Origin of the sequence: Paenibacillus uliginis N3/975, from assembly GCF_900177425.1 — a bacterium.
Classification (GTDB): Bacteria; Bacillota; Bacilli; order Paenibacillales; family Paenibacillaceae; genus Paenibacillus_AQ; species Paenibacillus_AQ uliginis.
In genome coordinates, this window is record NZ_LT840184.1 from 3,078,263 (window position 1) to 3,193,605 (window position 115,343).

Below are 115,343 nucleotides of genomic sequence, written 5' to 3' on the forward strand. Positions count from 1 at the left end.
AAACGCCAGTTAGGGTAAATACACCATTATGGGATTAGCCATATCAATAGTCAGCCGCTGCGATAAATGCAGTTGCTTGCTATCACATGGAAGGCTGCTTAAATGCCGGGGCAGCCATCGACGAAATCATAGGCATGAACTGGTTATTACTAGGGAAATTTGAATACCAAATAACTTTTTTACTCCATGCGACACGCATGTGTTTCTTTGTCAGAACGCCGGAATCAAAGGAGAGCGCCCGCAACGTTGTGGGCGTCCTTTTTCCTTATTTCATGGGCATTTGATCGAACGGAAATGTAGGTAATTGCGCTAACGGGGAACTTTAGTTCAATAATCCAGGGAGCAGTTTGCCGCCACGGCAGCTGCTCCATTTTCTTTAAGCTATTGGGCAGATTACGTTAATGAATTATTTCCCCATTTTCTGGAGACATTGAATTCACAATCAGATAAGCATAGTTGCGACGTCCTTTTTAATTTTGACTGCCTTTAGCGCTTCTGCAATATGTAATCTAAAGGTTGAAGATGTGTATTCAATACAGGTCGTTAGGAACTTCCCTGGGCCTAACAATAGGGACGAACTAGATAAAGAAGCGATTACACAAGTAGTTAGCTGGCTTCATTCTTCAAGGGAAACGAAGGTAATGGGTGAGTTTGACAATCACCCCACGCTGGCAACTTCAGACGAAAAAAATGTCGGAGGACAAGAACATGCATTGTTAGCTGAAAAGGACAAGAACTTGTACACTTAGCCGATTAGATGATTATCTAATGTATTTCGGTATACAGCTTAATAGTTACTTCTTACTATTCCGCTCCTAATTAACATCGAGCCAATCTATCTTGCGTGTACGTTTGCAAGATTTGCACTCGACATTATAATATCCCCTGAAGCCAGAATTAATGAACTGCTGCAGATTAGTTAAGATAAAGATTGCTGTGTGGTGACGGTGGCCATGTTTGAGATATTCCAAGTCCGAACAGATTCTTGACAACTTGGTAATAATAAATTATTGTATTAGCAAGTAAATCCACATATTGTAAAATGCAGTGAAGAGGAAGAGTAATTAATCACTCGAATCTTAGAGAGCCCATGCTGGTGAAATTGGGTATTCGAGCTTAATGAATGAAGCCTTGGAGTAGTAGACCGAAAAATTGGAGTAGGTCTACCGGGGATTTTCCGTTAAAGAAATGTGCAGCAAGATAATGAATTGTTGCATAATGAGCGGGTTTTTAACCAATTTAGGTGGTAACGCGGAAGCAAGCCTTTCGTCCTTTAACAGGATGAAGGGCTTTTTATTTTGAACCTATAGGGGGATATGATATGTCAAATGAGAACATGGCAGAACTGTTATTCCCGAATGTTGGGCAGTTACCGACTGATATTTATTCACTTTATCCGCTAAGAAATTTGTCTACATCTGCTATGGTGACACGTTTTGCACCGAGCCCAACGGGTTCATTGAATATTGGTGGGCTTTACGCAACTTTAATATCGGAAAGATTAGCCCACCAAAGTAATGGAGTCTTTTTCCTGCGTATCGAAGACACAGATAAAAAACGCGAAATAAAAGGCAGCATCGAAAACATTATCAATTCATTGTTATACTTCGGGATTCATTTTGATGAGGGACCTACCTTATCAGGTGACGATAAGGGTGCTTACGGACCCTATAAACAAAGCTCACGAATACAAATCTATAAGGTATTTATTAAGCACTTAGTGCGAACAGGATTAGCATATCCTTGCTTCTGTGATACGGACGATTTACAAAAGATAAGAATAAGCCAGCAGAACTTAAAAGTAACAACAGGTTATTATGGTCAATGGGCTAAACATCGAGATATTTCTTTTCAACAAGCCAAAGAAGAGATTTTGAATGGTAAACCGTTTGTTATTAGACTTAGATCTTCAGGGTCATCAGACAGGAGAATAATGTACAATGATTTGGTGAAAGGTCCGATTGAGTTACCTGAAAATGACCAAGATATTGTTATAATGAAAACGGATGGTTTACCAACATACCACTTTGCTCATGCCATAGATGATTATCTGATGGGTACAACCCATGTCATTAGGGGCGATGAATGGCTTTCATCTGTGCCTACCCATATTCAGTTGTTTGAAACCTTAGGTTTTAGAATACCGGAATATGGACATATTGCTCCAATAATGAAGCAAGTCGGAGCTTCTAAACGGAAATTCAGTAAACGTAAGGATCTTGATGGTACCGCTGAATATTACAAAGAACAAGGATACCCAGGAGTAGCTATAGGTGAATACTTCATGAATCTCATCAATTCTGACTTTGAAGAATGGAGGATGGCAAACCCTCATAAATCATTTAGAGACTTTTTTATCTATACTGATAAAATGAATGTCAGTGGTGCCTTATTAGACATGAATAAACTGGGTGACATCAGCAAGGATGTTATCTCAAGGCTCACGGGTAAACAAGTATTTGACCATTTATACACTTGGTCAAAGGAATTTGATTCTGAGCTATATACTTTAATTGACAAGAATAAGGAATACACTGTAAACATTCTAAATATAGGTCGAACGATTGAGAAACCAAGAAAAGATTATTCAAAGTGGTCAGATGTGAAGACAATGATTGCTTTCTTTTATGACGAATGGTTTAAAAAGGATGTATTGAGTGGCTATAAGTTACCTACAAATGTAAGTTTTGATGTTGCGAAAGAAATTGTATTAGGTTTCAGCAAAACTTATAGGTTTAATAATGAAAAGGAAGCTTGGTTCCATGAAATTAAAGAACTTGCTGAGGAACTCGGATTTGCAAAGGATATGAAGCAATATAAAGCCAACCCTAACAGTTACAAGGGGCATGTTGGTGATGTAGCAATGGTAATTAGGCGCGCTCTAACTAACAGAACCAATACACCTGATTTGTTTGATATTATGAAAGTAATGGGCGAAAATAGGGTTTTTGAACGAATGCAGAGATTTATAAGGATTTAAAGTAAAATGACCGGTCGGAACGCCGGTCATTTTTTTGTCTGCTGGGGGTTTGGGTTTAGGGATTAAAAAAACGATAATTTAACCCAAGAATGAGATGGAACGTTTCACTTTCCTTGCAAATGCTATGGGATCATCGAGTGATTCCCAGTGAACATACATCAGACGGGGATTCTCAAACAGCCAGTGATTGTGGACAGCCGTTACTTTTATCCCGTTATTTCGAAGATTCGACAGCAATCGATTCACTTGGTTTTGGAAGAGTGCCGTTTCCCCTAAACAGAGCGCGCGACCTGAACTGTCCAGTGATTCAAACGAGAAGAGCTGATAACGGATCAAAGGAGACGTGGTACGTCTGCCTAAAATAGATGCGTTTACTCTCCTATTTCTGGAGACAAAACAAACCGGGCCTTTTGTAATTTCATGCTCAGTTCCACCTAAAATGGTCGAGAATTGATTACATAGTCTTTTAAAGCGAGGACTTGCTTTTACTTCCGCCATACGAAATCATCCTCTCATGAAATAATATAAATACAACTATATAGCTCAACTGCATTAACCCAAGAATGCAATGGATTCTTTTGTTTTTCTGGCAAACGCAACAGGATTGTCAATCGATTCCCAATGCATATACATTAAACGAGGCTGTTCTTTTAGCCAGTGATTATGAAGCGCTGTTACTTTTATCCCACGTTTACGGAGATTCGACATTAAGCGATTAGCCTGGTTTTGATGTACGGCAGTCTCACCCAAACAAAGCGCGCGGCCCGACTTATCAAGCGATTCAAACGAAAACATTTGCATTTGAACCAAAGGGGAACGCGTTCTTCTTCCTAAGATCGACTCCCTTAAGTTCGTCATCCGCGTGACAAAACAAACCGGACCTTCTTCAATTTCCGATTCGCCGCCTAGGATTCTTCCAAATTGGGTGCAGAGCCTTTTGAATTGTGGGCTCACCTTAACTTGTTCAGCCATTATAAATCCTCCTTTAATCATATTCTAAGTATCTTATGATCAAAGGAGAAAATTGTATTGGACCAATAACTTATGTTACAAGAATAAAAAAACATGTTACATGTTTTTAAATCCTTAACCTCATGATACCGTGGCCGATCTGGTGGGTACGCCGTCCGCGCTAACAGCTGCAGCATTGACTCCAAGCAAGGCGATAATAACCACAATGAGCGTAAAGGCTAGTGTTGCATTTTGGATAATGATGAACCAGGGAGGGCAACTGCATCGGCTATCCAGACTGCGCGGCGAGAAGACCCTCTCGTCCAGATGAATGTAAACATGAAGGGGGAATGGAATAGATTATTAGTAGTTGGGAAGGTGGGAGAAATACGGCTGCAATCCTAAGAATACATTGTCTTTTTTCTGGTAAAATAGAATTCAAACTATAAGACAGGTAGAAGGAGTGCGGCAATGATTTATTTAAGAAGCTTTAAGCTTTCTGATTATACGGATCGAAATCCCAACATATACCCTGATTATGTATTTAAGCACGTGGCTGGAGAGGTGCTTTTGTTTGATCGAATTACTGTGTTGTATGGCAATAACGGTAGCGGAAAATCCACTTTACTCAATGTAATTTCCAACAAGCTAGGAATCTCGGGGGCTGAAAGAATGACAAGCTATGGGCATAGTATTTATGCTCAGCGATTCCTTGATTTGAGTAGCTATCAGCTTGGGCATGATGAGCAAGAGCATGAAATCAGGCAACTTCCAGAAGGAAGCCGATATATGAAATCAGAGGATATTTTATATGAGATCAAGAAGATACAGCAATCTTCCGTGCTGCGTGAGGGAATAATGTATGAGCAGATTAACAAAGGGATGAGCAAGGCTCAGGCAGCACAATATGAAGCTTCGTATGCGTTTAAGAAGAAGCTGGAGAACATTCAATTTTCACAAGAAAAATACTCTAATGGAGAAACGTCCATGCAGTTTTTTGAGGAATATCTGCTACCAGGGCAATTGTATTTATTGGACGAGCCGGAAACGTCACTTTCTCCTGCTAATCAAATAAGAATGGCAGAACAAATAAATGAGCTGGCACGATATTTTGATAGTCAATTTATTATTGCCACTCATTCTCCCTTTGTTTTAGGCACGTTACATGCAAAAATTTATAATCTGGATGCCAAGCCTCTTCAAACAGCAGAATGGTTTGAACTAGACAATGTACAATTTTTTTATCAATCTTTCAATAAGCATAAGCAATTGTTTGAAAGAGAGTAGGACAGACACAGATTGTAGCTTTTCATCTGAGCCGGGGTGGGCACAACGGCAAGCGGGCGCCGGCGTCGCAGTGGGCGGGAATCTTTGTAATAGGCGGCGCGGTCGACGTACGACCAACTGAAGGACAGTTCCAATTCGGTGAAACAGAAAGTGTGTTGAGGACCACAAGGGGCTGTTCGAAGAGCATCTCTTTGTCATCGGTGGCACGTCCGCCGACGGACTCGGGCCGCATCGGCTGGCTTCCGGATTCACTGCCCATAGGTAACCGGTCGGAGTACGGTGAATTCCATTCCTTCCATAGGCATGAAGCACCCGGTGTTGATGCGGGTGAACAGGGAAGGGCGGTGAGATGCTAGTGGCGCAGGGGGCGGGCTGTCAGAGAGGCGTCATCTTCTTTCGTGAAAAACGTCGCAACCAACTGAAGCATAGCTTCCATAGAAGCGAGCTACCCGCCGACGGAGAGGGTGAATCAGGAGAGTTCTGTGAGGCGGGTGGCGTTGCCGCCGCAGGAGGACGGGGCGAAGATTCGTCGGAGTTGTCAACGTAGGAGCTCCATCGGATACTATAGTTTTCTTGCTTTGACTACAAAAGTTACAGGAAGCATCTTTGCTTTTTTTGCAAAATCGCTGTTATCGTCCCGCGATTGCATAATTTCATCATCAGATTGCTCAATCAGTTGCTCAATTACAAATCCTGCTTTTGCCAACGCATTCACATAGGTTGATAGTTTACGATCCGATAATGTTAGCGCACCTTCATCAAGAGATACCGAATACCAAGATTCATCGAAATAACATTTTTTAAAAGCAAGCATATTATTTTCTGCAACAACACATTTGTGTATAGGGTGAGACCAACTGAAAATAAATACACCGTCTTTTTTAAGGTAAGAAGCGATCCGGCAAAAAGTACCCTCAAGGTCGGTGGTCCAGCCTATGGCATAAATCGAATAAACAAAGTCAAAATAATCCACTGGTATGCCACATTCTTCTTCCATGGGAGAACAGATCAATTTTGCTGAAAGACCGCATGCCTTCAAATGTTGCGTTGCCTTTTCGATTTGTTTTTCTGATATATCCACAGCCCATAGTTCAGATGCTTTGCGTTCCCCCTGATATTGCAAGGATTGACCGTTTCCACAGCCTATCTCCAGCATCTTTTTCCCTGAGACATCGCCAAAAAGCTGGCATTTTTCTTCTGAGACAAATGCTCCATAAAAAGGAAGCACGATTGCTCCTAAGAAGTCATTTCCTTTTGTATCCCAATAGAAGCTGTTTGTTTTATAAACAGAATTCTTGTCCATGCCGACGTCCTTCCCAAATATAAATAATATGAGCCTAAACGTATATCCCGACTTGCGCGTTATGACAATAACACATATCGAACACGAACACTCTGCGCTATTGACCCCAAAATAATGTACCATTTTTCTATGAACAATTCCACCTAAAATCTTCCATCCAGCATCCATTGGATCTCGTAGACATGACCGACCCATCCTGTGGCAATGGTAACGACCTGCAGCATGATATCAGTAAAGTACACCTCTCCGGAGCAATTTGTGATAACCAGACGGATGGTGATGGAGCGCAGTCTGCCATAGCCCTTGGGCGAGGCGTCCCGCGCCACATGCTGGAAATATGCCATATCGTATTTTCTATCCGATGGATTAAAGGATAGTAATATTAGTCTTTACGAAGCATTCGTGCTCAATAGCGAAGAAATTAAATTCAGAAGAGTGGGTTATACAAGACCAGCATGGAACGGCAGGGTAAGAATAGGGACTTGCCTTGCGATCCTAAATCAGAAACTCATAGCACATATTTGCAAAGAACAAGCTGAAATTGATAAACTTAAAGCATGGGGACAAGAAGCGTATAACCAAAATACTGAGGTAAGAGCACATTATATTTTGGATAGATACGCTCAATATCTTGTCGAAACTGATTCACCAGAATACCTGAAGAACTTACTGGCTATTAGAAATAGTTTTAAGCAGTTAGGTCCTGATGTTGGACCATATGGATGAATATAAGAAGGAACTAGATGGAGAAGTTGAAGATTTGATTGTTGAACTTAACCTCAAATCAGGGGAAATATGAAATGAGTAAAGGTGATATTTTCACCAGGCTCATTGCGCTAACGGGTACGATAGTTGAATGTCCCATGAATAGGCTCCCGTAAAAACGCGAGACAAAACTGTAATTCAAGTTTAGTCTCGCGTTTTATATTTAAGCAAAGTTGTGTCGTTTATTAAAACAGTTTTGTGTTGTTACCAACTCATTATTTTGCATCTGCAAAAATGGGGAATATAATGTATGACACTAAATGTCGGAGGACAAGAACATACACGCATAAGAAGTCGCACAATCCGCGGCTTTTTTGTTTTAACGTGCAAGTTCTTGTCCCGAGCTGAGGACAAGAACTTGCATCATTAGCCGAAATGGACAAGAACTTATATTCATAGCCGATTAGATGATGAAAATTTCTTCACGTTACAGACATCAATACGACAAGTGTCTAAAACATTCAGATTACTTTATCCGTTTGAAGAAAAACAGAAACAATGACATACTGGTGTCAGTAATGGTTGCTTATAATGGCAATTAAAACCAATAATAGTTATCTTAGGAGGAAATTGAGTGTGAGCGCAAAACAAACATTACGAGGATTTGCGACCATAAGTTACTGGGCAGATGATATGGAGGCGGCAAAGGCCTGGTACTCGGAGCTGCTGGGCAGTGCGCCTTACTTCGAACGCTTAGGACCAGATGGTCAACTAGCTTATGCCGAGTTTCGCCTTGGAGACTACCAGCAAGAACTGGGTCTGATCGATCGCCGTTTTGCTCCTGCGCGTGCAACGGCTGGCCCCGGTGGTGCCCTCATGTACTGGCATGTTGATGATATAGAAGCCACACTTAACAATTTGAAGGCCAAGGGAGCGGAAGAGTACAAACCGCTCGTACATCGTGGGGAGGGATTCATCACGGCTTCCGTCACGGATCCATTTGGTAACGTGCTGGGTATTATGTACAATCAGCACTATTTGGAGATGCTGAATTCCAGAATTCAGGGGTGACCAGAATAAATGGTAATAGATAAAATAGTACAAGTTCACACTCGACAAGAGTGGCGAGAGTGGCTAAGTTACTATCACAGTACAGAAGATTATTGTTGGTTAATAACTAAAGATCATAATTCCGTAAGTTACTTAGATTTTGTTGAAGAAGCCCTGTGTTTTGGCTGGATTGATAGCACACGTAAAAAAGTGGATGACACTCAAACGGCGCAACGATTCTCACCCAGGAAAAAAAGGAGTACCTGGTCAGAGCTCAATAAAGAACGTGTCCGACGGTTAGATAAATTAGGCTTCATGACAGAAGCAGGAAATAAAGTATTGCCCGATATGAACGCCGAATCTTTTATAATTCATAAAGATATCTTAGCGCAATTGCGTCAGGATGAAGCGCTCTATCACAATTTTCAAGCCTTGCCTGAACTATATGTTAGAGTCAAGATTGACAATATCCAGTCAGTGCGGAACGATGCAACCTTGTATCATAATCGATTGACAAAGTTTATTGAACATACCCGTATAAATAAAATGTATGGACAATGGAATGATAATGGTCGTCTTTTAGGGTATTAAACTTTATACCGAGAGGATGGTTAGGGCAGAAATAAATAAGAAGGCGACGAGAAGTTTATCGTCACCTTTATCGTTGAGCTAACGGGTAACGATAACATAAAGGGTTCCACACATTAGTTATGAATAATATGTAGACCCTTTATTCTATTTGATGTTTTGATGTTTAGGTCTTGATAAACCGAGAAAATAGGTAACTTTATGTCATTTATGTAGGAACATTAGTGTCATTAGACAACAAAGAAATGGAGAGAGAACTGGGGTTTTCGGTAAGAATAAGTCAGAAAGAAACTCAATGAATAGGAGAGTGTATTATATGTATGGGTTCCCAGGGCAAGTCGATTACTACTCGCGAAGCACGTGGTGTGCGCGCACGATGTCCTCCATGCTGACTGCCCGTTTTGCCGTATACGTCTCTTCCATTCTCTCGATCACACTCCCACTTCGCTGCCAGGTAAACGTTGATCCATTGTCTAATGACATAAAGTTACCTACATATTTGATGTGAAGAAAGCCTGATGGATCAGGCTTTTTGTTATTTATGTAGGAGAAATTGTGTCATGAAAAAATGCAAAAATGTTCCTATATTGTAGGATAATGGCATAAAAATGCCTACATTCTGACGGGACTAACCGTACGTATGTTGAACCAGTGTGCTCGGGTACAACCCTATTCAAGCGCTAAAAGCTTCAACGACATAGATCCGGTTATCGGGCCGCTGTTTGATCAGTTCTATATCAGCCTCACCAAGGTAGGAGTGAATGTCGGGACGGCAGCGCTTGCTACCTTCGAGGTAGACGAGAACGGCGAAGGTATGATAATCGTGGCGGCCGCGTACCTGGCTAGTCGTGGGGACTCTGTAAAGCTCTGTTCTTAACCGATCCACACCCAATATTCCCACAATCAGATGGGCATGGAAACGGCTTGCAGATCGGGAGACCTCGAAGCAAATGTATATTCTGCATCGCTTTTATAACAGTCATGATAAAAACTATCAATATGTCTTAGTAAGATTGAAAAATGTGTTAACCCTATCCGTTGATTGTCCATACCCATTCCTACAAGGGCTGCATTATATATTCATATAGGTCCTATTATCCTAAAATAAGGAATGGTGAGAAGATGGGCAAAGACTACAACTGCACCGATTGTAAGCAAACCAAATGCTCGTGTAGAAATAAACAGAGAAATAAAAATACCACTAACCAAACGAATACAAATAACCCCACGATAAGTCCGGTCTTCAACATTACGCTTCCTTCAGCGGCAGCTGCATTTACCCCTCAATACGCACAGGTTTATCAAGAAAATAATTTCCTCGTTACCGTGCCATCCAACACTGACATATCTTTTAATACAACCGGCTTAATTTCCCCCGGAATCACCCACACTCCCGGCTCAGCCATCGTTACCGTTAATGAGGGAGGGATTTACGCAGTAGATTTTGAGGTTACTCTGGCCTTGGGTGACTTGGGTGCCATGGATTTCGTTCAAGCGGCTTGGGGAGTGACAATGAATAATGCTCGTGTTAATAGTACCGAATCGGGTCTACTAGTATCCGAAAGCAGTACCCTAATAGTAAACACAATTTCATCCACCGCCATTGTAAATATTCCAAATGGTGCGCAGCTAACGTTGCGAAATATTGGCGTTACGGCCGATCTTTATGTCGGATTAATTGATGGTCAGGAGGTCAAATCAGCTTCTCTGCGATTAATCAAGATCGCTGAGAATAAATAATTTGAGGCAATTAAGTTACCCGGATATATCGAATCTGAAGTCTATATGGCATTAGCGTATAAAGGAGCAAATTAATCTGAATGTGATCTTGGTCTATTCTAGACAATATTCAATCACTTAATTCCATTCTTCGATTCTTACTTCATGGGATTACTATTCAGTCATCTGATCTCAAGTTATTGTGAAATCACATTTATTGAGGCATGCATTTGCAACACATGCTGTTCAAAATGAGAAAATACCATTGGATATAGTGAAGACACTCTTGCATCAGAAAGATATTGAGGTTACTAACTATTATTCGATGCCAACACAAAAACAGATTTCTGAATCAGTATATATGTTGCATGAAAATTGGCTGTCATATGTCAATATACAAAAGGGATACTTAGAGGTCCAGAAGAACTGAAAGAAATATACGAGGATTACCGTGAGAAGGTAGGTACTTTATCTAAGGTAGTTGGAGGTATTTGCACTATTGACTCAGTTTGTCCAACTAAGATGGCATGCGTTGGTTGTGCTGCTAAAGTTTCTAGACCAAAATTTAAAGACGAAATCACAGCATACTATAATTGGGCTTATGAAAGTGAGAAACGATTTGAAAAGCTTGGTTTGCCTTTAATGGCGAGAAAAATGAAAATCTCAAAAAATAGAGCTCGAAATGAGTTGAAGGAGATCCAATTAGTTGATACCAACTCGACGAAGAATATAAACCAACGGTTCATTTCAACAAATTCCAATGAATTGAAATGGCTGTCAGAGATCTATGACAAAAGAAAAATGAGGTCGTATTCTTTAGGTGTAGAAGCAATTGATTCGCTTCTGAAAGAGGGCAAGAAGGTATCATATCGTTCAGTAGCTATGAATTCAAAGGATTTAGATCCAGAAGGTAAGGGGATTCACTCAAATACGATTAAAGGTAATGAACAGCTTTACTCATATTATCTTCAACATAGTAGTGTGAAAATTAGCACCGTTAAGATGAGAAATAGGAGTCCAATTGTAATAAGTGATTCGTTATTTAGAAATATTAAGCTTGGAAGAGATATTGATAGTTGAGTCCATATAATTGTGTGAAAAGCGGTTCCAAATATTAGAGTGAGCCATGTTCAAAACCCTCAGTTAGAATGGAGTTTGCGAAGACAACATTCAAGAGGAGTTTTGAAATGGCTCAATATCAGATTACTCTAGATTCACAGCTTGTGCATCAACTTTTTGTAGGAAATTCTCAGGATGCAGGTGTTGCCAAACTTTTAGAGACGGTATTAAACCAAGTTCTGCAAGCTCAAGTGACGGAACAAGTGCCAGCAGAACGCCATGAGAGAAATGAGGAACGCAGAGGTTATCGAAATGGATCGTACCCTCATCAAGTGAACACACGTGTAGGAACACTTACGTTACGTGTCCCCCGAATTCGGGATGGAAGCTTCTCCACAGAGCTATTTGCTAGATACCAAAGGAGTGAACAAGCCTTCGTTTTAGCACTTATGGAAATGGTGATTAATGGTGACTCTACTCGTAAAGTATCTACCATTACCGAAGAGTTATGCGGCGTAGAGTTCTCTAAATCTACGGTCTCCGATCTATGCAAACAACTCGATCCTGTGATCTCGGCTTGGAATAATCGCTCACTGGAAGACCACGAGTTTCCCTTTATACTCGTCGATGCCTTGTATGTCAAAGTTCGAGAGAATGGACGTATACGCTCTCGTGGCCTATTAATCGCAACAGGTGTAAATACCGATGGATATCGTGAAGTAACAGATATGAATGAACCATAAAAGCTGGTATTTATAGTTTCTGTTGAGTAGAGGGAATAATTAATTATGATGCTAAGTACCATTTGAGCAAGATAAAAACTGTTTTTTCAGGTAAGTTTGTAACTCTGTTACCATTACACCGTCCACACCGGGCGCTCCTCCGTTCTGGCACCACTCGCTGTAGGCGTCAGCGGAAGGTTGTCTCCTTCGAGCATCTTCTCCAGTAGTATGCTCTGATCTTTGCGAAGGAAGGGACGGCTTGTGCTGGCGGAGAACTCGGCGCTCCGGCATACCCCGGCGGCTTCAATACTTATATATACTGAACGTTTGGTTTAAGTATTTTCGAAAGGTTATCCCATCGAAGACAAAGCTGTGGCTACAGGAAGCAGTAAAGCTAATATATTTGCATTTCCAGAGTAGGAAGGGCTTGTTCAAGTATTTACTGGAAGAATGGTATCGAGGGTGGGAAGAACAATGGGAAGAAAATATGCAACTTTACAAAACGATCGAAGAAAAATTGTATGGTTTAGTGGAACATGTGGTTGCCATTGACCTGCACCATCCATAAACCATGGCTTTAAATGAGTTTTTAACAGTGCTTGGAGTACAAACGATGAAGAAGATATGACCAATTACGTCTCTAAGCACGTTGCATTAACCAAATCATGCTGGGAGAGACCATCGCAAAGGGTGAACTGCTACAAGAAGATGCGCGAAATCTAGCGATCATCTTGGAAGCAACGTTAATGGGCTTACGTGAAATTTTTGGCTATATTGCAGAAGATGACATAGCCAGCTTCTATTCTAATGAGATCAGATTTTTTCTGCACGGGACGCTAAACCGTTAATGTTTGCTCAAAGTCTCGAAGGAGTAAAACTATGAGCAAAGAGAATCGTGACAGAATATCGAAAATGGAATAATTAAAAGATGAATGGTTCGTGTCCGAAAGTGAGAGGATTGGCACTGTAAAAGTATATCTATTCCAAAAGAAAAGTACACATACGATCCAGAAACTGGTCTCCGTTAAGGTCGATGTAAGCGACCTGTACCACAATCAGGATGAACAGGCATGGCGCATTTTAAGTGATGTCGTGAAGTGATTTGTTACTATATCGCCACTTGCAAAAGCGCGTTATATCATTGATGACAAGAAATCTGCAAATGTTGGAAGACGAGTTGCCAATATTATAAAGCGGTGGGGTGGAGCTTACCATCTAAAGTTGCAATGATGGTATATGAAAATGTCAGACGACAAGAACTTATATACTTTGCCGAAATTGACAAGAACTTGGATACTTAGCCGATTAGATGAGTGTCTAATGTTACTCAGCATCGACAGCTTGTTAAGCTAACGGGCAGGATAGCTCAATACGAGCCGACTACTTAACATAACGCAGGAATGCCAGTTTTTTGTGAGGTTGAAAACCCGCATTCTGCTGGCTGGGCATCTGTAGCCCCCGTATTACGTAAAAAGGCTGGTAAATGACCAGCCTTACAGTAAGGAGTATCCCCGCGTCATTATTTCCTTTTACACTCGAAGTACTTTTACCACTAACCGTTTTATTGCACCTATAATCCGAGGTTTTGTCCATGAAGGAGAAACAAAAATCGTATACATTCCTAATCGATTTCCACCCCATAAATCAGTAATAATGCCATTGCCGACAACCGCTGTCTCATTTTTTCGGGTTCCGAGTATATCCAAAGCAGCCATAAATGCTTTTTTCTTCGGTTTACTCGCTTCGAATAAAGCCGGAATCTCATTAACCAGCTCGTTTCCTTGCGAAGGAGGTTTACTGTTCGAGACGATAATCAGCTTAATCGCATATCGGGACTTAAAGTCTTTCAGCCATTTCTTCATCGAATCCGATGCAGACGGAGAATTTTTCGGAATTAATGTATTACTCCAATTAAATATTATTCCTTTAATTCCTGCCCGTTGCAGCGCGTCTCCGTCTATGTCATAAATTGATCGCACAATTTGTGAAGGTTTGAAAATAGGCATAAGCTTCCTCCGTTACATTTGATTACTAAGCTAGTCATAAGTCGTATATAGTTTTCCTTTACCTTCATTTTTAATCCCCTTATCCGTCAGCACACTGAAGAAAGGAGAATATGATCAAGTTACATTTTGTGACCGTGCCTAGCTGTACATACTCGAACAGAACAAAAATAACCGAGAAAAAGATGACGATTAAGCTAACGGGAAACGATAGCTCAGTAAAGAGATTGAAGGCAGCCGGCTTTGTGATCGGCTTCCTTTTCTCAACTAACGGGCATTTGATTTTGATTCAGATTGGTTGTTGAATGAGAACTGCAAGAATATCCGCCAACTTTTCGTCAATGGGAATTCGATGACCTTGAACATAAGTCTTTTCAATATAGAGAGAATTTGTTGATGATATAATAAAAAAAGCGAAGCGCACTGATATTTAAATTAACAGGAAACGTTAGTTTAGATCGGCATGGAGCAGTTTGCCGGTTGGCAGCTGTTCCATTTTTCATTAAGCTAACGGGCAGTTTCGGCTAACATCCCCCCTAACGTAAAAATCATTCTGGAGAACCGATTATATAACATGATAACTTTTGTAAAATAAACCAAAGTGTTTATTTTCTGGTTTTGAGGAGTTGAGAGGATGGAGACAAAATATATAGATGTTAGGAGAAAACGAATTTATACGGAAATTTTTGGAGACAGAGAGGCTCCTACATTTTTGTATCTTCACGGTGGACCTGGTGTGGGTTCTTACGACTTTAATCTTGTTTAGGCCCATCGCCTTTCAAAATTTATTCGATTAATTTCAATTGATCAAAGAGGATGTCTTCGCTCTGATGCTATTGAAGAGGCAGAAAGTTTCGGCTTGCAAAATCTTATGGAAGATTTTGAGATTATAAGAAAATTACTAAGTATTGAAAAGTGGGGGTTGATTGGTCATTCCTTTGGTGGATATTTAGCAATTGAATATGCTATTCGGTATCCAGAGGTAATTAACACATTAGTCTTAGAGTGTCCGACATTTGATTTTAAAGAATTGCTAAGTTCAGTTGTTAAAAAGGCAGAGAAGTTATATAGGGAAGATGGATGTCATGAAATTGCTGAACGTTGCAAAATGGCGTACTCCCATTCTTTAGAAGAACTTGATAAAGTCTTTTTCGATATTTCTGAAAAACGAGACCAAGTATATATCAGAGGGTTAGACCCTAATTTTTTTAATGAAATTGTTAACCAATCAGATATACCTCAAAATGATTGGTTAAAGCAGACTACTTTTCAACAGAAAATAAATCATGAGGTGTTCAGCCAGCCAAACCTCGACAAGCTTTCAAGTATTAGTTGTCCTATCTTGTTGATAAAAGGAAAATATGATCCGATCTGCAGTGAATATCAAACAGAGTTCATAAGACATGTTAGAAATTCGTCTGTAAAAATATTCAACAACTCTGCTCATATGCCTCGACATGAGGAACCTGAACTTTTTGCAGAAACCATCAAAAATTTCGTTGATAAGAATATCTCATCTCTCAGCTAACGGTGAACAATAGCATCATGACGAACAGGCTGCTGGTATCATCAGCAGCCTATTCAACTAAAGGGCAGTTATCGACAAGCGCAAAGTATGAGTAATGGCGAACGGATCATCATGAAGGATACGTTTTGAATCCGAAGTTTTGATCTAATAATCTTATGTTATCATTACGAAAAATGGAAAAGTAACCAGATAGGATAGTTCGAGTTCTGCTGTTGAACCGATACTCTAGCGGAAGGAAGGGGAACATGGAGGTAATATACAAGTATTCTAGGCGGTTCCATCGGTTGCAATGGAAATTAACCATATATTATATTCTCACAACGATTGTTGTCATGCTTCTGCTTGAAATGATTGTTGTCCTGGGTTACTACCTTTTCGTCAATTATAATACTGATCGAATACTTGCCATTCAGGTAGGTTCGGTCGCACAAAATGCCGCCATTCATTTTAGCGGACCGTCCGTCAACGAAGATAACCTGTATCAAACATTAAAAGATTGGCCTTCGGAGACGGGAACTGAATTTCAGGGGTATTCTGCGGCCTTCGATCCAGACGGCCGACCGATCGCCATTACAAGAGAAACGTCCTTTGAAGATAACACAGAGCTGCAAATGCCTGCCGAAGTGAAACAGCACGTACAGACCGCATTGACACTGGAGCCTTCTTCGGTGAAACCGATGACCACATACATATATAAGGAAAAGAGCGCTGTGTACATTGTGGCTCCGATTGCCAATAAAATTGCGGTTAGGGGGGCTTTGGTGGTTAAAGCGGAGCAGGTACGCCTCTCTTCTCAAAACCTAAGGAATTTTATGCCCAATGTTTTTTCCTTTTTTGGTATCAGTCTTATAGGTTTCATTATTGGGGCGGCCATTGTCGGCCTCACTTTTGGAATTATTACTTCACGAATTCTGGTGGGCCGGATTCAAAGGATATTGATCTCCACGAATCGATGGAGCCAGGGGGATTTCACCGTATCCATAAACGATCCGTCCGGCGATGAATTGGGGCAGTTGGTTCATCGGCTCAACCAAATGGCAAAGCAGCTAAAGCAACTGCTCTGGTCACGGCACGATTTGGCGACGATGGAAGAGCGTAATCGCCTGGCCCGGGAACTTCACGATAGCATCAAGCAGCAGATGTTTGCGGTCTCGATCTGGGTCAATACCGGGAAATCCTTGATCGGACAGAATGAGGAGGCCGCCAGGTCGAATTTGACAGAGGCAGAGCATTTGATCGGTCAAATGCAGAGGGAGCTGAACGCCCTTATACTGGAATTGCGCCCGATAGCCTTGGAAGGGAAGCATCTTTCGCATGCACTAGAAGATTATGTGCGCGCCTGGCAGGGGCAAACCGGAATTTTCGTAAATTTAGAAGCAAGCGGCGACCAGCGGGTGTCTCCCGTCATTGAAGAAGCCTTCTTTCGAATTGCGCAGGAGGCATTGTCAAATGCTGCCCGGCACAGCCGGGCAGATACAGTCAAACTCCGTCTGGAATGCGGCGATCCTGTGACGCTAGTGATTAGCGATAATGGCTGCGGTTTTGACGTTAGGGACGCAGGTCATGGTGTTGGACTCTCCTCCATGCGCGAGCGTGTGCTCACGTTGGGCGGGCAGCTCGATATCTGGAGCGATAAGGGAAAAGGCACGACAATAACGGCCCGCTGCTTCCAGAAAGAGTCAAGAGGATTGAAATGAACAAAAGTTAGCGTTCTTCGTAAAGGAGTGGACAGGATGGCAAAGTTGGAGCCGATCACGATTCTCATTGTCGATGATCATGCGATTGTAAGACATGGCTTGTGTGCGTTATTCACAATTCAACCGGACTGTCTGGTGGTCGGCGAAGCCGATTCGGGAGAGAACGCTGTGCGATTGGCTGCGGAGCTTGTGCCCGATGTTGTGCTTATGGATTTGGTGATGCCCGGTATCGATGGCGTAGAGACGACGAAGCTCGTGAAACAAATCAGTCCGCGATCGCACGTGATCGTGCTGACTTCGTTTCATGAGGATCAGCACATCTTTCCGGCTTTGCGTGCCGGAGCGCTTTCCTATGTGCTCAAAGATATCGACCCCGGCCAATTGGTTGAGACGGTGCGCAGGGCCGTACATGGTGAATCGATGATACATCCGCGTGTAGCTGCGCGCGTTGTCCAGGAGCTTCGAGTCACGGAACGGGCGGATTCCAACCCGTTCGCCGAGTTGAGCGAACGCGAACTCGAAGTGCTGCGTCTTATTGCCGGCGGACTTTCGAATGCCGAGATTGCCGCGAAATTAATCATCAGCGAAAAGACAGTTAAAGGCCACGTCAGCAATATACTAGGAAAGCTGCATATGCTGGACCGTACCAAAGCGGCCGTTTTTGCTTGGGAAAAGGGGCTTATGCGGCCGGATTAAATAAAAATCGGCCGTCCTTTTCCTGCCTTCATTATCCTCAACTGCTCCCTTTATGGGCTTGCCCACAGTTCTGTTCCAAACAAATACTCCCCTTCCATATAGACGTTTTAACACGCATTCTGCACCCTCCACTATCGCTAACTTCGCATCTGTCATATTCATTCCTGCACGTAAACAGTTCTTTGGATGCGGGTTTAAACAGACCTGCAGTCGCGTTACAAACCAATTGTTCTGATGTAACATCAAGATGACGAAATGGTGAACCATTTCTTGTTTGTCAATGGAGGCGGTGGATCGTTCGGGTAATTGCGGATTTACAACGTTAAGCTTATGTTTCTAACGAATGCACGATTTAACAACGTTTAGAAAGTTTTAATATGCTCCCAGCCTAAAGGAGACTTGAGGAAATGAGGAAGATAAAATGCCGAGATTAAGCCGTTTTCAACTATTGGAACGAAATAAAGATAACCGAACGCCAATTGAGCGGTCGGCCTCACGATTGATGAAGATGCGTAGAATCTGCGGTTATGGCGCCGCCATAGCGGTGACGCCGTATCTGCTGATCAAAATTGCCTGGACTTTCGGTCTCTTCATTCCGACCGAGCAAATGGGCGACAACAGTTGGCGCGCGATCAACGCAGCAACCGTGGTTGTCGCCGCGGTCGGTATCCTGCTGGCGATGGCGTTCAGTAGGCCGTGGGGTGAGCGGCTGCCCGCCTGGCTGGTGGCCTTGCCCGTGTGGTTGGGCACCGGTCTGCTCGTCCCCATGCTATTGCTGGCACCGGTACTCGGCCCGGCCGCCATGACCCGGGACAAGGAGGCAGGCGCCACCGACTTCTGGGCATACGAGCAGATCTTCGTCATGGTCTCGCTGGTCGGGGTCGGCATTTGCCTGCCGCTCGCCTTGGCAGGGTACGCCAAGTCGCGGTGGCCCGAGGCACTGGGCGGTCCGACCGACTACGCGGAGCTGCCGGGACACACCCGACAGTTGCAAATCACCCTGGCCAGGCTCGTCGCAGTCGGCTGCATTCTGCTCGGTGTCATCAAGGTGTTCTGGGCGGTGGGCGGCACCCTCGGCATCGTCCCGGACATGCTGGATGACCGCGATGTGTGGTGGCACCTACTGACGTTGAGTACCGGCGTGTGGGCCTTCGCGGGGGCGCGGGGTCTGCTGGTACTGACCTCCCGCCACGGGTCGCGGAGGTTCCTACCCTCCATGGCGGCGGCCTGGATCTCGTCGGGAATGCTATTCTCCTATAATCTCTTTTCCGCCATTCGCTCCGATTCGCAGTACTCCCCGGAGTACCCGCTTGCACGAGTCTTGACTACAGAGGCCGGCATTGTCTTGGGCGTGATGATGGGGATGATCATCCTGCTAGTGCTGCATGACCGCCGGCAAGCCCTGCGCGGCGAGTCCTGAGAATCCGCTATGACCGCCGTGCCTACCCCTCGGATGTTCTGCCACAGCATATAAATGCCTGCTGGCGGGCTTGTACAAGTGGTTCCCTCATTGCGCTAACGGGAAACGTTAGTTGAATAAAGACGAGAAGGCAGCCGCTCAGATTGATCAGCTGCCTTAATTAAGCTAACGGGCAGCAATGGTTAATAGGTAATTTGGTTTTCCTGGGTAATAAAATGAGCAATTGATAAGAAATCATAACATTTGTTACATTCTATGATATAAGGAACTTCGCATGAAAGGAGAAATCAAAATGGCAACAAACAATATCAGTGAACCAGAGAATGATAATGCCCTTACTCCACAAAATCCGTCTAAACCTGATCCTGCAATGGGACGCTTGAATGTCTTCGTAGGGAAATGGAATACAGAGGGTGTGATTAAAGCGAGTCCGTCCGGGCCAGCTGATCAGTTGATAGCAGTAGATACCTACGAATGGTTGCCTGGGGGTTATTTTCTTATTCATCATGTTGATGGCCATATGGGGAAAGATGAGGTTAAGGCTATTGAGATCATTGGCTATGATGCTTCCACTCAGAATTACACCACACACTCATATGACAACCAAGGCAATTTCAGTGCATACCAAGCGAACCTACTCGACCGTGCCTGGACAATTTTGGGGAAATCGGAGCGATTCACAGGAATGTTTAGTGAAGATAGCAACACCTTAACAGGTAGTTGGGAGCTGTCAAACGACGGTAAGAATTGGGTACAATGGATGGACATCAAGTTGACTAAAGTCATCTAGCTAAAAAATCCCCTACTATTTATATTCTGTTGAGGTTCGAATACGAAATCAGTATCAATGGGCTGCTAAAAGCGGCACCCCTATCTACTTAACTAACTGATACGATAGTTGAATGAAAACAAAAGGGTAGCTGATCATATCGATCGGCTACCTTTTTTTGAACTAATGGGCAGTTTACATTAACGAAAAAATAAAACCGGCACAATTATGTGCCGATAACCAATTGCCGTATGCCAAAAATGATACCCCTAAAAAAGCCATGTATACATAATAGTATATAAAAAAATTCAACATAAGTCTATTAATTTTTTGGTGAAAACTGTATGTTATTTATGCGACCGCGGCGCAAAACGATAATGTATGAAGGGAGAAGACCTGCCATGATTACGCTCAGAAAAATAACGCTGGAAAACCGACGCGCTATATTTAACTTGGAAGTATTCGAAGAACAACGGCGCTTCGTTGCGTCCAATCTGTCAAGCGTGGCTTCGTGCTATGTCCTTGCAACCAATGGGGGACATCCATTTCCGTTTGCCATTTACTCGGATGGGCAGCCGGTCGGTTTTGTTATGTTGACTTATGGAATTACCGGGTACGACCTCCCGTCAATCGCACACGACAGCTATTGTATCGTACGACTGATGATTGACAAGCACCACCAGAACCGGGGATACGGTCGGGAAGCCATGAAAAAAATCTTGGAATTTACCCGCACCTTTCCGGCTGGGCCTGCACATTATTGCTGGATTTCTTATAAGGCAGATAACTTACCCGCCAAAAAACTTTATGAAAGCTTCGGATTCCGTGACAACGGCGAAATCTTAGGAGACGAGCTAATCACCGTATTGCCACTCTGATTTTCACTGGAAACTCAACTATCGAAAGACGAAAGCGCGGCGATGGAACCGATCAATCGCTGTTTTTCATTGCTGCAGGCACCGTTCCGCTAACGGGCAGGTTAAAAGTGATTGGGAACAATGGAAATTGGAAAGCACCGATAGTGAAGCAATTCGGCTAATGGAATGGGGTATCGAACTTCCTAAGAATGATATAGACGTTGCCGAAGTGTCGGATAAGTATGATAATTTCAAAGACAATTATAGAAAAATGTTTGCTATCGAAACGCTATCAAATAATCAGTTAGTTGGACTCATAACTTAAATTCATTAGACCACAAAAATGGAGTGTTTAGTTTTGGCTTGGGAGTGCACAGAGGTTATAGGAACAATGGATACGCATCAGAAGCAACAAGAATTATTATGCGATATGGCTTCTATGAATTACGGATGCAAAAATGCAATTCCAGCTGTGTTGAAATAAACGAAGCATCACTTAAATTCCATAAAAATCTTGGATTCATTGAAGAAGGACGAAGAAGAAGAATTATTTATATGGATGGAAAATTTTATGATAATATTTTGTTGGGGATAACAAGAGAAGAATTTGATGAAATAGAAAGTGAGTATAGCAAGATTAAACATCAATAAAAGAGAAGTTCTATCCAAAGAAAACCACTCCATTTGAAGTGCCCCCTGTCAAGTAGACAGTGTAAAAAACAAAAATGGTTAGATTATTCCCCTCAGTTCAAGTTAACAGAGCTGAGGGTTTATTTTCTTTTCTCATCGTTAAGCAGCTCGTCGATACTCGTTGGGAGACAAGCCATTTAATCGCTCTGTATAGCGGTAATTGTTGTAGTAGCGGATATAATTTCTCACGTCTTCGAGGACGTCATCATAGGTTTCGTGTTTCGTCAGATAAAAGCTTTCTGCCTTCAATGTACCCCAAAATCGTTCAATGGGTTGGTTATCCAGGCATCGGCTCACACGAGACATACTTTTAGTAAAACCGTACTTAACCTGAAGTCGACTGTACTCATGTGAGGTATATTGGAAGCCTCTGTCGCTATGGAGAAGTGGAGTCACCCCCGGGTTCCTCCCGTAAGCTTTCTTCACCGTATCCATAACGAGTTTATTATTGTTGGAGTGGCTTAGAACCCATGAAACGATGGAGTTATCGTATACATCAACGATAGCGCTCAGATAGGCTTTACGACCATTCCCATACTTCAATTCTGTTACGTCTGTGCACCACTTCATATTAGGAGCATCTGCTTGAAATTCACGATTCATTACATTTTCAGCTACATGGATTTCAGAGGCTCTCACGTAGTTCGGTCGTTTCTTGCGAATCACCGATTTCAATCCAAGAGCACGCATAATTCGATAATAACGCTTTTTGTTGTAATTCCTTTTGAGTTTACGGTTTAATTGTGTGCGGATTTGACGATAGCCAAGAACCCCCTTTCGCTTGTCATAGCGAAGTTTCACTTCCTTAGCGAGCGAAAGAATTTCAAGTTCCCGGGTGGATGGCTTCCATTTCAGCCATTTATAATAGGCAGATCGAGCGATTCCGGCTATCTCACACAGCTTCGTGATGGCATAACCTTTCTCAGCGTGCAGTTCTTGGATAGCTTGGTACAAGTCCACATGCCGGACTAACGTTAGCGTGTATTTCGTCGCTTGATCTCTGCCAACTTTTTTGCGAGGGCGTTCTCCATTTCTAAATATTCGTTCCGTGCTTCCAGTTCTTTGATCCGAAGCTTGAGTCGTTCATGGTCATCTAGCTCTTCTACAGGCTTTTTGCGACCACGATTGTCCTTGAGAGACTCCTCGCCGCCAGATTTATATTTTTGCACCCATGAGTACACCTGGGGATAAGAAACATCATATTTCTCCATGGATTTCTGATAATCCAAATCATTGGCGATCGTATACTGCGCGATTTCAATGCGTTCTTCGAAAGTGGTTTTACGTCCTTTATTCATACGAGATAGTCCTTTTCCTTTACGAGTAGGTTTTATTTCTTCCCTACAAGTATACTTGGAAATCCATCCCGTCAAAACACTTTTACTCGAAATATGATACTTCTTTGTCGCCTCTCGTATAGAATGATTTCCGGATAAAACATCCCTGATGGCAGCAAGCTTCAGTTCCTTTGAATATGCTTTACATCCTCTGGATTTCTTTAATCCTTCATAACCATCTGCTCTATATTTCCTTATCCAATCTTTAACCGTGTTTTTATCTACCCCCAACTGCTTGGCTTCATAACTAGGGGTCGTCTCATGCTGAAGGCATCGCTTTACGATACGTAACTTTACATCAAAAGAAATTGGATTCCTTTTGGACATCATAAAAAACTCCCATCATTAGTAGAGTAGAATTTTGTTTTTTTCTACTGTCTACTATGATGGGAGCATATCAATTGTCAGGAGTGGCTTTGTCTTTATATACTGATGTATATTTTATGGTCAAACTGTACTTTGTGTTTAGATACAATACGGTGAACCATCATAAGTAGAATTGCTGATCATTGCGCTAACGGGACACTATAGTTCAACACTGAGAGGGCCTGTCGCTAGGCAGCCTTTCGTTACGTTAACGGGCAGGATAGTTCCAATTTGTGGTATATTAAATCTCAATGACATATTCTAAGCGGAGGTACTTATGAATCCTGCTTTTGACACCTATATCCAATCGCTGGCCGGTCGGGATGTGACCGTCATCGGCGCCGGCGTCAGCAATTCACCTCTAATCCGAATGCTGTGCTCGGCCGGGGCGCGAGTCACCGTGCTCGACCGCAATCCGGCTCTGCCCAGGGAGGAGTGGGACGATCTAGGCGTCGATTTGCGCCTAGGGGAGAATTATTTGGATCGCATTAGGGGCGACGTGGTGTTCCGCACTCCGGGCATGCGTCCAGACCATCCGGCGCCGGACTCGGCCCGCGCTGGCGGCAGCCGTGTGACCAGTGAGATGGAGGAGTTCTTTGAGCTGTGTCCTTGTCCCATTTTCGGCGTGACCGGTTCGGACGGTAAGACCACCACCACGTCGCTGATTGCAAACATGCTGGCTGACGGGGGACGTACGGTACATCTGGGCGGCAACATTGGCACGCCACTGCTGACGCGCGCGGGTGAGATGTCGCCGCTGGATGCGTGCGCGGTCGAGTTGTCTAGCTTCCAGCTGATGGACATGACGCGCTCTCCCCATGTGGCGATAATCACCAACATCTCGCCAAATCACCTTGACTGTCACCGCGACATGAATGAATATACCGCCGCCAAGCGTCGCCTGCTGGATTTTCAGACTTCTGACGACTTTGCCGTCTTAAACGGCGATAATCCGGCGACTGCCGCACTGCGTGGGCGGGGGAGGACCAAGTATTTCGGTGGGCACACTGTCCACGATGGTGTGATCGACGGTCTGTTACCCATCAGTGACATTCGTTTACCGGGGTGGTACAACGTGGAAAACGTTATGGCTGCCATAAGCGCTGTGGGGGGGACCGTGTCGGAGATGAGGCAATTCTGGAGACGGTGCGCAACTTCGTCGGTGTGGAGCATCGAAACCAGTGGGTGGCAACTGTCAGTTCTAATGTCTAATGACACAAATGTGACCACATTACGAAAAGTACTAAAGCCTGATTCTCTGGGCTTTTTTTATTTTATGTGGTTTGATTTGTGTCATTAAAAAATGCACAAATGTGACCCCATTGTAGGATTTTGACACAAAATTGGGTACATTGTGGAGGACCTTTGTCGATTAGGTGTTCCAACGAAGAACGTTATCTACCTGAGCCACGTCATTCGAATGAAATTTATTTACTAACAAAGAATACTAAAATATATTTGCATTAAATCCGACTGCATCGGTAATCAGTAAAAAGAGCCCGTAGGGAAAGCATCCCACAAGGCTCTTTTCTTATGTGAACATCTTAAAAGGGAGGATGCAGCAAGCAAAGAATCAAGCCGTACTCTTCATCAGTCTTTAAAATAGGAGTCGCTTACTCATCAAACTTTAGCACCTGGACTTCCTTTTTTCATTTCATTATAGAAGTTCTTGTCATTTGCTCAAGACAAGAACTAGTACAAAAATCTCTATACAATCCCGATAGCAAGGAGTACGCGAGTTATTAAACTAACGGCAGGTGCGATGCAAGGCCGAGTGTTTCATATTGAGCCTCATGACCAGTTTGTGATGGATCTAGATTCTTCAGGTTTTGTCGCTTACGGTGAACTGCACGGAGCGAATTACAATCATCACTATCAGTAAGGAAGATTTTCTTGCTTCTTTTGATCCTCACGCCCCCCTATTTTTGAGAACATCCTGACCTGATGCCGCACCCGGCTGTTTGAACATTAGCAGGGTGCGGCATTTTTATTGTTCATACAGGTTGACAATGATAATCGTTATCAATAATGTGAAAATAGACGAGAGTCCTCATGCCCACCTTTCCGCATTCCAGCGGCAGATTTTTGATTGACTACGAGTTTACACAGTAAAGAAGGAGATTCGGACTATGGCGGCTATTAGAGGAGGGAGGGGAACTGACCTTAAAATCGCTTCTCGATGCCAACGCCTCCGAGCTGGAACAGCAGCTTGTTGAATCGTATGTACTGCATGTGGTCAAGAGCTGCACAGGATGTATAACGATCAATCTCAGGATTACCGGCAAACTACTATTGAAATGAGGTATGCAATGTGAAAATCAACGTTAATCAGTTAGCAGAGCATTTTGCTCACACTCCTTTTCAAGTAGAAGGAGTATATCGATATGCTAGAAATCCAGGTGTGCCGTACGCTGACTATACAGATTCTTTTCCTGGATTTGTGTTTCCACTTACAGGGAAGGTACAATTTCAATTTAATGGCACGCCTTATATCCTTTCGCCAGGAAACGTTGTGCATGGGGGTGCAAAAATGAAACTAGCTCAAGAAATGTTTGGCAACACCAACTGGGAATATATTCTTGTTTTATACCGGATATGTAACTCAGAACTAGAAGAGTCAAGCTTTTCTCATCAGCATTTTGAATTATCAACGGGACAATCTCCTCGTCTTATCGAATTAATTATGCGTCTTTGGCATGTGTATAATCAGCGTGAAGGCATTTCGATGTTTCAGACCGAAATGCTGTTTCGCGATGTACTGAATGAAGCCTTATTATGTGTTGTTAATAGGCAAAATAGCTGTGAATCACATACTTTATTCGAACGGGTATCTAATTATATTCATGAATACTATTATCAAAGCCTTACAATAGCATCGCTTGCAGAACAAAATAACGTTAATCGAAATCGACTTTCTTACGTATTTAGAAGACATGCAGGTATGGGGCCAGCAGAATATTTATTAAAATATCGTATAAACATGGCGCAAGAAATGCTATTTACTAGTGATGCGCCTGTTCAACAAATTGCGCAAACTGTTGGAATTGCTGACCCCTTTTATTTTAGTAGAGTATTCAAGAAACAATTTGGTATTTCTCCTACTGAATATCGAGAGAAGTTCATCAATAATCCATGCTAATTTCAACAGGCATCCATTCTAATCTAAAAATTACTTTACTATACTAATGGCAAACGAAAGAAAACATTATGTTGGAGGAATTTCGTATGCAAAAGATTAAAGGCCTGCTAATCTCAATGCTATTATTAGCAGGCATACTAGCAGGTTGTAATGAAACACCTGCTGAAAATAAAGGATCAACTACAGAAGGCGCATCTACATCAGCAGTTAATGTAGATGCAACCGATTGGCCAAGAACATTTAAGGATGCCTTAGGTAAGAAATTGTTATCGAGAAAAAACCAGAAAAAACGGCCTCATTATGGTATTTTTATCCTGAAATATTAGTTGCATTAGGTGAGCCGCCTGCTGCTTCTACTGAAAAAGAGTATCTATCTTCTTTATCTTATTTAAATGGAAAGCTGGATTCAGCTGAAGAATTAGGAGATAAATTGTCTCCTAATATTGAAAAAATTCTATCTATTGAGCCTGATTATATTTTAGCAACCGAACATCATGAAAAAATGTATGATTCACTAGGGCCTGTCTTCAAACCTAAGCCAACCAAACCATAATGGAAGCCAGTGTCAAAAAAGCTCTAAACGTACAGGCTAATTTATCGAACCGGGTAGCTATCCGGCGGTAGTGTTTAATCTTGTTGAAAAAACATTCGATTTCATGACGTTCTTTGTAGAGCCACCAGTCACATTCACGCTGAATCTTACGAGATTTTTTGCTCGGAATCACGGGCTGAGCCTGCTGCTCATGAAGAAAATCGAGAATATCATTGGTGTCATAAGCTCGATCAGCCAACACGTTTGCTCCAGCGAGTTCCATGCATTTCAACATGTCATAACCGGTCACACAATCATGATTTTGGCCGCCGGTGAGTTCAAAACGCAAAGGGTTACCCAGCGCATCTACAATTGCATGGATTTTGGTTGTTAATCCGCCTCTGGAGCGGCCGATTGCCTGAAATTGCTGCCCCCTTTTGCTCCGGCTCCATGTTGATGAACGCGAACAATCGTCGCATCGATCATCACATTTTCGAAGTCGGGTTCAATCGAAATCTGTTCAAGGACTCGCTCCCATACGCCTGACATTTGCCACCGACGAAACCGAGTGTAAACCGATTTCCAGGGACCATAATACTCCGGTAAATCGCGCCAAGGCGCGCCGGTTCTAGCAATCCAGAGCATGGCATTGAGCATGGTCCGGTTATTTTTTGCAGGTCGTCCTCCTTGTTTCTTTCGTTCGGCTGGCAACACGTCTTTGATAAGTTCCCACTGATCGTCATGTATTTCGTATCGTCTCTTCATAACCTGATTTTACCACTTATAATGCTAGTTTTATAGTTTGAAGACAGGCCCTAGAAAAAGTTGCGCCAGTCATTACGTTAAAATCCAAGGACATCTATGAAAATTGGCAATATGGACTCCTTACAGTAGCCGAGATTATTGGAAAAGAAAACGAAGCGGAAAAAGTAATTGATAAAATGATGAAAGAAATCACAACTGGGCGTGAAGCATTAAAGTCGATTCAAGGAGAGTCAGTAGCACTTATATTGTCTTGGGATGGAAAAACTTTTAATGTTCTAGGTGAAGGAAATCCTGTCTATACACTTGCGTTTGATAAAGAAAAGGGACTGGGGCTTACACCAGATGATACATTTAAAGGTACTAATAATGAATTTAGTACGTTTGAAGGAATGTCAACTGTTCAAGCAGACCATATTTTCCTTATAGGTGACATTACAAAAAAGGAACAATTAATGAATGACTTAAAACAAAGTAATGTATGGAATAATCTGAATGCCGTAAAGAAAGGCAATGTCCATTTAATTGATACTTCCGCTATTACTGGTGGCCCATTAGCTATCGAATACGCTTTACAAAATATAACAAATGCCTTGCGCAAGTTCTAAAAAGTTGAGAAGAATTCCATCGAAATCGAACGGCATAATGAAGGTCAAAAAAATGAGGAGGGATTCATATGCATTACCAAGCTATTAATCTGAATGAGAAGCTATCTAAATTCAACGATCTCTGGTCTCCGAAAGTCGTTGGTGAAATAAATGACTATCAATTCAAGCTCGTTAAGATTGCTGGGGATTTTATATGGCACGAGCATCAAGGTACCGATAAGGTATTTATTGTGCTCGAAGGAGAGATGTTTATTGCTTTTCGTGATGGTCAGGTGAAAATTTCCAAGGGTGAGATGTTTATTGTCCCGGGGGGAGCCGATCACAAGCCTTTCGCCGAAAAGGAATGCCATATCATGTTGGTGGAGCCTAGGGGCGTAGTAAACACTGGCGGTACTGAGTCCGAATTAACAGCAGCCAATGATACTTGGATCTAGTGTTTGTTACTAGTAAGAACTCAATGTATGAGAAAATGGTTCACGTAACATTGGCTCGTCGTACGGTGCATGTATATACGCCCCTTGATGGGAAATTTGTCGATCAAGGAAGTATTATTACGGACGTAGGCGTCTCCGCTACCTGGATGGAGCAGAACTTCCATATCGTCCATTAAGTGCATGGCGGGTACAGTCTGCTTAAACCATTAACGTCCAAAAGCTATCAGCTCCCAGCTCCCCTTCCACAGAGTGATCAGGCCGGCCACCCACATTGTAGGAATGGGTTTCAAGCCCCTTTCACTGCCGTCTATATGGCGAAAGTCCACATTCCAAGACTGTGGGACGAGCTGGCTAACTGGAAAAGCGAAATCGGCGCCTTCCTCAGCAGTGACAATCGAGTCGGCGTTTCACGGAGCAGACACCGCATCTATCATTACATCGCCGAGGTGGAAGTAGTGAGTCCAACGCAAATCCCCGACAGTATGGTGCATCTCGCCCTGCCGGTACGTGAATATGCCGTTTATCATCATGCTGGCGAAACGAGCCGGGCGGAAATCGACAAAACGTTTGGAAGTCGGGGTAACGTTGATGCGAGAGGATGGCATTTATAACAAAGCATGGATCTACTTCCCCGACGGCAAAAAGATGGTCGATTATGACAAAATTCATATGGTTCCGGGTTGGGAAGATGGATTCATTGCAGGTAAAGAGATCGCATGGTTTAACGGATTTAACCAGAGAATAGGAACAATGATTTGTAAGGACATGGATTTTCCTGGAACAGTTAGAAAATACGGACGTGAAAATATCGGCATGCTTATGGTACCTGCTTGGGACTTGGTTTGGCTGGTTGACTTTAGTAGGTACATTAATAACGGCTGGTTTTACACTAATTACAAGAAAAAGACGTCACAAATAATATTAAAGCACGTAATTTACGTGCTTTCGCCGATAGACCCGTTAAGCTGTACCGTATCATAAATAAGAGTAAAATTTTTTGCGAACCCGGATGAAGAACTGACATGGCGTACCATGCGACTATCGGAACGACCGATGGGAACCTACGAAGGGGCCTATTGGACGTTTGAAGCACCAACCTCTCAGATCAGCGGTCACCCAGCTTGGATTCAGGATGCGGAATATCCCACATGTCCCTGCTGCTTAAGACTATGATGTTTATTGGACAAATGGATATGGAACAAGCAGCTGACAGTGAGGGGATTTTCTATAGTTTTCTATGTAGGGCTTGTCTGATTGCTGCCGTAAATTATCAGCAGACATGATGTTTTTGTGTATTTAGTAGTCGGATAAGATAGGAGATGTAGGCAGGTATCTTTGGCAAGAAAGCTTAATCTACCGAGAGAAGAAAGTTGAATAAAGTGAGATCAAAGGGATGGCCTAAAAACTTGCCGTTACAGACAGCGCGGAGAGCCGTATCATAAGTAATGGCGAGCCATATTGCGAAATATTACATTAGAAGCCCCTCCCCGAAAAATGATCGAGGAGAGGGGCCTGCTTATTCAGGATAATACCGAAAGGACAAATGCGATAGGTAGATCCGAGGCATTTGTCCACTGACACAAAAGTGCCAACATATCTTAACGATGAAAAGCTTGATAAATCAGGCTTTTCTTCTTTTATGTAGGAACATTTGTGTCATAGAAAAATGCACAAATGTTCCTACATAATCGTTATTTGACACAAAGTTACCTACATTGTCGCGGATGGTGGTTCAAGTAGAAAAACAATCATGTTTATGCAAAATTTTAGTCACACTTTATTGACCTAACGGGCAGGTTAACAGAACCCAAGAACGACAGTTCGTGGTATATTCTTGATGGAACGTACAACTCTCGCAGTGCAGTTGACCACGATGAAACGTATATAAAAAAAATAGGTCATGTTTTCAAGGAGGTAAAACATGGATTACATTTCACCGAAAGAAGCGATGTTAAAGGTGAAACGGTGGCCTAAAGATACCATAGCGGCGGGTCGTCGTCATACCGTTGGGCTTAAATCTGACGGCACGGTGACGGCTGTGGGTGATAATAAATATGGCCAATGTGATGTAAGCGGCTGGCGCGATATTGTGGCGGTCGCGGCTGGTAATGTTCATATGGCGACGAACACGGGTAATGCTCATACAATTGGTCTTAAATCTGACAGTACTGTGGCGGCTGTGGGTTGGAATAAGTATGACCAATGCGATGTAAGCGGCTGGCGCGGCATCCAATTGCCCGGAAATTAGTTTTCAATATTAATAAAAAAATACACAGCAACTTAGGAGATGAGAGCTCAATAAATGTCGAGGGACAAGAACATAGTCCCATTAAAGTCGCTAATTTAGCGGCTTTTTTGTTTTATCGGTACAAGTTCTTGTCCCAAGCCGTGGACAAGAGCTTGTACCGATTACCGATTAGATGTTCGTCTAATGATTATAAACTAAATTACCTTTGAAACACGCTTTAGATAAAATCACTGATCTCATAAACAGCAAGATCGCATAAATTGATGGTACGTAAAAAGATGTGACAGTACCGCTCAAGGAAGTTGAAAAGATAGGCAGACGAGTCACGTTGAATGCTGCGTGAGGATTGATAGGCTGAAAGATTGATGAATAAGGATGCAGGCGATTCGCAGAGGTAATAATTTAGTGCTATCCTTGAGAAGATAAAAAAGATCTTTAAAAATCCAAAAAAGATGAGGGTTCATGTTATGCCCAAAAATGATAATATGCTGGCAATTCTATGGATGCTGAATTCGGGCATAAAAATGACTGCAAAACAAATATCCGAAAAGTTAGAAATAAATATAAGGACAGTTTATCGGTATATTGATGCACTATGTGCCAGTGGAGTGCCTATAATATCCGACACAGGTCATAATGGCGGGTATAGCTTGCTGAATAATTTTATCAGAGCACCTCTGCTATTTGATATTGAAGAAAAAAAGGCACTTCTTCATGCTGCTGTTTTTGCAAAAGAAGCTGGATACCCTTTGAGTGAGGCATTAGGCAATGCGACATCAAAATTGAAAATGTATTCGAATCAGGAGCAGGAAAGTATACTTAGTCGTCATTTAGCTGGATTTGATGTTATAAACCGCATGGGAGACCCTTCCGTACAGCCGGTATTGGCGGAATTGGAGCAGGCTGTAGCAAATGAATTCTCTGTAGAAATTGATTATCGCACAAGCCATGAAGAACAACCCAGGAATAGGGTGATAGACCCCTATGGAATGGTTTACTGGAACAATAAATGGTATACTATTGCATTTTGCCACCTAAGGAATGAGATCCGCAGCTTTCGTGCAGAACGGATTCTACAAATCAAGCGTACTCAAATAATATTTAAGCGTTCCGAAACTTTTTCAGCCCGTGAATTTTTTATGCAAAATTTGTTACCTGATTTAGTGGGCAAGGATGGGTTAATTCCTTTAATTATCGGAGGCCGGTCAGAGGCATTGGATGACTTATGCCTGCATTGGTTTTTGGGACATCATCTGAAAGAGCGGACATCAAATCAAGCAATCTTTTTACTTGAGGAAAAATCAATTCATACTTATGTCCCATATTTTCTCCTATCTTACGGGAAATCTATTCAAGTCATCGAACCACAAAGTTTGAAAGATAGACTCGTTACTGTTGTGTCGGAGCTAATGGAATATTATCAACTTCAAAAACTTCACTGACAGCAGATGTCAGTGAAGTTTTTTTATAATAATGACAATCATTGATTACTGAGGAGGAGTAAAAATGACTGAAAGCATAAAATATACGGCAGTATCAGGTAAATATACTAAGAATGGTACACCCAACGGCGTTACATCTATCACTCCATTCATAACAGTGAAGGATCCTTCTGAAGCAATAGAGTTCTATAAAATTGTTTTCAATGCAAGGGTGAAGGATATTACTGAACATCCTGATGGTAATGGCAATAAATTAATTGTTCATGCGGAATTAGATTTTGGAAATGGTTTTTTGCAACTGGGAGCCGCGAATCCGGCATATCAATTGGCCTTGCCGCCAGATGAAGACAAGGCATGTTATTCTTTAGGAATTTACGTAATTAATGTTGATCAGGTATTTGAAAACGCGGTATCAAGAGGAGCAAAAGTACGGGAATCGGTTGTAAGCTTTGTTTCAGGTGATCGATTCGGAAGTATATTGGATCCTTTTGGAGTAAGATGGACGATTATGACTAGGATTGAAGATTTGTCAGAAGAAGAAAGCAGCCGGAGGGTTGCTGAATGGGCCAAAAGCTTTAGCGGAGAATAAATGCAATAATCATTTTAATAAAAAAGTATTAAGAAAAACTTCTAAGGAAGAAGCATTCAAATATACTTTCGAGTCAAGCAAGGGGACGTTCGGTCGAGATTTGTTACCGGGAGATAGATGTTCTGGGGCGGCTGAGGCATTCTTCGATTCAGAGATGTTTAGCATCGTTCGAATATAAAGACCAGTTTTATCTGGTAACCGAGTATTTGAAAGGATAAACAGAGTAAGTAGGAAACTTTGTGTCAATGTACAACATAAATGTAAGACGACAAGAACATGGATACTTGACCGATTAGATAATTATCTAATCATTTTTGATAGTTGAGTGGAGGGACTCCCTTCATTGCGGTTCCTCATTTGTTCATTGAACTAACGGGCAGATTAGTTCAATCAAGCATATAAGAAGTTGAAAGGATTGGGAAAGTAGAATCAACAGCGGGTAAACAAGCTGGTTTGATGGATAAGGGGCGGGGATTTTTTCAGTTGAAATTCTTGTACTTTTTCTATGTGTATGGGATTGCCTGTTCCATAGTCATTGACCGGATAGAACGACATATTCCGAGGATGGTCAAATGATAGAATAATGACTATTATCTGGCTTGTAGGCTTGATTGTTACGTGCCAGACCTACATGGATTGCAGTGAATATGAAAAAATTGTCGGACAAGTGAAAGCACCTAGAAACGGTTGCGCTCACTCTGTCCGATTTTTCATGCCTATTGTATTGGAAATATTCAAGGTTGTACTTACTTAATATTTTATAAGAAATTCTTGAAATTTCAGAAATTTATCCGAAAGGGGGGTGCTATTATACAAATACAAATAAAGATGAGGTGATGATATGCAAACGAAATTGGCAGCGGACGCCATTCCCCTCTCCAAAAAGCGGAAGTCATGGATAAGGACAATACAAAAGTATAAAGTGATGTATGCTCTCTTATTACCGGCCTTAATTTATTTTGCCGTATTCAAATACATTCCTATGGCGGGAATCATGATTGCTTTTAAAAACTATAACCTAGCTTTGGGACTATGGGATAGCCCATGGGTGGGATTGAAAAATTTTACGGATTTTATGAACGGCGTTTATTTCTGGGACATCATGGGAAATACGATTATCATATCGCTGTATAAGCTATTGTTCGGTTTCTCCGCTCCCATCGTACTCGCTTTACTCCTCAATGAAGTTTATAGCCAAGGGTTTAAGAAAATCGTACAAACGATCACTTATTTGCCTCATTTTCTGTCATGGGTCATTGTCTATGGAATCTTGGTGGCATTATTAGCCCCAGGGGATGGTCTCTTTAACATGATTTTGAAGGAAATTGGTGTTGAACCCATCTCATTTCTAACGGAGCCTGCCTGGGGCAGACTGCTGATCATTTTATCTGAAATTTGGAAGGACATTGGATGGGGAGCGATATTGTACCTTGCAGCATTAGCAGGAATCGATCCAAGCTTATATGAAGCGGCTCGAATGGATGGCGCTTCCAAATGGAGACAGCTCTGGCATATCACTTTACCCGGCATTCGAGGAGTCATTATTCTGATGCTGATCCTTAAATTAAGCCATATTCTGGATGCTGGCTTTGACCAAATATTCATGTTTGCCAACAGCTTTAACCAGGAGAAGATCGACATTATCGACACATGGGTATACCGTGAAGGGTTGGAGCGTCTTAAGATTGGCTTGGCTACTGCTGTAGGATTGTTTAAAGCTGTCATCGGATTTATTTTAGTGTTGGCAGCGAATAAGCTCGCCAAAAAATTCGATGGGCAAATTTGGTGAGGTGGTTATTAAAATGATCAATTTGACAATCGGGGAAAAAGTCTGGCAAGCAGTCGTTTATTTGATTCTTATTTTTCTATCCCTACTTTGCTTACTACCTTTTCTATATGTGGTTGCTGTCTCAGTGACGCCAGAATCGGAAGTGTTAAGAAGAGGGATTGTTATTATACCAGAATCCTTTACCTTTATAGCCTATAAAGAAGTATTCATTTCTCATGGTATCGGGCAGGCGTATAAAATTACATTGTTTCGAACGATTGTTGGCACTGCGTTAAATGTGTTTTTTACGGTAATCGCGGCGTACCCGTTATCCAAAAAATATTTGCCGGGTCGCAGTCCGTTTTTACTATTCATTGTGTTTACCATGATGTTCAGTGGGGGGTTAATTCCAACTTATTTACTAATCCGCTCTCTCGGATTGCTAGACAGTCCGTGGGTATTGATTATTCCAAATCTCATTAGTGCATTTAATCTGGTGATTATTAAAGGCTTTTTCGAGCAATTGCCTGGCGAAATCGAAGAATCAGCGAGGGTTGACGGTGCAAGTGAGCTTCAGTCGTTATGGCGGATCATTTTACCCCTGTCTTTGCCCGTCCTTGCCACCATTTCCTTGTTTTACGCCGTCGGCCATTGGAACAGTTATTTCGATGCTATTGTTTATATCAATGATTCGAACCTCATGCCACTTCAAGTTGTCTTGCGCAACATTCTGCTTAACGTCGCAACACAAAGCGCTGATTCGATTGCCAATACCGGAGCAGTTAGCACATTCGCTGTGCAAATGGCGGCTGTCGTCGTGACTACGGTTCCGATTTTGATGGTTTATCCGTTCATGCAGAAGCATTTTACCAAAGGTGTGCTTTTGGGATCAGTTAAAGGTTAACAGACGTTCCAACCTGAGTTATTACGGGGAAACCGTGATAATATATAAGCAAAAGGAGAGGTCAATATGCAGCGTAAAAAGATTTCATTTGCTATTCTGACGGCAATAGTTGGTTTAGGAACGTTATTGTCAGGTTGTGGGGAAAATGGAGAAGTTACATCGACAGTTTCGAGTAATTCGCAAGGTGAGCCTGGTCAGTTTGCAACCAAAATGAAAATCTCGATGTTTAACCAAGGCACTTTCAATGCTGCTGCTCCGATTCCTCCACGTGATGAAGATATTCAACGCCAAATGTTGGAAAATGAGATGAACATCGACTTGGATATGATGATTCCTCAAGCCGGGCAAGCAACAACCAAACTGAATACACTCATTGCAGGAGGGGATATTCCAGATTTGATCTTCTTGAAGAGCCGTGCTGATCTCGCACAATATTATGACCAAGGCGTTCTTGCGGATTTGACACCGTATCTGGATCAATTCCCTGAATTACAGAAACGTTTTAGCGACGACTCCTGGGAGGCGATGTCCTATCAAGGAAAAACCATTGGAGTTCCAGGCTATGATAATGTAAACGGTATCAGCCGAAGCTTCTTCATCCGCAACGATTGGCTGAAAAAGCTGAACATGGAAGTGCCAACCACACCTGACGAATTATTTGAAGTTATGAAAGCCTTTACAGAGAAAGACCCGGACGGTAATGGGAAAAACGATACGTACGGATTCATCGGCGGTATGAATAAAGAAGGCAATCTGCAAACCTATGGCTTCGATAGCTTGATGTGGATGTTTGGCGTCAATCCTCCTTCAGCCATTGAAGTGAAAGATAATGAACCGGTATTCCTATTTATCGATCCCAAAATGAAAGAGGCGCTTGCTTACATTAATAACATGATGACAGCCAAAGTGGTAGACCCTGACTGGGTGACGATGAATTCGCCTGATTTGTTGGACCAAAAGATGTTTAAGGGTAAAGTTGGCTTCATGATAAGAGATGCCCGTAGGCTGGAGCCGGATTATCAGCAGAAAATGAAAGAAATCAGTGGAGAGGTGCCGGAATGGATCGTCATTCCTCCGATGAAAGGTCCTTACGGTGATCAAATTGTAGAGAGAAAATCGTTCCAAGGCAATTCATGGGCCATATCCGCGAAAGCGGATAAGGACAAAATCATTCGGATCTTGTCCATGCTGAATTATCTCTTTACGGATAAAGAAGCATATCCGAACTTTGCATACGGAATTAAAGGGATTCATTGGGATTTGGTGGACGGCAAGATCAAAAATAAAACCTCCGAATTATCGAAGGAAATGAAGGAAAAGTACCTGTGGGTCGATCATTATAGAATGCCGCGCCGTGGTGATGATGCTGAGTACTTCAGCTTCCAGAATCCTAAGACGGCGGAAGCTTTCATGAACAATCAGAAATATGTGGGGCCCACGTTGCCCGGAAATTTATTGACCCCAGACCCCAGTGATACCTTGGATGCTGACCGCCAACGTTTCATTAATGAAAGCTTGGTCAAATTTATGACGGGCAAAGAACCTCTTTCCAACTGGGACAATTTCCTCCAAACGTTGGATACCAAGTTTGACATGCAGAAATATAAGGACACAGCAATCAAGCAATTTAAAGAAGCCGGCCTTATCAAGTAAAATAAATAAAGAGAGTGGCTATTCGTAGCCCCTCTCTTTATTATCATATGCTATTCTTATTTTAATACGGAATTAAAAGGAAGATGATCGATGCGAAGAAGAATCAGCTTGCCTTTAAAATTATTTTTTATCGTGTTTGCATTTGTATTAAGCTGCATAATCTTGATAAGCCAATTGTCTTATCGCTATGTCCAAAAGGAAATAAGAACCAATGACATTTATTATACCAACCAAATACTTGACAAGGTAGACCAGTATTTCACCGTTAATTTTTCCTCCTTCCAGACGATCCTCTTCTCGGTCGAAACATCGGTGAAAGCCAACATTGACAATACGGAAGTGATTAAAAAGCAATTAAGAGAGCTGTATGAACTCAACAGTAATTACGTCAGTAATATTTATTTGATCAAAAGCGATTTATCCATTCTAGGCGGAAGTACACCTACCCGAATATTCGATGAACCCTTATCTGAAAGAGAACCTTTGTTTGATGCGGCTGACAAGAACAGAAGGACTACCTTTGTCAGTGATCCTTACAAATCTAAGTATTCCGGCTGGACCGTTACGATGGTTCGATATCTGAACGGCGCTCCGTTTCCTATGGCCATTGCGGTAGATTTGAATCTAAATGCCATTGAAGAAACCTTGTTCAAGATTAATAAACAAGAACAAATGAATCTGGCTCTGATCACCGCATCGGGTCAAATCATTGCCGGATTTTCTGAAAATAAAGGACCACTGAATATTCAAGATCATACTTTTTCAATCGGGGAAACGTCAGTGGAACAAATTCTGGATACTAGAGAAACAAGCCTTCAACTGCATACCAAGGATGGCATTCCGATCTACCTTCTGAAAAAACCGACGGAGAAATTCAACTGGACCATTATCTCGATCAACGATGAATCACGCTTGAAAGCAGCTTTGTCCAGATTGGAAACCTATTATATCGAGCTTCTAGCTGCAGGTCTTCTCTTAAGTTTGTTCATTTCTTTTTTTATTGCCAAATATATAAGGAATCCACTCTATGCGCTCAAAACAAAAATGAAGCGGGTGGAGCAAGGCTTCCTCACAACTACAATAACGATTAACCGAAACGATGAGTTTGGTGATCTTTCCCGAGCCTTCGATCGTATGCTGCAGCAAATTGTGGAACTGATTCGGCGAGCGGAGCTTCATAATGAACTTGAGCGGAAGCTGGAAATCCAAGTGCTTCAATCTCAAATAAACCCTCATTTTCTGTATAACACGCTTGGTTCGATCAGCAATGTTATACGCCTCGGACAAATAGAGAAAGTAGATGTGGTGATCGGGTCGCTCATTTCATTATTGGAATACGGGATAAATGACGCTTCAGAGAAGGTTTCCCTACGCCAGGAATTACGAAATGTAGCGGACTATATCGAGATCCAGAACATCCGGTATAACAGAACCTTCCATTTGATTGAAAATATCGAAGCAGGGTTAATGGATTTTCCGGTTTTTCGAATGCTGCTGCAACCCCTTGTAGAGAATAGTATCTTCCATGGTTATAACGGAGGGGGGATCGAAGGCCCTATTACGATTCATGCGTACAGGGAGGGCGGCATCGTCATCATAGAAGTAGTTGATCAAGGAGAGGGAATTCCAGCCGATAAAATAAAGCATATTTTAATTTCAGAACCGAGTGATGTGGAAGTAAAAAGGAAAAGAATCGGGTTAAATAATATTCATGGCCGAATAAGACTTCACTACGGAGAACAATTTGGGCTCCAAATCATTAGCATACCTAAGGAAATAACCCGTGTACGCGCCTTATTCCCGGCAGACTTGCTAAAAGGAGATGCATAATGGTGAGAGACTATACTTGCTTCATTGTTGACGATGAAGACCTAATCATTCAAAGATTGGAATTGTTTTTTAACGAGCTCTCCCATAGGGATAGGCGATTTGTTCTAGTGGGAAGAGCCGATAATGGGCTGAATGGGATCGAGGAGATTTTAAAACTTAAGCCGGATATCGTAATATCCGATATCGTTATGCCGCGAATGGATGGAATCTCCATGATTGAGCAGCTTAAGCCGGAGCTCCCCCGTACCCAATACATACTTTTGACCGCCTATTCATCCTTTGAATACGCCCAGCGAGCTATTCATGCCAACGTATTGGAGTACATTGTAAAGGTTCCGCTAAGGGAAGCGGATTTGGATCGAGCTTTAGATAAGGCAGCCGGAATTCTAAATGAGGTTAAGAAAAAAGAAGCGGAATTTCAATCGTTAAACGTATCCGTGCTTGAAAATAAATATAGAGTCCGCAAGCAATTTTTTAACGAACTTATCAGAGGCGAAATTCCTTCTCATCGGGCATCGGATTTTGCCAATCGCATGCAGTTCCATTTCTTTCAAGCTAACTATTGCTGCTTCATAGTTGAAATGAATACGTATGAAAGTTTCCGAAACGAATACTCAGCCGCAGATCAAAATATCTTGAAATATGCGATTACGAATATAATCGAAGAAACGATGATGAATGGTGGCAGTGGCGTAGCTGCGGATCTGTCCGATAATCGTTTTATTGGCTTTCTATCCTGGGAAAATAACCGCAGTGATATGGAAACGGAATATGCTTGCCAATCATTGGGAGGGCAGATCGTCTCTCATTTGCATCAATATTTGAATCAAAGGGTATCCGTCGCTTTTGGAGGTCCACACCGAGGCTGGGAATCGATCAAACAAGCGTACACGGAAGCAAAACATGTGAGTGACGATTTCTATTACCATACAGAGAAAATAGTAAAAACACCCATGCATCGGTTCCAATACCATAATGACAAAAAAGCAGACTTTCATAAGAAACTGGCTGATTTTCTTATGTGGGTGAACAGGAAGATTACCAAAGAAGAGCTGGAGAAAGCACTGGCCGATCTGAACCAATTTGTTACGGATCATAAAATCCACAAGTCCATCATGGCGCCGATGATTAGAGACTTGTACAGAGACATTACCAAGAAGTTTAAATCGGGGAACAAGCTGTCCACGGAAGCAGCAGAATTCCCCATGGAATTTATGGCATTTCAGGAGCAGCTTGCCTATATTGGCGACTTCACATTCGAATACGTACACGCTGGCCAACTATTACATCGTGCAGAAATCATGAGTGCTATGCATTTTATAGAGAAAAACCTGAAACAGCGTTTAACGTTGGAGGCTATTGCCGAGGAAGTGAATTTAGCTCCGTCGTATTTTAGCAGCTTATTCAAAAAAACAATGAACGAAGGCGTGATCAGCTACATCAACCGTAAAAAAATCCAATTAGCTCTCGAGCTGTTAAATGTTCAGGATTATTCTTTATTGGAATTGTGCGAGGAAGTAGGCATCGTCAATGAAGGCTACTTTTGCAAACTATTTAAAGAATATACGGGTGATACTCCTAAGCAATACCGGATAAAAATGACACGGTACGAATCCAAATAAGGATACAAAAAATGTATGATTTTTTCGCGAAATCATGTAAAAAAAAGGGGGCCAAAAGAATTACCATGATAGAAGGATCTAATCATGGAGGTTATCAAAATGGAGCATATGAAAGCAGATGTAACCGTCGTAGGCGGAGGTATTGCTGGGATATGCGCTGCCATTGCTGCCGCACGCCAAGGGCTGCATGTTTCACTTATTAATGATCGCCCGGTTCTTGGAGGAAATGCGAGCAGCGAGGTCAGGGTTCATATCAACGGGTCGGCATATCTCGGAAACAGTCCATCCTATTATGCACGCGAGGGCGGGTTGGTGGAAGAACTCAAGCTGAAGATCTTTCATTATAATCCGTTATACAACAAGAAGCTTATGCTTTCGCTTTCGGATACGGTCTTGCTCGACATGGTTTATGATGAGCCTAACATCTCTCTATTCCTGAATACATGTGTGCATGAAACGGTCATGGAGAACGGCAGAATTAAATGGGTGGAGGGCCTTCAATTGGCTTCCGAAAGGAAATTCCGGTTTGAAAGCCGAACCTACATCGATTGCTCCGGCGATGGAGTTGTTGGATACCAGGCAGGTGCTCACTTCCGATGGGGAAGAGAGGCGAAGCATGAATACAATGAGGAGTTGGCTCCTGAAGTGGCGGATCATTACACCATGGGCGATACGATTCTGTTTCAAGCCCGTGACGTAGACTATTCCGTTCCTTACAAAAGGCCTGGCTTTGCGTACGATATTACGAAATTGGCCTTTTTCGATAGTATCAGAAAAGGCTTAAACCATCGGTCTTTTCCAAGGAAAATCAACGGGCTTGGCGGATTGTGGTGGCTGGAATACGGCGGACATATGGATATTATCAAGAATAATGAAGACATCGCATTGGAACTGCGGAAATTAGTGTACGGGATTTGGGATTATATCAAAAATAGCGGCGAGTTTGATGATGTGGACAATCTCATCTTGGATTATGTATGCCCGATTCCGGGAAAGCGGGAGTCGAGGCGGTTTATAGGGGAGCACATGCTGTCTCAGAACGACCTTACAGCAAAGCCTCATTTCGAAGATGCTGTATCCGTCGGAGGCTGGTATATGGATCTGCATGCGAATAAAGGCATCTACGATGAGGGGCCGGCTACAGCATGGAATTTCGTGCCGGGATTGTATAATATCCCTTTCCGCAGCTTATTTTCACGCAATATTCCTAATCTCATGTTCGCTGGCCGCAATATAAGCGCTACCCATGTGGCTTTCGGTTCTACAAGGGTCATGGCAACCTGCGGTTGCATGGGGCAGGCGGTAGGAACGGCTGCTGCGTTATGCTTGAAATACGAGGCAGACCCTGCGACCATCGTCAAAGCCCATATGGGTGAGCTTCAAGCGCAGCTGCTTCGAGATGGGCAAACGATTGTAGGGCTTCAAGAGCAGTTGGATCCTTATTTCGCTGACGGATTAACGATTCGTGCCTCGTCTCAGCGCAGCTATGATAATCTTCATCCAACCGAAGAGATTTCTTTGGAGAAAGCGTTATGTTTGGTCTTGCCGATTCAGACATCTGTGGCTGAAAGCGTGCGGATCAAAATTAAAAATAGGTCCGAGCATTCGGAAACTTTGCAAGTGAAGCTGTTTGGCGGGGAGCGGAAGGAAAACTATATTCTCACCAGCGAGCTGAAAGACTACCGCTTGGTTATTTCAGCTGGTCACGATGATTGGATTACGCTGGACTTGGGCTGCAAGAAGCCAGATGACGACAAAATCTACATCGTATTGGAAGGTACGGCGAGCCTTGCCGTACACGGCAATGAAGAAAAAATGACAGGAGCGGTCAGCTTCCATTATAGGCCGGAAGAGCCGTCCAGGCTGAAGAAAATCAATAAGAGCATTTGCTTCAAAGACCTATTGCCATCTCAAAATATGTATAATCCCGCGAATGTCGTCAACGGATACTCCAGACCTTATGGTCTGCCGAACGGCTGGATTTCTGAACGTACGGAAGGACAGGAATGGTTGGAATTTGGTTTTGCAAGCCCCAAGAATCTGGATGAAATCCATCTTGTTTTCAATTCACAGCTGAATTTGGAGCATTTCGACGATCCGATCGAGCCACTTATCCAAGATTATGATGTGACCTTAACTTTAGAAGACGGAACCGAGAGTGAAATTAAAACCCGTGGGAATTATCTTACGTTGAATAAACATAAGGTGCATGCAAAAGGTGTAACCCGAGTCCGGATTAATTTCTGTGCAACTTATGGTTCGCCTTATTTTGAAGTGTTTGCTGTAAAATGGTTTGCTCCTAAAAACGCTAAGTGAGGTCGGGTGAAGTCGCGATGAAGGAATTTTTCCCTCGAAGAGGGCTCCCTAATGTCATTCAAAAGTTGGAAAATGGGGAAACAGTAACAATCGTCTATTTTGGCGGCAGTAATACGCGTTCTGAAGGATACAGGGTCATGACGGCGGATTGGCTGCGAGGGCAATATCCCAATGCGGATATCCGCTCTGTGAATGCAGGCATTTCTGGGACAGGATCGGACCTCGGCTGCGCCCGTTTGGAGACAGATGTACTGCGTCATCAGCCTGATCTCGTGTTTGTTGAATTTGTTGGTAACGATAGCGGAGTTCCCGAATCCAAGGCGCGGATCGAAGGAATTGTCCGACAGATCCGCAAGCGCAGCCGGTTTATCGATATCCTGTTCGTGTATACGGTTAAGGAGCGGGATTTGACCTTATTTCAATCCGGGGAATACCAGAAGGGAGCTCTTATGCAGGAGGAAGTCGCCGACTATTACGGCATTCCTTCAATTCATTTGGGCGTTGCGGTCAGTCAATTGGTTTCGGATGGGAAGCTTATTTTCACCTCAAAGGCAGACGTGTCCATTCCCGGAGCCGTTATATTTACGCATGATTCGATCCATCCGACTATTCCCGAAGGACACCAGATTTACACGGATACAATCACCCGGTCGTTTGAGAAAATGAGCGAACTTCGAGATCGAGTGGGAAAGGTCGAGCATCACTTGCCTCAGGACCCTTTGGTCCCGGCCAATCCTTGGGAGTATGCGACCATGCTGCCGCTGGATAGCCTTACTCTTTTTTCGGCAGGATGGTCTTACATGACCCCTGATAATTTTGCTTTAGTGCGCGAGTACGATTGGTTGTTCCCCGGTCTATGGCGAGCAGTCGATCCCGGAGAGGCTATCTCGGTGCAGTTTGAGGGAACCCACATCGGGTTATTCGATATCGGGGGGCCGGATTCTGGCAGATTGAAGGTGTCGGTGGATGGAGGAGAACCCTTTCTTATCGATCGATTCACACCCTATAACGATCATAATCGAAATCAGTATGTTTTCTTGCCGGAGCTACCGAATGGGAAACATACGGTTCGCTTCGAAGTTGATAACGAGAAGACAGACAAAGCGGCCGTGTTTGAGGCAGGCGGCAATGAACGAAGCATGGAGCATATTCGGCAGCATCCCGCTTGGTATGATCAAACGGTCATTCAGCTTGGGAAGTTGCTATTGGTGCAGCCGCCATTATAATGGATTTGTCCACTTGGAAGACCTACATTCTAACTGACTGCAATGGAGCGATCAATTCGAATGTAGGTTTCTTTTTTTACTTAAAATCTTATAAGAAATTCTTAAAATGAAAGAAATTTCACGGTGATGTGACATGCTATGATAAAAACGACAGAGCGGGATTACCCAGAAGGATCAGGCTGATTGCTTCTTTACGATCATTCGATCATTCGAGCAAAGGGGCATTATTATTTTGAAAGCGTTATCATTAAGAGGAGAGGCTGTGATTTGTATGATCCAAAGGAAGCTGTTTTTCTTAATCGTTTTCATGTTGACGATAGTAGTTCCTTTCAGCCTGGTCGGAATAAGGACCGCTTATGCGGAGACCTTACCTTATCAGACGATTATTATCGATGACGGGAGCATCACGATCAATGATGTTGTGACGCCTGATGCGGGTAACGAGAATAACGGGTTCTCCGCTCCTTATTGGACAACAAGCGCAGGAGTGAAGGGATACAATAATTCCAGTTCCAAATATACGGATGCCGTAGGTAGGAGCATCACATGGAATCCTCGCTTGGAAGCAGGGACGGCGAGAATATCGTTCTATAAGCTTGATTGGGCGGATAAAGCAGATAGTAATGTGAAGATTGAGATTGTTCATAACGGGATTACGGATGTCATGTTTATGGATCTTAGACCTTCGTCGGGTCCATCGGTCGGATGGGTGGATTTGGGGGAGTATGATTTCAGTGGTGATGATACCGAATTTGTCAGGCTGACTCGAACGCAACCTACGACGGGCACGATTATTACTCGGGCTGATGCAGTCAAGTTCGAAGGAAATATCCGGCAGCAAGCACCGCCGTTGCCCCCGCTGCGGAGCCGCACATTAGCGAATCTCAGTTACACGGAAAAAGGCAGCATCGAAAATGATAACTATAAGGCGACCTTCTATGAGGCAGCATGGGATGGGGGCAAATCCATCGTTCGTGACTTGTTCTACAAGAACACGGACACGGGAAACTGGGTGCCGATAAATAATGTGGCGGAAAGACTTGAGGAGCAATGGGTTTTGTTGGAAGGGAATGCGGGGAGCCGAACCAATTACTACGATACAATGAACAAACGCTGGATTACATTCGACGGGATCACTTTTCCCGACAGCCACACGGCGGTATTAACCGATTCCTCGCATGGAAGTGATTACGACTTGCAAGTGAACTGGTCCATGGCCGGGGATAAACCAGATGTTTCCTTCGCCTTCACGCCTCGCCGCGATGGCAATTATGTGATTGGATATCAGTCCTTCACTACAGAGCTGATCTCCGGCGTCAATGAAGTATTAAATGGATTTAGGTCGCATGCAAAAATGGTAGGTACGGTGGAATCAACAAGCTTGAGGGAGCTGAGCGCTCCGATGAGTCTGGTTGAGAAGAATGACGGTTCGGGGAATCCATTGACGTATGGGGTATTTGTACCCTCGGAAGAGCTTCCGGTTGAATTTGAACCGACGGGAGGCGTTACGAAACAACGGCTTGGCATGAGCCTTGTCAACAACGAAGGCAGCGTGCAGCCAATCCTGTATGCTCCTCAATTAGGGACTTATTCGCAAATGACCGCGGAAAACACCTATCAATTTCATATGGGTTTAATCGCTCAAAAAAGCAATCTTTATGAGTCCTACGCGGATATTCTTCGCAATGAGTACGGTTATTCGGCATACCGGGAAAATGTATCAGATCAGTCGCTTACTGACGCGATGTTCAATATGATCGATTTGCTTAAGATAGAGCCGCAAGGGGATGACTCTGTTGATTATGTTCCGTCACCCAGCGGGTGGTGGAGCCGTGCCAAGGGCTTTATTGATATCGAAAACGAGGATAGCGTTCGAACAAGCTCGAATGCGGTTCTTTTGGGGGCTTACTATTTGACTGGGGATGACCAACTTTACGATACGAGAGCATTGCCGTCCGTCCAGTATGGCGTATCGCGAAATGGTATCGGTTGGTCGCCGACGCAGAAGAAAGTATACGGTGTGCCTTCGTTATGGAAAATGGCTACTCTGCCGTTCGATGTTTCAAGCGTAGCCGCTGTCAATCAGATGATGGGCACTTCGGCAGGAATTGGGGCGCTGGCACAGGAAGAGTACCTCGTGCGTGACCCTGACCAGAAAGACCGGGGGCCTGTCATTCAGCCCCTGATGATGTATCGTATGACGGGAGATGCGCAGTATTTGCAGGCTGCCAAGGATGCAGCCGACAGCTATATCATGCAGCATATCGATACGCCTGCATCCGTGAATGTAAGTAAAAATGAGTTCATTTATTATTATAGCAAGCTGTGGATGGAGATTTTGGAGCTTTACGAGGAAACTCAGGATCCCAAATACTTGAATGCCGCTTATAAGGAAGCCAAACGGTATGCAACCATGTTCGTTGCTCGTCCAGTTCCTGAAGGTAACGTTACGATTCCGCAGCCTGAGACGTATAATTACGCGGAGTCGTTCCATTGGCCGGAAAGCGGTAAATTTCAATATCCTAGGATCAAGCTCCCAGAAGATGTAGCCGGAGGCGTACAAGCGGATAGTTGGCTTGTTTCTCCCAATGGATTGACGTTTGAAGCGGGAAGTACAACCGGCTATTATCGGATGAATGCTCAGGAAGCTCCATTCATGCTGAGATTGTCGCTCTATACAGGTGATAAACTGCTGCAGGATATTGCTCATAATGCGGTTATTGGTCGATATTCCAGTTATCCAGGTTATTACTATAAAGGCTTCGCCGTTAGCCAACTTGAACCGGATTTTCCTCTGGAAGGCCCAAGCGGGGCTACATCCATCTATTATCACCATATACCGGGGCAGCTCGGGCAAACGATGGATTATTTGATTAGCGAACAATCGTTGAAATCGAACGGGAGTATTACATTTCCTTCGGTATACGAAACTAATTTTTTATGGTTCAAATATCACCTTTATGGGAATAAACCAGGTCATTTCTACGGTAATTCCGACGTTTGGCTCTGGATGCCCAAAGGAATTATCCAGACTAACGATCCTCAGTTGAACTGGATAACAGGAGAGAGCGGGGATAAATTCTACATCGGGTTAAGCAACGTATCGTCAGATGAAGTTCAGACTTCAATCGAATTGAATGAACAAATCATTGGGTTCAATCCGGCACAAGATTATACCGTAACGATCATCCGCGATAATGGCACACCAGAACAAGCGGTTATGAGTGGCGGAATCATTCAAGCCACGGTTTCAAGCAAGGGAATCACCGCTATCATTGTAGAAGGACTCAACATTGATGTGCCGCTGCACCAGGTCAGAACTGCGGATACATCGGATGCAAGCTATTTCTTCGATATCCACAGTCCGATCGATGCGGTTAAAGGCATGCTGATCGTCAAGCCCGACGAAACGGTTTATGATGCTTATGTGCAGGCCAAAACGACGAAACCAGCGACAATTCATTATTCCTTGGATGGCGGGGCTACGTACACGACCATCCCGGATACGATCTATCCGATGGAATGGTCGATACGGGTGAACGATTTATCCCAAACCTTCACGTATTATGTGGAATCGGAAGGGAAACAGACCCGCAAGCGGACACTCTATCTGCCTGATCAAGTAACGGAAACTCCAGTCCAACCCGATGATGGGCAGGATGGTTCATCTATCATTGTGGATAATACGGAGGCGGAGACAGAAGGTGTTTGGATAAGGGATACGACGGCTAACGACTATTACTATGATAACTATGTGTATGCCAAATCGACAGCCGGCACAGCGACAAGCAAAATGAAATGGCGGCCGGAGCTGCCGGAAAGTGTTACTTACAGTGTGTATTACAAGCTTCCGCAAATAACGGCTGCGACTGAAAATTGGGCAACGAATGCCTCATTTACCGTTTATTATAGCGGGGGCTCCGAGACGGTTACCGTTGATGAGACAACGGCGAATGGTACTTGGGTACACCTAGGTGACTATCCTTTTGCTGCAGGAGATAGCGGCTACGTGGAACTAACCAATAAGGCCAACAAGTCAAGGGTAGTTGCCGATGCGATAATGTGGGTGGACCCAAACAGGATACCGCAATTGGAATCTGCGGTGATCCTGTCCGATAGGAACGAGCTGCAGATGACTCAAACCGCACAACTGAGTGTAACCGGCTATTTGGATAACGGTTTGATCGGTGATTTGACACAGGCCAATGTGCAGTATTTCGTTAATCGTACGGATCTGGCTGAAGTGGATAGTAGCGGTAGGTTGACCCTTCTAAATCTCGATGGGGAAACGGATCACATTGAGGTATGGGCCACTGTAACGATTGACGGAGTCACCTTAACAACTCCTTCTTTGAACATAACGATCAAGGACCTGACGGTTATCGTCGATAGTACAAATACAACTGGGTTATACACGACAGAAGGGTCTTGGAGCCAAAGCAATTTAGCCGGATACAAAATTGGGGTTAAGTCTCGGTACTCTACAGTTCAAGGATCATCAGCAACGTGGAAAGGCCAGTTTCCAGAGGGGAAATATACGGTCTCCATCTACAAGCTCGTCCATACAACGGCAAACGATAATCATGTCAAAGTAGAAGTGAAGCATCAGTCGGTTACCGAGAGCACATACATCGATGCGACAGTCGGCTCATCGGGTTGGGTGAATCTTGGAACGTTCGACTTTACAGGAGACGGCAGCGAGTATGTTCGTTTAACCAGGGAGACTCCAACAACTGTAGATCCGCCAACCCTTCCTGCCGATATGATCTATACGAGGGCTGATGCAGTCAAGTTCGAACGGCATTCCGTTAGTCCGCCGCTGCTTGCAAATGGGGCGCCAGGTAAACCGGCACTTTCGAATAATAGCGGTGTTGCGACAGGCTTACATGACGGCAATTATGAGGTTACGATGAATATGTGGTGGGGAAACAGTGGCTCACTGTATAAGTTGTACGAGAATGGCCAATTGATCCAAACGAAGTCACTGGCCGATGTTTCGCCAGCTGCCCAGACTTCCATTATTCCTATTCAAGGTAAGCCGAATGGAACCTATGTGTATACATGTGAGTTATCGAATTTGTATGGAACGACTTCATGTGATCCACACACCGTCACCGTGGCTGAGGCGAATCCCGGCAAACCTGTGTTGTCCAGTGACAACTGGGATCAAGATGGGAACTATACCATTACTGCTAATATGTGGTGGGGCACGAACGCAGCACAGTATCGATTATATGAAAATGGCGAACTTATTGAAACGCAACCTTTATCTTCACAAACATCAAGTGCTCAATCGGCCATTACACAAATTTCCAGGAAATCTCCTGGCATTTATCAATATCGCGGCGAGTTTATGAATGGAAGTGGAACAACGGTAAGCGATATTATAGAAATTATTGTGAAATAATCCTATGAGCTGAGTGGATGAGAACGGATCCATTCGGCTTTTTTATTACTTGGAATTTAGTATTGAACTATGTTCATTAAAGAGCATTGGCTGGAAGATACTTTGGAGAAGCGCAGCAAGAGCAAGAAGCCTATGTTTGTTTTTCTTCATCAGCCCCTTTCCGCCGTATATGAAACAGCAGAAAAGCGTCTAACCGATCTCTTCTCGAAGTATCCGCAAGTTATTTTATTCTCTGGCCATACCCATCGGGATATGCGACTTCCAAATATTAACCTAACACAGAATGAATTTACGAGCATCAATACAGCTTCTGTCTATTATACAACCTTCGCACCGACAGTAAACTGGGACGAAAGCCAAGGATTTTATGTGCAAATTTACGATGACAGGGTCGTAGTCCAAGGACGCGACTTTTACCGTAAGCAATGGATTCCCGAAGTGCATTACACGATTGATGTTCAATCGGAAACAACATTTTCTTATCGTAATAACTATGTTATTCCGGGTGAAACCGCCCTATTAACCTCAACCTTTACAAATTATGGACAAAACACAGTCGAGGCCATCCAATTGGACTTTACGGCCCCTGATGGTTGGAGAGTAGAGGCAGTAACTGATCCTCTGGTCACCAATCTTTCGCCTGGAAGTTCGATTGAAACGGATTGGCGTGTGACGCCCCCAGATACTGCTGAGCCTGGATTCGCAAAATTAAATGTAACCGTTTCATTTGAATATGAGGAAAATAATAAGCAAACAGAATGGAGTGCCGACTCCATAGTCTGGATACCAGAAAGGCTCCCAGCTGCCGATTCTTATGTAAGTGATGTGGAATGGATTCATTCCGCAAATCATTGGGGGCCCGTAGAACGGGATCAAAGCAACGGTGAAAAAGCAAAAGACGACGGAAAAACCATAACTATTGGCGGCGAAGAATATACGAAAGGCTTAGGTGTGCATGCGAATGCTGAGATTGCTTATTATATAGGCGGCAACTTCTCGACATTTACCGCAGATATCGGAATCGATGATGAAGTGGGAAATAGAGGGGCGGTCGTCTTTCAGATTTGGGCAGACGGCGAGAAAGTATATGACAGCGGGCTTGTTACCGGATCTGATTCCGTCAAAAAAGTTCATGCTGATATCTCCGGCGCAAACGTACTGAAACTGGTCGTCACTGATGGCGGAGACGGCACTGGCTACGACCATGCGGATTGGGCAAATGCCCATATTGCCAGGTCCGAGGTAAACAGCTAGGAAGGCTATCTCTATGTTAAGAAATTGAATTTATAAAACCCGTTGATCTTGATTCCAACGGGTTTTATTTTGTATATCAGAAGGAAATTGAAAAGGGCGAGTGTAATGGCAAAGGGTACATGTTCTTGTCCTCCGACAATTTCGTTTGCAACAAACAATAGTAGTATCGTTTCTGAGTATCGGAAATGTCCATTTTTTTTTTGAATTTGAAAGTGGGGGAGAGGAGGAAATGTCTTCGTTTTTTCATGTATACCGCCCGGAGAGAGTGAACAGCAAATACCGCCTTATTGAAAATAGTTTTATTTGATTCGGATGGATGCTGTGAAGTAATGATCTCTTCAAGCTTTTCTTTTTGGTCATTTGTTAGAGATTCACTAACCGTATTAAATAGCTTCTTTTCAGCCATTGCCCTTGCCTCCCACACCATTCTTTCAAGTGTAGTGATAGCAGGTAGTATGATTTTGTTTCCTTAGAAAATCTATGCATTCATGTAGTAGATGCACGGCATCACCATTTTCCAAAGCTGATTGATGAAGATGCTTAAATACCATTCGATATTCTTTTAGAGTAAAAGTTACAAAGTCGTATTCACTTCGAATTTCTTTCAAATGATCCCAAAGTGTATTTTCTCTTTGAGGATAAAGACTAAGCAAAGATGGAGTGGCACCGATTTGTTTCGATATATAATGTATGACTAATCCGGGATACCGAAGAACGGCTAATTGAACGGCGAACCCTATATATCAATAGAGTGTAGTCTTTTGATACAAGTGTAGTAGACTGATAAAATCATAGTTAAGAGCGTCTCATAAGACTTGTCTCAAAAATGAGGTGATATTTTGCGGAAAATTGGTTATATTCGTGTCGGTTCGACTAGCCAGAATCCTTCAAGACAATTTCAGCAGCTGAACGAGATCGGAATGGATATTATATATGAAGAGAAAGTTTCAGGAGCAACAAAGGATCGCGAGCAACTTCAAAAAATGTTAGAGGATTTACAGGAAGATGACATCATTTATGTTACAGACTTAACTCGAATCACTCATAGTACACAAGATCTATTTGAATTAATCGATAACATACGAGATAAAAAGGCAGGCTTAAAATCACTAAAAGATACATGGCTTGATTTATCAGAAGATAATCCATACAGCCAATTTTTAATTACTGTAATGGCTGGTGTTAACCAATTAGAGCGAGATCTTATTCGGATGCGACAACGTGAAGGGATTGAATTGGCTAAGAAAGAAGGAAAGTTTAAAGGTCGATTAAAGAAATATCATAAAAATCACGCAGGAATGAATTATGCGGTAAAGCTATATAAAGAAGGAAATATGACTGTAAATCAAATTTGTGAAATTACTAATGTATCTAGGGCTTCATTATACAGGAAATTATCAGAGCGGAACTAACTATCAAAAACTGATGTTTTTTTTATGATACAACTTCGTATGACTTATTGACGATTAATGATAACTTTGTCTAGGAGTGGAATAAATGAAAAATATAACAATATTAATAGCTGATGATGATGTTGAAATTGCTGATTTGGTTGCTATACATTTAGAGAAAGAAGGGTATCGTGTCATTAAGGTATCGGATGGGCAAGAAACCATTGATGTTATCCAGACTCAACCAATTGATTTACTGATTTTGGATATTATGATGCCGAAAATGGATGGATATGAAGTTACACGTCGCATTCGCGAAAAACATAATATGCCCATTATTTTTTTGAGCGCTAAAACGTCTGATTTTGATAAAGTGCAGGGACTCGTGATTGGAGCAGACGATTATATGACGAAACCATTTATACCCATTGAATTGGTAGCTCGGGTAAATGCACAGCTTCGACGCTTTATGAAGTTGAATCAACCTAAAACCAAACAGAACTCAAACTTGGAATTTGGAGGATTAACGATTTCTCCTGAACAACGTACAGTTACTCTATATGGTAAGAATATTGAGTTAACACCTAAAGAGTTTAAAATTTTATATTTATTAGCCAGTAATCCAAATAAAGTTTATAGTGCAGAAGATATTTTTCAGAAGGTATGGGGGGATGCATACTATGAAGGTGGGAATACCGTTATGGTTCATATTCGTACTTTGCGGAAAAAACTTGAAGAGGATAAACGAAAAAACAAATTGATAAAAACTGTATGGGGGGTAGGTTATAAATTCAATGAGTAAAATACTACGAGGCTTTCGTTCAAAAATGATAATATTGTTAGGTTTAAGCATGTTGTTGTCTAGCGCCATAACATACCTACTCTTTAAAGTACTCCAATTGTATTATTATACAAATGTTAGTTATGGAGATACACTATCTTATTTTCGCAAAATCATACAAAATATTGGAGACCTTAACGTCTTTTTACTGTTATTTATCACGCTTTCGATATTATTTTTCTTTTTACTTACAAAACCCTATTCTGCCTATTTCAATGAGATCTCAAAAGGAATTCATTATCTCGCTCAGGGTGACTTTAAGCATCGAGTTCAAATATTGTCAAATGATGAATTTAGTGATATTGCACAAGGCATTAATCTGGCAAGTGAAAAATTGGAACAAGCCATAGAAAGGGGTGACTTTTCGGAAAGTAGTAAAGAGCAATTAGTAGTAAATTTGGCTCATGATTTGCGCACACCTCTTACCTCTGTTTTAGGTTATTTAGATTTAATCCTTAAGGATGATAGCTTGACTGAAAATCAGATCAGGCATTATTTAACGATTGCCTTTACCAAATCTCAACGCTTAGAAAGATTAATTGATGAATTATTCGAAATAACTAGGATGAATTATGGCATGTTACCAATTGAAAAGAAACAAATCGATTTAAGTGAGCTACTTATTCAATTGAAAGAAGAGTTGTATCCTGTCTTCGAGAAAAACGATTTGATAGCAAGAATGAATATTACTTCCCCTTTATCTATTATGGGTGATGGAGAGTTGTTGGCACGTGTGTTTGAAAATCTTCTGATTAATGCAAATCGCTATGGGTATGAGGGGCAGTATGTAGATATCAACGGTTTTATTGATTCAGAGGAAGTAGTTATTCAAGTTATCAATTATGGGGATGCCATTCCTCCAGATGAACTGCCTCATATTTTTGATATGCTTTATACTGGTGACAAAGCACGAACTCATCAAGAAAATAGTGCAGGTCTCGGTTTATTCATTGCGAAGAATATTGTAGAGCAACACAGTGGGACAATAACTGCCGAAAGTGATTTAATACGCACTATATTTGAAGTCCGATTACCAATGGCGGATTCCTAAGAAGATTAATAATAAAATCCAAGTGAAAATTTAAGAAAAATTTAATATTTACCCCACTTTTTATTTTAAAAGTTTTTCCTATCCTATAAACAAGTTACATCAAGGAGGAGACTAAAAATGAAAAAGTGGGGATTTTTATTGGTTTTTGCATTATTTCTAGTTTTTATTTTTAATATATTACCGATATCCCAAGATAAAGTAGAGGATCAAATATATGAACAAAATGATAATACAGCTACTGAAAATACCCAAAAGGTTGAGATTACAGAAGAGCAGATCTATCAAGGGAATCTGCTTTTGGTTAACAGTGAATATGCTGTTCAACAAGCTGGTATAAAATCGGATATCATAAATTTATTTACACACAAAGAATTAACAACCGGATACCAGTTACTTAATAGTGAAATAAAATTATCAGAAGAAATAGCTGAAAAATTTTCGGAGATGATAGCTGCGGCTGAAGAGGATGGGGTTAGTAATTTCTTAATTAGCAGTGGTTATCGAGACTTTGATGAGCAAAACAGACTGTACGAGGAGATGGGGGCTGACTATGCTTTGCCAGCTGGTCATAGCGAACACAATTTGGGGTTATCGCTTGATGTGGGATCTACTCAAATGAAGATGGATAAAGCACCTGAAGGAAAGTGGATAGAAAAAAATTCTTGGGAATACGGCTTTATATTACGCTATCCCTTGGATAAAACGGATGTTACAGGAATTCAATATGAACCTTGGCATATTCGCTATGTCGGCTTGCCTCACAGTGCGATTATGAAGGAAATGAATTTAGCTTTGGAAGAATATTGGGATTATTTAAAAGAAGCAAAGAGCATTTCTGTAAGTGTTGATGGGAAAAAATATACAATTTCATATTATCCCATTTCTCAAAACGAGACAATTGAAGTTGAAGTACCAGCGAATGAACAGTATGAAATATCTGGTAATAATATTGATGGAGTAATTGTGACCACCCGTTCTTGAATTATGTTCTAAAATGACAAATTCATAGATTAAAATGTAAAGTTAGGAGATTCTATATGCATACAGGAGTTTTGATTAGTTATTTGTATACTTATTTTTTTACTATTATTTTTTGTATTGTGTTTCAAATTGGATTTTATTTTAAAGCGCGAAAAAATATATCTATTCGGCATTTTCTATGGGTGTATGTTTTTCTGTTCTACCTTTCGCTAGTGTATAAGATGACGCAGATAGCGACTATATGGGATATAAGAAGATATGAAACATTGATTCGTGCAAGTGAAATCAACCTGATTCCATTTGCTTCTGAAGGTATTACTACGTATGTTTTGAACATTTTACTGTTTATGCCGTTAGGTTTTTTATTGCCAACTATTTGGCCGCAGTTTAGAACAATTAAAAATACTGCATGTACTGGGTTCTTTTTTTCATTGGCTATTGAGCTAAGTCAATTGCTAAATCATAGGATTACAGATATTGATGATTTACTTATGAACACCCTAGGGGCGATTATTGGGTATTTATTATATAGAGCTTTATTTAAAATGATATATAAAAGAGGTGAAAAAAAGATTGATAATAAATCTTCTCTAGTAATACAATACGAGGCTATTTTTTATTTAGTTTGCTCACATGTAGGTATGATGTTAATTTATTATCCAGCTTTATTTCGAAAAATTATCTAAATGAACATTATGATTGTCTGTATATATAACGAGGAAAGGGGTTAGGTTATCAGCTGCCTGTGTATGAAAAATATCGGCATTACCATTTATGGATGTGAGAGGGACGAGGCTGAAGTGTTCAATGAACTTTCGCCACGCTTTGGTGTCATACCTGCCATTACAAGCTCTGCCGTATCGGAAACCAACGCAATGTTAGCCCCCGGCAATCAATGTATCAGCGTGGGGCACAAATCTGAGTTTTCCGAATCCATTCTTCTTGCGCTGAAGGAATCTGGCGTCAAATATATCTCTACCCGAAGTATTGGCTGCAATCACATAGACGTGAAGGCCGCGGAAAGTATGGGTATCGCTGTTGGAAACGTGGCATATTCACCGGATAACGTTGCCGATTATACATTGATGCTGATGGCGATACGAAACGCAAAATACATTGTGAGCCGTGCGAAAAAATATGATTTCAGATTGGATACTGTCCTTGGAAAAGAATTGCGTGAGATGACTGTTGGCGTGCTGGGGACCGGTCATATAGGCAAGGCGGTTATTGAGCGACTGCGGGGATTTGGATGTCATGTGCTGGCGTATGGTCACAGCAAAGAGGCGGCGGCCAATTATGTATCCCTCAATGAATTGCTGCAGAAAAGCGACATTCTCAACATTCATGTGCCGCTCGGCACGGACACATATCATATGATTGGTCACGAACAGATTGAAGCAATGAAACAGGGCGCGTTTCTTATCAATACAGCGCGGCGGGCTTGTGGATACCGGCGCGCTGATCAAAGCGTTGGAAAATGGAAGGTTAGGCGGCGCGGCGTTGGATGTGTTGGAAGGAGAAGAAGGACTTTTCTATTTTGATTGCACACAGAAACCGATTGACAACCAACTTTTGCTTAAGCTCCACAAGATGCCAAATGTGATCATCGCCGCATACGGCGTACTATACCGGACTGGCATTGTATGATACCGTTGAAAAGACAATATTGAAATGTCTGGACTTTGAGAGGAGAGATACACTTGAATAGATTGAAAATAGCCCTCCTGTTTGGGGGCTGCTCAGAGGAACACGATGAGTCGGTAAAATCGGCGAAAGAGATTGCCGATAACATCGACACAGAAAAATATGAGCCGATATACATCGGAATCACCCGATCCGGTGTTTGGAAAATGTGCGAAAAGCCATGCGTGGATTGAAAACCGGTAGACGGATATGTCGGAGGACAAGAACATATACGCATATGGAGTCGCGGGAATCGCGGCTTTTTTGTTTTAACAATATAAGTTCTTGTCCCGAGTTGAGGACAAGAACTTATATTGTTAGCCGAAATGGACAAGAACTTGTATTCATAGCCGATTAGATAATCGTATCCCGATATAAGAAGCCAGGACCCTGTACGAAAATTACACGATTGCTTTAGGATGTAAAGCACAGATCAAACTCGAAACAACGTAACAGGAGAGGGAAGCGATCTCCAATTTAGTAGCTCGAGCTTCTCCAGAATAAGCCTGACCTTGTATGAACGGCCCTGCAGGCGGTCAGCTCATCTATATACGACTTTGCATTACTTTGAGAAATTGTAAACCTAACGAGCGTTAGTTTGTCCCACACCCTGGCGGCTTAGCAGAACTTGATTGTAACCATCCCACCAGAATCGCAGTTGCGCAGTTCTAGTTGTCCTGCGTGCGTTTTTGCTACTTCCGTTGCAAACCAAAGGCCAAGACCATTGTGTCCATCGGTGCCACGCGCTACATCACCACGCCATAGGCGCTCTGTTGCATGGTGTAACGCCGCCTTGCTAAAGCCGGGGCCTTCATCACGCACAACAACTTGCCAGCCGCCATCTACCATGCTGCCTTCCAAATACACGTTTCCACCCGCCGGTGTATGCTCGATGGCATTCTGCACCACATTACCGAGGGCGCGAAGTAAATGGTCTTTCTGAATGCTCGCAGCACCATCCAGGCCGTTTTGGGTTTGCAAGCAAGCCCTCTTGGCTTCTGCAATGGCCATTGTGCTCTGGCAAAGCTCGTCAAACATGGCGGGCAGGCTGGTGTTTTCAAATGCCTCATCCGCACCGGCGGAGGTTTCCAGCAGGCTGGCAACATACTGCTTGGCCCGGTCGTTGCTTGCCACAATTGTTTCCACCATTTTTCGGCTGCTCTCAGGTAGTTCTTCATCCAGCAGAAGTTCGGCATTGCCTCCCACCAGAGTGAGCGGGGTTTTTAAATCATGCGCGAGTGCTGCTATTGCCGCCTCGCGTTCTTGCTGTGCTGCCCACTGGGAGGATAGGGAGCTGTACAATGCCTCCCGCATATGTTCCATAGCACCGAGCGCCTGGTCGTACTCCCGTATGCCCGCGTGCGGAATTGCGAAATCCAGCTCCTGCGCGCCTACCTTCTCGCTCACCCCGCTGAATAGCTTCAGCTTGGCGGCGAGGCGCCAACGGAGCCACAGGGTGTTAAAGAGCAGACAAAGCACCCATGCCACACCAAGTGTGGCCAGCCACAGGTATTCAAAGGGGGGTAGCATGTCGCGCAGCACAGGGTTGGCAAACTCTGCCCTGTAATGCCAGCGAAAGATTACGGTGCTTCCATCCGCGTAGGTGTGCCGCGAAACATGTATGCTGTAGGCGTCCTCCTGTAAAAACCCGGCCAGGACTTCCAGCTTCTTTCCCTCTACGTTGCTTTCCAACACTTCACCGTTCCGGCCAAACAAAGCGTACTCGGCCAGAAAATCGTCACCAGGAGAAACAAAGGTTTTTGGCTCTCCGGCTAGCATTTGCTCCACCTGTTGGTTGGAGACGGCTCCCTGGTAAGTAACGCCGATGTTTTGAAGCTGCACCAGGACGAAATACCATGCCAGGAAACATAACAGCATACAGCCAAGCATAACTATGGCAAAACGCAAAAGCACAAAGGAAAGGCTTACAGAACGCTGTCTTTTCGCCATTTGTAGCCCACCCCCCAAACGGTTTCTATGGGGCTGAGGCCGTCGGCTTTCAGCTTGGCGCGGATATTTTTGATGTGCTCCGCAACGGCCGATGAATCTCCCTCCGCGTCAAAGCCGAAAACCGCTTCGTATAATTGTTCTTTGGTAAACACCTGTCCGGCGTGCAGGGCCAGGTGCTCACAGATGGCGTATTCGCCCTTGGTAAAGGGCAGTGTGTGTTCACCCGCGATGGCCGCTTTTGCCTGCATATCAAAGCGCACACCGCCTCGGCTCAGGGTGTAGGTCGGCTGGCGCACCTCCCGCCGCAGATGGGCGTTTACCCGTGCGCGCAGCTCCGAAATACTGAATGGCTTTTTAATGTAATCATCGGCGCCCAGGCCAAAGCCCTGTACAAGGGACGCATCTTCCGCCTTGGCGGTTAAGAACAGGATGGGGCAATCCACCTCGGCACGGATACGGCTGCAAAGGGAAAAGCCATCCTCGCCAGGCATCATCACATCGAACAGCAGAAGATCGTACAGCTGGCACCGGGCGGGCTGCACGGTAGCGGCATCCGCTTCGGTGTCTACCTGGTGCGTGCCGTCCTTTTCCAGGGCGGCACGCACCAGGGTCAGCATATCAAGGTCATCATCGACCACTAACAGTTTCGGCATAGTCTATCCTCCTTGTTTTACTCTTGTATGACTTTACCTTCCCATCTACTAAACCATAGTAGTGACAAAACTAGAACAATCGAAGTAATGATAATCATAGAAATAATTCCAAGAAAAATCGGTGCATTTGAAAAGTCAAAATAATTTTTCAAAAACCGAACACCCCATTCCCAAGGAATTATCGGCCAAATTTTATCACCAATAGCATTTTCAAAGAAACCGGCTAAAATTGTACCAGATATCCCTAACAAAACAGAAATACTTGAACCAAACCTAAAAGCAATTGGTAGGTGTAATAAATATAAAAATAAGTTGCCAAATAAAAATATATAAAATATGACAAGATATGAACCAAAGTGTGTTATGCAGATATCTAGAAACAAATTGACTCCAACATAGAAACAAAGTTCATATATTATCATACTTATGGCTGAAAGAAACAGTAGAAAGAGCAATTTCCCTAGGTATACGCTTCTTCGAGACTCCACTAAACCTAAAGCATTTTGAATATTGTTTATATTCCTATCTAAATTAATTAAAATTGGCACAACAATACTAACAAAAATCGGATAACATATTTGTAATATAATGAAAAACAACCTCACATCAGGAATAATATGGTATCCAGCAAAAGCGTAATAAACTAAAAATAATGTTGTAACCACTATAGGCAGTAACAAATGCAATAAAATAATTGGAGTTCGTTTGATTTTGGTAAAGTTAGAAAAAAACTCCCTTCTAATAGTCATTTGCGATATACCTGCCTTCCATACCAGCGCGAAAACAAGATTAAAAGAACTAACATAGCAAGCAAGGATACCAATACCAGCAACGAACTTTCTCCTAAATTCAAAATGTATCTTGAATCTGCTTCAACCAATAATCCGTTTGGCAAAACTCCAAATAAGGTAACCATAAACCTCGCAGGCCAGCTATATGGGAAGAACCAAAACAAAGGCGTCAAGGAAAAAAACAAACCGCCGAACGCACTGGCAAACAAATTTATTATCACAGAACCAACAAATCCGACTTTTTGAGCCAAAAACAAGCAGAAAGGGATCTGCCATAATAAAGAGAGCCACAATAAGCAGTATCCTAAAATATAATATCCGGTATGACCAATTGCAACTGAACCACCTGACAATATGCCTTCAGAGATAACAGTGATAAACGATAGCAATAATGATATTATCAAAAGATTAAACGCTATCAAAATTGTTTTAGAAATAAAAGTCTTCTTCAATTCGATGGGCAAACTATAAAGAGTTCGGTATTTGTGTTTTTGATCCTTATTATTAACTAAATGACATAAAATCACAATGGACAAAGACGCAATAGGCATACACCAATTGCAAACTATAGAGCTTGAAAAACCACCTAAACCAATACCAATAAATATAAATATCATAGATATTAAAATTAAAGCTACTGGAATAAATATAATGAGTTTTCTAAATAGGGAGCGTTTAAATTTCAAGTTTTCTGCTTTTAAATATGTTCGTAACATCAGGATGCACGCTCCTTTCTGACGATATCCATAAACAATTGTTCTAGATTTTCATTTGCATCAATTTTATCTTGATACAGTAGCGATCCATTGTATATGATCCCTATGTCATCGGCAACTTGTTGTACTTCGCTTAAATTATGACTTGATATAATTACAGAAATCCCAGACTCCGCAAATCTTCGAATCATTTTCCTTAATTCTTCAATACCAAAAGGGTCTAACCCGTTTGTAGGTTCATCTAAGACTAATAATTTGGGGTTATTTAGTAGCGCTAATGCTATACCCAATCTCTGTTTCATTCCCAACGAAAAATCGGTTGTCTTTTTGTTTTTAGCATCCATCAAGTCCATTTTTTGTAAAACCTCATTACATTTATTTGTTGAAATCCCCATAAGAGTCGCTCGCACTTTTAAATTTTCAAATGCCGTTAAATTCTCATACAGTGGAGGTGATTCGATTAATGAACCAATATTCATTAAATCTTTTCGAGTCCAAGGGTGATTATTGAATAATATTTCACCCGAATTCGGTCTGATAATTCCTGTAATCATCTTCAATAATGTTGATTTGCCAGCACCATTAGGTCCTAATAAACCGTAGACAGAATTTTTTCTTACAGACATAGATAAATCTTTTATTGCATACGTCTTTCTAAATTTTTTAGAAACATTATTGGTTTTTATTATGTACTCACACATTAAAACTTCCTCCATTTCACATTTAGCAGCCGGTTTGTACAGTGTCCGTTCCATAGGGTTGTACCTCCTTTTGATTTGTCACTGCTACGGTAACAGCTATTTTTAAGGATTTTATAAGGAAGCGGGTGCTTACTCAAAAATTCACCCCGGCCAGCAGTTCGGTTAGCGCCACACCAACCGTTGCGCGATAGAATAGGATGAAAAACAGGGAGTGGAATACCGTAAACAAAACGCAGTTTTTCCGGCTGCCCTTTACGCCGAAAATGCTTCCGCAGCTTTTTAGTAAACTGCACGGAGTGTTTTACATCCCAGCTGTTGAAACGGATATAAGCTTCAGCTATTTTCTCAGAAGGGGTATGAGGAAACCAGTGTAGCTGAAATTACATCGGTTGCAGGCATTTTTTTAATTATTTTCCATCTAAAGAAGCCGTTTAATGGAACTTCAAGAAATCTTATTTTTCAATGAGATTACTGATATAAATGGTAAAAGTGGTCCATTTACTCCACGTATTTTGACTTTATTCAAAAAGATGGGGGACTCCATGAAAGAAAATCATGCACTTTTTACAACTGCTGCGGTCTAAACAAGCAAAAGCAGTATTATTTCTAATATAGAAACGATGATTCCACTATTTGAAAAGGGGCAGGAAACTGGCGATTTTACGACCTCTATTCCACCTGAAATTATGGCACGTACAGCAATACAACTTTATCTGGGGACATTAATGAGTTGGAGTACTTGGGCTCATTCAGATAGCCTAGGTGTTATTAGGCAGCAGCAACTTAATTACGCATAACTCCAGTTAGACGAAATCATAGTAAAGAGAACCTATGTTTGGTTCTAATCCAAATGTTTTTCGTGCGTTTCAAGGGAATTAAAAACACTTCATTAAAATGTTATAACGATTAACCGTCCTGAATCTCATTAACAATCAGATTGGCATATTGAATATCGTTCATAAGAAGTAATGGAGATCACAAGGAGCGGGAGGGAGACTTCTCGTTCTTTTTTATCTGAAGAAGATACCTGGTGCGGCTAGTAACCTGCCTGAGCGATCGATGAGGCGTAGACCCATCCACCGGGGGGTTGCTCCGGTTCGCGAGAATGTGCCCAGCAATCGTAGAGTTTTGGGAAGGGGTCCAAACGTGGAGAGTTTACTCCAGTACGTAATTATAAGGAGTCAAGGGAATGGGAATGTCCAGTTGGATATATCGAATCAAATCTAGAGTACCTTGTATTGTTTAATCAAAAAGAAATGGAAGTTGCAACATCGATGAGTATTATGAGGGAACTCCAATCAATCGTTTTTTCAAATGGTTCCATGTATTTGAAGATGAAATTAATCATAGAGGGTAAATAAACCTCATCAAAAAAAGGATTTAAAGAAGTGGCCTTATATAAAGAAGAAACCAGCGAGGGATCGTTATGTATGAAGATTTAAGAGGGAAAGTAGTATTTATTACAGGTGCCGGATCGGGAATAGGTAGATCGACAGCATTGTCTTTTGCTCGGCAATGCGCCAGTATTTTTGTTGTTGATCTATATGAAACAGAAGGTAAAAGGACTATAGAAGAGTGCGAGTCCTTAGGTGGAAAAGGTGCCTTTATAAAGGCTGATGTAAGTATAGGGTCAGAAGTAGAAGAAGCAGTAAGTACTTGTCTCCGTACTTTTCAAAGAATTGATATTGGTGTTAATAACGCAGGCATATGCATTGGTGGATTAACGGCTAAGTGCAATGAAGAGGATTTTGATAATGTTATAAGTGTAAATTTGAAGGGAACTTGGTTATGTATGAAACATGAAATACAAGCAATGACTCTGCAAGGACGTGGAGTCATTATTAAATACTGCTTCAATTGCTGGACTAATTGGTCTTAAACACCATGCTGCATACGTTGCTAGCAAACACGGTATCATTGGTCTAACGAAGACGGCAGCAGTTGAGTATGCATATAAAGGGTTACGCGTTAATGCCGTTTGTCCAGGTACAATACATACGGATTGGGTTGGAAGAGTCACAGATAAATTAAATAAAGCCCATCCAATCGGGAGGACTGGTACGCCTCAAGAGGTTTTGTTCGAGCCGGACGGATCGGATGAGGATGTGCTTCTGAGAGAGGGCGCTGCTGGACAATTACCTGGAAAGCGGTCAGCAGGAGGCCTTCCGTCAGGTGGTCGCCGAAATATTCGATTGAAAAAATTATGCAACTACTTAACTTATGAATGAAAGAAGGTATAGAAAATGATACGAGAAATTGAAGAGCAATTCACTGAAGAGATCCTTACCGAAGCAATAAAGCGATATAACATTAATAATGAACTTCGTCATGCATTGCTGTATATTTATTTTCATCAAGCAAACGATGTGTCAAAATTGGATGAAGAATCGATGAACAGGTTAAAAGAGATTCAACGAGTAGCCGCTTCTGATGACCCTATACTGCCGATTGATTTTGTTCAAGAATTTAAAAGCATTTATAATAGTATTCATTAACCTGGGAGCATCGCATTTTACTAACGTAGGGGCTGACTCAACACAGCCGGCTCATAGGGGCCGGCTGTGTGTTTTTTTAACTTATATTTTTTTCGATAAAAAATGGTGTTATTTAGTGTATGACACTAAATAGAATTGTCGAGGGACAAAAACATGGTCCCATTGAAAGTCGCTAAATTGGCGGCTTTTTTTGTTTATCGGTACAAGTTCTTGTCCCGAGTCCAGGACAAGAACTTGTACCGATTGCCGAAATGGACATGAAAATGTTCCGATTACCGATTAGATGATCGTCTAATCAGGTAACAAAACAATCTTTTAAAAGGCTGCAATCGACTCGGCAGCTTTCCTTAAACTAACGGGCAGGATAGTTTTAATAGTTTCTCGAACACTCTTCATATGGGATAATTTACAAAGTTCGCAAATAAGACGTTATAGGAAAGTTATGCAAAGCCTACAAAAGAAAAAACTTATTAGAAGGAGTGATTCAAATGAAAGTACAAGATCTACAAACTGTATTTATTAGGGTTAGTAATTTGGATAGGTAATTACCATTTTATTCCGATGTGCTTGGTTTACAATTGCGAAATGTTGAACAATGGGATAATGGTAGAGGAGCAAATTATAATTTTCCAAACCAATCAACATTACTTACATTAATTGAAGTTGGAGAAGCATGTGAACCTTTAAAACATCCAACTATTAATTTGTATTGTAATAACATTTTAGAAGCATATGAAGAACTAAATAATAAAGGAATTGTCTTAGGAGCAATTAATAAGTGGTCTTCAGATTGGAATGACCATGTCAATTTTGATATTTATGATCCAGATGGAAATGCAATAAATTTAATAGAATGGACTCTTCGAAAGTAATAAACAGTTACTCGAAGAAGGCATAATGTAGCATTGTAATAAAGTTCGATAATTTGTATTAAAGATTGATATTATTAAAAACTTTCAATGCTATAGATGGATCGATGTTAAGCTAACGGGAAGATTTACGCAAATGAATACTATTTTTTGTATTAGGAAATATTGATGCCGTAGGTAAGAAAGCTAAGGAGGGATTCATTTGAGATTTATTCTTAGCGCGGTTATCATTGCCATGGTGACTTATATACACGGAATTGGAGATGAGCCAAAGCAAGTGCTCACCGCCGCTTTTGCTGAAGCGCAGCCATCACTAACACAGGATAAGGAACTTTTGAGACGCTTAGAAAAATTAGAGCCTCCTACACCAACAGACATTCAAACTCCATTTTTTCAGCGTCCATTTCCGTCAATGATGAAAACAACAAAAGAAGTGATGCATAGAGGCGTTATACTGCCGTTTAGGCTTATATTGAATGATTCACAGTGGCAAAGACCGTTATATAAAGAGCAATGGCACAGTACATATTCTGGAGGACGTTGGGCGTATATGCCTTTAAGATTGTTCTATGCTCAGCACAGGCTATTTACAACGTCTGCGGTGGGGTTGTCGAACTTGTATGATTTCTTGCATAACTTAGGTTTAAGTGACCTTAATGTTGAGCAAAAAGGTGCAACTCAAGAGGAGCGAGTAAATGAGGTAGTCGCCGTTGTAATGCAAGCTAAGATAGAACGCGTTGTGACAAAAGGGAATCAAGTAGTCATCGTTGCCAGACCGCAGCGAACAGGTGTACAAGCAATTACAATAAATAAATTGAACATGAAGCTCGATAATGAAGATGAAGCCATTCTTTTTCAATTAGTTACACCAGATGGGGATGAAATTGATTATTCTATTTATTAAAAAAAATAAAAGTTCATTAAGCTAACGTTTATACTATACCGATCGTCAACCTTTCCGATTTTAATATCGTATTGGTGAACGAGCCGAACCTTATTTTGATTCAGGGAATGGCGAGAACAAAGGGAGAACGCCCAACAGCCAATATTATCGCAAAAAGTACGGAGTTACCTACCACATTAAACAGACAATTGAACCAGTATATGATGTAGTGGTGGGAGATGAGTTGTGGATCGCTTACGATGAAGGTACGCAAGAAGCCATGATAATTAACTATTCTTCAAAATAGTAAAGGTTACTTGATAAATAGGGCTATAATGGAGTCAAATAAGCCTGTCGCTTCGGCAGGCTATTTGATTTGTATGAATTTTGAAGTTTTTGTTGTTTTTTGTGAACCTTATCAGATCTTTGATGATCTAATGTATAAAGAGACCAGAAAGGAAGGGGGAATGTAAGTGGATATTTATGAGAAAGCAGAGCTTGCAAGGCAAGGGGATAAGGAAGCTTAGAACCTAAAACTTTTAAAATATTAAATGATAAATTCGAGTTGATTGGGGCTTCATTAGAAGATTCGCAAAACGAAGATGGGAGTTATGAAACAGCGATCTCATTTTACGGGGAAATGGAAAATGAAGTTTTGAATAATAAATGGAGCGCATACGATTCAGCTGGCAAGAAATATGAAGCGCATTTTAGAGGCGCATCAGGATATATAAATACGCTGCCTGATAGTTGGAAGGTGGGATTGATCGAAATGGGAGACCGTAACATGCCGAATCCATATCAATTTCGAATTGAAGGGTTAAGTCAAATTCCCAAGGAGCTTACACTGGTAAGAGAAGTAGTAAATAAACGTTACACAGATCCGGACTGGTCGGTCTTGATGGAATGAATAGATATCTCCAATTCTATTGTTGGATTTGCAACATCATTGAATATCTCCCGTTTAAGTATATAAGAAGAAGTTCAATAATCTATTAAAGAGCGAGGATAGAGGGAAATAGAATGTTAAATATATCTATATGTCCTTATTTATATCGATGATTTTTCTCTTTATCCAAAAGATCTTTCAATGTTCTGTTTATAATTTAGGCAATAGGGGCTCGATATAACACGATTAATGATACTCTACACCCGTGGTATCCTGCAGGAGAACAGTATTGCGTCATCTGACCTGGTTATTGTCCGAGTCACTCGGCGTTTCCGAATTTGTTGCGCGGTTCACCTGAGATGAATTGTTCGCACTGAATATGATCGCGTCCAAGCGAGAAGCCTCATCAGATCTATGGACACGCTGTCCCCGAACCTGCTTCGGCTTGAAGATGGGAACGGGATATCGTTTACATGATCACCTGTAACGAATAAAGAAAGATGCTATGCCGAATACGAAAAAAAGAAGTCGACCAACGAAATGGTCGACTTCTTTTTTTCTATTGCGCGGTCAAAATTTGTGGACCTTCAGCCGTGATGGCGATCGTATGCTCGTATTGGGCGGCGAGCTTGTTGTCCATCGTCCGTGCGGTCCAGCCGTCCGGATCGATTGTCATGAAGTAGGTGCCTTCGGTGATCATGGGCTCAATCGTGAACACCATACCTTCCTTGATACGGAGGCCTTTTCCAGGCTTGCCGACATGCATATAAGTCGGCTCCTCGTGCAGGTCGCGGCCGATTCCATGGGCGAGAAGGTCGCGCACGACGCCGAAACCGTGTGATTCCGCATGCCGCTGAATCGCGCTCGTCACGTCGCCGAGTCGATTGCCGGGCTGCGCCTGCTCGATGCCCAGGTCAAGACATTCCTTCGTGACACGCATCAACTTCTCGGCCGTCGGCGAGATCTGCCCGACCGCATAACTCCAGGCCGAATCGCCGAGCCAGCCATCGAGCTCAGCGACCGTGTCGATCGTCACGATATCGCTTTCCTCAAGTGGCTTATTGCTAGGGAAGCCATGTGCGATCACATCGTTGGCGGAGGCACAGGTCGCATATTGATAGCCCTTATAGCCTTTCTGGTATGGCTTTGCGCCGTGCTTCAACATAATGTCCTCGAATATGCGCTCAATCTCGTTAGTGGTAATACCCGGTTTGATAAGCGGGGCGATTGTACGATGGCATTCAGCCACCACTTGGCATGCCTTGCGGATAGCCTCAATTTCATGCTTGCTTTTTATAATGACCATGTTCGTATCAGGACTCCTTCGTAATAGCTTGCATAGCGAGTCGGGCGATTCGATCGACGTCCAGGTCGGAATTGCCCGCATAGTAGTGCAGCCCACAGCAACCGACCAGCACGGCAAGCATATGGTCGACGCTGTCGTCTTCGCACTGGGCGATCGATTGGAGTGGAACGTACAGCCGTTCCATAAATTTTCTTTTGGCGTGGTGTCGATCCCTTTCAGGCAAGCCTGCATAATGTTCCGCCGCCATTTTGTAGACGAGATATGCGCGGGCGTCCGACTGCCACAGCCGGAGCAGCGCTTTACAATACGTCAACAACTGCCAGTCATCCGGGGGGCTGCCGCTGATGTTCGCCCATTTTGCGATAACTTGCTCGCATCGCTCGAAGCCGCTTCCTAACACATCTTCTATTAATAAATGCCGGTTGGGGTAATAATGGTATACTGTGCCGTAACCAAGCCCTGCCTCGCGGGCGACGTCGCGAATATCAAAGCTGCCGCCCGTGCGAAAGTAGGAGCGCGCGGCGACGTCCAGGATCTGTTCTCTGCGCTGTATGCGTATGAGCTCATTTTGTTCTTTGGTACGGGGGCACATAGCGTGTTAACCTCCTTATATAGACCTGCAAATTTGTCAATATAAAAATAGTAACGCATGGGGTGGAGAAATGCAAAAGATTTGTTGGTGTTCGATAAAATGAAGTACAGAACAATAAAGAACTAGACCGTAATAATAAAGTTGTAGACTGGGCGCTGGCGTTAACCTAATGGGAGACGATAGCACCATGATATTAGGCAACCGAGATCAGACCTTTTCGGGCGTTCTTGGACGTGGGCGTATCCGTACCACGAAATTGGATGAAGCAATTGGCTCTCACCTGTCGAATTCCAATGTGCTTTATACGGATTCCTGGCGTGCGTTCAGTTCCTATGCCAATCAAAAGGGTTCGGCACATTACCGTTTCAAGTCCGATGGGAATCAGCACGTTAAAGGCGTTTACCATATCCAGAAGGTCAACAGCTACCATAGCCGCCTTAAACGATGGATGGACCGCTTTAACGGAGTAGCAACTAAGTATTTAGAGCATTACCTGGCGTGGTTCCGCTATCTCGACAGTAAGGAATATGAGAATACAACGTCGAATAAGAAAAACATGTTGGTGACTTCATGCCTGTTTTCTGTAAAGGAAACAAACGCTAGACTTCGACGGATGGCTTACTTTTAAGCTAGTTGAGGTCAAGAATGTACCTCTTGTCGTTTACCTTGATTTGTCGGTATAGCAAAATACACCGGAGGTTCGAGTATGGCAATCATATTTGTTACAGGCTTATCAGGAACAGGTAAGTCAACCGTCTGGAACGTAGGGAGCTAGCACGTGGCGATGGCCATCCTGGTTTAGCAAAATCGCAGTTCTTCACGGTCCACGCCGATTATGATTACGATATTAACGTTGATACGTTTAAATACAATCCAGAGGAATGTGCTTTGCAGATCAAAGAAATGCGGAATTTGGACTAGGCGGAGCAATTTACTCGCATGAAGAGTAAATTGGTGAAGAAAAATAATTCAATTATATAGATATGATTTGTCGAGGGACAAGAACATGCTCCCATAGAAATTCGCTATTTTAGCGGCTTTTTTGTTTTATCGGTACAAGTTCTTGTCCCGTGTCGAGGACAAGAACTTGTACCGATTGCCGAAAGGACAAGAACATGAGCCGATTACCGATTAGATAAGTATCTAACTATGTTTCCATGCAATTTCATTAAGCTATCGGGCAGTATACCTCCGTTAGAAAAATAGGTAAAATAATTATTAGTTGAAGAATGGGAGGCCGAAGATGTGGGTTCAAGAATAATGCACGTGATTATTTCACATAGATTTGTAGAGTGTATCGGCAGCCTTCTCAGCTAACTGGCAGTTTTATTCAAAAAAATTCTTTATATCTGTTTTAAAAAAAGGAGATGGAATCTCGTGGCGTCCCTTCATTTAATGGTTGGTCTCCCTTGTAGCGGTAAGACTACTTTGGCTCGTCAACTCGAAACGAAATACTCTGCACTTCGCTTTACTCCCGATGAATGGCATATCCGTTTATTTGGGCATGATTTCGGGGATAACATGACGGAATCTGACGAAACAAAGCATGACTCTAGACATGACTCTGTGGAATTCCTAATGTGGGAAGTGGCATCTAGAGTTTTAATTCTTGGTGTTGATGTTATTCTGGATTTTGGATGCTGGGTTCGAAGTCAACGAGATGAGTTTCGATCTCGAGCTAATAACCTTGGGGCTGACTTTAAAATTCATTTTGTTGATGTGCCTGAAGAAGTGTTGTTTGAACGTCTAGAAGCTAGAAATGTGATGTACCCAGAGGGCACTTTTTTCATACCCAAAGCTAAACTTAAAGAATGGATACAAATTTTCGAGCCACCTTCACCAGAGGAACTTGAAACTTCTGCCGATTAAACTAACGGGAAATACTAGTTCAAATCAGAAAGATTAAAACCTTCTATTAGAAGCAAACTAGATTTAATAGCTCTAATAGGAGGTTTTGTTATGATCTTAAGTGAGTTGTGACGACTGTATGAGACTGATAAACGTATCCAAGGATTTAGTACGAAAACATTGAAAGCATACGCTCTCCAGCACAAAATGCTGATGAAGGAACTCGGTGACCTGGATATAACCGAGATAACTTTAACTCTGCTGAAGGAGTACTTAGCGAAGCAATCTAATCGGTTGAAGCCAAGTAGCCTAGGACATCGGATTCGGTTTGTTCGTTCCCTTTTTCGCTATGCTTTTGAAGAAACATACTTGACTTCTAATCCCTCCCTAAAACTACGAGAACCTAAAATGGATAAAAGAATTCCTAAGTTTTTAATCGAGGAAGATGTAATTCACTTAAAGATCTCTTGTCAATCACTGAGGGAAAGGGCGCTACTTGAGTTTCTCTACAGTACGGGCTGCCGGGTTGGTGAAGTGGAGAAGATAAATATCGAGGATCTTAACTGGGAAAACTGCTCTGCAATTGTTAATGGCAAGGGTTCAAAGCAGAGAGAGGTTTATTTCACGACAGAGCGCAAAGTGTGGCTAAAGAAGTATCTGGCCAGCCGTGAAGACAACTGTAGAGCTTTATTCGTAACCGATACACATCCGAGTAGACGAATGGCCATTCCTATGATCAGGTGGGCGTTGAAACGGCTTGCAGGCCGAGGAGAGCTTGAAGTAAATCTATATCCGCATCGATTTCGTCATACCTATGCGTGCCAACTCCTCGATAATGGAGCGCCTTTAGATTTCATTCAAGGCATGCTAGGGCATGAAAAAGCATCAACCACTCAAATATATGCTCAGCTGCGCGGCGAACGACGACGAGAACTTTATCGTCGATTTTTTTAGCATTTTGAATAACAGCAGATCCCAATAAAGTCCGCCTTTATTCAACTAAAGGGCAGATTTGCTCAAAAAAGACAAATAGATTACAAATGAAGGGAAAGCCCGATGGCTTATCGAATTTGACAGTATATTTATCGTGAATAAACCATTAAGCAAAGGTGGTGTTTTGTTATGATAAAAGATTGGCACTTTAGAGACGAAACTTCCGTATGTCTTTTCAGAACAGTCGGTGTATTATTACGAAATAATAAAATTCTTGTTCAATGTGATAAAGGTATTTATGCCTTACCTGGAGGGCATGTGAAAATAGGTGAAACGTCAGAAGAAACTCTTATAAGAGAATACATAGAGGAAACAGGAGCTAAAATAATATGTAATCGGCTTCTTTGGGTGGAAGAAACGTTTTGGGAATGGGGCAATAAAGATGCTCATGGAATCGTTTTTTACTATCAAATTTCATTAGAAAACAACACCGACATACCTGATGACTATTTTATATCACAGAAAGACAATTGCAATATTATGCTAAAATGGGTCTCAATAGAGGAACTGAAACAGCTACATATTTATCCAACATTTATCAAAGAAAAAATTGATAATATTCCAGATGGTATAGAACGCATTATTAGTTTTGAATAGCGTATAGCGTTAACAGTTCGTCGGACCCTGGGCCATTTTAAATGGTGCGCTAACGGGACACGATAGCACCATGACAACAGGCTGCCGAGATCATCGGCAGCCTGTTCAGCTAACGGGCAGGTTAGTTATAAAAAAAGCCCTACTGATTTAACCGCAAAAATTGCTTTTATATTCGTTTAATAACAAGAAGTTTCGAAATAAAGGGGGGATATGAAAAAAATATGGTTGTCTGTTGGACTGAGCTGCGTCACCCTTTTAGCGGGTGCTTGTATCATAGTTTTTCAACCAAAGGAATCAAGCCGGACGAGGTAAGCAATAAATCCGCAACTAATATTTCTTATACGGTCGTCTATGAGCAGAGCAAATGGTTCAAGAACGATAAGCGCATTCTTTTCTTAGGTTACTTCGATTCGAGAGGCCATTTCCTGCCGATCAAAATCCAATAGTGCAAAGCTCTAATCTAAGGAGGAGTTATGAAATTATTATCTAGAATTTTGTTTTTAATATCCTTGATTATTTTAGTTATTTATTCATTTGACTTTTTAGAATGTAATAATCGAGCACTTCTAATTAGCTTTATTATAGGATTTATAGCTACATTTATTTCAACATTTTTTGTTGAAAATGATAAACTTAACACTTTTATTAGACGGATATCAGCTGTAATTGTAATCAGCATTTTAGCGTATATATTGATATTTGGAGTTATATGGTCATTCTCAAAAAGGCCTTAATATGAGATTTGTGAGGACTTTAAATTAGTATACCGAGCAACGGATGAGCAAGCTGGTAAAGAAGCTCTAGAAACCTTCTGTGATAAGAGGAAATCTACTTATCCTAAGGTGGTTAAATCCCTAAGAGAATGTGTAATGTCAGAAGAAAATATTGTTTAGCTAACGGACAGGATAGTTCGAAATCCATTTGAGCAAAATAAGCAAAAAATCTGGAGGCTATTTCTCATGTGGTGGAAAGTTATGATTTTGATTTTGGCAATAGGGGTAACTAACTGTACAATTACGGATTGTGCTAAAGCTTACCACAGCGAGGAGTCCCCATCTAAATATAATGCCGATATTCAACGTAAGTGCTTGGAAGAGGTCCTTATTTTCGAACTTCGTCCTAAGATTATGAGTGTACTTAAAAAGGAGTATGATAACTATCTCATCGACAGCGCTCATATCATACCAATCAGGAAATCGGATTCTTATCCTCAACAAGAGTTCATACTTAAAGGGAGAGTAACGAAACAAGATTCTACCTCAGATATAGTTCAAATCACTTTTAAAGCAAGTACAGACGGATACCAAGTGAGTGATTTTCATGCTATCCGTAATGAAAACAACTAAAAAGTCAATCTTCCATTAAGCTAACGGGACACGATAGTTCAATCAACAAGCGGCAGTCTGTGACTTTATTTTCCAGTCCAAGAATGCCGCTGATTTCTATATTGGAGTCAGTCTAATACTTATTATTCGGAGCCTGACGGTTCAACAATTCAGAAATCCATGAAGGATCAACAAATCCAGTCTAAAACTTTATTTTCTTCGGACATGGGGGCAGGATTGAACATGTCTAATGACACAAAAGTGACCCCATTGTGGTTTTATGACACAAATGTGTACCCATTACTACGGACTCGGAATTTTACTCAAACAGAAATTATGGGCAGTTTCAGAAAAGGTGTAGGAAATTGCTACGTTTGGAACAATCAAAAAAGACAATCTGAAATAACCATGAGAATTTCTTTAAGCATACTAACAACGAAAGCTTATAAACCTTGCAAAAGATCCTACAAGCTACTATGACGCAGATAAATGGGGCATCCTCCGCGCTAAGATCAGAAATGAACTTCAAGAATTGTTGAACCTTGGATATCGTAAAGCTTCTACTAGCCAGTAAACAAGAATTCCTTACCATAGAAGAAGCTAAGCAACAATATGGATTAAAGGCTGATCTGTCGTATGTAAAAGAATGCACTTGGATCATTAAGCTAACGGGCAGTTTAGCTCAACAGTAACTGAAATATTGTGTTTGTGTTATTATTTGGAAAAGGGCTAATAAAAGAAAATGGAGTTGGTTAATGTCTAATGACACAAAAGTGACCCCATAACATAAAACACTAAAGCCTGATTGTTCGGGCTTTTTTATTTTAATGTGGTAAGATTTGTGTCATGGAAAAATGCACAAATGTGACCCCATTGTGGTTTTATGACACAAATGTGTACCCATTACTGTGGACGAATTTTACTCAAACAGAGATTATGGGCAGTTTCAGAAAAGGTGTAGGAAATTGCTACGTTTGGAACAATCAAAAAAGACGATCTGAAATAACCATGAGAATTTCTTTAAGCATACTAACAACGAAAGCTTGTAAACCTTGCAAAAGATCCTACAAGCTACTATGACGCAGATAAATGGGGCATCCTCCGCGCTAAGATCAGAAATGAACTTCAAGAATTGTTGAACCTTGGATATCGTAAAGCTTCTACTAGCCAGTAAACAAGAATTCCTTACCAGAGAAGAAGCTAAGCAACAATATGGATTAAAGGCTGATCTGTCGTATGTAAAAGAATGCACTTGGATCATTAAGCTAACGGGCAGGATAATTCCATTTTGTGGTATATTTAATTTAATGACATTTTCTAAGCGGAGGTGCTTATGAATCCTGCATTTTACACATATATCCAATCGCTGGCCGGTCGGGACGTGACCGTCATCGGCGCCGGCGTCAGCAATTCACCTCTGATCCGCATGCTGTGCTCGGGCGGGGCGCGAGTCACCGTGCGCGACCGCAATCCGGCCCTGCCCAGGGAGGAATGGGACGATCTAGGCATCGAGTTGCGCCTAGGGGAGAATTATTTGGATCGCGTTGAGGGCGACGTGGTGTTCCGCACTCCGGGCATGCGTCCAGACCATACGGCACTGGACTCGGCCCGCGCTAGCGGCAGCCGTGTGACCAGTGAGATGGAGGAGTTCTTTACGCTGTGTCCTTGTCCCATTTTCGGCGTGACCGGTTCGGACGGTAAGACCACCACCACGTCGCTGATTGCAGACATGCTGGCTGACGGGGGACGTATGGTACATCTGGGCGGCAACATTGGCACGCCACTGCTGACAAGCGCGGGTGAGATGTCGCCTCTGGATGCGTGCGTGGTCGAGCTGTCCAGCTTCCAACTGATGGACATGACGCGCTCTCCCCATGTGGCGGTGATCACTAACCTCTCGCCCAATCACCTCGACTGGCACCTCGACATGGATGAATATACCGCCGCCAAGCGCCGCCTGCTGGATTTTCAGACTGCTGACGACTTTGCCGTCTTAAACGGCGATAATCCGGCGACTGCCGCACTGCGCGGGCGGGGGCGGACCAAGTATTTCGGCGGGCACACTGTCCACGATGGGGTGATCGACGGTCTGTTACCCATCAGTGACATTCGTTTGCCGGGGTGGTACAACGTGGAAAACGTTATGGCTGCCATGAGCGCTGTGCGGGGGACCGTGTCGGATGAGGCAATCCTGGAGACGGTGCGCAACTTCGTTGGCGTGGAGCACCGAAACCAGTGGGTGGCAACTGTGGGCGGCGTGCATTATTACAACAATTCAATCGGCTCCAGCCCCGCCCGTACCGTCGCCACGCTGCACGCGCATGTAGGCCGAGTGCTGCTGATCGCCGGCGGGCGAGATAAGAAAGTACCGTTTGATGAGATGGCTAGGCTGCTGCCTGATCATGTCAAGGTGCTGCTGTTGATCGGCGAAGCGGCCAGTCAAATCGAGGCTGCGGCGCGTAGAGTGCCGAGTTGCCCGCCTATTGTCCTCTGCGAAGGCCTGGCCGAGGCAGTGGCACAGGCGCACAAGCTGACCGCACCGGGCGACACTGTGCTGCTGAGTCCTGCATGCACTGCGTTTGACCAATACCGTAACTTTGAAGAGCGCGGGCGTCACTTTGTAGAACTGGTCGGAGAACTGCACCGGTCAGAGGGAAAGGATTAAACAAGACATGGGCGTTTGCCGGGAAAACCTTGACCTGATGTATTTTCATTTATAGATGGTTCTTAAAAGGAACCGATCAAATTTATTCATTACACTAACGGGAAACGATACCTCAATCAAAAAGAAAAGGCAGCCGGATCTGATCATCGGCAACAAAATCCGTCACGAGCTTATCTCCAGTTGAAGGAAATTGCGCCGACAGTGTTAGCCCAAAGCCATTCTTAATGTCCACATATATCTAACTAAGGGTGGATTGCCCGTTGTATGTTCATATTACGGCAACAAGCCTAGGAGGGATTTCAAGAGGAGAGCTTAGCAGGACACAAGCTTTCACTTTTTTCGTTTCGAAACCCTTACTTGGGTAATAACTCATAATTGATCATATTAATGTAACGAAACACAAATTGATATTGACTCAATGACTCTAACCGATTGCAAATATCGTAAAATCAGTGGCTGTCTGATCATCCAGTGCAGTCATGAAGCGTGCATGAACTAAATACAGAAAGGCGTGATCCAACGTGAATCCAAGACACTCTGCATTCATAAAAATTTCGATTTACGTCATTGTTCTATCGCTTACGGCATGCTCAGGAGCAGCTGAGCCTCCCGCCAGTCCTGAAATATCAACACCGGCCAATGAAGAGGTCACGGCTCCTGAAACCGAGAACGAGCAAACTTCCGAAGGGAAGCGGCCCCATAGCGAAAACTTTGATTTGATGACTAGTGAGGGTAACCAGTCACATACCGCCACCTTGCATCAAGACGAAGGCTTTTCCTTATACGTATTCGAAAAGTTTGCTTTCGACGCTGCTAAAGGACGTCTGTTCCTTAGCAGCAATCCAGAATACTATGTTGATATTGAGTCACTGCCTGCAAATTATGACCTAACGCAGCTTAAAATTGCAGGAAAAAAGGAATTGGAAGAGTTCGGCAAAGTATCCGATTTTAGTGGAGAGCTCGTCGAGCATCCGCTGGGTTCCGCCGAGCTCTACCTTCAAGCCTCGAGTGGTGAAGGGATTAAGGATTATATCGTGTGGCAGTCTGAAACAGGCGACGCTTTCCTGTTCCGTCTTCACAATCCAAAAGGCGAGGAAGCTTCGGATTTTGCCGGTCAGGTCCTCGTTTCGTTATCTACGGTTCAAAGCGATTCATAATGAACGAGGTTTTCGCACCGATTACTCCAGAAAAAAGGGAATCATGCAAGAGGCTCGGAAAGACACTGGATCAGATATTCCGGGTGGAATTAGGTAATGAACTCGAAAGATCTTGACGAAATCAAGAATAGCAACAAGAAACTACAACAATACGTGAACAGTTATGTTTTTATATTCTGATTGATGAATGATTAACGGGGGGGTGAAATCGGCAAAGTCTATATGTTCTTGTTCTTTTGTTTGTGACACAAACAAACCTGTCGGGGGACAAGAACATAGTCCCATTAAAAGTCGCCTATATGGAGGCTTTTTTGTTTTAAGGGATGTTAGAATAAAGGGAATCACGATAACAGGAGGACTGACATGTTGCCTTTTCCAGCTGAAACTAGTCGCAAAGAGAAATTGGATTTTATAAATGAGATAAAGAACAAGTTACTAGAAAAATACGACGAGGACATTGAGGCAATTGGAATCTATGGTTCAGTTGCTCAAGAAAAAGAGGGGCCTTATTCAGATATAGAATTGCACATAATTAGTAGAGATGGAGCGAGTATACCTAGCCGTGAATTAATTTGTCATCCGTTTAAATTAGAGATTTCTACAAAGCAGAAATCAGAGTGGTTAGATCAAGCAAGCGCGGTGGACGATGGATGGGCGATTAAAATGGGTAGTTTCATACATATTACCACCCTGTATGATCCAAATGGCATATTTAATAAGGCGAAAGAGGTTGCACTCTCAGTACCCGAAGAAGTATTTAGAGAAGTAATAGCAGAATTTATGGTTTGGGAGCCGTACGAAACTATGGGCAAGATTCGAAATACCCGAATTTCCAATAACCTCTCTTATCTGCCCCGTGCAGTTTTTGATTTCACATGGCAAATTGCTAAATTGATTGGATTGTTGAATAAACAATATTACACAAGTAGATCCGTAACTCTGGAAGAATCCATAGAAAAACCAATCAAGCCAGAAGGATATGTTGAGTTAGCAAAAAAAGTAATAAGTGGTGAGCTGTATGACAAGGAAGAACTTTATCTACTTTGTGAAAACTTGTGGTTTGGTTTGAATAACTTGCTTGAAGAACTAGGAATTGAATACCGAAGCGATATTTTAGAACTGTGAAAGTCTATTATAAAAATTACCTAAAGCATTGAACTAACGGGAAACGATAGTTCGATAATTCAGTGTTGTTTTCACGCAATAATGAACACCAATTGATATTTTGGAGGTTATCATCACAGCTAACTGTCCAGTAACTGGTCAAGGAGATCCATTTCACTTGCAATTCTGGGAACATAGAAAGGGTTTTCTCTGATATGTAACACAATACTTTCATCTTGCAGTATACTAAAATGGATATCAGTAAAATTTTGGGAGGTAAATTTATGCGCGTGAGAAAGCTTGCTCCTTACAAACACTACTTATGCGGCTTGTTGACTGCTTGCTTATTATTTTCAATGATACCAATATTAAGCAGTTCGGCATATGCTGCAGCTCTGCCCACAGAGATCTCTGCTTCTACTTCCTCGCAGCAGCTAACGGATCAGAAGCTAACTTCAGCCGCAGAGCTCCTCGAATATGAGGCACAAATGGCATTTATGGCGGCACTGCACGCTTGGCCAGCTTTGGACAAGCTATGGCCAGGCACTCAGTATCAATCTCGTCTTATGCTCCTAACGAATGGCGAGCAAACGTACGAGATAACCACGTCAGGCTATAAGCTAGTCGAACCGTCCAATCCGGGATTACCGTTAGAAGTGTATTTTGACAGCCAGTTTAAATTATTGGATTGGAACGGCAAGCAGGCAGTCGCCATTTTTGTTGATAAAGATAAGCCCCTTCAAGATCGATTCGAGCCTCATACGAGTACGCCAATAAGCTTTATAATCACTACACATGAAATGTTTCATTTCTACGATCAACCGTCATGGCCAATAGTACAAGATCCGAACAAAAACGATTCCCGTTCATCCATTTATCCAGCTGAAGTAAAACCACGAATCCAACGAGCTATGCTTTTCCAGGCCTTGTATCAAGCGTATACGGATCCAGAAGCAACCCCCATGCATCTCGGACATGCTGCTTATTGGTATCAACAGTATAAACAAGACAATCCTACTGAATACGAACATAGTCTGTATTTCGATACTATAGAAGGTATAGCATCGTATATTGACAAAATGTCAGTTATGTACAGTGCTTTCGAAGGCAGCGCATCAGCCCAGCAAGTACGTGATTACTTCACAAAGCAGTATCAAGATATTAATATGAGTGGCCTTATTACCTTCGATCAAGAATCATACCTAATTGGGAGCTGGTCGGCGTTCTTGTTGGATGCATTGAACAAGGATTGGAAGGGGTTGGTGCCAGAAGGGCATACTCCGATTGAACAACTTCTGGAGGGTGTTACGCCGATACCTCAGCAAGCGGATGACAAGATTACAGCAGAGCGTGCAGCTACGATTGCAAAGCTTAATGCGGATCTTGCCATTACGCTTGACCCGCTGAAGAAAGCGCTGGACGACCAAAATATACCGCTATTATTGATTCCACTAGATATTAAAAGAGGTGCGTTCAGCACAACAGGATTTATTACATTGAAAGGTTATGAGCCAGGCTATGTCATTATGAATATGTCTACCCAATTCACAACGAGTGCTGGAAAGTTAGAATTGAAAGAACGCTCGATGTTGATGATGCCTACCTATATTGAGACCAAAGAAGGAGATTATTTTATTACACCGCTGCAAGCAGACGAGTATGTAAGAACAGATGGCACGCTTACGTTCGATAAGAACGGGTTGAAGGGTACGGTCTATGTTAAGCCATTTAAGTATAATGGGCGTGAAGCTTATATGGTGGCACCGTAGTACGGTCATCGTGGGCTATCTTCAAGTGAAGAATGGCTTTGCCATTCTATTAGAACAGAGAGCCGAATGTATTCGACTCTCTGTTTCATATGTTGTATCTGCTCTGTCTCTTGCCACCAGGAAAGCTTAAAAAGCAGCTCTAGTGTAGTAAAGTTTTCTTATAGTCATAATTTCCTCCTTCCTACCAATCGAATAAATGGTAAAGTCTTTCATACGGCTCAAGGAGGAATTAACATGTTATGGGGGCAGGATTGAACAAATAATGTCTAATGACACAAAGTTACCTACATATTTAAAGTAAAGAAAGCCTGATGAATCAGGCTTTTTGTTATTTATGTAGGAGAAATTGTGTCATGAAAAAATGCACAAGTGTGCCTATATTGTAGGATAATGACACAAAAATGCCTACATTCTGGCGGGACTAACAGTACGTATGTTGAACCAGTGCGCCCGGGTACAACCTATTCAAATTAAAACAAGCCAAAATGAAACGTTAGCGCTCGAGAATGGCTCCGCCGTCATTAAGCTAACGGGCAGTTTAGTGCAACCAATATGGGGGTATTTTGTTCCAGGTCTATTCAACCCCGAACTACCAAGTTCAGAAATAGTTATATAGTGGTTTGAAGTAATGGCCCAAATGAAACTAGTTTCATTTGGGCTGCCAAATAACTTTGATTAGAAAGGATGAACATCATGTCAGAAGAGCTAATAGTAGATGAGTCTCGATTTGCACAACTCATATCTATAGAACCGTAATATGACAGTTTGAGGATAACCAATCCATCAGAAATGCAAGTAGATGGCGACGCTTTGATTGAGCATCTGAAACGGATGAACGGCATTGATCTTTATGTAGAGCGAAAAGAGGATTTAACTGCTATTGCTGGGTTCAAGTATCTTAAAACAATAGACATCTATCGCTCGATGGAGCCTGATTTAGAGGAATGGAAAGACGTTCATTTTGAAAATTTGTCATTTAAGAAATGCAAATTTAAAGAATTAGGAAATACAGCAGCAATATCCGGTTTAACTACTATAGATGTATTAGGTTGTCGTAGTCTAGAACGTTTTACAGGGAATAACCGGAGGATTAAAAGGCTGGTTGTAGATGACTGCAAAAAGCTGGATTTACGTACATTAAAGACTTTTGAGGGAATAGAGACCTTAATAGTAAACAGCTGCCCGATTGAAATGAATCTAACAGAGAGCGGCGGGCTAAAGAATGTTAAGCACATTGATTTTATTTTATGCGAAGTGCAGGTTGATCTAATTCATCTAAAGGAGTACTTTCCTAATTTAGAATCACTGCATATCTCACAGATGAAAAAAGAGTATGGAATGCAATTGAAGGAACTAAATCCTAATGTGGAGATTTCAAGTAGATCTTTTAGGTTTGTGTAGCAAAATGGACGGAGATTGGAAAAGGTCCCCGTCCATTTTTTCTCTACAGAGTCGCTTTATAAACTAGGATACATGTCGGAGGACAAGAACATAAATGCATAAGAAGTCGCCAAATGGGCGGCTTTTTTGATATAACGATGTAAGTTTTTGTCCTTCGCTCTGGACAAGAACTTACATCGTTAGCCGAAATGGACAAGAACCTGTAACATCCCAAGTATAATCCATCAATAACAGGGGAACATACAGTTGTTAAAGAAATTAATCGAAGGGGAATATTCTTGAGAAAGTTGTTAATTCCTAATACGGACAATATAAGACCATAACAACCCCAAAAATGTGAGCAGTATATGGGGACTTTGGGATTGATATAAACAGTTTTGTCCAAAAGTCGTTTGCGTAAAAAAATAATTACATAAGAGAAAATTAGGGGCAATTGTTCAATAACAAGTTGCTAAAATAACAATTAAAACATGTAAGTCTTAAAAGGAGGGGAGAATTCGTATGAGTGAAAACCAACAATCAGAATATAGTCAAACTCAGGCTCCTGAAGTCGGGGAGCAAACCATTTCGGAATTTGAACAACCACCGACTCATCCTGACAGAAACAGCACTCTAGTAAAGTCGGAAGAGATTCGCTATCCCAATGCAGATCAGTTGTATAAATAGAATAAAAGGTTTCAGAAAGATACGTTAGATATATATTTAAACCTTAATCTTCGGTGGAGAGTGTAAAATATTTTGTGTAAATAGTTAAACATAACAAAAGGAAGACCCTTTCTTGTAGAATTAAGTCACCTCAACACAATTCACAGAAAGAGGTCTTCCTGGAGATAATTCGCCCCGCGATAACCGAGGATTGGCTTGTTTAGCTGAGTATAATAAATTGCCACAGCACTTGACACACATGTCGGGTGACAAAAACATAGTAACATTAGAAGCCGCTAATTATACGGCTTTTTATTTTGGCTCTGTTAGTGATATGTGTTGATAACTACCCTTACACCATTATTTGAATCAAAATCCATATTTCATGAAGTAAATGAACGGAAAGCTAATAAAGGATTTCGCTGCATTTACTGTGGAATGGATGAAGTTGTTCACTTTGGTAAAACTACACAGGATCGTCAACGTTATAAATGCAAATGCTGTGATAAAACATTTACGGAAACTGCTGATACGCCTCTCTATCATTGTCGAAAATCTGAAAAATGGATTGACTTTTTATCATGCTTGATTGATGGTATGAGCTTGCGTGATAGTGCCAAAGAAATTAGCGTTCATTACGTCACTCTATTCTACTGGAGACATAAAATCCTAACAGCCCTTGCACAGATCAATGCAGAGGAACTAAATGGAATCGTAGAAGTTGACGAAACCTATTTTTTAGAATCACAAAAAGGGGCAATCCCAACACACCGATCTTCTCGAAAACGTGGTGGAAGTGCTAAAAAACGAGGTCTTTCCACTGAACAAATCTGTGTCCTGATTGCTCGTGATCGAGAGAAAAATACATTCTATAAAGTCATTGGACGTGGAAAGCCTACAAAAGATAGCTTAGAACTCCATTTAGGTAATCGACTAGGAACAGATATTGTTCTTTGTTCCGATGCTCTTAGAGGTTATAAACTACTTGCAAAGAATCATCATATTCAACAGTATGTGAAAACTGGAGAAAAACGTGTCAAAGGAATCTACCATATCCAAAATATCAATAGCTATCACTCTCGCTTGAAACGATGGCTCAATCGCTTCTATGGTATTTCTACGAAATACCTAGAAGGTTATATTGCATTGTTCAACTATCTTGATCAGCTAAGATTTGATGATAGTGAACGCTCTATTAAGGAGCTTGCAGTGGATGTGCTAATGAATAAAGTCTCTGATACCAATAATGATATTCGTTTAAGACAAGTTGAGTACGTTTAATAGCTATTTAACGTCATAGATGACTAATAAAGAATGTTATGAAATGATTGTTTAAGTGACTATAATAATAATGGAAGACAAGTTCCGATAAATTCCGTATAAAAAATATCGAGTGAGTAATAAATTTTAACGATAATATGTATTTGTAAAGGAGGGAAATGAATGTTACAAGAATTCAATAATTTAATGGATTACATCGAAACACATTTAACGGAAGAAATCTCTGGAAAAGATATATCAAAAATTGTAGGACTATCTGATTATCATTTTAAAAGAATGTTTTCGTATATGGCTGGAATGTCATTGAATGAGTATATCAAAAATAGGAGATTATCAGTTGCGAATGTTGAATTAATAAACGGAGCAAAAGTGACAGATATTGCCTATAAATATGGCTATCAATCTATAGAAGGATTTTCAAGAGCCTTTCGTGGATGGAGTGGTTTTTTACCTTCAGAAGTAACTAAAAACAAAATTCAAAAATCATTTCCCAAATTTTCATTCTTTATAGATATAAGAGGAGGAATATCCATGGAATTCAAAATTGAAAAAAAAGAGAAGTTTAAAATAGTAGGTGTATCGAAAAGAGTGCCAATTCAATTCGAAGGTGAAAATAATGCTATCTTAGAACTAGCCCAGTCAATTACCGAACAACAAAGAAATGAAATGCATCAATTAGCTGATTTATATCCTCATCAAGTCTTGAATGTATCTTATGATTTTGATGATGGTTTCTTGGAAGAAAAAGGCTACTTAACTCATATGATTGGTTTTGCAACTACAAAAGAAAATCCATTCGATGATTTAGAGCAAATTTCTATTGAAGAAAGTTTATGGGCAATTTTCCCTAATCAAGGACCATTTCCTGCTACGCTTCAAGAAACTACCGCAAAAATTTATTCTGAATGGTTGCCTTCTTCAGATTATGAAGTAGCAGATATACCTGGAATTTCTTTTACAAAGCACAATGGTACATCGGAAAATGTATATAGCGAAATTTGGATGCCAGTAAAGAAAAAAGTTAGCGATAAACTTGGATGATTATTATATTTACAGAAGTGTTATTCCGTTAAATCTTCATTTACCATATTAGACCAGTCAGTAGATATTGACTGGTCTTTTTAAATTTGATGAAAAATCAACACTTATCGCTAACAGAGCCTTTATTTTTATGATATCAAGTTCTTGTCAAAACACAATGACAAGAACTTGATATCATTCCCGACTGAAGACAAGAACTTTGTTACATTCCCGATATGATCTCATCGGTAGCAGGCAAGTTGAAAAGATGCCATTTTTGCACGCTCATAGTTCCACAACATCGCTTGTTATGCGAGATCTATTCGTCTCAACCAGCTTAAACATGGTTTCTACAAGTAGGGGGGCGATCAGTTTTAGCGACGGGTTACAGACCCAGGGGAACGACCGATCTGCCCCGGCTACTGACAAGTACACCACCAAAAAAAAAGTGGTCAACCAGTAAAAACTGGCTGACCTCATAATACGACGGGGAACGATAGTTGAATAATGGTATAAAGGCAGCTGGTCAAACAATCAGCTGCCGTTTTCATTGATGTAACGGGCATTTTAATTGAAGATTAATTACGGTGAACCATACCATAAGTGACGGCGAAAAATTTTGTTGTGGAAAGTTGGAGAGTGTTGTAGGGGATGTGGAATAGTTCGACAGAGGGTGTCCCAAAAGTCATAAAATGACGGAGGGACACCCTCTATTATTTTAATGAGGGAGCGAAGCGCGCAGGGAAGGAGCTGGAGATTGTGCTGAACGGACAAGGCTACATCTCTACCCTTGCAAAGGTCATTTCCAAAATTCAGGTGAAAAGTAGGTAGACTCAGGACAAACGATTACTATAATGGAAATAAGAGACATATATAGAACCAATCTATAGGATATATACAAGAATCAGGCTGAGTAAGAAAGTGATTAGAGGAGGCCATCTCGTGGGAAGATCATTCGCAAATTTGCATATCAAGTCGAAAAACCTTGAGAAGACTGTCGAAGTATTAAGAGAGCTAAGCGAAGGGCATGTCAAAGTATTAGGCAAGCCAAATAATGAGGCTCAAGAGATCAAAGTTGTCATGTACGTAAGCAAAAGCAACGAGAACTGGATCAGCGTGCTCCACGATTATTTTGTATGGGGTACGGTGAAGAAGATCGGCAAAACGTTGTCCCGGCTTATCGAGGAGCCAGTGATGACCGCCGGATATATGAATGAGGAAATATTCGAGTTGTCGTTTTTCGAGAATGGAGACATTCAAGCCGAAAGAATCTTTTGTGAACAGTGGACGAGGGATGAATATGAACAACTCAAAGAAGAGCGTCTTAATGATGACTACCTGCGGAAAGCGTTGGATATCCGTAATGAGGATTTTGACGACTTCATTAGCATTACGAGTCCGGAACAAGCCGTAGATAAGCTGTCAGAACTCGTAAGAATGTCTTTATGGAGTGATTCGGAGTGGATATCGCACGAAGAAACTCTCAGAAAAGGATTTGGGAAATATGAATTTTGAAAATACATGAGCTGTATAGGCACGCTTCCTTGCTTTAGATAGAGATGATGAAGAGTGGTGGTGAACCATGAATGGCTAAGGACGTCTGGGATAACATTTTAAAACATGGCGGTGAGAGAAAAGAAATGGACAAATTAAAGAACAGCGGATTTTATAAACTTAAATTTTTCATAAGGCCGGAAGAGTTTAAAAACGTTTTGAAGCTCTTTGAACATAAGCAAGCGCAATTTCATCTTACCAATTATGCCCAGACAAAGCATGATCAGAATCAGGTGTATGAGGCGTATCAGGCATTTTATCAGTATTTTGCGGCAGAGGAAAAAAGGAATGATTGTCACCCCTTCTTTGTTTATTCCATTTCTGTTGCGTCTGATAATGAAAGCTCCGGATTTTTTGCGAGAAATGAAGGTGTCCATTTTCCATATTGCGGACAATGGGCAGAGGATGAACTGCCGTGTATCTTGCTTTCATTTCCTAAAGGCTTTCAAATTAATTTGGAAGATGAAAAAGGGAAGTATTATATCTATGAGGATATCCGGGACCATAAGCTGTTAACATATACGTTTTTCAATGAAATAACGGGCTCTATTAAAAAAATGACAAAGCCGCTTCGCTTCTCGGCGCATGACGCAGATGCTATGAAGGAGCAAAAGCCCTCTGTGCGTATAAGCCATGATGCGATTCACGACTTGAGCAAATCGTGGATTTTCAGTAAATATGGACTTGTGATCAATGGCAAATAGGAGGGTTTACGAATGCGCAAAATATGGAAAAGAAGGATTCTGATCAATAATCCTGTTGCGCTGGACCGGGTTCAGATCGAGCAGGACTTGCGCGGCGGCAACCAAGTAATTGTCCAGTTCTCTCACCCGGAGTTTTATGGCTCCATATTGGAAGAAGTGGATGAGCTTTGCGCGCGCTGGGATGAGGATTTCGGAGTACGTTTCTACGCCCACTATTCCCTGTCTTTTGATTGTCATACTCTCTTGCGGATTCCCCATGTCAAAATGCTGCAGCTCAATAGTCTCGTCCAGGCACATAACACCGAAGCATTAGCCAAGATGGATAACCTGTACAGTTTGAGCTTAGGCATATACGAGCTGGAGAATTCGGAAATTCTGGGGATTGATACGTTGCGGTCTCTAAAAATTTTAAACGTTATCTCGGATAAAAAGATCCTCAACCTGCAATATTTTAAAGAGTTCTCTTATCTGGAAGAGTTGCATGTAGGGGGCAAGGTTAAAAACCTTGATGCTATAGGTTATCTGGAGGACTTGAATTATCTCGCGCTGCATTCGATCAGCAAACTGCCGTTACATTTTATTAACCGGCTGAGGAAGCTGAAGAACCTTCGCATTTTGCTTGGAGGCCGAGAGCATATTAAGGAAATTGAAGAGAATGAAATCGAGGACCTGGAGATCAGTAGAGTCCGCGGCTTTCATGACCTGACCAATATTAAGGCCTTCCAAGCGCTGAAGAGACTTGTTATTGAGGATCAAATCCAGCTGCAAGAAATCAGCTTTGACCAGGAAATGAAGGCACTGGAGGAGCTATATATCAGGAATTGTAAAGGCTTGACTCGTTTGATGGGAATGGAGCAACTGCCTTTGCTGCACAAGCTTCGCATTTTCAAAACGGCAATCGATTTTGATTCCTTTATCAATCAGAAACTTCCAAGTTCTTTATCTTCAGTGGAGTTTGCAACTTTCAAAAGTAAAGCAGACCAGGAAATACAACAATCTTTATTAAAATTGGGTTTTCAATAAAAGGGAGTAGTCTTGGCGACCACTTCGTTTCTCCAGAATCCCTCTACCCCTCCGCCTCGTCTGCCTGTGAAGTCAACCCTAATTTTAAGTTTGAACCACTAATAGTTACATAAAAATGTACGATGGTGAATAAAGCTTTTTGTTACATTTATAAATAGTTAATCACACAACCAGGCCGCCGATTACGTTGCGAAATTTGATTAGCCGTCAATAAAATCGGACTATCGTGCGGCAGAAGACCTGTTGACTTGAACTTATGTATAATTAAGGAAAATGGAGGAATACCGAAATAATGTTTGCGCTAAAGTTTATCTGTACCTGGGTATTGCTCGTTGCATCATGTTCGGCGGTATGGTGGAGCTTCAAAACAGAAAAGCTTATAACCGTCTCTTGGCTGGCGTTTCTACTACCCGCCGTCTTCCAGCTCGCGGCCGCTTTCCGGATCGGCCCCGGCAAAGCGAAGTCGCTGATCGTGTTCGGCTGTATAAATCTTGTGTTCACTGCCCTTGTGGGTGTGGCTGTCTGGTATCTAGTCCAATTGGCTAATGCATACAAAAGAGGCAAATGATCGAAGCATTTCCATGAAGTACATCCGACTGCCGACAGCGGCAGCCTCGATAGGTTTGGCGAAGCGAAGTCCCAAAGTGGATATGACCATATGCGCCATATCCACCTGAGGCTGGCGGTCACAGCTAGATTTCTGAACGAAAGCCTCAGTACAGATTATACCTATTGTGGTAAACTACTGTTCAGATTTGCATTTTGCTGCTTCAATCCAAAGCGGAGTGCAGGTCCGTTTCATTTCAAACTGAGCTATGCCTATTGATCGTTCTGGTAACAGGAGGAGTATTTATGTACATCGTATCTCGGCCAAAACCGCTGTCTGATGGCCAAAACCAAGCACTTACGAAGGAAGACGCCACTGTTTATCCACCGGGCTACCTCCGGTTTTTGCGGCGATTCGGCGAAGGGACTTACAGAGGGTGGTTGAATGTCCAGTTTCCGGATACGGAGGTGCTTAAACCTTTTGCCGCGTACGGGTTATGGGAGCATGACGAGGACAGCCCCATTACTGAGCAACAGATCGGCGAGTGTATCGTTATAGGTACAACGGTGGACGGTGATTTTCTGGCAGTGCATCCCCAGACGGCTGGGCTGCTCTGGCTACCTCGGCATGCGGAGCACGTAAAGGCGATTTCCCTGCAGTCACGGGAGCAGGAAGACGAAGGGATGTATGCCTTGGTGCTGGACGAAATATATCGTCAGGTGTATGGAATCAGTCAAGAGGAGGCCGTCTATTATGAACCGTGGACGGGCACTCGGAGCCATCTCTTTTTGCGTTTGCCACAAGGGCAGGACCAGCTTTCGCTGCCCGATCTTGCCGGAATGTGCCAAGCGGATTTTCCACCGGATTTGTCCATTGAGACCCGATATGCTTGCTTCCTGTTCTACCGGCAACTAGGTGGCTATGTACGATTGAATTATGCCTACCAGCAAGAGGTGGTCGTCTTCTATGAACAGGATGCGGGGCAGGCGTTTGCCGTTATGGAGCAGTGGCTCTTGTCGAAAGGGTGCGAAGCGATTTCAGAAAATAACAGATGATCTGGGTGCTCCTTAAGTGTGGGAGAGGGAGGTATGCATGAAACTAGTTTTTACTCTGGATACACATGGAACGTGTGTGGGTCAATTGAGAGATGAACTGCTGCCGTTAGAGGAATTAGCAAATACATGGAAGTTTCCCTATGATATCTTTTTTGTATTGCGTGTTTTACCTGAAAGTTATGGTCGAAAAACATCCAGACGTTTTGATAGCAGGGATCATACCCTCGAATTAGATATCAGCATAAGTTATGAGCAGTACCAACGGATGTCCAAGCATGAGCAACGTGAGGTATTAGGTATTCACCTTTGTAACTATCTGTCAGAGTCAGTTGCTAAATATAATAAGCATGCAGATAAGGAAACCCAAAATCAACTACTGGACCTGGTGAAAAAATGGATGCTTGAAAACAATTGGCTAAATGGAAAGATAAATCAAGCACGGAAACTTCTTTCGCAAGACATGGAACTTTATGAAGTCAGCCAAAAATTGCAAATGCCATTAGAAGAAATTGAGTATATCCTTCTCCGCATGAATGACTATGAGCCAACTGACGTTCATCCTGACAACATTGTAGTAGGAAAAGCGCCGCCATATCATTTGTAGAAGGCAGGAGAGACATCCAGAACTTACAATAAACCCATGTATAGGGAGAGAGGATCGAATTCATGTATGAGCGTTTGGCAGAAAAACTGAAAACGACTTCCGCTTTAAAATGGTTTCCTGGTCGTGGTGCGGAAGAGAGCTGGATAGCGGAAGCCGAAGAGGAATTAGGATTCCGCCTGCCGCCATCTTATCGCTGGTGGCTGGTTCATTACGGTAATGCCCGGTTGAGTGGCGGGAATATTCTAGCGATCGCTGCTCCGGAACACAGAGAGTATTACGACGGCGACCTTCTTTACATACACAGACTGAATAAAGCCGAGGAATGGTGGGTAGGCCGGTTTCCCCACAGACTGGACTTGTTCGTGCCGGATAGCGACGAGCTTTATTTTTTTGATACGTCTACTAGAGATAAACAGGGAGAATTTCCGATCATGTGTTATGATCTCATGAATGATTTGATCGACAAGTATGCTTCAACGTTTGCGGAGTTTCTAGAACGGCTGATTGACGAGCGTTCTTAAATAAGAATAAATGATGAGTAGGTTGGAAGCTACGCGCTGCGGCGAATTTTTCGGTGATAGACCCGTTAAGCTGAAGCGTAGGTTCTACAGATTATAGGAGGATTTACAAATACGTAAAAAGTGGAAAAGTAGGGTTTTGATCGATAATCCCGTTGTGCTGGACCGAGATCAGATCGAGCAGGATTTGTGCGGCGGTAACCAAGTGATTATTCAGTTCACTCACCCGGATTTTTATTACTCCTCCATCTTGGAGGAAGTGTATAAGCTTTAAATTTACATCTGGGCATATTCGAGCTGGAGAATTCAGACATCTTGGGAATTGAGACGCTGCGATCTCTAAGAGAATTGTGGGGGGCAAGGTAAAAAATCTGGATGCTATAGGCGATCTGGAGGACTTGAATTATCTCGCGCTGCTGCTGGATTTTGAGATCGGCCACGCCCGGGTGATCTTGGCTCAATTGGAGGCGAAATAAGGCTGGAGCAACTAGAAGACGGCCTGAGCTGATCGACTAACGGAAAGGAGGGCCATTGTCATGAAGCCGATGCAAGAAATAGAGACGCTGGCGATAGAGATCGCCGATGCGGCCAGAACGTCTTTTCGCGCTCTTTTTGAAAATGGCGAACGTTACTATTACTGTACGCTATATACTACTGGCGAGGGACATGCGCCAAGCATCTCCGCCTGGTCGTGGGAAGCTTTGGAGATGGAATCGGCCAGGCAAGGAGACGAAAGTGACACACCGGGATCGACGATTGCGGAACTCATCAAATGGTCCTACGCCGATTCGCCCTATTGTTGTTTCGGGGATGAGAACTTCGATCACGTTAAACAACGATTTATCGAGCGTCCTTTCATTACGGATCTTGAGAATGACGAAGGGTATCGCGAGTTTGATTTGAGGCTGAAGGCCATGGAGCTGGCGATGAAAATGCTCGATGATGAAGGCATGTTTGCCTTGAATCAACCGCGGGAGTCGGTATGCGTCCTTGTCGAAGTCATGCCGCCGGATGAGATCAATACCGAAATCGCCCTACGTTTGAATCGGGCGGAATCTCCGGCTATGCAAGTATGGTTGGCGGAAGCGGCGGAGTAAACGCATCCGCATTCAAGAAATTTAAGCATGTCACAAATAACAAGTACGGTGATGCAGACTTCTGTATCAGGGCAAATAGGAGGTTACGAATGCGTAAGAAATGGAAAAGAAAGATTCTGATCAATAATCCTGTTGCGCTAGACCGGGTACGGATCAAGCAGGACTTACGCGACGGTAACCAAGTGATTGTTCAGTTCTCTCACCCGGATTTTTATGCCTTCATTTTGGAGGAAGTGGATGAGCTTTGCGCGCGTCTGGATGAAAACTTCGGCGTACGTTTCTACGGGCATTATTCCCTCTCGTTCGATGGTCGTACGCTCCTAAGGATTCCCCATGTCAAAATGCTGCATCTCAATAGTCTCGTTACAGGCGCATAACACCGAAACATTGGCCACGCTGGAACACATGCACAGTTTGAATCTGGGCATACATGAGTTGGAGAATTCGGATATTTTGGGAATAGACTCGCTGCGCTCTTTAAGAGATTTAGCCTTTATCTCGGATAGAAAGCTTCTGAACCTGCAATATTTTAAAGAGTTCTCTCATCTGGAACAATTGCATGTTGGGGGCAAGGTGAAAAACCTAGATGCGATAGGCTATCTGGAAGGTTTGAATTACCTCTCGCTACATTCGATTAGTAAATTACCGTTACATTTTATAAACCGATTGAAGAAGTTGAAGCATCTTCGCATTTTGCTTGGAGGGCGAGAGCATATTCAGGAAATCGAAGAGAATCATATCGACGACTTGGAGATTTTTAGAATCCGGGGTTTTCATGACCTGAGCCATATTACGAAATTCCGAGCGTTGACGAGCCTTACGATTGAGGATCAAGCTCAACTGCGAGAAATCGGCTTTGATCGTGGGATGGAGGCGCTGGAGGAGATAACCATTTCAAATTGTAAAGGTTTGGCTCGTTTGTCGGGAATGGAGCGGTTGCCGTCGCTGCGCAAGCTCCGCGTTTTCAAAACGGCCATCGATTTTGATTCCTTCATCCGGCAAAAGCTTCCGAGTGCATTGTCCGAATTGGAATTCATAACCTCCAAAAGCAAAGTAGATCAAGAAATACAAGATTCCTTATTCAAGTTGGGTTTTCAACGATGGAGCATCTAAATCAAAGGTAGAAGAAAGGATGACGGAAGTGCCAAATGATAACCAAGTTCGCCCTTCTGATGCTGTTAGAGAAGACGGTTGCTATCCCATTGACCTGACGGGTCCTCACAGCCACACGCTTGTCATTCGGCCCGGTGTGGGCAGCCTATCTATCGGACCGTCTCACTTGGGGAAAAGGGCGGACCTTCACGTCGCGCCAGACGCGCGCATCGATTGGACCGTATTCGATGCCTTTGCCACGCCGGCGGGCTCACCCTGGCCGCGATTTCTGTACTATACAGGTAGTGACGCGGGCTTCTTGGATTGGGCGCAGAAACGTCCAATTGAAGAGATGACGTGGGCTCCGGTCCTGTCTGCAGATACGGTGGTGGACGCCAGCCAGTCCATTTTGTATGGCTTGCATATCCAGCTGAGCCAGACCGGAGGGCGCCTGAGCTTGAAGCTTCCGAAGGGACCTTTCCGCCTGAACGTGTCCGGCGATCTAGCACGCTTCCTGGCCACTGGCGATATGCCGTCTTCTCTGACACTAGCGCCTCGCACTAGCCGACGCAAGAATGATCCTCCTTGCACACTGCCCGACCTCGGTGAATTGCACAAGGTGACGAGTCTGACGCTGCATAATGCGCCGCTGGGACAGCCCATCTCGCTGGACTGCCTAGATCGGTTCCCAAACCTTGACTCACTGAGTTTGTGGGGTAACTTCTGCGATATGGACTTGTTGGCTCGTCATGCCCAGTTAACGAATCTGGAGCTGCGCTTCATGCCTGATTTGGAGGACTTGCCCTCCTTGGAGACGTGGCCGTTGCTTGACAGATTTATCGCCTACAATGTGGAAGAGACCGCGGGCAAGCGCCTAAGGCAGCAAATGAAAACACGCGCTAAAACCCGCCCCTGGACCGGTTATGCTTCAGTGAGCCAATTGCGAAAGCCTGAGTGGTGGAGGAGCGAATTTGGCCGCCCGTTTTCGTCCTGGCCTAAACGTCTGGCCAAGTTGGCTAACGAAGCTTACAACGTTGCACAGGCAACCTTGGCTCAGGCCCGTAGCCTTACCGATGCCGAGGCAGCCATTACCGCTTTCACCGTGCGTTTCAATGCCCTCAAAGGCATCGAAACCACCGAAAGAGAAGACCTTGGCGAAGCGGTATGGCAACTCAGCCAGTCCGATCACCTGATTGGCCAGCCTATAACGGAGGAGACGGCTCAACGCTGGTTCGATGCAGCACGCGAATACTGATTAAAAAGAACGGGCGGGCAGTGGGATCGGCAAATTACAAATGGGTAAAGGGGTGTTAATCGGTGATCACCGTTTATGAGAAACAGCGAAGTGGAGCTGTTGCGGACATGATCGAGCATCATGCATCGCTTGAAACGTGCCTGGAAATCATTCGGCGGATGGATGGATTCATACGCAGCCAGGTCACGATTCGGTACATGGAGAACATCATCACGATCGGCGGCGGCAGTCATGAGTTCATTGTTACCGTGGAGACCAACACTGCGATTCACAACCTTCTCGGCCCACTGGAGGAAGAAGACGAGTTTGTTGAGATTACAGTAGGTGGCCAAGCCTGTGAATTTCCCCAGAAGTACATCGTTAGCCTTGAGCTTATTGAATCTGCGCTCCTTCAATTATTGGAAGGCACAACAGCTGAACTAAACTGGGAAATTATTGATAAATAAGTACCTTGTCATGAGGCTATGGATCAATTTTCTTATAAACTGATACAGAATCCAATAAAAACAGACGAAGTTTATCCTGAAAACTGTATTGGCCGGGAAGGGGGTTACCTATGAAAGATGCGTTAATGGAGAGATTAAAGATTTTTCTTCATCGGGAAAATAATAGAACACTTGTAGGCATTCCGTCGAGCCAAGAGGAAATTGTTAAGGCGGAGCAACGGCTGAATGTTAACTTTCATGAGGACTACATACACTTTATCAAGACGTTTGGGGGAGCATATGCAGGTCTTGCGATACATGCATTCTCTAATGGCTCTAGTCTCGGAAATGAATCGGTTATCGATTTGACGCTGGGGTTTCGAGAGCAATTCAAGGGACTTCCCTTTGCAGAGGTCTTACGAACCAGTTATGTCATTTCCATGGATGGGTCCGGCGATCCGATTATCATTAATCAGGCAGGAAAGGTTTTCATCTGTTATCACGATACCGGGGAGATCAAGTTATTAGCGGATTCATTTGAGGAAATGATCGAGGAAAATTTTTGTGAATGGTAAGCTAAGCAGTTCCGATGAAATTTACCCGGAGAGGTATTTGATCGATCAGGAAACAGGGGGAGTATTCATGTACATCGTATCTCGGCAAAAGCCGCTGTCCGAGGGCCAAAACCAAGTGCTTGCGAAGGAAGACACCGCTATTTATCCACCAGGCTACCTTCGGTTTTTGCAGCAATTCGGTGAAGGGACTTACAGAGGGTGGATAAATGTCCAATTGCCTGATTCAGAGGTGCTAAAACCTTTTGCTGGGTACGGATTATGGGAGTGTGATGAAGACAGCCCCATTACTGAGCAACAGATCGGCGAGTGTATCGCTATAGGCACGACGGTGGACGGTGATTTTCTGGCGGTACATCCCCAGACGGCTGGGCTGCTCTGGCTGCCTCGGCACTCAGAGCACGTAAAGGCAATTTCGCTGCAGGCACTGGAGCAGGAAGACGAAGGGATGTACGCCTTGGTGCTGGACGAAATATACCTTCAGGTATATGGAATCAGCCCAAAGGACGCCGTCTATTATGAACCGTGGACGGGCACTCGGAGCCATCTCTTTTTGCGTTTACTACCAGGACAGGACCAGCTTTCGCTGCCCGAGCTGGCCGGAGTGTGCCAAGCGGATTTTCCACCGGATTTGTCCATTGAAACCCCATATGCTTGCTTCCTGTTTTACCGGCAACTGGGTGGCTATGTACGATTGAATTATGCTTACCAGCAAGAGGTGGCAGTTTTCTATGAACAGGATGCGCAACAGGCGTTTGCCGTTATTGAGCAATGGCTCTTGTCGAAAGGGTGCAAAACGATTTCATAACATAATAGATCTCATGTTACTATACTTTCGATAAGATTCTGAAGTAGGAGTGGCATTGGATGATCGTTCTGAAAATGGTGTCGGGTGACAAAAACATAGTAACAATAGAAGCCGCTAATTATGCGGCTTTTATTGTTATGATATCATTCCCGACTAATGACAAGAACTTTGTTACATACTCGATATGATCTCATCGGCAGCAGGCAAGTTAAAAAGATGCCATTGTTGTTAAACTAACGGGCAGAATAACGCAACGAACAGAAGTTGCCTGCGTCTAATAGCTGGTTGGAAAAATATGAAAGGAGTTGAATGAGAAAGATGACAGCATCATTTTCACATAAGCCCGAAGGATACGAATGTCCATTTTGTCGTGTTTCGGGTATCGAGCGACCTAATCAGGGAACAAAACAAAGGGATATCATCTATCAGAATGAAAAGGTAACGGCATTTATATCGAGCAAATGGTGGCCAAACAATAAAGGACATGTTCTTGTTGTTCCTAATCAACATTTCGAGAACATCTTTGAACTCCCTGCGGATTACGCTGTTGAAATTCACCGCGCGGCTCAGCTTACAGCATTTGCAATGAAAAGTACATATGGATGTGATGGGATTTCTACGCGGCAACATAATGAGCCTGCTGGCAATCAAGACGTGTGGCATTATCATCTCCATGTTTACCCTAGATATGTGAATGATCAACTTTATCTGACAAAGGGTTCTCAGTCCGATCCAGATGAACGCTCTTTCTATGCTGATAAGTTGCGTTCTTGGATAAAGGAAAACATTTAAGGTCTAGGAGGAGCGAATGATAACCCTAGTAGGAGATGAACCTGAGATTACGTGGCCCCTACTAGAGAAAAAATAAGGTTCTCTCATTAAGCTAACGGGACACGATAGTTCAATAACTATAAGGTGGCAGCCGGTTAGTGGGAACGGCTGCCTGCCTAAGAAACAAAGGAAGAAATCAAGTCTACTATAAAAATAACAGAAGTGATCTACCAATTGGTCTGGTGTGATAATGGGGGAATGATATCAAGTTCTTGTCATCCGCCGACGACATGAAAGCGTTAGACACACAGGTGTCGAGGGACAAAAACATGGTCCCATTGAAAGTCGCAAAATTGGCGGCTTTTTTTGTTTATCGGTACAAGTTCTTGTCCCTAGTCCAGGACAAGAACTTGTACCGATTGCCGAAATGGACATGAAAATGTTCCGATTACCGATTAGATGATCGTCTAATCAGGTAACAAAACAATCTTTTAAAAAGCTGCAATCGACTCGGCAGCTTTCCTTAAACTAACGGGCAGGATTGCCTAATCGAGCTTGCGGTAGAATCAAGCCGAATGTGGTGAGGCCGATCCAGCCGACTCCCGAGAGAAAAAACAGACGCTCGGTCAATCCGAAGTATAACGGAGCAGCATTCGAAGCAAAGATCGATACGATAGAAATCATGAGCAAGAGAAAGGATGCAGCCGTTAACACCGACAGCCAGACCATTATTACGAACTTAGTTTCCCTGTTTATTGTTTAAATCAAGTGAATTTTAAGTGGATCCGTAAGCAAGCAGAGGTTAATGGTCTATTTATAAGAGAATAGCATTACAATAAAACCATAGTGGGGGTCCACTTGGATTAATCGCGGCCAAAAGACTCCGACCCCGTTTCATCAATGAAGATGTTGGTACGATCCGGGAACGGCATGATTTATGGGTGAGGATACGTATTAAACGGGTACACCTATGTCGAGAATAACCCGGTATTCTGTTTTTTACGAGGTGAATGAAAAACATGGGAATCAGCAACAAATCGGCATGAGAGGCCCCCTTCGAAATCGAGAACGAAGGTGGCTTTTCTCATGTTATATGCGACGGTTGGGGGATTGAGTTGGAGAGGTAGCTGACCGATAAAATTTGCTTATAATCAAATTTTCTATTGATTTCTCACAAAGGGTTATGTTTAACTATAGAAGTGAAATTGTATTTCTACTTTTTTCCTGCGAAAGGAGATGTTTTTTAAATGACTGCTTATATGGTATTGGTGGTTTTAACTTAACCGAATATCGGGCATAGTAAATTCCAATCTTTGATTATAGCTTGGAATGAGAGAAAACGGGAATATCACCCGTGTTTTTTGCTATGCCGTAAACAGTAACCTTTCGTGAATACTGCTGTTAGCGGGATACGATGAAGGTCGTATCCCTTTTTGATTATAAGCCGACTTCTTGGCTTTTCGCCGCGAAACAGCAGCTTCTTAGGAGGCTGCTTGTTCGCGGTATTTTTATGCCCAAAAACAACTTTAATTTTTAGGAGAGGATAGGGTCAATGATTGATTTGAAACAATACGGCTGTATTGAAGGGCACGTTCTATCACACTGCGAGGGCTCGGGAGGATTTTCCGTGCGTTGGCGATTTTGTATTGTTGCAATACAACGAAAACGGCGCTTCTCGCATTGCAAAACTGCTGCCCCGCCGCTCGAAATTTTCCCGCGCTGACTTTTCGGGGCACGCAGTAGGATATGTCAAAACAATACTGGAGCAAGTCGTAGCAACGAATTTTGATTATGTATTTATCGTGTCGTCCCTAAACTGGGATTTCAAGGTCAACCGCATCATGCGCTACCTGACAAGACACGGCAGAGCGGCGGTCAGCCTATCGTGATCTTAACAAAAGCTGACTTGGCCCCAGATTTCAACGCACCGTTAGCTGATGTTCAGAAAGCCACTCCTGATGTGCCGGTACACGCAGTTTCCAGTCACACGGGGGTTGGGTTAGACGTGTTGAGTGAATATCTGGAACCCGGTAAAACCGTGGTATTCCTCGGTATGTCCGGCGTGGGAAAATCCTCGCTGCTAAACGCATTGATGAATCAGGAAGTGATGACTGTCAAGGCTATCCGCGAGGACGACAGCCGTGGCCGGCACACAACAACTCACCGCCAACTTTTGATGCTCCCTTCCGGCGCGATGGTTATTGATACGCCGGGTATGCGTGAACTTGGGCTGTTCGGTGCGGACGACGGTATCAGCGCGGGATTTAACGATGTGGAGGAATTATTCACGCAGTGCCGCTTCAATGATTGCCGCCATAAGACCGAACCTGGCTGTGCTGTTCTCGCCGCCCTTGCCGATGGCTCGGTGCAGCATGAGCATTGGGAGCGTTACCTCTCACAGAAGCGGGAAAACAAGTTTGGGGACGATAAGGCGGGTTATCTAACGGACAAACGAGCGAGGCATAAATCGCTTGCCATGCGGAGCAAGAATATGAAGAAAAACGGAGGTTTCAAGAAATGAAAACAGAAATTACTACTAATCGCTTGTTTTTAAGACAGCTTGACAACAGCGATTTACAGGACATATACAGGCAGTTTTCGGACTATGATAAGTGCAGATTTTTTAGTGATCCACCATGTACGATAGAAGAAGCGCAAGATATTTTCAACCATTATCAACATAAAAATGGCGACAAGGATACGCAAAAGAAGCTGTAAAACCATTGTTTAATGTATGTTTTGATGAATTTGGCGTTGAATGTATATATGCCTTAACTCACGTCGATAACATAGCCTCTGAAAAACTACTTATATCCATTGGGTTTTCACTTGATGGAGTATTACGCGGTTGGGTAAATTTGAACGGCGAACAACAGGTACAAAAATGTTTCACCTTGTTAAAAAACGATTGGAGGACTTCATAATGAGCGAAATAACAGCCGAAACTCTGACACAGGTCTTAAGCAAAATGCTCGGTACAAAAATAATCTGCACTGATTTCCAAACCAAACCATTACATGGCGGTACAGTGGGTGATGTACAGCTTGTAACGGGCAATGCCCAAACCACTGACAGCGGGATGTTACCCTATAAAATCGTTTTAAAAACGCAGAAAAAATTTGAGCGCTACAGCGATCCCGATTCCTGGCGTAGGGAATATGATTTTTATAAATCCAATTTCGGCGCTCTGTTTTCTGAATCATTCCGTTGGCCTGAATGTTATCACGTCGAAATGAACGAAGAAGAAAACGAAACGCAGATATGGATGGAATATATCGACGGCATATCGGGTTTAGACTTGACCGGCGATATGTATGAACGCGCAGCCGAGGAATTAGGACGGTTCCAAGGCAAGTTATATGCCGAACAGCCAGCTTTTTTACAGAGCTTGACCAACCTGAGCAAAGTGGATTATATGAAGAACTTCTATCTTCATTATCGGTCATGGAATAGAGTGTACGATTATATACGCTCCGACGATTGCGAAATCCCGAAACACATATGTAAAATGCTCATCGACATTGATGAAAACGCAGACGAAATATTCAACCGTATTGAAAAGCTACCCATCGTGCTGTGCCACAGGGATTTTTGGGTGGCAAACATATTCTATTCAGACGGTAAAACCATACTCATGGACTGGGATACCACGGGGTGGGGCTATTTAGGTGAAGATATGGCAAGTCTTATCGCGGACGAAGCCGATATTGAAAACATGGTTGAATACTACCATAGATGTATCCCGGCGTATTACAAGGGCTTTTCGGAATATGCGGATATTTCACACATAACGGATAACTGCGTTTATGAGTTGATTCTACTTATGTTCGGATACAGGCTTGTAGAGTGGTATATGGACGCAGGATCGGGAAACAAACTCCAAGAAACGGATGATGAAAGAACGCTGCACATCCATACCCTGCAAAAAATCTTTGAGATAAGGAATGAACAATGATTGATAAATTGTTTCACTTACTACAGAAACGCGCGCTTTAGCAGCATTTCAAAGGGTATGCTTGAATCCTGATTGGGACGCAGCCAGCCGTAAACACAGTTACATAAACCGCTCCGTGAAATGACTCTCCGGCGTCATCCCGGCAAATGGAAAAATCCTTGGCCTCGGCTGCCGGGCCGGGGCTTTACGCAAAAAGACTTTCGGGTATGTGGTATGACGTAACCGGTGTTGATTTTTCAAAGAGAGTTATTACATTTCTGAGGCGTTGGGTTCACTTGATGGACGTGCAGATGTAACCAGTGAGGAAATGGCCCAGTTATGGCCCTGCGAAGCTGTCTGTGAGGTAATGGAAGAAATGACGTCAACGGAAGTCGGGAAGGGATTTTATATCGAGGTAGTTTATTCTCGTGCTGTACACTGGCGGGGCGAGGGTGGACAACAGGAGCGGGAACTTGCTGCAAAATATCACACCTTGGCTTATTGTCGGGGGACAATAACATGGTCCCATTGAAAATCGCTATTTAGCGGCTTTATTGTTTTAAAGGTACAAGTTCTTGTCCCGAGTCGAGGACAAGAACTTGTACCTTTTGCCGATTAGATAAATATCTAATACTTAAGTCCCCAAAAACCTAGAAGATTCGAGGCTTTTTTGTAATTCAAACTTGTACATATGAATTGTTCATTCTCTGATCAAGAGCGGCTGCTTGACTTCGAAGAGAATGGGGGGATATTCGCTGGAATTCTCGATGTCACCTTCACAAACTTTGTTTGATTTTGATAGACATTTATTGAACAAACCATACTGCATTACTTTTTTTATCACTGGAACTCTATTGAGTTCGACATAATTACTTCAAAAAATTCTTCAAGATTATTTGCTGCTTTTTCAACTTCTTCAAATTCAGGTTCATATCCACGTACAATAGCACCTATTTCATTTGTTAAATCAATCGCATAGAAGGAATATCCACCATCAACTGACATAACTATTGGCAGGTAATTATCCCACCACGCAGTTATTTCTGATTTCCATATATCATCATCCATTGCTGCTTCTAAGCCGAGCAATTCAAATTCATTCCATTTAAACGCAATATCTGAGCTATTATTGTATTCATCCTCACAAAGAAACCAAGTCTTCTCATTAGGTGTGATGCATTGTTTTACAACACTTAAAAAACCTAAGTATTCATTAGGAATTTCTTTATATCTAGATATAAAGCTACCACCTAAATTTAAATTAAAATCCAGATTTTTGGTTATAGCCCAACCGTTTTCTTCAGCCCAAATAATAAATTCATTAGTTTTGTTATTCATAGTCCACCTTCTCCCACATTATTCACTCCAATTTCTTATAGGCTATGATTATTATTCTAGTTGGACTTTTCCATATCCTTTTTGAACTAAACTGCCCGTTTTCTGAACAAGCAAAAAGACCACCGCAGCGATCTCATCTTTAACTATTGCACCCGTTAGTGTAAATACACTAAGAAAATACTAAATTGAAGAGCTATTGATACACCAAACTTCAAAAGTCTTATTTACAGACTTAGTAAACTACAACACCAGCAAGGGAGATCTATTCTAGTATCAAGGACAGACAGCCAACGCTGAATAAAGATGAATTAGAGCCTATAAGGGCAAAAGCGCGAACAGTGATGGGAAAACTAAATGACTCTATTTGATGAGTGGGCAGCTGACCAAGACCCAGAATACCGTCAATTCTTCTACGAACATTTGCTACCAGAATTGAGTGCGAGTGCGAAAGGGAAGATCGTAATTGCGATTACACACGACGACTCGTACTTCCAAGTAGCGGATAACTGATCAATTTAGAGTTGGGTAAATCATTTCTACGAATCCATCAGGCAGTGGTTGCCCTTTATGAATTTAAATATAGGGAGAAGCCACGTTATCATCATGCATTCTCCAAGAGTTTCTTTCCCAAGGGGGAAGTGTATAGATATGAGATATTCAATTTCTAGAGCTACAACTTTCGGCTGGGCGGATGTACCCGAATACAATGTACCTTCAGAAATGCTTAATAAACGAATTGCTATTGAGTCATTAAACCAAGACGGTGAAGTTGTATCTGAGACAATATTATCCAATGAAGATATAAAAAGAGTTATGACCTTAATGTTAGCTGCTTATGGGACGGGTTATTTGTTGAAAGAAATCTGTCCTTATCTATTTAATGACGAAGAAATAAATATTGCTTCTGATTGTCTGGAAGTTATGAAGGTTACGGAACTGGCAGGGCTTAGCTGCTCGTGATGCTTTTTAAGGCCAGATCCGTATGTTCAACGTCCATTAGAAGCCCTCTCGTTTTTTCGGAAAAAATGAACTGCGCCTTATAAGCGGACAAGGAGGGGAAGGGCACTCTTCCATTGACTAATCGAGGCACGGACAGAACTTCTCCTTACTTCTCAACACGCCAATCTACCTTTTTCAAGATCAATACGATGGAAATCAGCGAGAAAAGCAAGAGTACAAGCGTGTTCCAAGCGACAGACCCGGACCAGCCCGAAATCAGCACCTCCCGCATGGCCTCGGCGGCGTAAGTGGTTGGGAAGATATAAGAGAACCACTGCAGGATCGCAGGCAATTGATCCATATCCACCATGACTGGCGTCAAAAACGAAATGAACATCATCAACGCCTGAACCAGCATATTCGTCAATTGATGGCTAGGCGACCAGAAGCCGATCAGTACACCCGCGCCAACCACGCTAAAGACGGTGAGCAGCAATACAGGGACAAGTCCCCAGCTGTAGTGGAATTGAATGCCGTAAGCAAGTTGACCAATCATCGCCAGGATAATAAAAGACGGTACGCTCATGATCAAGCCGCGCAGCAGATTGGCGAAGATGAAGTTTACCTTGGCAATCGGCAGGGACGAATAGTACGTGAAGTGGCCTTGATGCTTCTGCCAAGATATCTCCTGAGCCATGGAATTGAGTCCCATGACGATTAAGCCGAAGAGCATATTCCCTGTAATAATACGTGTCATGACAGCCGGCGTTGGGTCGACCGTAAAGAATTTGAGAAACATCAGCGTTGTTAACGGAAACATGCATGCCATGATGAAAATCCAAACCCATGCCTCGCGGATAATCGTGAATTGAATGCGGGCCAAAATCAGCCATTCCATAATTCTACGTTGGATTATGCTCTGCTGCTCGCGCCCTTGGATAAAGACCGCTTCTTGCAGTTGCAAGTCTTGGCTTTGCATTGAAGATTTCATCTTTTCCATGTTTAGACCACCTCCGCATTGGCAGGCTTATCCTGTTCGTCGTCGATATGAAAATAGACATCTTCAAGATTCGGCGGGACCAACGAATATTCTTCAATCGGTAAATGCTGCTGGGTCAGGCAGTCAATCGCGTAGCTGGCGTTCTGCTTCTCGATCAGTGCCCGGATTCGGTTTTCTCCCACTTTGGTCCACTGTCCCAGCGCGCTTAAGCTTCGGCAAACATGATCGCTTTCGCCTAGGGAGGTCGTAATTTCCAGCTTCATCCTCTGATCGACCCTTTGTTTTAAGACACTGACATGATCGATGGCCAATAGCTTGCCGTGATTTACAACAGCTACTCTGTCCACGACCTGTTCGGCCTCCAGCACGTTGTGTGTCACCAAGATTATGGTTACTCCTTGCCGATTGCGTTCTTGAATCAGATCCCATACGAGCCTTCTCTTTTTAGGGTCCAGTTCATTGGTCGGTTCATCCAGGATCATGACGGGGGAAAAACCGATCAAGCAAGTACCAATCCCAATTAAACGTTTCTGTCCACCGGAAACGTTTTTCAGCAGCTTATGACGGAGGTCCTGCATTCCAAAGCGTTCCAATAATTCCTCTGTTTGCTTTACGGCGGCCCCCTTCGTCAACCCCCGCAATCTTCCTGTAAAATACAAAGCTTCCCAGGTTTTTAAACTGGTCAGGGCGTGAGGCTCTTGTGAGTAGTAGGCCACCTCCTGGGCAACTCGCTTTGTTTGTGTCTGTACGCTGGTTCCTTTATAGCGTACCGTGCCTGAGGTGGGAGCAAGGTGGCCTACCATCTGCTTGATTAGCGTGGATTTGCCTGCTCCATTCGGACCGAGCAAACCGAGAATTTCCCCTTGTTGAACGTCGAAGCTAATGTTTTGATTGGCGACAACCTTTCCTTTTTTGTACGTTTTATTCACATGCTCTAATTGATAGATCAGCTTCATCATTCTTGCCCCTTTCAGTTCGAACTATGTTTTTGCCGCTGCGTGTCTAAATCCAGAGAGAGTATGTATTCTTTGACTGATAAATTCTTTTGTTGGAGGATGCCTAAGTATACTTAACGGTATATCAACAGGCATTAATATAAAGATAACTTATTGCTCTGACTAGGAGTGAGGGACGGCAGAATGGTTTTCGTCTCCGTCTCAGGACGCAGACAGCATGCGGAGCTCCTGAATCCACTGTCTCTGGGGAGTATAGATGATTAACGGAAAAAGATACAGTTCGGATCATACCCTTACGGAGATACAATCGCGGACAGCTTACGAGAAGAATGAAAAAGAAGAAACATTCGGTTCTGCATTGTCAGCGGAAACCATCGGACATGAACCCGATTTTATTGCGGCCATAGGAACAAATGACGTAGAAGGGTACGTCAGATCCAGCGACTTTGACACTGGCGTAACGTCTTCGGTCTATGCTCTATCGCGAGTGAATGAGCCGATCCAAGTTTTGAATGCGTTGTAGCATGAAAAATCCCCTCTCATCGTATTTTCCCGACCTATGTATTGTTGATATCTATTCTATGGTCAAAATATATACTGATACATGCTGTTATAATTTTCAATAGAAACTAACAAAAAAGTATCCCAACATTATAATTGTAATATATATCCTATAGTGGCACAGACCGGGAAGACGGTATGCAATTTCAACCAATGTATTATGATGGGGAATTATTTCTACCGAAGATCGAATTAATTATGACATTATAACGGACTTGAAGCGAAAACAGATTTTAATGAATCAATTAGTGGATCATTCCCAATATTATTTATTTCGAGCTCAACAAGGCGAGTATATGCGTTTAACAGTAGAAGAGCTAATCACTTTTCTAATCAAAGTAACGGAGAGGAATGAGCATGTCGCTCTATTAATGGATTATTTTGCTTTAAAAGAAGAACGGAAGGTAAAAATTAGGGTACTAAGCTCATCGAAAAGGATGTATGTGACATTGCTGCGTGCCTTTTTAACGCATCAGCCTACACTTGTATTGGAGGAACCCTATTTTTACTTGGAAGAAGACGATCGTCGTTATTTTAAACGGATTTTAGATGACCTTTCGAAAGAAAAGTAGATTTTAATGCTAACATTTGAACCGTTACGACCGCAAAAAAGCGCTCCACTATTGCCATCAATCCATTCGTTACAAAGTTACGATTTTTAATATGTTTTTGTTTGTTAAGCTGCTGTTTTCAAGCAAGATCGGTAATGCTTTTTTGCAAAGAGCTCTCAATCTCTGGTAGGGCTGATCAAAAAAGAAAAAAGGAATTTTCCCCTCTATTGTAAGATTATCTCCCTATCGCAAGTGAAAGTTTAGCACTACTATAAGGGTAGGTTTCAAGAAATTTCCTATACATTTTGCGCTGCAACACTTTAATTCATTACCGCTACACCTCATTACGGGACGATTTTCCCCCTTTGCAGCACTGAACTGCCTGTATGATGAGCTGCTGTGATGTACAAGCCACGTTTTTTGTTTCTACTGTCGGAATTTTCAATCAACTGGAACCCGCACAATAGCATAGACCTATCTAATTAGCATGACCTCGTCCAATAGCATGAGCTTGCCCAATCAGCAAGATTCCACACACAAAAAGCATGAACTTGCCAGTCAACATAACCTCTCACAATCGCTTGAAATTACCCATTCAGCATGATCCCACACATAAGCATGAACTTGCTTATTCCACACGAACCGCCACATTAACACGAATTTGCCTCAGAATCTCTTTTTTGAACGGCTTGATTGCTCCAGCTTGTTCTTTTTCGTTAAGACAGAGAAACAATGTAGGTTTGTTTGCACTCTGAATGTTCCTTAAAAAGAATATTTGGGAAATAACGTTCGTTATAAGAAGAGGAGAGTGTATTCATGTTTAGAGAGATGCATAAGTCCAAAATTCACCATGCTGTCGTGACAGAGGCCAATTTGAATTACGTAGGAAGCATAACCATCGATCAGGATATTTTGGATGCATCGAACATTCTGGAGAACGAAAAAGTGCAAGTTGTCAATATAAATAACGGAGCCAGGCTGGAGACGTATGTCATAACCGGCCCAAGAGGCTCGGGTATGGTTTGCTTGAACGGCGCCGCTGCCAGACTGGTGCAGCCGGGCGACCGCGTCATTATTATTTCTTACGCAATGATGGAGGAATCGGTAGCCCGTACGTATCGTCCGCATGTCGTCATTATGGACGAGCATAATCGCATCGTAACGGAGGATTATCAAGAACTGCATTCCACAACGCTGTGATAAAGAACAGAACGGAGGGCTGCCGACTATGAGAACCATTCGTAATTTGTCCGGCGTATTGCTGGCGCGCAAGAAAAACGATGCGGGAATTTTATTTTGCGAAAGTGGTCAGGAGCGCTACTTGTCGTACGGCCAATTACTTGCATTGGCCGGAAGGGTGCTCCATCTGCTGCGCGAGCGGGGACTTGGGCCAGGAGACTTTGCCGTCTTGCAGACGGAAGATAACGAACGATTTATCCTTCTGTTCTGGGCTTGTGTGCTCGGCGGCATTGTCCCCGTACCTGTGACGGCGGCGCGTACGGACGAAGGACGCAAAAAGCTGATCCAGGTATGCAAGCAGTTGGAAGCGCTTAGATTGCTCTGCGATGAAGAGCTTTGGCCGGGAATTCAAGGCTACGCTTTGAAGCACGGAGAAGCGGAGGCGCTGGCCCAGCTCGAGTCTGGCAGCGTGCCGATTGCGGAGGTGCTTGCGGCGGCTGCGGATTCAGGCCGGCCTGAGGCGGAGCCGTATGACGCAGCCGAGACGGACACCGCATTCATCCAGTTTACATCGGGCTCTACCGGAGACCCGAAGGGGGTCGTGCTGACGCACGGCAATCTTCTGTCGAACATGCGAGCCATTATCCATGGGGCACAGTCGACGGAGCGGGATTCTTCGCTAAGCTGGCTGCCGCTGACGCATGATATGGGGCTCATCGGCTTTCATCTTTCGCCGCTGTTTTGCGGCATGAATCAGTTGCACTTGCCGACCTCGACGTTTGTGCTTCATCCGATGAAATGGCTGGAACTTACGCATAAGCATCGGGTGACATGCCTCTCTTCGCCGAATTTCGGTTATGTGCATTTTCTGCAGCATTGGAAGCCGGAAGGAGCGGCGGCATGGGATTTGTCTTGCGTCAGGCTGATTTTTAACGGGGCCGAACCGATATCGGCCGCCCATTGCCGCGATTTTCTGGAGGCGATGAATCCGTACGGGTTAAAGGGGAATTGCATTTTCCCGGTATACGGGCTTGCGGAAGCGAGTCTGGCCGTGACGTTCCCGGGGACGGAAGATCACCTGAATACCGTTAAGCTTGAGCGCCAATCACTCGCTGTTGGACAGCCTGTACGAATGGCCGCGCACGGGGATCATGCCGCGATCGAGATCGTCGAGCTGGGTTTCCCCGTACAAGAGTGCGAGGTGCGCATTTGCGACGAAGCGGGAAACCCTTCGGCAGCAGGCAGCGTAGGCTTGATTCATATTAGAGGCCGCAACGTTACAAGCGGCTACTATAAGCGGCACGATGTAAACAAGCAAACGATTTCCCCGGACGGATGGCTGAATACAGGAGATTTGGGTTTCTTGCTGGAAGGGCGTTTATATGTGACCGGTCGCATGAAGGACGTCATTTTCGTCAATGGGCAAAATGTGTATCCGCATGACCTGGAGGCGTTGATCAGCGGCCTGAAAGGGGCCGAAATCGGGAAAACGGCGATTGCCGCCGTTCAGGATGCGACGACCAAACGGGATGCGATCGCAGTTTTTATTCAACATCGCGGCAAGACCGGCGGATTTGTACCGCTGATGGCCGAGGTGAAAAAACTGCTGAACGGATCGGCCGGTCTGGACGTTCCTTTTGTTGTCCCCGTTCGGCGAATTCCGAAAACGACCTCCGGCAAAATTCAACGCTACGTATTGGCGGAAGCGCTGCGCGAAGGAGAGTTTGCCGAAGCGCTTGCCGAGCTGACGGAGCTGGAAGCATCGGCCGCGCTTACGCGCTGTGATGCGGAAGGCGGCGATGCCTTGCACGGGGATGTCGGCTTGGAGTCGGCTACGGAGACGGAGCAACGGATCGTGTCCGTCTGGCGCGAGGTGTTGAAAAAGGATTACATAGGCCGGAAGGACAGCTTTCTCGAGCAAGGAGGCAATTCGCTCAAGGCGGCTTATGCCGCCGTCAGGCTGCAAGAGGCGTTTGGCGTCGAGCTTACGCTTACCGAGCTGTTTTTGCATGATACGGTGAATTCGCTAGCCGCTTTGCTGGAGCAAAAGGCGCAGGAGGGCGAAGGAACTGCCGCCGCCGCAATTGCGCCGCCGGTGACCAAAGCGGAGGAGCGGACGGTTTATCCGGCGACCTCGGCGCAAAAGCGGCTGTTCATTTTAGAAGAGCTGAATCCGGGGCTGCTGGGCTACAATCTGCCGTTTGCGGTCCAGGTGAAGGGCCCGCTCGATATCGAACGATTCCGCGCGGCGTGGCGGGCGCTGATAGAGCGGCATCCGGCGCTGCGGGCGTCCTTTTATATGGAAGAAGGCAATGTGATGCAGCGCATCGATCAGACGGTCGAGCCGCCGCTTACCATCGTTGACGGAAGCGGCTGGTCGGCGCATGAGCTGGCGTTGCGGCAGCGCAGCTGCCTGCAGCCGTTTCGTCTGGAGCAAGCGCCGCTGCTGCGCATGGAGCTTGTGCGCCTAGATCGCGAGTCAAGCGTACTGCTGCTGGACATGCATCATATCATTACGGACGGAACGTCGATGGGCATTTTGATGTCCGATCTTACGAGGTTTTACGAGGGGAACGCACCGGAGACGTTATCCATTCATAGCGGAGATATGGCGCTGTGGGAGGAAGCGGGCCGAAATGGCGGCTGGATGGAGCGCCAAAAGCTTTATTGGCGCGAAATCTTTCGGGATGACGTGCCGTCTCCGGCCCTTCCATACCCCCGTCAAAGGCCGCAGACGCCAAGCTATCGCGGGGCAATGGAGCGCTTCGAACTGGAGCCGGTGCTTGCCAGATCGCTGCGGGCGTTGGCTAGACGCGAGGGCGTAACGTTATACACCGTCCTGCTGTCGATCTATTATGCGTTGCTGGCGAAATATACGGGCGAATCCGACATCGTTGTCGGCACGGCAGCCGCGAGACGGGTGCGGCCAGAACTGCAAAACGTAGTCGGGATGTTCGTCAACATGGTTCCGATCCGCCTGCGCGGGCAAAGCGGCTTGCGCTTCGATCAATGGCTGAAGCAGGTCCATAGGGAGGTGCTGGCGGCTATCGGCAACGGGGATGTGCCTTATGAAGAAATAGCCGAGCTGGCGAATGTGAAGCGGGAATACGGGCGGAATCCGCTGTTCGATTCAGTGTTTACGCTGCAAAATATGGAGCTGCCCGAATGGCGGGGCAAGGATGTCGTTTATACGCCCCAAGCGATGGACAGCGGCTCGGCCAAGTTCGACCTGACTTGGGAGTGCGCGGATAACGGCGTTAGTATCGCATTTACGCTAGAGTATGCGCTGGATTTGTACGATGAGCGGGCCGCCGCGCAATTGGCCCAGCATTATGTAGCGCTGGCCCGGGCCGTCGCCGCGCAGCCGCATACGGCGCTTGGCGAGCTTGATCCCATCGATGCGCAAGAGCGGGAACGGCTGCTCTGGCTTAGCCGTTCATTCGCCCCACCGCCGCAGGAACTGTCGCTGCACAGGCTGTTTGAACGGCAAGCGATGGTGACACCGCAGCAGATTGCCATTGAAATGGGCGAGCGAGCGTATACCTACAGAGAGCTAAACGAACGTGCCAACCGGTTCGCGCGCGCGCTTGTGCGGCGCGGTGTCGTGCCGGGGGCGAAGGTGGCGCTGCTGTTCTTGCGCTCGCCCGATATGATTGCGGCGATATTGGCTGTGCTGAAAGCGGGAGCCGTCTATGTGCCGATCGACCCGCAATATCCCGAAGAACGGATTTTGTTTATGCTGCAGGATACGGAAGCGCGGGCGATCGTGGCTTCAGCTGCGACGGTGGAGATGGGCGCCCGGCTTGCTGGAGACAGCATAGATGTCGTCGACATAGATGGACTTGATACGAGTTGGGCTGGCGAGTCCGGCCATGATCTGGACATCGACGGCTCGGCGGACGATCTCGCTTATATCATGTACACGTCCGGCTCGACTGGCAAACCGAAAGGGATTATGACCACGCATCGCAATGTGTCCCGGATTGCCGTCCATACCAATTATGTAAGTATTTCGGAAAACGATGTACTGTTGCAGCTTTCCAACTATGCCTTTGACGGCTCAACGTTCGATTTGTACGGAGCGCTGCTGAACGGGGCGAAGCTGACGCTGGTCGGCGAGGAAGAGGTTGCCGACGTTGTTCGGCTGACCGAGCTGATTAAGGGCAGAGGCATTACTGTATTCTTTGTGACGACGGCGCTGTTCAATACGCTGGTCGATCATGGGCTGGAGTCGCTGCGCAGCCTGCGTCATATTTTATTTGGCGGAGAGCGGGCTTCCGTGCCGCATATCCGCAAAGCGCTCCGCGCGCTTGGACCGGGCGTGCTGCTGCATGTCTACGGGCCAACGGAATCGACGGTGTTCGCTACCTGTTATCCGATTACGGAGACATGGGACGGGCAAGGAACGGCCACCGTACCGATCGGCGCACCGATTGCGCGTTCAGAGACACTGGTGCTGAATGAGCAGGGCCGATTGCAGCCGGACTGGGTGCCGGGCGAGCTGTGGATTGCGGGCGACGGTGTCGCATCCGGCTATGTGAATTTGCCGGAGCAGACGTCTTCGAAATTCCGGCCGCATCCGTTCCGGGAAGGCGAAACCGTGTACGGAACCGGCGACCTGGTGCGCCGCTTGCCTGACGGAAATTTGGAGTTTCTGGACCGGATCGACAGCCAGGTCAAGCTGCGGGGTTACCGGATTGAATTGGGCGAAATCGAAAGCAGGCTATTGGATTGCGCGGGCGTCAAGGAAGCGTTTGTGGCGCTGATCGAGAATGACGGCGCACCGTCTTTATGCGCTTATATCGTTGCGGAGCGAACCGAAGGGCAGGCAAGCGTTCGGAGCCAACTGACAGGCAAGCTGCCGGCATTTATGATTCCCGCCGCGTTTGTGCAGTTGGAGAAGCTGCCGCTGAACGGGAGCGGCAAGGTGGACAAAACACGTCTGCCTGCGCCGGAGCGTACGCTCCCATATGAAGCGCCCGCCACAGATACGGAGATCATTGTTGCAGGATTGTGGCAAGAAGTGCTTCATGCGGGGCAGGTTGGCGCGCTTGACCACTTCTTTGAGCATGGCGGCCATTCCCTGAAGGCGGCCGCATTGACCTCGGCAATCTACAAGCATTGCCGGGTGCGCATGCCGCTTCAGGAAATTTTCAAGCTGCCGACGGTCAGAGAGCAGGCGGCCTGGATCGACAGGGCTGCCAAGGAAGCGTACGAACCTGTTGTGGACGCGCCAAAAGCCGCATCCTATCCGCTCAGCCCGCCGCAGCGGCGCATGTTTTTGGCGGAAAGCATGGCTGATATCGGACTAACCTACCATATTCCGCTTGCGCTTAAACTGTCGGGTGCGGTGGGTGAGACCAGAATCGGGACAGCGCTTCGGAAGTTGATCGAACGGCATGAGCCACTACGGACCTCCTATCATTGGATCGACGGCGTTCCGGCCCAGATCGTGCACGATTCGGCCACCTTTGTTCTTCAAACGGCGGAGCTCGCGGAGACGCCGCTGCCGGGATACTTGAGCGAGTTTTTCCGGCCGCTCGAACTTGCTGCAGCGCCGCTGCTCGCCGCATGTTATTGCCGGCCCGAATCGGAAGGAGCGGAGGCCTATCTGCTGCTCAACATCCACCACATCGCGGCGGACGGCATATCCGTCAAGCTGCTGCTGGAGGAGTTGACCGCTTTGATCGACGGCGCGGAACTTGCGTCGCCGGCTCTGCATTACAAGGATTATGCCGTTTGGCAGGAGCGACAGTCCGGCTCGGAGCGGGCCAGGGCAAGCCGAGCATTTTGGACGGAGCAGCTTGCAGAGCCGCCGGCGCCGCTCGATATGCCGCTGGATCGACCGCGCGGCGACCGTCAGACATTTGCGGGCGATACGTATACCTTCCACATTCCGGCGGCGCTCGCCGCACGGCTGAAAGAGACGGCCGCAAGAGCCGGAGCGAGCATGAACAGCTTGCTTTTTGCGGCTTACGCGCTGTTGCTCAAGAGAACGACGCATCAGTCGGAATTTGCAATCGGTTCTTTGGCGGCAGGCCGGACGCATCCGGACACGGCCCAGATGATCGGCATGTTCAACCAGTTTCTGCCGATTCGGATGCGGGTGGTGGACGAGCTGTCGATCCTGGAGTTTGTCAGCGAGACCCATGGGCGTTTGCTTGCCGCATACGAGCATGGCGATGTCAGCTTCGAGCACATGATGGAAGCTGCCCGGTATCCGCATGACCCGTCGCGCAACCCGCTGTTCGATACGATGCTAATCGTTCACAATCAGTTTGAAGACGAGAAGCTGGCGGCGCGCGGCAATGGTTGGAGCATGGAGCCTTTGCCCGTCAGCCACGGAACATCCAAGCTGGACTTCAAGCTCGATCTGTACAGCGATGGCGAAGGCGGTCTGCGAGCGGAGCTGGAGTATAATACGGGATTGTTCCATAAAGGCACGATGGAGCGGTTGGCGGCGCGGCTGCTTTACATTTTGGAGCAAACGGCCGCCAGTCCCGACCTGATCTGTGGCGACGTTGCAATGGCGACGCCTGCCGAAGAAGCCGCCTTTGCGACATGGAATGATACGGGACATCCGTTCCCGGCGGAGAAGACGATTCACGGATGGTTCGCCGAATCCGCCCGGCAGTGGCCGGACTTCCCGGCGGTGCGGTCGCCCGAAGGCTCGCTGACGTACGGGGAGCTGAATGACTGCGCCGAACGCATGGCTGCCGTGCTAAGAGGCAAGGGGGTTGCGGTCGAAACGATTGTGCCGATTGCCGCTCAGCGCTCGTTGTCCATGATGATTGCGATCATGGCGGTGCTCAAGGCGGGAGGGGCCTATTTGCCAATCGACCCGGAGCATCCGCCCGAGCGGATCCGTGGCATTCTGGAGGATAGCGGGGCCAGGCTGCTTCTGGCGGGGGCCAAGTGGATTCATACGCTCCCGACCTTCCAGGGACAAACGCTCGATCTGGACGCGCTTGCGGCTGCCGCCGCATCGGAGCTGCCGAGGGGCGAAGAAGCAACGGACTTGTCGCCTCAAGCGGGCCCCGAGCATTTGGCGTATGTCATTTATACGTCAGGCTCCACCGGCAAACCCAAAGGCGTTATGGTGGAGCACCGTGCGGCGATCAACCGGCTGAACTGGATGCAGACGGCTTATCCGCTGAATGAGCGCGACGTTATTTTGCAAAAAACGCCGATTACGTTCGACGTTTCCGTATGGGAGCTGTTCTGGTGGAGCTTTGCCGGCGCTTCGCTTTATTTGCTGGAGCCCGGTGGGGAGAAGGAGCCATCGGTTATGCTGCGCGCGATTGAGGAGCAGGCGGTTACGGTTATGCATTTTGTGCCGTCCATGCTGGGCGTCTTTTTGCCCTATGCGGCGGACAGCGGCAGAGGCGGCGAGCTTTGTTCCCTGCGATACGTATTTGCGAGCGGCGAAGCGCTCAAGCCCGCGCATGTCGAAGGTTTTTACAACCTGATGGAGCGCGGCGACGGCCGATGCCGGCTCATTAATCTATACGGCCCGACGGAAGCGACGGTCGATGTCAGCTACTACGATTGCTCGGAAGCTCAAGCGGGTACGATTCCGATCGGCAAGCCAATCCATAACATCCGGCTCTACATTGTGGACGAGTGGATGAGACCGCAGCCGATCGGCGTGTCCGGCGAGCTGTGCATCGCGGGTGCCGGTCTTGCGCGCGGATATCGCAACAGGCCGGATTTGACGGAGCAAAGCTTTGTTCCGAATCCGTTTGCCGCAGGAGAGAAGCTGTACCGTACGGGCGATCGCGCAAGGTGGCTACCGGACGGTA

At 43.7% G+C, this 115,343-nt stretch carries 112 protein-coding genes, 10 pseudogenes and 1 other annotated feature (1 of these 123 cut by a window edge); of the genes and pseudogenes, 101 read left to right on the forward strand and 21 right to left on the reverse strand.

Translation table 11 applies throughout. The features are described 5' to 3' along the window. Positions 1–1,038 precede the first annotated feature (1,038 nt). Positions 1,039–1,277: a binding site (T-box leader), on the forward strand. Positions 1,278–1,321: 44 nt separating this feature from the next. Then, a complete protein-coding gene (gltX, locus tag B9N86_RS14475; protein WP_208919897.1) occupies positions 1,322–2,980 on the forward strand; it encodes a glutamate--tRNA ligase in 1,659 nt (552 codons plus the stop codon). A 78-nt stretch (positions 2,981–3,058) separates the two neighbouring features. On the opposite strand, the gene B9N86_RS14480 is transcribed toward gltX, so the two are convergent. Together B9N86_RS14480 and B9N86_RS14485 are read right to left on the reverse strand one after the other, a co-directional pair. After that, positions 3,059–3,478: a DUF1259 domain-containing protein gene (locus B9N86_RS14480; protein WP_208919898.1), complete on the reverse strand. Its 420-nt coding sequence runs from the start codon at positions 3,476–3,478 to the stop codon at positions 3,059–3,061. A gap of 54 nt (positions 3,479–3,532) precedes the next feature. Continuing rightward, the gene (locus tag B9N86_RS14485; protein WP_208919899.1) at positions 3,533–3,952 is read right to left on the reverse strand and encodes a DUF1259 domain-containing protein; all 420 of its coding nucleotides are present in this window, start codon (positions 3,950–3,952) and stop codon (positions 3,533–3,535) included. Between the two features lie 450 nt (positions 3,953–4,402). Here B9N86_RS14485 and B9N86_RS14490 point away from each other — a divergent pair, with 450 nt between their 5' ends. Together B9N86_RS14490 and B9N86_RS14495 are read left to right on the forward strand one after the other, a co-directional pair. After that, entirely contained in the window at positions 4,403–5,218 is an 816-nt protein-coding gene (locus B9N86_RS14490; RefSeq protein WP_208919900.1) for an AAA family ATPase, read from the forward strand. Positions 5,219–5,409: 191 nt separating this feature from the next. Beyond that, complete coding sequence (locus B9N86_RS14495; protein WP_210190681.1) at positions 5,410–5,574, forward strand: hypothetical protein; 165 nt, start codon at positions 5,410–5,412, stop codon at positions 5,572–5,574. A 206-nt stretch (positions 5,575–5,780) separates the two neighbouring features. Here the strand turns inward: B9N86_RS14495 and B9N86_RS14500 are convergent, their stop codons facing one another. Both B9N86_RS14500 and B9N86_RS14505 read right to left on the reverse strand, forming a co-directional pair. Next, the gene (locus B9N86_RS14500) at positions 5,781–6,521 is read right to left on the reverse strand and encodes a class I SAM-dependent methyltransferase (RefSeq protein ID WP_208919902.1); all 741 of its coding nucleotides are present in this window, start codon (positions 6,519–6,521) and stop codon (positions 5,781–5,783) included. 143 nt (positions 6,522–6,664) lie between these two features. After that, positions 6,665–6,847 (reverse strand): hypothetical protein, encoded by a 183-nt coding sequence (locus tag B9N86_RS14505; RefSeq protein ID WP_244563096.1) that lies wholly within the window; start codon positions 6,845–6,847, stop codon positions 6,665–6,667. Positions 6,848–6,956: 109 nt separating this feature from the next. Here B9N86_RS14505 and B9N86_RS14510 point away from each other — a divergent pair, with 109 nt between their 5' ends. The 3 genes from B9N86_RS14510 to B9N86_RS14520 all read left to right on the forward strand — a co-directional run bounded on the left by B9N86_RS14510 (position 6,957) and on the right by B9N86_RS14520 (position 8,867). After that, entirely contained in the window at positions 6,957–7,247 is a 291-nt protein-coding gene (locus tag B9N86_RS14510; RefSeq protein WP_210190682.1) for a hypothetical protein, read from the forward strand. 615 nt (positions 7,248–7,862) lie between these two features. Next, positions 7,863–8,297 carry a VOC family protein gene (locus tag B9N86_RS14515; protein ID WP_208919905.1) on the forward strand — a complete coding sequence of 145 codons (435 nt, stop codon included), beginning with the start codon at positions 7,863–7,865 and terminating at the stop codon, positions 8,295–8,297. Positions 8,298–8,306: 9 nt separating this feature from the next. Beyond that, a complete protein-coding gene (locus tag B9N86_RS14520) occupies positions 8,307–8,867 on the forward strand; it encodes a YdeI/OmpD-associated family protein (protein WP_208919906.1) in 561 nt (186 codons plus the stop codon). A gap of 342 nt (positions 8,868–9,209) precedes the next feature. Here the strand turns inward: B9N86_RS14520 and B9N86_RS14525 are convergent, their stop codons facing one another. Beyond that, entirely contained in the window at positions 9,210–9,347 is a 138-nt protein-coding gene (locus B9N86_RS14525) for a hypothetical protein (RefSeq protein WP_208919907.1), read from the reverse strand. Between the two features lie 157 nt (positions 9,348–9,504). On the opposite strand from B9N86_RS14525, the gene B9N86_RS14530 reads away from it, so the two are divergent. From B9N86_RS14530 to B9N86_RS14560, 7 genes and pseudogenes are all read left to right on the forward strand, one after another. Further along, complete coding sequence (locus B9N86_RS14530) at positions 9,505–9,741, forward strand: hypothetical protein (RefSeq protein ID WP_208919908.1); 237 nt, start codon at positions 9,505–9,507, stop codon at positions 9,739–9,741. A 245-nt stretch (positions 9,742–9,986) separates the two neighbouring features. Continuing rightward, entirely contained in the window at positions 9,987–10,604 is a 618-nt protein-coding gene (locus tag B9N86_RS14535; RefSeq protein WP_208919909.1) for a hypothetical protein, read from the forward strand. A 354-nt stretch (positions 10,605–10,958) separates the two neighbouring features. Then, positions 10,959–11,663, forward strand: a complete 705-nt coding sequence (locus B9N86_RS14540; RefSeq protein WP_208919910.1) for a hypothetical protein — start codon at positions 10,959–10,961, stop codon at positions 11,661–11,663. A gap of 107 nt (positions 11,664–11,770) precedes the next feature. Beyond that, positions 11,771–12,364 (forward strand): annotated as a pseudogene (locus tag B9N86_RS14545) (IS256 family transposase); the annotation flags it as partial. A gap of 403 nt (positions 12,365–12,767) precedes the next feature. Then, the gene (locus tag B9N86_RS14550; protein ID WP_208919911.1) at positions 12,768–12,932 is read left to right on the forward strand and encodes a TetR family transcriptional regulator C-terminal domain-containing protein; all 165 of its coding nucleotides are present in this window, start codon (positions 12,768–12,770) and stop codon (positions 12,930–12,932) included. A gap of 97 nt (positions 12,933–13,029) precedes the next feature. Further along, positions 13,030–13,212: a hypothetical protein gene (locus B9N86_RS14555; protein WP_208919912.1), complete on the forward strand. Its 183-nt coding sequence runs from the start codon at positions 13,030–13,032 to the stop codon at positions 13,210–13,212. A 91-nt stretch (positions 13,213–13,303) separates the two neighbouring features. Then, positions 13,304–13,465, forward strand: a complete 162-nt coding sequence (locus B9N86_RS14560; RefSeq protein WP_208919913.1) for a hypothetical protein — start codon at positions 13,304–13,306, stop codon at positions 13,463–13,465. Positions 13,466–13,893: 428 nt separating this feature from the next. Here the strand turns inward: B9N86_RS14560 and B9N86_RS14565 are convergent, their stop codons facing one another. Further along, positions 13,894–14,370, reverse strand: a complete 477-nt coding sequence (locus B9N86_RS14565; protein ID WP_210190683.1) for a YqeG family HAD IIIA-type phosphatase — start codon at positions 14,368–14,370, stop codon at positions 13,894–13,896. A 784-nt stretch (positions 14,371–15,154) separates the two neighbouring features. Here B9N86_RS14565 and B9N86_RS14570 point away from each other — a divergent pair. From B9N86_RS14570 to B9N86_RS14605, 8 genes are all read left to right on the forward strand, one after another. Continuing rightward, on the forward strand, positions 15,155–15,895 hold the full coding sequence (locus tag B9N86_RS14570; RefSeq protein ID WP_208920389.1) for an alpha/beta fold hydrolase: 741 nt from the start codon (positions 15,155–15,157) through the stop codon (positions 15,893–15,895). 284 nt (positions 15,896–16,179) lie between these two features. After that, positions 16,180–17,592: a sensor histidine kinase gene (locus B9N86_RS14575; RefSeq protein WP_244563097.1), complete on the forward strand. Its 1,413-nt coding sequence runs from the start codon at positions 16,180–16,182 to the stop codon at positions 17,590–17,592. A 36-nt stretch (positions 17,593–17,628) separates the two neighbouring features. Further along, positions 17,629–18,288, forward strand: a complete 660-nt coding sequence (locus tag B9N86_RS14580) for a response regulator (RefSeq protein WP_208919916.1) — start codon at positions 17,629–17,631, stop codon at positions 18,286–18,288. A 508-nt stretch (positions 18,289–18,796) separates the two neighbouring features. Beyond that, entirely contained in the window at positions 18,797–19,708 is a 912-nt protein-coding gene (locus B9N86_RS14585) for a hypothetical protein (protein ID WP_208920391.1), read from the forward strand. Between the two features lie 292 nt (positions 19,709–20,000). Further along, positions 20,001–20,498, forward strand: coding sequence for a DUF1579 family protein (locus tag B9N86_RS14590; protein WP_208919917.1), 498 nt, complete (start codon positions 20,001–20,003; stop codon positions 20,496–20,498). 380 nt (positions 20,499–20,878) lie between these two features. Beyond that, complete coding sequence (locus tag B9N86_RS14595; RefSeq protein WP_208919918.1) at positions 20,879–21,355, forward strand: GNAT family N-acetyltransferase; 477 nt, start codon at positions 20,879–20,881, stop codon at positions 21,353–21,355. A 160-nt stretch (positions 21,356–21,515) separates the two neighbouring features. After that, positions 21,516–21,659: a hypothetical protein gene (locus B9N86_RS14600; protein WP_208919919.1), complete on the forward strand. Its 144-nt coding sequence runs from the start codon at positions 21,516–21,518 to the stop codon at positions 21,657–21,659. A gap of 23 nt (positions 21,660–21,682) precedes the next feature. After that, positions 21,683–21,985, forward strand: coding sequence for a GNAT family N-acetyltransferase (locus B9N86_RS14605; protein ID WP_208919920.1), 303 nt, complete (start codon positions 21,683–21,685; stop codon positions 21,983–21,985). Positions 21,986–22,123: 138 nt separating this feature from the next. Here B9N86_RS14605 and B9N86_RS14610 read toward each other — a convergent pair whose 3' ends face one another. Together B9N86_RS14610 and B9N86_RS14615 are read right to left on the reverse strand one after the other, a co-directional pair. After that, positions 22,124–22,984, reverse strand: coding sequence for an IS3 family transposase (locus B9N86_RS14610; RefSeq protein ID WP_210190619.1), 861 nt, complete (start codon positions 22,982–22,984; stop codon positions 22,124–22,126). Between the two features lie 14 nt (positions 22,985–22,998). Further along, entirely contained in the window at positions 22,999–23,691 is a 693-nt protein-coding gene (locus B9N86_RS14615) for a helix-turn-helix domain-containing protein (protein ID WP_208919921.1), read from the reverse strand. A gap of 313 nt (positions 23,692–24,004) precedes the next feature. Between B9N86_RS14615 and B9N86_RS14620 the strand changes: the two genes are divergently transcribed. The 3 genes and pseudogenes from B9N86_RS14620 to B9N86_RS14630 all read left to right on the forward strand — a co-directional run. After that, the gene (locus B9N86_RS14620; RefSeq protein WP_244563098.1) at positions 24,005–25,027 is read left to right on the forward strand and encodes a Mur ligase family protein; all 1,023 of its coding nucleotides are present in this window, start codon (positions 24,005–24,007) and stop codon (positions 25,025–25,027) included. 1,011 nt (positions 25,028–26,038) lie between these two features. Beyond that, positions 26,039–26,866 carry a helix-turn-helix transcriptional regulator gene (locus B9N86_RS14625; RefSeq protein ID WP_208919922.1) on the forward strand — a complete coding sequence of 276 codons (828 nt, stop codon included), beginning with the start codon at positions 26,039–26,041 and terminating at the stop codon, positions 26,864–26,866. An 86-nt stretch (positions 26,867–26,952) separates the two neighbouring features. Beyond that, a pseudogene (locus tag B9N86_RS14630) lies at positions 26,953–27,392 on the forward strand (ABC transporter substrate-binding protein); the annotation flags it as partial. A gap of 7 nt (positions 27,393–27,399) precedes the next feature. Here the strand turns inward: B9N86_RS14630 and B9N86_RS14635 are convergent. Continuing rightward, a protein-coding gene (locus B9N86_RS14635; RefSeq protein ID WP_208914755.1) for an IS5 family transposase occupies positions 27,400–28,163 on the reverse strand; the annotation gives its coding sequence in 2 pieces (ribosomal slippage) (positions 27,400–27,827 and positions 27,827–28,163; 765 coding nt in all). Between the two features lie 47 nt (positions 28,164–28,210). Here B9N86_RS14635 and B9N86_RS14640 point away from each other — a divergent pair. From B9N86_RS14640 to B9N86_RS14720, 17 genes and pseudogenes are all read left to right on the forward strand, one after another. Then, positions 28,211–28,768, forward strand: a pseudogene (locus B9N86_RS14640) (ABC transporter substrate-binding protein); the annotation flags it as partial. Between the two features lie 68 nt (positions 28,769–28,836). Next, complete coding sequence (locus B9N86_RS14645) at positions 28,837–29,202, forward strand: cupin domain-containing protein (RefSeq protein ID WP_208919923.1); 366 nt, start codon at positions 28,837–28,839, stop codon at positions 29,200–29,202. A gap of 23 nt (positions 29,203–29,225) precedes the next feature. After that, positions 29,226–29,378, forward strand: a complete 153-nt coding sequence (locus B9N86_RS14650) for a hypothetical protein (protein ID WP_210190684.1) — start codon at positions 29,226–29,228, stop codon at positions 29,376–29,378. Between the two features lie 135 nt (positions 29,379–29,513). Further along, the gene (locus B9N86_RS14655; RefSeq protein WP_208919925.1) at positions 29,514–29,813 is read left to right on the forward strand and encodes a GyrI-like domain-containing protein; all 300 of its coding nucleotides are present in this window, start codon (positions 29,514–29,516) and stop codon (positions 29,811–29,813) included. Further along, entirely contained in the window at positions 29,791–30,183 is a 393-nt protein-coding gene (locus B9N86_RS14660; RefSeq protein ID WP_210190685.1) for a carbon-nitrogen hydrolase family protein, read from the forward strand. The genes B9N86_RS14655 and B9N86_RS14660 overlap by 23 nt, the downstream gene beginning before the upstream one ends. Before the next feature lie 940 nt (positions 30,184–31,123). Beyond that, positions 31,124–31,432: pseudogene (locus B9N86_RS14665) on the forward strand (RCC1 domain-containing protein); the annotation flags it as partial. Positions 31,433–31,917: 485 nt separating this feature from the next. Next, the gene (locus tag B9N86_RS14670) at positions 31,918–32,892 is read left to right on the forward strand and encodes a helix-turn-helix transcriptional regulator (RefSeq protein ID WP_208919927.1); all 975 of its coding nucleotides are present in this window, start codon (positions 31,918–31,920) and stop codon (positions 32,890–32,892) included. Between the two features lie 64 nt (positions 32,893–32,956). Further along, the gene (locus tag B9N86_RS14675) at positions 32,957–33,481 is read left to right on the forward strand and encodes a VOC family protein (RefSeq protein ID WP_208919928.1); all 525 of its coding nucleotides are present in this window, start codon (positions 32,957–32,959) and stop codon (positions 33,479–33,481) included. A gap of 841 nt (positions 33,482–34,322) precedes the next feature. Further along, positions 34,323–35,270, forward strand: coding sequence for an ABC transporter permease (locus B9N86_RS14680; RefSeq protein WP_208919929.1), 948 nt, complete (start codon positions 34,323–34,325; stop codon positions 35,268–35,270). 13 nt (positions 35,271–35,283) lie between these two features. Next, positions 35,284–36,153 (forward strand): carbohydrate ABC transporter permease, encoded by an 870-nt coding sequence (locus B9N86_RS14685; RefSeq protein ID WP_208919930.1) that lies wholly within the window; start codon positions 35,284–35,286, stop codon positions 36,151–36,153. 66 nt (positions 36,154–36,219) lie between these two features. Next, entirely contained in the window at positions 36,220–37,806 is a 1,587-nt protein-coding gene (locus B9N86_RS14690) for an extracellular solute-binding protein (RefSeq protein ID WP_208919931.1), read from the forward strand. A gap of 90 nt (positions 37,807–37,896) precedes the next feature. Then, positions 37,897–39,636, forward strand: coding sequence for a sensor histidine kinase (locus B9N86_RS14695; RefSeq protein ID WP_208919932.1), 1,740 nt, complete (start codon positions 37,897–37,899; stop codon positions 39,634–39,636). After that, entirely contained in the window at positions 39,636–41,258 is a 1,623-nt protein-coding gene (locus B9N86_RS14700) for a response regulator transcription factor (RefSeq protein WP_208919933.1), read from the forward strand. Before B9N86_RS14695 ends, B9N86_RS14700 begins: the two co-directional genes overlap by 1 nt. 84 nt (positions 41,259–41,342) lie before the next feature. Then, the gene (locus B9N86_RS14705; protein ID WP_208919934.1) at positions 41,343–43,574 is read left to right on the forward strand and encodes an FAD-dependent oxidoreductase; all 2,232 of its coding nucleotides are present in this window, start codon (positions 41,343–41,345) and stop codon (positions 43,572–43,574) included. 17 nt (positions 43,575–43,591) lie between these two features. Further along, the gene (locus B9N86_RS14710; RefSeq protein ID WP_208919935.1) at positions 43,592–44,800 is read left to right on the forward strand and encodes an SGNH/GDSL hydrolase family protein; all 1,209 of its coding nucleotides are present in this window, start codon (positions 43,592–43,594) and stop codon (positions 44,798–44,800) included. A 307-nt stretch (positions 44,801–45,107) separates the two neighbouring features. After that, a complete protein-coding gene (locus B9N86_RS14715; protein ID WP_208919936.1) occupies positions 45,108–50,207 on the forward strand; it encodes a golvesin C-terminal-like domain-containing protein in 5,100 nt (1,699 codons plus the stop codon). A gap of 69 nt (positions 50,208–50,276) precedes the next feature. Further along, entirely contained in the window at positions 50,277–51,461 is a 1,185-nt protein-coding gene (locus B9N86_RS14720) for an NPCBM/NEW2 domain-containing protein (protein WP_208919937.1), read from the forward strand. A gap of 292 nt (positions 51,462–51,753) precedes the next feature. On the opposite strand, the pseudogene B9N86_RS14725 reads toward B9N86_RS14720, so the two are convergent. Beyond that, positions 51,754–52,201 (reverse strand): annotated as a pseudogene (locus tag B9N86_RS14725) (DUF4158 domain-containing protein); the annotation flags it as partial. Positions 52,202–52,300: 99 nt separating this feature from the next. Here B9N86_RS14725 and B9N86_RS14730 point away from each other — a divergent pair. The 7 genes and pseudogenes from B9N86_RS14730 to B9N86_RS14760 all read left to right on the forward strand — a co-directional run. Then, positions 52,301–52,873 carry a recombinase family protein gene (locus B9N86_RS14730; RefSeq protein ID WP_208919938.1) on the forward strand — a complete coding sequence of 191 codons (573 nt, stop codon included), beginning with the start codon at positions 52,301–52,303 and terminating at the stop codon, positions 52,871–52,873. A gap of 85 nt (positions 52,874–52,958) precedes the next feature. Beyond that, the gene (vanR, locus tag B9N86_RS14735) at positions 52,959–53,654 is read left to right on the forward strand and encodes a vancomycin resistance response regulator transcription factor, VanR-F/VanR-M family (RefSeq protein WP_208919939.1); all 696 of its coding nucleotides are present in this window, start codon (positions 52,959–52,961) and stop codon (positions 53,652–53,654) included. Beyond that, positions 53,647–54,744, forward strand: coding sequence for a vancomycin resistance histidine kinase VanS (gene vanS, locus B9N86_RS14740; RefSeq protein ID WP_208919940.1), 1,098 nt, complete (start codon positions 53,647–53,649; stop codon positions 54,742–54,744). Before vanR ends, vanS begins: the two co-directional genes overlap by 8 nt. Positions 54,745–54,861: 117 nt before the next feature. Continuing rightward, positions 54,862–55,725, forward strand: a complete 864-nt coding sequence (gene vanY / locus B9N86_RS14745) for a VanY-A/VanY-F/VanY-M family D-Ala-D-Ala carboxypeptidase (protein ID WP_208919941.1) — start codon at positions 54,862–54,864, stop codon at positions 55,723–55,725. Between the two features lie 56 nt (positions 55,726–55,781). Then, positions 55,782–56,411 carry a glycopeptide resistance protein VanZ-F gene (gene vanZ-F, locus B9N86_RS14750; RefSeq protein WP_208919942.1) on the forward strand — a complete coding sequence of 210 codons (630 nt, stop codon included), beginning with the start codon at positions 55,782–55,784 and terminating at the stop codon, positions 56,409–56,411. A gap of 189 nt (positions 56,412–56,600) precedes the next feature. Continuing rightward, positions 56,601–57,372: pseudogene (locus B9N86_RS14755) on the forward strand (NAD(P)-dependent oxidoreductase). A gap of 53 nt (positions 57,373–57,425) precedes the next feature. Beyond that, positions 57,426–57,599, forward strand: a pseudogene (locus B9N86_RS14760) (D-alanine--(R)-lactate ligase VanF); the annotation flags it as partial. A 427-nt stretch (positions 57,600–58,026) separates the two neighbouring features. Here the strand turns inward: B9N86_RS14760 and B9N86_RS14765 are convergent. From B9N86_RS14765 to B9N86_RS14785, 5 genes are read right to left on the reverse strand one after another with little or no spacing between them, the layout of a single operon-like run. Continuing rightward, positions 58,027–59,358 (reverse strand): sensor histidine kinase, encoded by a 1,332-nt coding sequence (locus B9N86_RS14765; protein WP_208919943.1) that lies wholly within the window; start codon positions 59,356–59,358, stop codon positions 58,027–58,029. Beyond that, positions 59,334–60,011: a response regulator transcription factor gene (locus B9N86_RS14770; protein ID WP_208919944.1), complete on the reverse strand. Its 678-nt coding sequence runs from the start codon at positions 60,009–60,011 to the stop codon at positions 59,334–59,336. The genes B9N86_RS14765 and B9N86_RS14770 overlap by 25 nt, the downstream gene beginning before the upstream one ends. Before the next feature lie 17 nt (positions 60,012–60,028). Further along, positions 60,029–60,760 carry a lantibiotic immunity ABC transporter MutG family permease subunit gene (locus B9N86_RS14775; protein ID WP_208919945.1) on the reverse strand — a complete coding sequence of 244 codons (732 nt, stop codon included), beginning with the start codon at positions 60,758–60,760 and terminating at the stop codon, positions 60,029–60,031. After that, entirely contained in the window at positions 60,757–61,518 is a 762-nt protein-coding gene (locus B9N86_RS14780; RefSeq protein ID WP_208919946.1) for a lantibiotic immunity ABC transporter MutE/EpiE family permease subunit, read from the reverse strand. The genes B9N86_RS14775 and B9N86_RS14780 overlap by 4 nt, the downstream gene beginning before the upstream one ends. Beyond that, complete coding sequence (locus B9N86_RS14785) at positions 61,518–62,219, reverse strand: lantibiotic protection ABC transporter ATP-binding protein (RefSeq protein WP_208920393.1); 702 nt, start codon at positions 62,217–62,219, stop codon at positions 61,518–61,520. The genes B9N86_RS14780 and B9N86_RS14785 overlap by 1 nt, the downstream gene beginning before the upstream one ends. A 434-nt stretch (positions 62,220–62,653) precedes the next feature. Here B9N86_RS14785 and B9N86_RS14795 point away from each other — a divergent pair, with 434 nt between their 5' ends. From B9N86_RS14795 to B9N86_RS14825, 8 genes and pseudogenes are all read left to right on the forward strand, one after another. Continuing rightward, a complete protein-coding gene (locus B9N86_RS14795; RefSeq protein ID WP_208919947.1) occupies positions 62,654–62,803 on the forward strand; it encodes a hypothetical protein in 150 nt (49 codons plus the stop codon). Positions 62,804–62,839: 36 nt separating this feature from the next. Then, positions 62,840–63,016 (forward strand): hypothetical protein, encoded by a 177-nt coding sequence (locus B9N86_RS30010; RefSeq protein WP_210190686.1) that lies wholly within the window; start codon positions 62,840–62,842, stop codon positions 63,014–63,016. A 629-nt stretch (positions 63,017–63,645) separates the two neighbouring features. Further along, complete coding sequence (locus B9N86_RS14800; protein WP_208919948.1) at positions 63,646–64,098, forward strand: SDR family NAD(P)-dependent oxidoreductase; 453 nt, start codon at positions 63,646–63,648, stop codon at positions 64,096–64,098. After that, positions 64,049–64,447, forward strand: a complete 399-nt coding sequence (locus B9N86_RS14805) for an SDR family oxidoreductase (RefSeq protein ID WP_208919949.1) — start codon at positions 64,049–64,051, stop codon at positions 64,445–64,447. The genes B9N86_RS14800 and B9N86_RS14805 overlap by 50 nt, the downstream gene beginning before the upstream one ends. 15 nt (positions 64,448–64,462) lie before the next feature. Further along, complete coding sequence (locus B9N86_RS14810) at positions 64,463–64,714, forward strand: hypothetical protein (protein WP_208919950.1); 252 nt, start codon at positions 64,463–64,465, stop codon at positions 64,712–64,714. Positions 64,715–65,274: 560 nt separating this feature from the next. Continuing rightward, positions 65,275–65,586 (forward strand): annotated as a pseudogene (locus B9N86_RS14815) (VOC family protein); the annotation flags it as partial. A gap of 199 nt (positions 65,587–65,785) precedes the next feature. Then, positions 65,786–66,487: a hypothetical protein gene (locus tag B9N86_RS14820; RefSeq protein WP_208919952.1), complete on the forward strand. Its 702-nt coding sequence runs from the start codon at positions 65,786–65,788 to the stop codon at positions 66,485–66,487. A gap of 619 nt (positions 66,488–67,106) precedes the next feature. Next, positions 67,107–67,376, forward strand: a complete 270-nt coding sequence (locus B9N86_RS14825) for a hypothetical protein (RefSeq protein ID WP_208919953.1) — start codon at positions 67,107–67,109, stop codon at positions 67,374–67,376. Between the two features lie 538 nt (positions 67,377–67,914). Here the strand turns inward: B9N86_RS14825 and map are convergent. Then, entirely contained in the window at positions 67,915–68,661 is a 747-nt protein-coding gene (map, locus tag B9N86_RS14830; RefSeq protein WP_208919954.1) for a type I methionyl aminopeptidase, read from the reverse strand. A gap of 7 nt (positions 68,662–68,668) precedes the next feature. Continuing rightward, entirely contained in the window at positions 68,669–69,253 is a 585-nt protein-coding gene (locus tag B9N86_RS14835; RefSeq protein ID WP_208919955.1) for a TetR/AcrR family transcriptional regulator, read from the reverse strand. Positions 69,254–69,464: 211 nt separating this feature from the next. Here B9N86_RS14835 and B9N86_RS14840 point away from each other — a divergent pair. The 33 genes and pseudogenes from B9N86_RS14840 to B9N86_RS14990 all read left to right on the forward strand — a co-directional run. Further along, a pseudogene (locus tag B9N86_RS14840) lies at positions 69,465–69,881 on the forward strand (IS1595 family transposase); the annotation flags it as partial. A 128-nt stretch (positions 69,882–70,009) separates the two neighbouring features. Then, entirely contained in the window at positions 70,010–70,174 is a 165-nt protein-coding gene (locus B9N86_RS30975; RefSeq protein ID WP_208920395.1) for a phosphotransferase-like protein, read from the forward strand. A gap of 456 nt (positions 70,175–70,630) precedes the next feature. Beyond that, on the forward strand, positions 70,631–71,122 hold the full coding sequence (locus B9N86_RS14850; RefSeq protein ID WP_210190687.1) for a P-loop nucleotide/nucleoside kinase family protein: 492 nt from the start codon (positions 70,631–70,633) through the stop codon (positions 71,120–71,122). A gap of 186 nt (positions 71,123–71,308) precedes the next feature. Next, positions 71,309–72,055: a tyrosine-type recombinase/integrase gene (locus tag B9N86_RS14855; protein ID WP_244563099.1), complete on the forward strand. Its 747-nt coding sequence runs from the start codon at positions 71,309–71,311 to the stop codon at positions 72,053–72,055. A 168-nt stretch (positions 72,056–72,223) separates the two neighbouring features. Next, a complete protein-coding gene (locus tag B9N86_RS14860) occupies positions 72,224–72,691 on the forward strand; it encodes an NUDIX hydrolase (protein ID WP_208919956.1) in 468 nt (155 codons plus the stop codon). A 221-nt stretch (positions 72,692–72,912) separates the two neighbouring features. After that, the gene (locus B9N86_RS14865; protein ID WP_208919957.1) at positions 72,913–73,137 is read left to right on the forward strand and encodes a hypothetical protein; all 225 of its coding nucleotides are present in this window, start codon (positions 72,913–72,915) and stop codon (positions 73,135–73,137) included. A 291-nt stretch (positions 73,138–73,428) separates the two neighbouring features. Further along, positions 73,429–73,554, forward strand: a pseudogene (locus tag B9N86_RS14870) (transposase); the annotation flags it as partial. 96 nt (positions 73,555–73,650) lie between these two features. Beyond that, a complete protein-coding gene (locus B9N86_RS14875; RefSeq protein WP_208919958.1) occupies positions 73,651–74,037 on the forward strand; it encodes a DUF3888 domain-containing protein in 387 nt (128 codons plus the stop codon). A gap of 1,312 nt (positions 74,038–75,349) precedes the next feature. Continuing rightward, positions 75,350–76,681 carry a UDP-N-acetylmuramoyl-L-alanine--D-glutamate ligase gene (gene murD / locus B9N86_RS14880; protein WP_208919959.1) on the forward strand — a complete coding sequence of 444 codons (1,332 nt, stop codon included), beginning with the start codon at positions 75,350–75,352 and terminating at the stop codon, positions 76,679–76,681. A gap of 521 nt (positions 76,682–77,202) precedes the next feature. Then, the gene (locus tag B9N86_RS14885; RefSeq protein ID WP_208919960.1) at positions 77,203–77,838 is read left to right on the forward strand and encodes a hypothetical protein; all 636 of its coding nucleotides are present in this window, start codon (positions 77,203–77,205) and stop codon (positions 77,836–77,838) included. Between the two features lie 363 nt (positions 77,839–78,201). Next, complete coding sequence (locus B9N86_RS14890) at positions 78,202–78,963, forward strand: kanamycin nucleotidyltransferase C-terminal domain-containing protein (protein WP_208919961.1); 762 nt, start codon at positions 78,202–78,204, stop codon at positions 78,961–78,963. A 263-nt stretch (positions 78,964–79,226) separates the two neighbouring features. Then, positions 79,227–80,711 carry a hypothetical protein gene (locus B9N86_RS14895; RefSeq protein WP_208919962.1) on the forward strand — a complete coding sequence of 495 codons (1,485 nt, stop codon included), beginning with the start codon at positions 79,227–79,229 and terminating at the stop codon, positions 80,709–80,711. A 789-nt stretch (positions 80,712–81,500) separates the two neighbouring features. Next, positions 81,501–82,112, forward strand: a complete 612-nt coding sequence (locus tag B9N86_RS14900; RefSeq protein WP_208919963.1) for a hypothetical protein — start codon at positions 81,501–81,503, stop codon at positions 82,110–82,112. Between the two features lie 501 nt (positions 82,113–82,613). Continuing rightward, positions 82,614–82,778, forward strand: coding sequence for a hypothetical protein (locus B9N86_RS14905; protein ID WP_208919964.1), 165 nt, complete (start codon positions 82,614–82,616; stop codon positions 82,776–82,778). Between the two features lie 315 nt (positions 82,779–83,093). Continuing rightward, positions 83,094–84,038, forward strand: a complete 945-nt coding sequence (locus tag B9N86_RS14910) for an IS1595 family transposase (protein ID WP_425298587.1) — start codon at positions 83,094–83,096, stop codon at positions 84,036–84,038. Positions 84,039–84,200: 162 nt separating this feature from the next. Next, a complete protein-coding gene (locus B9N86_RS14915) occupies positions 84,201–85,079 on the forward strand; it encodes an AraC family transcriptional regulator (protein ID WP_208919966.1) in 879 nt (292 codons plus the stop codon). 921 nt (positions 85,080–86,000) lie between these two features. After that, positions 86,001–86,573 carry a hypothetical protein gene (locus B9N86_RS14920; RefSeq protein ID WP_208919967.1) on the forward strand — a complete coding sequence of 191 codons (573 nt, stop codon included), beginning with the start codon at positions 86,001–86,003 and terminating at the stop codon, positions 86,571–86,573. 71 nt (positions 86,574–86,644) lie between these two features. After that, a complete protein-coding gene (locus B9N86_RS14925; protein ID WP_244563100.1) occupies positions 86,645–87,316 on the forward strand; it encodes a hypothetical protein in 672 nt (223 codons plus the stop codon). 12 nt (positions 87,317–87,328) lie between these two features. After that, positions 87,329–88,339, forward strand: a complete 1,011-nt coding sequence (locus tag B9N86_RS14930) for a hypothetical protein (protein ID WP_208919968.1) — start codon at positions 87,329–87,331, stop codon at positions 88,337–88,339. A 292-nt stretch (positions 88,340–88,631) separates the two neighbouring features. Beyond that, entirely contained in the window at positions 88,632–88,907 is a 276-nt protein-coding gene (locus B9N86_RS14935; protein WP_208919969.1) for a hypothetical protein, read from the forward strand. A 284-nt stretch (positions 88,908–89,191) separates the two neighbouring features. Next, positions 89,192–89,941, forward strand: coding sequence for a hypothetical protein (locus B9N86_RS14940; protein WP_208919970.1), 750 nt, complete (start codon positions 89,192–89,194; stop codon positions 89,939–89,941). Between the two features lie 37 nt (positions 89,942–89,978). Further along, positions 89,979–90,545: a hypothetical protein gene (locus B9N86_RS14945; protein WP_208919971.1), complete on the forward strand. Its 567-nt coding sequence runs from the start codon at positions 89,979–89,981 to the stop codon at positions 90,543–90,545. 62 nt (positions 90,546–90,607) lie between these two features. After that, a complete protein-coding gene (locus B9N86_RS14950) occupies positions 90,608–91,066 on the forward strand; it encodes an SMI1/KNR4 family protein (RefSeq protein WP_208919972.1) in 459 nt (152 codons plus the stop codon). Between the two features lie 136 nt (positions 91,067–91,202). Further along, positions 91,203–91,337 carry a hypothetical protein gene (locus tag B9N86_RS30650; protein WP_280174987.1) on the forward strand — a complete coding sequence of 45 codons (135 nt, stop codon included), beginning with the start codon at positions 91,203–91,205 and terminating at the stop codon, positions 91,335–91,337. A gap of 76 nt (positions 91,338–91,413) precedes the next feature. Beyond that, positions 91,414–91,539: a hypothetical protein gene (locus tag B9N86_RS30655; protein ID WP_280174988.1), complete on the forward strand. Its 126-nt coding sequence runs from the start codon at positions 91,414–91,416 to the stop codon at positions 91,537–91,539. Positions 91,540–91,599: 60 nt separating this feature from the next. Beyond that, complete coding sequence (locus B9N86_RS14960) at positions 91,600–92,160, forward strand: DUF4303 domain-containing protein (RefSeq protein WP_208919973.1); 561 nt, start codon at positions 91,600–91,602, stop codon at positions 92,158–92,160. Between the two features lie 89 nt (positions 92,161–92,249). Beyond that, on the forward strand, positions 92,250–92,537 hold the full coding sequence (locus B9N86_RS30345; protein ID WP_244563101.1) for a hypothetical protein: 288 nt from the start codon (positions 92,250–92,252) through the stop codon (positions 92,535–92,537). Positions 92,538–92,565: 28 nt separating this feature from the next. Continuing rightward, the gene (locus tag B9N86_RS14965) at positions 92,566–93,273 is read left to right on the forward strand and encodes a hypothetical protein (protein ID WP_244563102.1); all 708 of its coding nucleotides are present in this window, start codon (positions 92,566–92,568) and stop codon (positions 93,271–93,273) included. A 19-nt stretch (positions 93,274–93,292) separates the two neighbouring features. After that, the gene (locus tag B9N86_RS14970; RefSeq protein WP_425298588.1) at positions 93,293–94,507 is read left to right on the forward strand and encodes a hypothetical protein; all 1,215 of its coding nucleotides are present in this window, start codon (positions 93,293–93,295) and stop codon (positions 94,505–94,507) included. 62 nt (positions 94,508–94,569) lie between these two features. Continuing rightward, a complete protein-coding gene (locus tag B9N86_RS14975; protein ID WP_208919974.1) occupies positions 94,570–94,953 on the forward strand; it encodes a hypothetical protein in 384 nt (127 codons plus the stop codon). A 110-nt stretch (positions 94,954–95,063) separates the two neighbouring features. Then, on the forward strand, positions 95,064–95,507 hold the full coding sequence (locus B9N86_RS14980; RefSeq protein ID WP_208919975.1) for an SMI1/KNR4 family protein: 444 nt from the start codon (positions 95,064–95,066) through the stop codon (positions 95,505–95,507). Continuing rightward, positions 95,497–96,312 (forward strand): hypothetical protein, encoded by an 816-nt coding sequence (locus B9N86_RS14985; protein WP_342193872.1) that lies wholly within the window; start codon positions 95,497–95,499, stop codon positions 96,310–96,312. Before B9N86_RS14980 ends, B9N86_RS14985 begins: the two co-directional genes overlap by 11 nt. A gap of 318 nt (positions 96,313–96,630) precedes the next feature. Then, positions 96,631–97,104 carry an HIT family protein gene (locus B9N86_RS14990; protein WP_208919977.1) on the forward strand — a complete coding sequence of 158 codons (474 nt, stop codon included), beginning with the start codon at positions 96,631–96,633 and terminating at the stop codon, positions 97,102–97,104. Positions 97,105–97,611: 507 nt separating this feature from the next. Here B9N86_RS14990 and B9N86_RS30015 read toward each other — a convergent pair. After that, a complete protein-coding gene (locus B9N86_RS30015) occupies positions 97,612–97,812 on the reverse strand; it encodes a hypothetical protein (protein ID WP_210190688.1) in 201 nt (66 codons plus the stop codon). 920 nt (positions 97,813–98,732) lie between these two features. Between B9N86_RS30015 and B9N86_RS30350 the strand changes: the two genes are divergently transcribed. The 6 genes from B9N86_RS30350 to B9N86_RS30020 all read left to right on the forward strand — a co-directional run bounded on the left by B9N86_RS30350 (position 98,733) and on the right by B9N86_RS30020 (position 101,549). Next, positions 98,733–98,972: a hypothetical protein gene (locus B9N86_RS30350; RefSeq protein WP_244563103.1), complete on the forward strand. Its 240-nt coding sequence runs from the start codon at positions 98,733–98,735 to the stop codon at positions 98,970–98,972. Continuing rightward, positions 98,969–99,604: a ribosome small subunit-dependent GTPase A gene (gene rsgA / locus B9N86_RS15000; RefSeq protein ID WP_244563104.1), complete on the forward strand. Its 636-nt coding sequence runs from the start codon at positions 98,969–98,971 to the stop codon at positions 99,602–99,604. Before B9N86_RS30350 ends, rsgA begins: the two co-directional genes overlap by 4 nt. Beyond that, positions 99,601–99,801 carry a GNAT family N-acetyltransferase gene (locus tag B9N86_RS15005; RefSeq protein WP_208919979.1) on the forward strand — a complete coding sequence of 67 codons (201 nt, stop codon included), beginning with the start codon at positions 99,601–99,603 and terminating at the stop codon, positions 99,799–99,801. Before rsgA ends, B9N86_RS15005 begins: the two co-directional genes overlap by 4 nt. 5 nt (positions 99,802–99,806) lie before the next feature. After that, entirely contained in the window at positions 99,807–100,007 is a 201-nt protein-coding gene (locus B9N86_RS30980) for a GNAT family N-acetyltransferase (protein WP_208919980.1), read from the forward strand. Further along, positions 100,007–101,038 (forward strand): aminoglycoside phosphotransferase family protein, encoded by a 1,032-nt coding sequence (locus B9N86_RS15015; protein WP_208919981.1) that lies wholly within the window; start codon positions 100,007–100,009, stop codon positions 101,036–101,038. Before B9N86_RS30980 ends, B9N86_RS15015 begins: the two co-directional genes overlap by 1 nt. 265 nt (positions 101,039–101,303) lie before the next feature. Further along, on the forward strand, positions 101,304–101,549 hold the full coding sequence (locus tag B9N86_RS30020) for a hypothetical protein (RefSeq protein WP_210190689.1): 246 nt from the start codon (positions 101,304–101,306) through the stop codon (positions 101,547–101,549). A gap of 308 nt (positions 101,550–101,857) precedes the next feature. Here B9N86_RS30020 and B9N86_RS15020 read toward each other — a convergent pair whose 3' ends face one another. Further along, positions 101,858–102,355, reverse strand: a complete 498-nt coding sequence (locus B9N86_RS15020; RefSeq protein ID WP_208919982.1) for an SMI1/KNR4 family protein — start codon at positions 102,353–102,355, stop codon at positions 101,858–101,860. Between the two features lie 354 nt (positions 102,356–102,709). On the opposite strand from B9N86_RS15020, the gene B9N86_RS15025 reads away from it, so the two are divergent. Both B9N86_RS15025 and B9N86_RS15030 read left to right on the forward strand, forming a co-directional pair. Continuing rightward, positions 102,710–102,865: a hypothetical protein gene (locus B9N86_RS15025; RefSeq protein WP_208919983.1), complete on the forward strand. Its 156-nt coding sequence runs from the start codon at positions 102,710–102,712 to the stop codon at positions 102,863–102,865. A 138-nt stretch (positions 102,866–103,003) separates the two neighbouring features. Beyond that, positions 103,004–103,315 carry a hypothetical protein gene (locus B9N86_RS15030; RefSeq protein ID WP_208919984.1) on the forward strand — a complete coding sequence of 104 codons (312 nt, stop codon included), beginning with the start codon at positions 103,004–103,006 and terminating at the stop codon, positions 103,313–103,315. 145 nt (positions 103,316–103,460) lie between these two features. Here the strand turns inward: B9N86_RS15030 and B9N86_RS15035 are convergent, their stop codons facing one another. Both B9N86_RS15035 and B9N86_RS15040 read right to left on the reverse strand, forming a co-directional pair. Continuing rightward, complete coding sequence (locus tag B9N86_RS15035; protein WP_208919985.1) at positions 103,461–104,294, reverse strand: ABC transporter permease; 834 nt, start codon at positions 104,292–104,294, stop codon at positions 103,461–103,463. A 2-nt stretch (positions 104,295–104,296) separates the two neighbouring features. After that, positions 104,297–105,253, reverse strand: a complete 957-nt coding sequence (locus B9N86_RS15040; protein WP_208919986.1) for an ABC transporter ATP-binding protein — start codon at positions 105,251–105,253, stop codon at positions 104,297–104,299. A 253-nt stretch (positions 105,254–105,506) separates the two neighbouring features. On the opposite strand from B9N86_RS15040, the gene B9N86_RS15045 reads away from it, so the two are divergent. The 4 genes from B9N86_RS15045 to B9N86_RS15060 form a co-directional block, all read left to right on the forward strand. Continuing rightward, the gene (locus B9N86_RS15045; protein ID WP_208919987.1) at positions 105,507–105,773 is read left to right on the forward strand and encodes a hypothetical protein; all 267 of its coding nucleotides are present in this window, start codon (positions 105,507–105,509) and stop codon (positions 105,771–105,773) included. Positions 105,774–106,047: 274 nt separating this feature from the next. After that, positions 106,048–106,383 (forward strand): hypothetical protein, encoded by a 336-nt coding sequence (locus B9N86_RS15050; protein ID WP_244563105.1) that lies wholly within the window; start codon positions 106,048–106,050, stop codon positions 106,381–106,383. A gap of 795 nt (positions 106,384–107,178) precedes the next feature. Then, complete coding sequence (gene panD / locus B9N86_RS15055) at positions 107,179–107,562, forward strand: aspartate 1-decarboxylase (protein WP_208919988.1); 384 nt, start codon at positions 107,179–107,181, stop codon at positions 107,560–107,562. 28 nt (positions 107,563–107,590) lie between these two features. Further along, positions 107,591–115,343 carry the 5' portion of a non-ribosomal peptide synthetase gene (locus B9N86_RS15060; protein ID WP_208919989.1) on the forward strand. 4,403 nt of this gene lie beyond the right edge of the window, so 7,753 of the gene's 12,156 nt are visible here — the first part of the coding sequence; it begins with the start codon at positions 107,591–107,593; its stop codon lies beyond the right edge, outside the window.

Bases quoted from the DNA above. Each gene is read 5' to 3' on its own strand.
- B9N86_RS14785 (WP_208920393.1), bottom strand. From the start codon at position 62,219: ATGTGTGAGTACATAATAAAAACCAATAATGTTTCTAAAAAATTTAGA.
- B9N86_RS14860 (WP_208919956.1), top strand. From the start codon at position 72,224: ATGATAAAAGATTGGCACTTTAGAGACGAAACTTCCGTATGTCTTTTC.
- B9N86_RS14855 (WP_244563099.1), top strand. From the start codon at position 71,309: ATGCTGATGAAGGAACTCGGTGACCTGGATATAACCGAGATAACTTTA.
- B9N86_RS15025 (WP_208919983.1), top strand. From the start codon at position 102,710: ATGACTCTATTTGATGAGTGGGCAGCTGACCAAGACCCAGAATACCGT.
- B9N86_RS15030 (WP_208919984.1), top strand. From the start codon at position 103,004: ATGAGATATTCAATTTCTAGAGCTACAACTTTCGGCTGGGCGGATGTA.
- B9N86_RS14595 (WP_208919918.1), top strand. From the start codon at position 20,879: ATGATTACGCTCAGAAAAATAACGCTGGAAAACCGACGCGCTATATTT.
- B9N86_RS14935 (WP_208919969.1), top strand. From the start codon at position 88,632: ATGTTTGCGCTAAAGTTTATCTGTACCTGGGTATTGCTCGTTGCATCA.
- B9N86_RS14770 (WP_208919944.1), bottom strand. From the start codon at position 60,011: ATGCCGAAACTGTTAGTGGTCGATGATGACCTTGATATGCTGACCCTG.
- B9N86_RS30010 (WP_210190686.1), top strand. From the start codon at position 62,840: ATGATTCCACTATTTGAAAAGGGGCAGGAAACTGGCGATTTTACGACC.
- B9N86_RS14930 (WP_208919968.1), top strand. From the start codon at position 87,329: ATGCGCAAAATATGGAAAAGAAGGATTCTGATCAATAATCCTGTTGCG.
- B9N86_RS14965 (WP_244563102.1), top strand. From the start codon at position 92,566: ATGCACAGTTTGAATCTGGGCATACATGAGTTGGAGAATTCGGATATT.
- B9N86_RS14675 (WP_208919928.1), top strand. From the start codon at position 32,957: ATGACTGAAAGCATAAAATATACGGCAGTATCAGGTAAATATACTAAG.
- B9N86_RS14800 (WP_208919948.1), top strand. From the start codon at position 63,646: ATGTATGAAGATTTAAGAGGGAAAGTAGTATTTATTACAGGTGCCGGA.
- B9N86_RS15020 (WP_208919982.1), bottom strand. From the start codon at position 102,355: ATGAATAACAAAACTAATGAATTTATTATTTGGGCTGAAGAAAACGGT.
- B9N86_RS15040 (WP_208919986.1), bottom strand. From the start codon at position 105,253: ATGATGAAGCTGATCTATCAATTAGAGCATGTGAATAAAACGTACAAA.
- B9N86_RS14865 (WP_208919957.1), top strand. From the start codon at position 72,913: ATGGTTGTCTGTTGGACTGAGCTGCGTCACCCTTTTAGCGGGTGCTTG.
- B9N86_RS14960 (WP_208919973.1), top strand. From the start codon at position 91,600: ATGAAGCCGATGCAAGAAATAGAGACGCTGGCGATAGAGATCGCCGAT.
- map (WP_208919954.1), bottom strand. From the start codon at position 68,661: ATGGTCATTATAAAAAGCAAGCATGAAATTGAGGCTATCCGCAAGGCA.
- B9N86_RS14700 (WP_208919933.1), top strand. From the start codon at position 39,636: ATGGTGAGAGACTATACTTGCTTCATTGTTGACGATGAAGACCTAATC.
- B9N86_RS14580 (WP_208919916.1), top strand. From the start codon at position 17,629: ATGGCAAAGTTGGAGCCGATCACGATTCTCATTGTCGATGATCATGCG.
- B9N86_RS14520 (WP_208919906.1), top strand. From the start codon at position 8,307: ATGGTAATAGATAAAATAGTACAAGTTCACACTCGACAAGAGTGGCGA.
- B9N86_RS15005 (WP_208919979.1), top strand. From the start codon at position 99,601: ATGAAAACAGAAATTACTACTAATCGCTTGTTTTTAAGACAGCTTGAC.
- vanZ-F (WP_208919942.1), top strand. From the start codon at position 55,782: ATGCATACAGGAGTTTTGATTAGTTATTTGTATACTTATTTTTTTACT.
- vanY (WP_208919941.1), top strand. From the start codon at position 54,862: ATGAAAAAGTGGGGATTTTTATTGGTTTTTGCATTATTTCTAGTTTTT.
- B9N86_RS14705 (WP_208919934.1), top strand. From the start codon at position 41,343: ATGGAGGTTATCAAAATGGAGCATATGAAAGCAGATGTAACCGTCGTA.
- B9N86_RS14710 (WP_208919935.1), top strand. From the start codon at position 43,592: ATGAAGGAATTTTTCCCTCGAAGAGGGCTCCCTAATGTCATTCAAAAG.
- B9N86_RS14685 (WP_208919930.1), top strand. From the start codon at position 35,284: ATGATCAATTTGACAATCGGGGAAAAAGTCTGGCAAGCAGTCGTTTAT.
- B9N86_RS14835 (WP_208919955.1), bottom strand. From the start codon at position 69,253: ATGTGCCCCCGTACCAAAGAACAAAATGAGCTCATACGCATACAGCGC.
- B9N86_RS14695 (WP_208919932.1), top strand. From the start codon at position 37,897: ATGCGAAGAAGAATCAGCTTGCCTTTAAAATTATTTTTTATCGTGTTT.
- B9N86_RS14600 (WP_208919919.1), top strand. From the start codon at position 21,516: ATGGAATGGGGTATCGAACTTCCTAAGAATGATATAGACGTTGCCGAA.
- B9N86_RS14490 (WP_208919900.1), top strand. From the start codon at position 4,403: ATGATTTATTTAAGAAGCTTTAAGCTTTCTGATTATACGGATCGAAAT.
- B9N86_RS14940 (WP_208919970.1), top strand. From the start codon at position 89,192: ATGTACATCGTATCTCGGCCAAAACCGCTGTCTGATGGCCAAAACCAA.
- B9N86_RS14500 (WP_208919902.1), bottom strand. From the start codon at position 6,521: ATGGACAAGAATTCTGTTTATAAAACAAACAGCTTCTATTGGGATACA.
- B9N86_RS30015 (WP_210190688.1), bottom strand. From the start codon at position 97,812: ATGGTCTGGCTGTCGGTGTTAACGGCTGCATCCTTTCTCTTGCTCATG.
- B9N86_RS14970 (WP_425298588.1), top strand. From the start codon at position 93,293: ATGACGGAAGTGCCAAATGATAACCAAGTTCGCCCTTCTGATGCTGTT.
- B9N86_RS14720 (WP_208919937.1), top strand. From the start codon at position 50,277: ATGTTCATTAAAGAGCATTGGCTGGAAGATACTTTGGAGAAGCGCAGC.
- B9N86_RS14980 (WP_208919975.1), top strand. From the start codon at position 95,064: ATGAAAGATGCGTTAATGGAGAGATTAAAGATTTTTCTTCATCGGGAA.
- B9N86_RS14950 (WP_208919972.1), top strand. From the start codon at position 90,608: ATGTATGAGCGTTTGGCAGAAAAACTGAAAACGACTTCCGCTTTAAAA.
- B9N86_RS14530 (WP_208919908.1), top strand. From the start codon at position 9,505: ATGTTGAACCAGTGTGCTCGGGTACAACCCTATTCAAGCGCTAAAAGC.
- B9N86_RS14485 (WP_208919899.1), bottom strand. From the start codon at position 3,952: ATGGCTGAACAAGTTAAGGTGAGCCCACAATTCAAAAGGCTCTGCACC.
- B9N86_RS14825 (WP_208919953.1), top strand. From the start codon at position 67,107: ATGGAAAATGAAGTTTTGAATAATAAATGGAGCGCATACGATTCAGCT.
- B9N86_RS30345 (WP_244563101.1), top strand. From the start codon at position 92,250: ATGCGTAAGAAATGGAAAAGAAAGATTCTGATCAATAATCCTGTTGCG.
- B9N86_RS15045 (WP_208919987.1), top strand. From the start codon at position 105,507: ATGATTAACGGAAAAAGATACAGTTCGGATCATACCCTTACGGAGATA.
- B9N86_RS14670 (WP_208919927.1), top strand. From the start codon at position 31,918: ATGCCCAAAAATGATAATATGCTGGCAATTCTATGGATGCTGAATTCG.
- B9N86_RS14525 (WP_208919907.1), bottom strand. From the start codon at position 9,347: ATGTCATTAGACAATGGATCAACGTTTACCTGGCAGCGAAGTGGGAGT.
- B9N86_RS14645 (WP_208919923.1), top strand. From the start codon at position 28,837: ATGCATTACCAAGCTATTAATCTGAATGAGAAGCTATCTAAATTCAAC.
- B9N86_RS14925 (WP_244563100.1), top strand. From the start codon at position 86,645: ATGGCTAAGGACGTCTGGGATAACATTTTAAAACATGGCGGTGAGAGA.
- B9N86_RS14795 (WP_208919947.1), top strand. From the start codon at position 62,654: ATGGAACTTCAAGAAATCTTATTTTTCAATGAGATTACTGATATAAAT.
- B9N86_RS14715 (WP_208919936.1), top strand. From the start codon at position 45,108: ATGTTGACGATAGTAGTTCCTTTCAGCCTGGTCGGAATAAGGACCGCT.
- B9N86_RS14590 (WP_208919917.1), top strand. From the start codon at position 20,001: ATGGCAACAAACAATATCAGTGAACCAGAGAATGATAATGCCCTTACT.
- B9N86_RS14480 (WP_208919898.1), bottom strand. From the start codon at position 3,478: ATGGCGGAAGTAAAAGCAAGTCCTCGCTTTAAAAGACTATGTAATCAA.
- murD (WP_208919959.1), top strand. From the start codon at position 75,350: ATGAATCCTGCATTTTACACATATATCCAATCGCTGGCCGGTCGGGAC.
- vanS (WP_208919940.1), top strand. From the start codon at position 53,647: ATGAGTAAAATACTACGAGGCTTTCGTTCAAAAATGATAATATTGTTA.
- B9N86_RS15035 (WP_208919985.1), bottom strand. From the start codon at position 104,294: ATGGAAAAGATGAAATCTTCAATGCAAAGCCAAGACTTGCAACTGCAA.
- B9N86_RS14900 (WP_208919963.1), top strand. From the start codon at position 81,501: ATGCAAGTAGATGGCGACGCTTTGATTGAGCATCTGAAACGGATGAAC.
- B9N86_RS14990 (WP_208919977.1), top strand. From the start codon at position 96,631: ATGACAGCATCATTTTCACATAAGCCCGAAGGATACGAATGTCCATTT.
- vanR (WP_208919939.1), top strand. From the start codon at position 52,959: ATGAAAAATATAACAATATTAATAGCTGATGATGATGTTGAAATTGCT.
- B9N86_RS14895 (WP_208919962.1), top strand. From the start codon at position 79,227: ATGCGCGTGAGAAAGCTTGCTCCTTACAAACACTACTTATGCGGCTTG.
- B9N86_RS14780 (WP_208919946.1), bottom strand. From the start codon at position 61,518: ATGTTACGAACATATTTAAAAGCAGAAAACTTGAAATTTAAACGCTCC.
- B9N86_RS14810 (WP_208919950.1), top strand. From the start codon at position 64,463: ATGATACGAGAAATTGAAGAGCAATTCACTGAAGAGATCCTTACCGAA.
- B9N86_RS14565 (WP_210190683.1), bottom strand. From the start codon at position 14,370: ATGCCTATTTTCAAACCTTCACAAATTGTGCGATCAATTTATGACATA.
- B9N86_RS14905 (WP_208919964.1), top strand. From the start codon at position 82,614: ATGAGTGAAAACCAACAATCAGAATATAGTCAAACTCAGGCTCCTGAA.
- B9N86_RS14775 (WP_208919945.1), bottom strand. From the start codon at position 60,760: ATGACTATTAGAAGGGAGTTTTTTTCTAACTTTACCAAAATCAAACGA.
- panD (WP_208919988.1), top strand. From the start codon at position 107,179: ATGTTTAGAGAGATGCATAAGTCCAAAATTCACCATGCTGTCGTGACA.
- B9N86_RS14585 (WP_208920391.1), top strand. From the start codon at position 18,797: ATGCGTAGAATCTGCGGTTATGGCGCCGCCATAGCGGTGACGCCGTAT.
- B9N86_RS14945 (WP_208919971.1), top strand. From the start codon at position 89,979: ATGAAACTAGTTTTTACTCTGGATACACATGGAACGTGTGTGGGTCAA.
- B9N86_RS14535 (WP_208919909.1), top strand. From the start codon at position 9,987: ATGGGCAAAGACTACAACTGCACCGATTGTAAGCAAACCAAATGCTCG.
- B9N86_RS14890 (WP_208919961.1), top strand. From the start codon at position 78,202: ATGTTGCCTTTTCCAGCTGAAACTAGTCGCAAAGAGAAATTGGATTTT.
- B9N86_RS14875 (WP_208919958.1), top strand. From the start codon at position 73,651: ATGTGGTGGAAAGTTATGATTTTGATTTTGGCAATAGGGGTAACTAAC.
- B9N86_RS15015 (WP_208919981.1), top strand. From the start codon at position 100,007: ATGAGCGAAATAACAGCCGAAACTCTGACACAGGTCTTAAGCAAAATG.
- B9N86_RS15050 (WP_244563105.1), top strand. From the start codon at position 106,048: ATGAATCAATTAGTGGATCATTCCCAATATTATTTATTTCGAGCTCAA.
- B9N86_RS14620 (WP_244563098.1), top strand. From the start codon at position 24,005: ATGAATCCTGCTTTTGACACCTATATCCAATCGCTGGCCGGTCGGGAT.
- B9N86_RS14650 (WP_210190684.1), top strand. From the start codon at position 29,226: ATGTATGAGAAAATGGTTCACGTAACATTGGCTCGTCGTACGGTGCAT.
- B9N86_RS14615 (WP_208919921.1), bottom strand. From the start codon at position 23,691: ATGATGTCCAAAAGGAATCCAATTTCTTTTGATGTAAAGTTACGTATC.
- B9N86_RS14655 (WP_208919925.1), top strand. From the start codon at position 29,514: ATGGCGAAAGTCCACATTCCAAGACTGTGGGACGAGCTGGCTAACTGG.
- B9N86_RS14765 (WP_208919943.1), bottom strand. From the start codon at position 59,358: ATGGCGAAAAGACAGCGTTCTGTAAGCCTTTCCTTTGTGCTTTTGCGT.
- B9N86_RS14680 (WP_208919929.1), top strand. From the start codon at position 34,323: ATGCAAACGAAATTGGCAGCGGACGCCATTCCCCTCTCCAAAAAGCGG.
- B9N86_RS14660 (WP_210190685.1), top strand. From the start codon at position 29,791: ATGCGAGAGGATGGCATTTATAACAAAGCATGGATCTACTTCCCCGAC.
- gltX (WP_208919897.1), top strand. From the start codon at position 1,322: ATGTCAAATGAGAACATGGCAGAACTGTTATTCCCGAATGTTGGGCAG.
- B9N86_RS14555 (WP_208919912.1), top strand. From the start codon at position 13,030: ATGCTGGGAGAGACCATCGCAAAGGGTGAACTGCTACAAGAAGATGCG.
- B9N86_RS14915 (WP_208919966.1), top strand. From the start codon at position 84,201: ATGTTACAAGAATTCAATAATTTAATGGATTACATCGAAACACATTTA.
- B9N86_RS14690 (WP_208919931.1), top strand. From the start codon at position 36,220: ATGCAGCGTAAAAAGATTTCATTTGCTATTCTGACGGCAATAGTTGGT.